This window comes from Paenibacillus sp. JT22N1, assembly GCF_059692155.1.
This window is the reverse complement of sequence record NZ_JCAUAW010000019.1, coordinates 1-115,343: the sequence shown is the minus strand read 5'-3', so window position 1 is coordinate 115,343 and position 115,343 is coordinate 1. Positions and strand designations below refer to the sequence as shown.

The 115,343-nt window shown below is 45.6% G+C and carries 99 protein-coding genes, 1 pseudogene and 2 riboswitches (1 of these 102 running past the window's edge); of the genes and pseudogenes, 63 read left to right on the top strand and 37 right to left on the bottom strand.

All coding sequences use genetic code 11. The annotated features are described in order from the left end of the window. The 3 genes from AC58UU_RS30325 to AC58UU_RS30315 all read left to right on the top strand — a co-directional run. On the top strand, positions 1-630 hold the end of the coding sequence (locus AC58UU_RS30325) for a b(o/a)3-type cytochrome-c oxidase subunit 1 (protein ID WP_497321130.1). 1,035 nt of this gene lie to the left of the window's left edge; the window shows 630 of its 1,665 coding nt (coding positions 1,036-1,665); its start codon lies off the left edge, out of view; its stop codon occupies positions 628-630. Positions 631-699: 69 nt separating this feature from the next. After that, positions 700-858 (top strand): STAS domain-containing protein, encoded by a 159-nt coding sequence (locus AC58UU_RS30320; RefSeq protein ID WP_497321129.1) that lies wholly within the window; start codon positions 700-702, stop codon positions 856-858. Between the two features lie 52 nt (positions 859-910). Then, a complete protein-coding gene (locus AC58UU_RS30315) occupies positions 911-2,950 on the top strand; it encodes a putative bifunctional diguanylate cyclase/phosphodiesterase (protein ID WP_497321128.1) in 2,040 nt (679 codons plus the stop codon). Positions 2,951-3,031: 81 nt separating this feature from the next. On the opposite strand, the gene AC58UU_RS30310 is transcribed toward AC58UU_RS30315, so the two are convergent. Then, positions 3,032-4,315, bottom strand: a complete 1,284-nt coding sequence (locus AC58UU_RS30310; RefSeq protein WP_497321127.1) for a methyl-accepting chemotaxis protein — start codon at positions 4,313-4,315, stop codon at positions 3,032-3,034. Positions 4,316-4,483: 168 nt separating this feature from the next. Here AC58UU_RS30310 and AC58UU_RS30305 point away from each other — a divergent pair, with 168 nt between their 5' ends. Further along, entirely contained in the window at positions 4,484-5,026 is a 543-nt protein-coding gene (locus tag AC58UU_RS30305; RefSeq protein ID WP_497321125.1) for a hemerythrin domain-containing protein, read from the top strand. Positions 5,027-5,051: 25 nt separating this feature from the next. Here the strand turns inward: AC58UU_RS30305 and AC58UU_RS30300 are convergent, their stop codons facing one another. Then, positions 5,052-5,747: a Crp/Fnr family transcriptional regulator gene (locus AC58UU_RS30300; RefSeq protein ID WP_497321123.1), complete on the bottom strand. Its 696-nt coding sequence runs from the start codon at positions 5,745-5,747 to the stop codon at positions 5,052-5,054. Between the two features lie 294 nt (positions 5,748-6,041). Here AC58UU_RS30300 and AC58UU_RS30295 point away from each other — a divergent pair, with 294 nt between their 5' ends. The 3 genes from AC58UU_RS30295 to AC58UU_RS30285 all read left to right on the top strand — a co-directional run bounded on the left by AC58UU_RS30295 (position 6,042) and on the right by AC58UU_RS30285 (position 8,348). Then, positions 6,042-6,506: a GAF domain-containing protein gene (locus AC58UU_RS30295; protein ID WP_497321121.1), complete on the top strand. Its 465-nt coding sequence runs from the start codon at positions 6,042-6,044 to the stop codon at positions 6,504-6,506. A gap of 89 nt (positions 6,507-6,595) precedes the next feature. After that, on the top strand, positions 6,596-7,249 hold the full coding sequence (locus tag AC58UU_RS30290; protein ID WP_497321120.1) for a response regulator: 654 nt from the start codon (positions 6,596-6,598) through the stop codon (positions 7,247-7,249). Further along, positions 7,242-8,348 (top strand): PAS domain-containing sensor histidine kinase, encoded by a 1,107-nt coding sequence (locus AC58UU_RS30285; RefSeq protein WP_497321118.1) that lies wholly within the window; start codon positions 7,242-7,244, stop codon positions 8,346-8,348. The genes AC58UU_RS30290 and AC58UU_RS30285 overlap by 8 nt, the downstream gene beginning before the upstream one ends. Before the next feature lie 245 nt (positions 8,349-8,593). Here AC58UU_RS30285 and AC58UU_RS30280 read toward each other — a convergent pair whose 3' ends face one another. The 3 genes from AC58UU_RS30280 to AC58UU_RS30270 form a co-directional block, all read right to left on the bottom strand. Next, positions 8,594-9,256, bottom strand: coding sequence for a response regulator (locus AC58UU_RS30280; RefSeq protein WP_497321115.1), 663 nt, complete (start codon positions 9,254-9,256; stop codon positions 8,594-8,596). Further along, the gene (locus tag AC58UU_RS30275; RefSeq protein ID WP_497321114.1) at positions 9,253-10,131 is read right to left on the bottom strand and encodes a sensor histidine kinase; all 879 of its coding nucleotides are present in this window, start codon (positions 10,129-10,131) and stop codon (positions 9,253-9,255) included. The genes AC58UU_RS30280 and AC58UU_RS30275 overlap by 4 nt, the downstream gene beginning before the upstream one ends. A 367-nt stretch (positions 10,132-10,498) precedes the next feature. Further along, positions 10,499-11,395: a helix-turn-helix transcriptional regulator gene (locus AC58UU_RS30270; protein WP_497321112.1), complete on the bottom strand. Its 897-nt coding sequence runs from the start codon at positions 11,393-11,395 to the stop codon at positions 10,499-10,501. A 174-nt stretch (positions 11,396-11,569) separates the two neighbouring features. On the opposite strand from AC58UU_RS30270, the gene AC58UU_RS30265 reads away from it, so the two are divergent. Genes AC58UU_RS30265 through AC58UU_RS30255 form a run of 3 tightly spaced genes read left to right on the top strand, consistent with a single transcriptional unit; the run spans position 11,570 to position 14,435 of the window. Beyond that, complete coding sequence (locus AC58UU_RS30265) at positions 11,570-12,415, top strand: sugar phosphate isomerase/epimerase family protein (protein WP_497321110.1); 846 nt, start codon at positions 11,570-11,572, stop codon at positions 12,413-12,415. Positions 12,416-12,426: 11 nt separating this feature from the next. Continuing rightward, positions 12,427-13,428 (top strand): hydroxyacid dehydrogenase, encoded by a 1,002-nt coding sequence (locus tag AC58UU_RS30260; protein WP_497321109.1) that lies wholly within the window; start codon positions 12,427-12,429, stop codon positions 13,426-13,428. 59 nt (positions 13,429-13,487) lie between these two features. Continuing rightward, on the top strand, positions 13,488-14,435 hold the full coding sequence (locus AC58UU_RS30255) for an acetylxylan esterase (protein WP_497321107.1): 948 nt from the start codon (positions 13,488-13,490) through the stop codon (positions 14,433-14,435). Positions 14,436-14,443: 8 nt separating this feature from the next. On the opposite strand, the gene AC58UU_RS30250 is transcribed toward AC58UU_RS30255, so the two are convergent. Further along, positions 14,444-14,740, bottom strand: a complete 297-nt coding sequence (locus tag AC58UU_RS30250; RefSeq protein WP_497321105.1) for a hypothetical protein — start codon at positions 14,738-14,740, stop codon at positions 14,444-14,446. Between the two features lie 225 nt (positions 14,741-14,965). Here AC58UU_RS30250 and AC58UU_RS30245 point away from each other — a divergent pair, with 225 nt between their 5' ends. The 3 genes from AC58UU_RS30245 (at position 14,966) to AC58UU_RS30235 (ending at position 19,467) form a co-directional block, all read left to right on the top strand. Next, a complete protein-coding gene (locus AC58UU_RS30245) occupies positions 14,966-16,360 on the top strand; it encodes an MFS transporter (protein ID WP_497321104.1) in 1,395 nt (464 codons plus the stop codon). A gap of 142 nt (positions 16,361-16,502) precedes the next feature. Beyond that, complete coding sequence (locus AC58UU_RS30240; RefSeq protein ID WP_497321102.1) at positions 16,503-18,185, top strand: ribonuclease J; 1,683 nt, start codon at positions 16,503-16,505, stop codon at positions 18,183-18,185. A 100-nt stretch (positions 18,186-18,285) separates the two neighbouring features. Beyond that, complete coding sequence (locus AC58UU_RS30235; protein WP_497321100.1) at positions 18,286-19,467, top strand: cation:proton antiporter; 1,182 nt, start codon at positions 18,286-18,288, stop codon at positions 19,465-19,467. Here AC58UU_RS30235 and AC58UU_RS30230 read toward each other — a convergent pair. From AC58UU_RS30230 to AC58UU_RS30210, 5 genes are all read right to left on the bottom strand, one after another. Next, positions 19,460-19,903: a DoxX family protein gene (locus AC58UU_RS30230; protein ID WP_497321098.1), complete on the bottom strand. Its 444-nt coding sequence runs from the start codon at positions 19,901-19,903 to the stop codon at positions 19,460-19,462. The genes AC58UU_RS30235 and AC58UU_RS30230 overlap by 8 nt on opposite strands. Before the next feature lie 20 nt (positions 19,904-19,923). Then, the gene (locus AC58UU_RS30225; RefSeq protein WP_497321096.1) at positions 19,924-20,526 is read right to left on the bottom strand and encodes a TetR/AcrR family transcriptional regulator; all 603 of its coding nucleotides are present in this window, start codon (positions 20,524-20,526) and stop codon (positions 19,924-19,926) included. A gap of 338 nt (positions 20,527-20,864) precedes the next feature. Continuing rightward, complete coding sequence (locus tag AC58UU_RS30220) at positions 20,865-21,857, bottom strand: zinc-binding dehydrogenase (protein WP_497321094.1); 993 nt, start codon at positions 21,855-21,857, stop codon at positions 20,865-20,867. 77 nt (positions 21,858-21,934) lie between these two features. Continuing rightward, positions 21,935-22,765: a Ppx/GppA phosphatase family protein gene (locus AC58UU_RS30215; protein ID WP_497321092.1), complete on the bottom strand. Its 831-nt coding sequence runs from the start codon at positions 22,763-22,765 to the stop codon at positions 21,935-21,937. Positions 22,766-23,381: 616 nt separating this feature from the next. Continuing rightward, entirely contained in the window at positions 23,382-24,086 is a 705-nt protein-coding gene (locus AC58UU_RS30210) for a response regulator transcription factor (RefSeq protein ID WP_497321090.1), read from the bottom strand. Between the two features lie 273 nt (positions 24,087-24,359). On the opposite strand from AC58UU_RS30210, the gene AC58UU_RS30205 reads away from it, so the two are divergent. From AC58UU_RS30205 to AC58UU_RS30190, 4 genes are all read left to right on the top strand, one after another. After that, positions 24,360-25,673, top strand: a complete 1,314-nt coding sequence (locus AC58UU_RS30205; protein WP_497321088.1) for an EAL domain-containing protein — start codon at positions 24,360-24,362, stop codon at positions 25,671-25,673. Between the two features lie 88 nt (positions 25,674-25,761). Next, the gene (locus AC58UU_RS30200; RefSeq protein WP_497321086.1) at positions 25,762-28,941 is read left to right on the top strand and encodes a response regulator; all 3,180 of its coding nucleotides are present in this window, start codon (positions 25,762-25,764) and stop codon (positions 28,939-28,941) included. A gap of 114 nt (positions 28,942-29,055) precedes the next feature. Beyond that, entirely contained in the window at positions 29,056-29,949 is an 894-nt protein-coding gene (locus tag AC58UU_RS30195; RefSeq protein WP_497321084.1) for a PhzF family phenazine biosynthesis isomerase, read from the top strand. 76 nt (positions 29,950-30,025) lie between these two features. Further along, positions 30,026-30,232 (top strand): hypothetical protein, encoded by a 207-nt coding sequence (locus tag AC58UU_RS30190; RefSeq protein WP_171689741.1) that lies wholly within the window; start codon positions 30,026-30,028, stop codon positions 30,230-30,232. Positions 30,233-30,303: 71 nt separating this feature from the next. On the opposite strand, the gene AC58UU_RS30185 is transcribed toward AC58UU_RS30190, so the two are convergent. Next, positions 30,304-31,434, bottom strand: coding sequence for a hypothetical protein (locus AC58UU_RS30185; RefSeq protein WP_497321172.1), 1,131 nt, complete (start codon positions 31,432-31,434; stop codon positions 30,304-30,306). 232 nt (positions 31,435-31,666) lie between these two features. Between AC58UU_RS30185 and AC58UU_RS30180 the strand changes: the two genes are divergently transcribed. Both AC58UU_RS30180 and AC58UU_RS30175 read left to right on the top strand, forming a co-directional pair. After that, entirely contained in the window at positions 31,667-31,945 is a 279-nt protein-coding gene (locus AC58UU_RS30180; RefSeq protein ID WP_497321082.1) for a hypothetical protein, read from the top strand. Positions 31,946-32,084: 139 nt separating this feature from the next. After that, on the top strand, positions 32,085-33,314 hold the full coding sequence (locus AC58UU_RS30175; RefSeq protein ID WP_497321080.1) for a hypothetical protein: 1,230 nt from the start codon (positions 32,085-32,087) through the stop codon (positions 33,312-33,314). Here the strand turns inward: AC58UU_RS30175 and AC58UU_RS30170 are convergent. Next, the gene (locus AC58UU_RS30170; protein WP_497321078.1) at positions 33,278-34,021 is read right to left on the bottom strand and encodes an alpha/beta fold hydrolase; all 744 of its coding nucleotides are present in this window, start codon (positions 34,019-34,021) and stop codon (positions 33,278-33,280) included. The genes AC58UU_RS30175 and AC58UU_RS30170 overlap by 37 nt on opposite strands. Before the next feature lie 110 nt (positions 34,022-34,131). On the opposite strand from AC58UU_RS30170, the gene AC58UU_RS30165 reads away from it, so the two are divergent. Beyond that, positions 34,132-35,076 carry a helix-turn-helix transcriptional regulator gene (locus tag AC58UU_RS30165; RefSeq protein WP_497321076.1) on the top strand — a complete coding sequence of 315 codons (945 nt, stop codon included), beginning with the start codon at positions 34,132-34,134 and terminating at the stop codon, positions 35,074-35,076. Here AC58UU_RS30165 and AC58UU_RS30160 read toward each other — a convergent pair whose 3' ends face one another. Continuing rightward, positions 35,077-35,409 carry a DUF5658 family protein gene (locus AC58UU_RS30160; RefSeq protein ID WP_497321074.1) on the bottom strand — a complete coding sequence of 111 codons (333 nt, stop codon included), beginning with the start codon at positions 35,407-35,409 and terminating at the stop codon, positions 35,077-35,079. It abuts the gene before it with no gap. Between the two features lie 129 nt (positions 35,410-35,538). Between AC58UU_RS30160 and AC58UU_RS30155 the strand changes: the two genes are divergently transcribed. After that, positions 35,539-36,270 (top strand): MOSC domain-containing protein, encoded by a 732-nt coding sequence (locus AC58UU_RS30155; RefSeq protein ID WP_497321073.1) that lies wholly within the window; start codon positions 35,539-35,541, stop codon positions 36,268-36,270. A gap of 94 nt (positions 36,271-36,364) precedes the next feature. Here the strand turns inward: AC58UU_RS30155 and modB are convergent, their stop codons facing one another. Beyond that, positions 36,365-37,036: a molybdate ABC transporter permease subunit gene (gene modB / locus AC58UU_RS30150; RefSeq protein ID WP_497321170.1), complete on the bottom strand. Its 672-nt coding sequence runs from the start codon at positions 37,034-37,036 to the stop codon at positions 36,365-36,367. Between the two features lie 2 nt (positions 37,037-37,038). After that, positions 37,039-37,899 carry a molybdate ABC transporter substrate-binding protein gene (gene modA / locus AC58UU_RS30145; protein ID WP_497321071.1) on the bottom strand — a complete coding sequence of 287 codons (861 nt, stop codon included), beginning with the start codon at positions 37,897-37,899 and terminating at the stop codon, positions 37,039-37,041. A gap of 205 nt (positions 37,900-38,104) precedes the next feature. Between modA and AC58UU_RS30140 the strand changes: the two genes are divergently transcribed. Beyond that, positions 38,105-39,064, top strand: coding sequence for a substrate-binding domain-containing protein (locus AC58UU_RS30140; protein WP_497321070.1), 960 nt, complete (start codon positions 38,105-38,107; stop codon positions 39,062-39,064). 109 nt (positions 39,065-39,173) lie between these two features. Here AC58UU_RS30140 and AC58UU_RS30135 read toward each other — a convergent pair whose 3' ends face one another. Continuing rightward, positions 39,174-40,730, bottom strand: a complete 1,557-nt coding sequence (locus tag AC58UU_RS30135) for an ABC-F family ATP-binding cassette domain-containing protein (protein ID WP_029195725.1) — start codon at positions 40,728-40,730, stop codon at positions 39,174-39,176. Between the two features lie 267 nt (positions 40,731-40,997). Between AC58UU_RS30135 and AC58UU_RS30130 the strand changes: the two genes are divergently transcribed. After that, on the top strand, positions 40,998-41,555 hold the full coding sequence (locus AC58UU_RS30130) for an SRPBCC family protein (protein ID WP_497321069.1): 558 nt from the start codon (positions 40,998-41,000) through the stop codon (positions 41,553-41,555). 161 nt (positions 41,556-41,716) lie between these two features. On the opposite strand, the gene AC58UU_RS30125 is transcribed toward AC58UU_RS30130, so the two are convergent. Continuing rightward, on the bottom strand, positions 41,717-42,463 hold the full coding sequence (locus AC58UU_RS30125; protein WP_497321068.1) for a spermidine synthase: 747 nt from the start codon (positions 42,461-42,463) through the stop codon (positions 41,717-41,719). 140 nt (positions 42,464-42,603) lie between these two features. Between AC58UU_RS30125 and AC58UU_RS30120 the strand changes: the two genes are divergently transcribed. After that, on the top strand, positions 42,604-42,987 hold the full coding sequence (locus tag AC58UU_RS30120; protein WP_497321067.1) for a GyrI-like domain-containing protein: 384 nt from the start codon (positions 42,604-42,606) through the stop codon (positions 42,985-42,987). 62 nt (positions 42,988-43,049) lie between these two features. On the opposite strand, the gene AC58UU_RS30115 is transcribed toward AC58UU_RS30120, so the two are convergent. Together AC58UU_RS30115 and AC58UU_RS30110 are read right to left on the bottom strand one after the other, a co-directional pair. Then, positions 43,050-43,313, bottom strand: a complete 264-nt coding sequence (locus AC58UU_RS30115; protein WP_497321065.1) for a hypothetical protein — start codon at positions 43,311-43,313, stop codon at positions 43,050-43,052. 201 nt (positions 43,314-43,514) lie between these two features. After that, positions 43,515-44,411, bottom strand: a complete 897-nt coding sequence (locus AC58UU_RS30110; protein WP_497321063.1) for a helix-turn-helix domain-containing protein — start codon at positions 44,409-44,411, stop codon at positions 43,515-43,517. A gap of 122 nt (positions 44,412-44,533) precedes the next feature. Between AC58UU_RS30110 and AC58UU_RS30105 the strand changes: the two genes are divergently transcribed. From AC58UU_RS30105 to AC58UU_RS30090, 4 genes are all read left to right on the top strand, one after another. Beyond that, a complete protein-coding gene (locus AC58UU_RS30105; RefSeq protein ID WP_497321062.1) occupies positions 44,534-45,610 on the top strand; it encodes a Gfo/Idh/MocA family protein in 1,077 nt (358 codons plus the stop codon). A 22-nt stretch (positions 45,611-45,632) separates the two neighbouring features. After that, positions 45,633-46,469: a sugar phosphate isomerase/epimerase family protein gene (locus tag AC58UU_RS30100; protein ID WP_497321060.1), complete on the top strand. Its 837-nt coding sequence runs from the start codon at positions 45,633-45,635 to the stop codon at positions 46,467-46,469. 267 nt (positions 46,470-46,736) lie between these two features. Next, positions 46,737-47,222 (top strand): hypothetical protein, encoded by a 486-nt coding sequence (locus AC58UU_RS30095; RefSeq protein WP_497321058.1) that lies wholly within the window; start codon positions 46,737-46,739, stop codon positions 47,220-47,222. 26 nt (positions 47,223-47,248) lie between these two features. After that, positions 47,249-47,533 (top strand): hypothetical protein, encoded by a 285-nt coding sequence (locus AC58UU_RS30090; RefSeq protein ID WP_171689725.1) that lies wholly within the window; start codon positions 47,249-47,251, stop codon positions 47,531-47,533. Between the two features lie 39 nt (positions 47,534-47,572). Here AC58UU_RS30090 and AC58UU_RS30085 read toward each other — a convergent pair whose 3' ends face one another. Beyond that, positions 47,573-49,894, bottom strand: coding sequence for a helix-turn-helix domain-containing protein (locus AC58UU_RS30085; RefSeq protein ID WP_497321056.1), 2,322 nt, complete (start codon positions 49,892-49,894; stop codon positions 47,573-47,575). Positions 49,895-50,049: 155 nt separating this feature from the next. Here AC58UU_RS30085 and AC58UU_RS30080 point away from each other — a divergent pair, with 155 nt between their 5' ends. The 8 genes from AC58UU_RS30080 to AC58UU_RS30045 all read left to right on the top strand — a co-directional run bounded on the left by AC58UU_RS30080 (position 50,050) and on the right by AC58UU_RS30045 (position 59,140). Further along, positions 50,050-51,573, top strand: coding sequence for an extracellular solute-binding protein (locus AC58UU_RS30080; protein ID WP_497321054.1), 1,524 nt, complete (start codon positions 50,050-50,052; stop codon positions 51,571-51,573). Further along, the gene (locus AC58UU_RS30075) at positions 51,557-51,841 is read left to right on the top strand and encodes a hypothetical protein (protein ID WP_497321052.1); all 285 of its coding nucleotides are present in this window, start codon (positions 51,557-51,559) and stop codon (positions 51,839-51,841) included. The genes AC58UU_RS30080 and AC58UU_RS30075 overlap by 17 nt, the downstream gene beginning before the upstream one ends. A gap of 338 nt (positions 51,842-52,179) precedes the next feature. After that, positions 52,180-53,709, top strand: a complete 1,530-nt coding sequence (locus tag AC58UU_RS30070) for an extracellular solute-binding protein (RefSeq protein ID WP_497321050.1) — start codon at positions 52,180-52,182, stop codon at positions 53,707-53,709. 102 nt (positions 53,710-53,811) lie between these two features. After that, positions 53,812-54,762 (top strand): ABC transporter permease, encoded by a 951-nt coding sequence (locus tag AC58UU_RS30065; RefSeq protein WP_497321048.1) that lies wholly within the window; start codon positions 53,812-53,814, stop codon positions 54,760-54,762. Positions 54,763-54,812: 50 nt separating this feature from the next. Continuing rightward, positions 54,813-55,688, top strand: a complete 876-nt coding sequence (locus AC58UU_RS30060; RefSeq protein ID WP_497321046.1) for a carbohydrate ABC transporter permease — start codon at positions 54,813-54,815, stop codon at positions 55,686-55,688. Positions 55,689-55,702: 14 nt separating this feature from the next. Then, a complete protein-coding gene (locus AC58UU_RS30055; protein WP_497321044.1) occupies positions 55,703-56,830 on the top strand; it encodes a hypothetical protein in 1,128 nt (375 codons plus the stop codon). Next, positions 56,821-58,026 carry an MFS transporter gene (locus tag AC58UU_RS30050; RefSeq protein WP_497321168.1) on the top strand — a complete coding sequence of 402 codons (1,206 nt, stop codon included), beginning with the start codon at positions 56,821-56,823 and terminating at the stop codon, positions 58,024-58,026. The genes AC58UU_RS30055 and AC58UU_RS30050 overlap by 10 nt, the downstream gene beginning before the upstream one ends. 19 nt (positions 58,027-58,045) lie before the next feature. Continuing rightward, positions 58,046-59,140 (top strand): glycoside hydrolase family 88/105 protein, encoded by a 1,095-nt coding sequence (locus AC58UU_RS30045; RefSeq protein ID WP_497321042.1) that lies wholly within the window; start codon positions 58,046-58,048, stop codon positions 59,138-59,140. 88 nt (positions 59,141-59,228) lie between these two features. Here the strand turns inward: AC58UU_RS30045 and AC58UU_RS30040 are convergent, their stop codons facing one another. Next, positions 59,229-60,353 carry a GerAB/ArcD/ProY family transporter gene (locus AC58UU_RS30040; RefSeq protein ID WP_497321040.1) on the bottom strand — a complete coding sequence of 375 codons (1,125 nt, stop codon included), beginning with the start codon at positions 60,351-60,353 and terminating at the stop codon, positions 59,229-59,231. Positions 60,354-60,523: 170 nt separating this feature from the next. Here AC58UU_RS30040 and AC58UU_RS30035 point away from each other — a divergent pair, with 170 nt between their 5' ends. From AC58UU_RS30035 to AC58UU_RS29990, 10 genes are all read left to right on the top strand, one after another. Further along, complete coding sequence (locus AC58UU_RS30035; RefSeq protein ID WP_497321038.1) at positions 60,524-60,751, top strand: hypothetical protein; 228 nt, start codon at positions 60,524-60,526, stop codon at positions 60,749-60,751. Positions 60,752-60,777: 26 nt separating this feature from the next. Next, positions 60,778-62,394 (top strand): spore germination protein, encoded by a 1,617-nt coding sequence (locus AC58UU_RS30030; RefSeq protein WP_497321036.1) that lies wholly within the window; start codon positions 60,778-60,780, stop codon positions 62,392-62,394. Positions 62,395-62,420: 26 nt separating this feature from the next. Beyond that, complete coding sequence (locus tag AC58UU_RS30025) at positions 62,421-63,641, top strand: Ger(x)C family spore germination protein (RefSeq protein ID WP_497321034.1); 1,221 nt, start codon at positions 62,421-62,423, stop codon at positions 63,639-63,641. Beyond that, a complete protein-coding gene (locus AC58UU_RS30020; RefSeq protein WP_497321032.1) occupies positions 63,641-63,823 on the top strand; it encodes a hypothetical protein in 183 nt (60 codons plus the stop codon). Before AC58UU_RS30025 ends, AC58UU_RS30020 begins: the two co-directional genes overlap by 1 nt. A 278-nt stretch (positions 63,824-64,101) precedes the next feature. Further along, a complete protein-coding gene (locus tag AC58UU_RS30015; RefSeq protein WP_497321030.1) occupies positions 64,102-64,812 on the top strand; it encodes a metallophosphoesterase family protein in 711 nt (236 codons plus the stop codon). A gap of 99 nt (positions 64,813-64,911) precedes the next feature. Beyond that, positions 64,912-65,817: a GyrI-like domain-containing protein gene (locus tag AC58UU_RS30010; RefSeq protein WP_497321028.1), complete on the top strand. Its 906-nt coding sequence runs from the start codon at positions 64,912-64,914 to the stop codon at positions 65,815-65,817. A 442-nt stretch (positions 65,818-66,259) separates the two neighbouring features. Beyond that, entirely contained in the window at positions 66,260-67,237 is a 978-nt protein-coding gene (locus tag AC58UU_RS30005; protein ID WP_497321026.1) for an ABC transporter permease, read from the top strand. Positions 67,238-67,240: 3 nt separating this feature from the next. Next, positions 67,241-68,137 (top strand): carbohydrate ABC transporter permease, encoded by an 897-nt coding sequence (locus AC58UU_RS30000; protein ID WP_171646042.1) that lies wholly within the window; start codon positions 67,241-67,243, stop codon positions 68,135-68,137. A gap of 64 nt (positions 68,138-68,201) precedes the next feature. Beyond that, entirely contained in the window at positions 68,202-69,800 is a 1,599-nt protein-coding gene (locus AC58UU_RS29995; RefSeq protein WP_497321166.1) for an extracellular solute-binding protein, read from the top strand. A gap of 105 nt (positions 69,801-69,905) precedes the next feature. Further along, the gene (locus AC58UU_RS29990; protein WP_497321023.1) at positions 69,906-71,669 is read left to right on the top strand and encodes a DUF8769 domain-containing protein; all 1,764 of its coding nucleotides are present in this window, start codon (positions 69,906-69,908) and stop codon (positions 71,667-71,669) included. A gap of 28 nt (positions 71,670-71,697) precedes the next feature. On the opposite strand, the gene AC58UU_RS29985 is transcribed toward AC58UU_RS29990, so the two are convergent. Beyond that, entirely contained in the window at positions 71,698-72,765 is a 1,068-nt protein-coding gene (locus AC58UU_RS29985) for a glycoside hydrolase family 88/105 protein (protein ID WP_497321021.1), read from the bottom strand. A gap of 130 nt (positions 72,766-72,895) precedes the next feature. Between AC58UU_RS29985 and AC58UU_RS29980 the strand changes: the two genes are divergently transcribed. The 4 genes from AC58UU_RS29980 to AC58UU_RS29965 all read left to right on the top strand — a co-directional run bounded on the left by AC58UU_RS29980 (position 72,896) and on the right by AC58UU_RS29965 (position 83,847). After that, a complete protein-coding gene (locus AC58UU_RS29980) occupies positions 72,896-73,822 on the top strand; it encodes an AraC family transcriptional regulator (protein WP_497321019.1) in 927 nt (308 codons plus the stop codon). Between the two features lie 333 nt (positions 73,823-74,155). Then, entirely contained in the window at positions 74,156-78,727 is a 4,572-nt protein-coding gene (locus AC58UU_RS29975; RefSeq protein WP_497321017.1) for an Ig-like domain-containing protein, read from the top strand. Then, on the top strand, positions 78,724-81,459 hold the full coding sequence (locus AC58UU_RS29970; protein ID WP_497321015.1) for a discoidin domain-containing protein: 2,736 nt from the start codon (positions 78,724-78,726) through the stop codon (positions 81,457-81,459). Before AC58UU_RS29975 ends, AC58UU_RS29970 begins: the two co-directional genes overlap by 4 nt. An 84-nt stretch (positions 81,460-81,543) precedes the next feature. Then, positions 81,544-83,847, top strand: coding sequence for a helix-turn-helix domain-containing protein (locus tag AC58UU_RS29965; protein WP_497321013.1), 2,304 nt, complete (start codon positions 81,544-81,546; stop codon positions 83,845-83,847). 49 nt (positions 83,848-83,896) lie between these two features. On the opposite strand, the gene AC58UU_RS29960 is transcribed toward AC58UU_RS29965, so the two are convergent. Both AC58UU_RS29960 and AC58UU_RS29955 read right to left on the bottom strand, forming a co-directional pair. Continuing rightward, positions 83,897-84,253: a DoxX family protein gene (locus tag AC58UU_RS29960; RefSeq protein WP_497321011.1), complete on the bottom strand. Its 357-nt coding sequence runs from the start codon at positions 84,251-84,253 to the stop codon at positions 83,897-83,899. A 1-nt stretch (position 84,254) separates the two neighbouring features. Next, the gene (locus AC58UU_RS29955) at positions 84,255-85,022 is read right to left on the bottom strand and encodes a DODA-type extradiol aromatic ring-opening family dioxygenase (protein ID WP_497321009.1); all 768 of its coding nucleotides are present in this window, start codon (positions 85,020-85,022) and stop codon (positions 84,255-84,257) included. Positions 85,023-85,201: 179 nt separating this feature from the next. On the opposite strand from AC58UU_RS29955, the gene catR reads away from it, so the two are divergent. Further along, positions 85,202-85,522: a catDE operon transcriptional regulator CatR gene (gene catR, locus AC58UU_RS29950; RefSeq protein WP_171646033.1), complete on the top strand. Its 321-nt coding sequence runs from the start codon at positions 85,202-85,204 to the stop codon at positions 85,520-85,522. 385 nt (positions 85,523-85,907) lie between these two features. Here catR and AC58UU_RS29945 read toward each other — a convergent pair whose 3' ends face one another. Genes AC58UU_RS29945 through AC58UU_RS29935 form a run of 3 tightly spaced genes read right to left on the bottom strand, consistent with a single transcriptional unit; the run spans position 85,908 to position 87,128 of the window. Continuing rightward, complete coding sequence (locus AC58UU_RS29945; protein ID WP_497321007.1) at positions 85,908-86,291, bottom strand: ArsR/SmtB family transcription factor; 384 nt, start codon at positions 86,289-86,291, stop codon at positions 85,908-85,910. 1 nt (position 86,292) lies between these two features. Further along, positions 86,293-86,718, bottom strand: a complete 426-nt coding sequence (locus tag AC58UU_RS29940; RefSeq protein ID WP_497321005.1) for an SRPBCC family protein — start codon at positions 86,716-86,718, stop codon at positions 86,293-86,295. Positions 86,719-86,747: 29 nt separating this feature from the next. After that, a complete protein-coding gene (locus tag AC58UU_RS29935) occupies positions 86,748-87,128 on the bottom strand; it encodes a hypothetical protein (RefSeq protein WP_497321003.1) in 381 nt (126 codons plus the stop codon). 237 nt (positions 87,129-87,365) lie between these two features. Between AC58UU_RS29935 and AC58UU_RS29930 the strand changes: the two genes are divergently transcribed. After that, positions 87,366-88,367 (top strand): Gfo/Idh/MocA family protein, encoded by a 1,002-nt coding sequence (locus AC58UU_RS29930; RefSeq protein WP_497321001.1) that lies wholly within the window; start codon positions 87,366-87,368, stop codon positions 88,365-88,367. A gap of 487 nt (positions 88,368-88,854) precedes the next feature. Beyond that, positions 88,855-88,944: pseudogene (locus AC58UU_RS29925) on the top strand (23S rRNA (pseudouridine(1915)-N(3))-methyltransferase RlmH); the annotation flags it as partial. Positions 88,945-89,044: 100 nt separating this feature from the next. Here the strand turns inward: AC58UU_RS29925 and AC58UU_RS29920 are convergent. After that, a complete protein-coding gene (locus tag AC58UU_RS29920) occupies positions 89,045-89,704 on the bottom strand; it encodes a response regulator (RefSeq protein ID WP_497320999.1) in 660 nt (219 codons plus the stop codon). Positions 89,705-89,706: 2 nt separating this feature from the next. Next, positions 89,707-91,881 carry a histidine kinase gene (locus AC58UU_RS29915; protein WP_497320997.1) on the bottom strand — a complete coding sequence of 725 codons (2,175 nt, stop codon included), beginning with the start codon at positions 91,879-91,881 and terminating at the stop codon, positions 89,707-89,709. A 347-nt stretch (positions 91,882-92,228) separates the two neighbouring features. Between AC58UU_RS29915 and AC58UU_RS29910 the strand changes: the two genes are divergently transcribed. Together AC58UU_RS29910 and AC58UU_RS29905 are read left to right on the top strand one after the other, a co-directional pair. Continuing rightward, positions 92,229-92,777, top strand: coding sequence for a hypothetical protein (locus AC58UU_RS29910; RefSeq protein ID WP_497320995.1), 549 nt, complete (start codon positions 92,229-92,231; stop codon positions 92,775-92,777). Between the two features lie 76 nt (positions 92,778-92,853). Then, positions 92,854-94,707, top strand: a complete 1,854-nt coding sequence (locus tag AC58UU_RS29905; RefSeq protein WP_497320993.1) for a stalk domain-containing protein — start codon at positions 92,854-92,856, stop codon at positions 94,705-94,707. A 100-nt stretch (positions 94,708-94,807) separates the two neighbouring features. On the opposite strand, the gene AC58UU_RS29900 is transcribed toward AC58UU_RS29905, so the two are convergent. Next, a complete protein-coding gene (locus AC58UU_RS29900) occupies positions 94,808-96,157 on the bottom strand; it encodes an APC family permease (protein ID WP_497320991.1) in 1,350 nt (449 codons plus the stop codon). Positions 96,158-96,244: 87 nt separating this feature from the next. After that, a riboswitch (guanidine-I (ykkC/yxkD leader) is annotated at positions 96,245-96,348 on the bottom strand. Positions 96,349-96,539: 191 nt separating this feature from the next. Then, positions 96,540-96,638, top strand: a riboswitch (guanidine-I (ykkC/yxkD leader). Between the two features lie 70 nt (positions 96,639-96,708). Here AC58UU_RS29900 and AC58UU_RS29895 point away from each other — a divergent pair. Genes AC58UU_RS29895 through atzF form a run of 4 tightly spaced genes read left to right on the top strand, consistent with a single transcriptional unit; the run spans position 96,709 to position 103,547 of the window. Further along, entirely contained in the window at positions 96,709-97,431 is a 723-nt protein-coding gene (locus AC58UU_RS29895) for an urea amidolyase associated protein UAAP1 (RefSeq protein ID WP_497320989.1), read from the top strand. Further along, positions 97,432-98,085 (top strand): urea amidolyase associated protein UAAP2, encoded by a 654-nt coding sequence (locus AC58UU_RS29890; protein WP_497320987.1) that lies wholly within the window; start codon positions 97,432-97,434, stop codon positions 98,083-98,085. A 56-nt stretch (positions 98,086-98,141) separates the two neighbouring features. Next, positions 98,142-101,762, top strand: coding sequence for an urea carboxylase (uca, locus tag AC58UU_RS29885; protein ID WP_497320985.1), 3,621 nt, complete (start codon positions 98,142-98,144; stop codon positions 101,760-101,762). Between the two features lie 18 nt (positions 101,763-101,780). Continuing rightward, complete coding sequence (gene atzF / locus AC58UU_RS29880; RefSeq protein ID WP_497320983.1) at positions 101,781-103,547, top strand: allophanate hydrolase; 1,767 nt, start codon at positions 101,781-101,783, stop codon at positions 103,545-103,547. Here atzF and AC58UU_RS29875 read toward each other — a convergent pair. The 5 genes from AC58UU_RS29875 to AC58UU_RS29855 all read right to left on the bottom strand — a co-directional run bounded on the left by AC58UU_RS29875 (position 103,542) and on the right by AC58UU_RS29855 (position 107,879). Beyond that, entirely contained in the window at positions 103,542-103,823 is a 282-nt protein-coding gene (locus tag AC58UU_RS29875) for a hypothetical protein (protein WP_497320981.1), read from the bottom strand. The two genes, atzF and AC58UU_RS29875, sit on opposite strands and share 6 nt — an antisense overlap. Positions 103,824-103,855: 32 nt before the next feature. Continuing rightward, positions 103,856-104,356 carry a PIG-L family deacetylase gene (locus AC58UU_RS29870; protein ID WP_497320979.1) on the bottom strand — a complete coding sequence of 167 codons (501 nt, stop codon included), beginning with the start codon at positions 104,354-104,356 and terminating at the stop codon, positions 103,856-103,858. Then, positions 104,353-105,447 (bottom strand): glycosyltransferase, encoded by a 1,095-nt coding sequence (locus AC58UU_RS29865; protein WP_497320977.1) that lies wholly within the window; start codon positions 105,445-105,447, stop codon positions 104,353-104,355. Before AC58UU_RS29865 ends, AC58UU_RS29870 begins: the two co-directional genes overlap by 4 nt. 820 nt (positions 105,448-106,267) lie before the next feature. Beyond that, positions 106,268-107,464 (bottom strand): MFS transporter, encoded by a 1,197-nt coding sequence (locus tag AC58UU_RS29860; RefSeq protein ID WP_497320975.1) that lies wholly within the window; start codon positions 107,462-107,464, stop codon positions 106,268-106,270. 133 nt (positions 107,465-107,597) lie between these two features. Continuing rightward, positions 107,598-107,879 (bottom strand): ArsR/SmtB family transcription factor, encoded by a 282-nt coding sequence (locus tag AC58UU_RS29855; protein WP_497320973.1) that lies wholly within the window; start codon positions 107,877-107,879, stop codon positions 107,598-107,600. 487 nt (positions 107,880-108,366) lie between these two features. Here AC58UU_RS29855 and AC58UU_RS29850 point away from each other — a divergent pair, with 487 nt between their 5' ends. The 4 genes from AC58UU_RS29850 (at position 108,367) to AC58UU_RS29835 (ending at position 113,760) form a co-directional block, all read left to right on the top strand. Then, entirely contained in the window at positions 108,367-111,042 is a 2,676-nt protein-coding gene (locus AC58UU_RS29850) for a YhgE/Pip family protein (RefSeq protein WP_497320971.1), read from the top strand. Between the two features lie 114 nt (positions 111,043-111,156). Beyond that, positions 111,157-111,699 carry a hypothetical protein gene (locus AC58UU_RS29845; RefSeq protein ID WP_497320969.1) on the top strand — a complete coding sequence of 181 codons (543 nt, stop codon included), beginning with the start codon at positions 111,157-111,159 and terminating at the stop codon, positions 111,697-111,699. 208 nt (positions 111,700-111,907) lie between these two features. Then, positions 111,908-112,582 (top strand): phosphatase PAP2 family protein, encoded by a 675-nt coding sequence (locus tag AC58UU_RS29840; protein ID WP_497320967.1) that lies wholly within the window; start codon positions 111,908-111,910, stop codon positions 112,580-112,582. Continuing rightward, positions 112,579-113,760, top strand: a complete 1,182-nt coding sequence (locus AC58UU_RS29835; protein ID WP_171645071.1) for an MGDG synthase family glycosyltransferase — start codon at positions 112,579-112,581, stop codon at positions 113,758-113,760. Before AC58UU_RS29840 ends, AC58UU_RS29835 begins: the two co-directional genes overlap by 4 nt. Positions 113,761-114,061: 301 nt before the next feature. Here AC58UU_RS29835 and AC58UU_RS29830 read toward each other — a convergent pair whose 3' ends face one another. Beyond that, positions 114,062-114,970 carry an ArsR/SmtB family transcription factor gene (locus AC58UU_RS29830; protein WP_497320965.1) on the bottom strand — a complete coding sequence of 303 codons (909 nt, stop codon included), beginning with the start codon at positions 114,968-114,970 and terminating at the stop codon, positions 114,062-114,064. Positions 114,971-115,343: the final 373 nt, after the last annotated feature.

Genomic DNA, 115,343 nt, shown 5'->3' with positions numbered 1-115,343 from the left:
TTCCTGGGTATGTTGATCTTTATTCCAGCTGGCGCAGGTGGATTAATCAATGCCAGTAATCAAATGAACGCAGTGGTTCACAATACGTTATGGGTTACGGGGCATTTTCACTTGACGGTTGCGACGAGTGTAGCGCTCACGTTCTTCGGAATTACGTACTGGCTGCTTCCGGCCGTAACGGGCCGTGTGCTGACTAAGCGCATGAACAAGCTTGGGATTATTCAAACGATCATTTGGTGTGTGGGCATGTTCTTTATGTCAGGTGCGATGCATCTCGTCGGACTATTCGGTGCACCGCGGAGAACGGCATTCACGACTTATGAGGGAAATGCGGATGCAGCAAGTTGGATGCCCTATTATGTATTCATGGCTATTGGCGGCACGGTACTATTCATTGGCGTGTTGTTGATGGTGTACAATGTCTTCGCCCTGCTTCGGGCGCCAAAGGGTGTGACAGAGTATCCAATCGGCGAAGCGATGGAGCAAGCAGAAGCGACTCCGGCCTACTTGGATCGTTGGAGTGTGTGGATCAGCTTATCGGTGGCGTTGATATTGATTGCTTATACGGTACCGTTAATGGATATGATAATGCATCCAGGCGTCGGTTCCAAAGGGTTTATCACTTGGTAAAAGGAAAGATGCACCGGACTTTATGTGAATAAAAGCTGGTGCTTTTTTACAATGAAGTGAGGCTGGAAAGTGGACTATATCGATAGTTCCGGACTTGGCGTACTGGTTGCGCTTCAGAAGAGAGCCCAGCTAAATGGCGGCGGGGTGGTCATTCAGGGTCTACAGGGGGATGTCAAAGTTCTGTTCGAACTGACTCGCTTAACGAACGTTTTTGAGATCCAACCCTAATTTTGTCATATTCACGTGAAAGAAGTCGCTGACCTAGAGGTGATAATCGTACATGAAAGATAAGCTGCGGCTTTATGCACGTGTATTTAAAAAGGTTATGGAATCCATCATGATTACAGATTCTGGAGGCGTTATCCTATCGGTTAATCCAGCGTTTACAACCACAACCGGCTATACGGAGGAGGAAGTGGTGGGTCAAACGCCACGTATTTTGTATTCCGGCAAACAGAAACCTGAGTTCTATATTCATATGTGGGCAACGATTCATGAAACGGGTGGTTGGAAGGGTGAGATATGGAACCGAAAGAAGAATGGGGAGCTGTATCTCGAATGGCTGACGATCAGTGCTGTGAGGGATAAGCAAGGTAAAATATCCAATTATGTAGGCATTTTCATGGACATAACGGAGCGCAAGAAGTCTGAGAAAAAATTGCAGCTGCATGCCAGGGTATTCGAAACCGCGAGTGAAGGGATTATGATTACGGATACAAAAGGAACGATTTTATCGGTCAATCCGGCGTTTTCCGAAACAACTGGCTATACGGATGCTGAGGCTTTAGGTCGAACTCCGCGCATGTTACATTCCGGGGTGCAGGATGCCGAATTTTATATTCAAATGTGGGCATCGATTCATGAAGCTGGCAGCTGGCAGGGCGAAGTCTGGAATAAGCGAAAGAATGGGGAAATCTACCCGGAATGGCTGACGATTAATACCGTTAGAAATGAAAATGGTAGAATCTCCAATTATGTCGGGGTTTTCACGGATATTACAGAGCGTAAGCTAGCGGAAGAGAATTTAAAATATTTGGCTCATTATGATGTATTGACCGGGCTCCCGAATCGATTTCTATTTCATGACCGACTGAGTCATGCGATTGTGCAGGCCAATCGTCAACGCCACTCTGCTTCCCTGATGTTTATTGATCTCGACCATTTTAAGCTGATTAACGATACATTGGGACATGCAGTTGGAGATCAACTGCTGCAGAATGCAAGCAAACGGCTGGAAAGCTGCGTTCGAACCAGCGATACGGTATCACGATTGGGCGGGGATGAATTTACGGTTATTCTACCCCACATTGATGAAACCAAAGATGCATTGCTTGTAGCGCAGAAAATACTGGAGGAGCTAGCCCTTCCTTTCTTGATAGCCGAACAGGAGCTGTTTATAACGGCAAGCATTGGAATCAGCATGTATCCCTTGAATGGTGAAGATAGCGAAACCTTAATCAAACAAGCCGATTCGGCCATGTATCGAGCCAAGGAACAGTCCAACAATTATCAGTTGTACACTTCAAATATGAACGCAACCTTCTACCGGAAAATGAAACTGGAAAACGGGTTACGAAAGGCATTGGAAAAAGATCAATTAAGAATTGTATACCAGCCGCAAATGGACATTCGAACGGGCCGGATCAACGGCATAGAAGCCTTGCTTCGCTGGCAGCACCCCGAGATGGGAATGGTGTCACCGAACGAATTTATCCAGATCGTAGAGGAAAATGGTCAAATTGTCGAAATAGGAGAATGGGTGCTGCGAAATGTTTGTGAGCAGAACAAGGCCTGGCAATCGGCAGGCTATCCTCCATTGAAATGTGCTATCAATCTGTCGCCCCGACAGTTCAAGAATAAGAATTTGATTGAAACGGTCAAGCAGATATTGGAGGAAACGGAGCTAGATCCGAGTTATCTATGCTTCGAAATTACGGAAAGCATCAGCATACACCAAATTGAGTCGGTACTGACGGTTCTGCATGATTTTAAAGAGATCGGGTTGGAGTTAGCCATTGATGATTTTGGCAAGGGACATTCGGCTTTAAGCTATTTGAAAAAGTATCCCATTGATATTTTGAAAATTGATAAATGCTTCGTTCAGGGCATTGAAATGGATCGAGGGAACGCCTCGATTGCCAAGGCCGTGATTGATATGGCCCACGGTTTGGGGCTCCGAGTGATTGCCGAGGGCGTGGAAACGGAAGATCAGTTGGCTTTTCTCAAGGATCTCCATTGTGATTCTATACAAGGATATTGGTTAAGCCGACCGCTGTCTCCCGAAGGGATCGAATCTTTTTTCATAGCCGACCAAGATTGAACCAGAGTAAGATAAAAGCCTTCCTACATGCTTGGGCAGTGCATGTAGGAAGGCTATTTTCATCCAAGGACAGAGGCCGATTTATCTCACTTTAAAGATTTCAATTTGTTTCTTTAAACTGGCGGATTGATCTCTCAATACATCGGAGGAGGCAGCGATTTGCTCCATCACAGCCGTCTGTTCCTGTGTTGAAGCGAATACGCCCTTCGCGCCCAACGATATTTTGGAGGCAATATCAGTGACATCTCGAGCTTCATTTAAGGTGAGTTGGACTTGATCCGATTGGCTTGAGACCATGGATGCAATATGATCCACGAGCTGATCGACCTGATTAGCTTCACCAACAATACTTTGAAGCGCTGAAGCGGTTGTCTCCCCATTCGCGGCTTCTTTATTAACCATTTCGAATTGCTCTGTAATTTTGGAGACGACATTCTTGACCTCGGACTGAATTTGATCAATAAGCTGATTAATGTCATGAACGGCTTGCGAACTTTGCTCGGCGAGTTTCTTCACTTCACCCGCCACCACCGCAAAGCCTTTACCGTGTTCGCCCGCTCTCGCAGCCTCAATGGAAGCATTCAATGCTAATAAATGGGTTTGATTGGCGAATTCACCCACAACGCTCGAAATATCGCTGATTTGCTTCGCATTGCTTTCCAGACGTCGAACGGTATGTATGGATTCTTGATTAGAAGTCGCAAGGCTTTGCATCCCATTAACTAAAGACTGAATCACTCTTGCACTATCCTTAATGGTAATAATCATTTGCGTCGTTAAATGCCGAGCATCATGGGCTTCTTTATTGATGTCATCGGTGGTTCTCATGATTTGTTCGACGGACATGAACATGGCTTCCGAGGATTTCGATTGCTGTTCAGCTCCATGGGATATGTCTTCAATCGTCGTTGTTATCAGTTCCACATGAGCTGCAGCATGTCCAATAGCTGATCTCAATTCATCCACATGCATATCGGTTCCTTGGAAGTTGACTGAAATTCCATCAATGATTTCTCTTAAATTTCCGATCATCATCGAGAAAGAAAGGCTGAGTGCTCTTAATTCATCATCCGATTTACTTGGAGTAATCATAATTTGCAAATTTCCTGCTGAGGCTTCGTTAGCTGCGTCTGTAAGCTGCAGTAGGGGTTTAATGAACCATTTTGCCGCAATCCATCCTAGAAAGCCTGTCCAGAAAATACCCAAAGAAAGGGTGATCCAGATGAACAGCCAATCCGGCATGTAATCTTTAAATAAACCTTGCAGGGTGAAAATAAAAAAGGCACTTGTCCCATAGGTTACGGTGGATACTAACGTGATGCCAAGTACCATTTTCTTGACTATACTCAATTTAAATTTTTTCATCTTCGTCAGTCCCCATTCTGCCTTTTTCTGTGATGATTTCTTCCAATAAGCACTTTCCAAAAATATAGCAGAATCTTGAAAACGTAGATGTGATGTTTCTCACAGCGATAATCAGCAAAGAATTTATACTAGAAATAGAAGCAAACGACGTATGTTGGAGGGATGAAAATGGCACGACTTTCAATAACCTGCATGTTGGGAATAGCCTCTTCCAACCCAGATGAACTTGATTTTGCCACGGATCGTCTGAAGGAAGAGCATAACCAATTAAGACAGCAGCTGAAGGCTCTCGAACATAGCGCTAAGGAAGTGAGCTTGCTGGATAATCCTGCTGAGGGAGTTCAGGTCTTGCAGCAACTAAGGCAGCAAACTGCTGATTTTGTGGAGGCACTGGAGCGCCACGCGGAGTGGGAGGGCCAGGAGTTGTTTCCATTTCTGCTTGATTATTTTCACCGACAATCGGCTCCATCGATAACGCCCTCCTTTTGGGTATTGGAAAAGGATCACCAGCTGGCGATTTCATTTATCCAAACCTTCAATGACACCATCATCGATTTAACGCCAATTGTCATCAAAAAACAGCTGATTGAGGCTGCGGCGCATCTCATACAGGCCTGCTTAATCTTAAACGATCACTTTACGATGGAAGAACAGCTCGTAATTCCTTTAACGGAGAAAGTACTAACGGACCTTGAATCATTCTTTTCCTAGTAATTGGACCCTATCTATCGGGATGCTACATGCGGCAAATCTCTTTGGGGCAGTTTTCGCAGTGGCATACATCGCGGAGATAGGTTAAATCCTTAATCACAATTTGGCCATTTTGAATCTCAAGAGCATCTTCCTTTTTCATATCACTCAACATCCGATTGACGCTTTCCCGAGTAGCTCCAATCATATCGGCCATTTCAGTATGATTGATCTTGTAATTGATCAGCGTATGCTCACCGTTTGGAACGCCATACGAATTACTGAGTCTGATAAGTAACGAACAGAGTGCGCCAGGTTTTCCGTACATCATTAAATCGCGGAACTTCGTTTCGGTCATGCGGTGCATAAGCCCCATCCATTTCATAAACTCGATGGCCAAGTCCCCATGCTGCCAAAGTAATACTTCGAGGTCTTTTCGTTGAATGACCCCAATCTCACAATCTTCTGTTACTTCTGCACTATAGCTTTGTACAGAGTTCTGAAAGGGATCGATCTGACCGAACAAATCACCAGTCTGATGCAGAGATAGGATAAAGCTTTTACCCGTTTCCGACAGCTTGGTGATGCGCACTCCGCCTTTCATTACGTAGTACAATTTATCCGCGACATCACCTTCCCAAAACAGATAATCACCTTTTTTTGCATGCTTCACATACATTATGCTTTGTAATTTATGGAAATTCTCTTCGGAAAAAAAGGCTAGAATACCGTTAACCGCCATCTGTACCAGCTCCTCAACGTTTCTTTGTTATCTCTATCTTAACGGGTTCAGACGGTTTTGTTTATCGGGAGTTCTGCTGATCTTTGGAGGGGAAACTCCCTATTTGGTGTGAGATAAATCACAAGTTCATCCCTAACTTTCCTGATGACTTCTGAGGTAATTTGCATGTGATTTCGCGCAATCTCCTGATAGTGAAATCAGGGTTTTCCCTGACATACAAGATGAGTGAAAACGTCTACAATGTTAATTAAAATAAATCGGCTCTGGTGCATAGAGGAAATGGAGGTGGCCTATATGGCTCATGGGGATGCAACCATCATAGAAGAGTTGGAGCGTTTGCGAAGCCTAACGTCAAGTGATTTTATCGCGCTGGCGCCATTGAATGACAATGCCCAGCGGATACGTTGGAAATATGCTTCAGGCAGCAGGAATGAACGCTATCAGCAAATGGTGATTAAATCGGGTCAAGGATTAGCAGGTTCCGTCCTGCGTCTCGGCCGATGGGTGAAGCTTGATGACTCGCATCCTGACTCTGATCAAGTGCGACGTACTTGTCCTGTCCTACTTGCCGAGCAGCTGCAGTCAGCAGCTGTATTTCCAATTTTGACGGATTCCGATAAACTCTTGATAAAAGGCTTGCTGTTCATCGGAAAAAGAACACAGCCCAGATATGCTCAGGCCGAGCTCCTTGTCGTTCAGGAAGGTCTCCCTACACTGGCTTGGTATCTGAAGGGGAATACAGGGGAAATAGTAAAATGAGTTCCATTACCGGAATTCATTTTATTTGTTATTATTAATATAATATGAGTGATGATAGGTAGTTCTAGCCGATTTATTGGAGGATGGGTATGCTTAAAATTCTGGTGGTTGATGATCATGCCGTAGTCAGGTCCGGATTAATGAGCCTGTTGAATGGAAAGAACAGCATGGAAGTTATCGGAGAGGCTGCCGACGGAAAAGAAGGTATTCAAGCAGCCCAATTGCTTAAGCCGGATGTCGTATTAATGGATTTAAACATGCCCCATGGCATGGATGGACTTACAGCGACAACAGAATTGAAGCGTCTGATGCCGGATTTGGCGGTGCTGGTTCTGACCATGCATGACGATGACGAGTACCTGTTTAGGGCTATTCACGCCGGCGCCTCAGGGTATATATTGAAAAGCGCTCCGCATGAGGAGCTGTTATCAGCCATTCGCTCCGTAGCATCAGGAAACGCCTATCTGTATCCTACGGCTACTAAACGGCTGATGAGTGAATATATAGAACGCTTGAAGCATGGAGAAAATATAGGTCCTTACGAATCCCTTTCGGAACGTGAGAAGGAAGTTCTGTCTCTGATTGCCAAAGGATTTTCCAATAAAGAGATAGCTGAACAATTGATTATTAGCGTAAAAACGGTAGAATCGCATAAAAGCAATGTGATGGAGAAGCTAGGGCTCAAAACGAGACCCGAGTTGGTCAAATTTGCGGTGAAGAAAGGATTGTTGAATTTTGAGTAAGGATGTAAACAGGGAGTATCCAGAAGTGATTGGTGAAAATGTAACTGAGCTTATAGCCCGCATGGATGATTATATTACGGACTCTTTGTATCAAACAGACCTGAAACAGTCTCTCAAACAACTGTCCAATATCAAGTTTGCCCTAGATGAATCGTCCATTGTTGCCGTCACGGATCATAAAGGGAGAATTCAATACGTGAACGATAAATTTTGCGAAATCTCCCAATATTCACGTGCTGAACTTCTCGGTCAAGACCACCGAATTATTAACTCAGGTTATCATCGGAAGGAATTCATGACCCTCTTGTGGCAAACGATCACCTCTGGCAAGGTGTGGCGCGGAGAGATCAAAAATAAAGCGAAAAGTGGCGGATTCTACTGGGTAGATACGACGATTGTGCCATTCGTGAATGAGCAAGGGCAACCCTACCAGTATCTTGCGATTCGTAACGAAGTGACGCAATTAAAGCGTGTCGAAGAAGAGCTGCAGCTTATGATGTCGCAGGTCATGCAAATTCAGGAGGAAGAACGAAGGAAATTTTCGCGTGAGCTGCATGATGGCATCGGACAGAGTCTGTTCTCACTGTTGATTCAGATGGATAGAGTGATCGGGGAAAGTGAACAGTCCGAAATAGCCGGGCTTCGGCAGGTTGTTTCCGGAATCATTGAGGAAGTACGCAATTTGGCGTGGGAAATCCGTCCTTCTGTTCTGGATGATTTAGGTGTAGTGCCGGCCATTCGAACTTATATAGAAAATTATACGGGGCATTACGGCATACGAGTCTTACTTGAAAGCAATTTGCGTAAGCGATTGGGAGCTTTGGATGAAACGACCATATACCGCGTCATACAGGAGGCTCTTACCAACGTAGCCAAATATGCCGATGTATCAGAAGCTAGCGTGTTCGTTCATGATAAAGACTCATTTGTTGAAGTGCGCATCGAAGATCGGGGAAAAGGTTTTGTTCGCAGTGGCGGCTCCAAAGGTGTTGGGCTGTTCAGTATGGAGGAAAGAGCCAAGAGCATAGGCGGTGAAATCGCTATTCATTCTGAATTAGAAAAAGGGACGACAATCACCTTGATAGTTCCGAAAAAGTGAATTGTACGTCCCTGCCTAGTAGGTGATTTTTATTTTCTTCATTTTAATAACTCCTCGTATCATATTTTTTAGTTTTGTCCGAAATCACGGCCATCCTGCCCTGACTTCTTACACTTTGATTTTAGCAAGATCAAAACGTAGGCAAATCTATGGAAAGACATGTCTTCACAAAGAAAAAGGCAGAACGTTTGATCGCTAAAGCATGATTAATCTCATACTCTATGCCAAAAGTCATGCCCATTTCATTATATTTGATGACGAACTGAGAATACGGCTGCTTGTGTTCGGTCGCGCAATCCTAGCTTAGTTATGACATTCGATACGTGATTTTTCACTGTACCTTCCGTGATAATAAGCAAGCCTGCAATTTCTTTATTATTTAATCCTTGGCCTAATAAAGCTAGTACCTCTTTCTCCCGTTCGGTCAGTTGACTGAGCTGGGCAGGCTCATTGATATGTAAAGGATGAGCATTATCCGGGTTCCATTCCGACATTTTTTTCAACTCGTTAAGAAGCGTTGCCGTTATATCTGGTTGAAGTACAGTCCCGCCATTGTATACAGTTTGAATCGCACTTACGATTGCCTCAGAGGGCATATCCTTCAACAAATAGCCGTGAACGCCTTTTTCCAAAACTCTTAAAATTAACTCCGCGTCATCGAAGGTGGTCAGAATCAGCACCTTTGTCTCTGGTAAAGCCCGAAGAATTAATTCCGTTCCTTCCACGCCATCCATGCCAGGCATTCGGATATCCATCAACACAACATCCGGTCGCCATTCGAGCGCCTTGGTATAGGCATCTCTCCCATCCACCGCTGTTCCAACGACTTCCATGCCTGATTCCAACCCGATGATGGTTGCAAGTCCCTCTCTCATGAGCCTCTGATCGTCTACTATGAGGATTCTCACTTACTTACACGCTCCATTTCCGTTAACGAATAAGGGAATTGCACTTCGACAGCAAAACCGTCTTGCGGGTCCATGCTAAAATGCACCTCTCCGTTCCATTCCCTGACTCTTTCTTGCAAATTGATTAAACCAAACCCCGGTTTCAGTTGGGCAGGAACCTCTCCGTCATTACGTATGCACAAAGAGAAACCGGTCTCCGAATAGGCTAACAAAATTTTCGCATTTTTCGCATGACCGTGTTTATGAGCATTCGTCAGTGACTCCTGTACAATTCGATAAGCAGTTAATTGGAGATCACCTGGCAGTGGGACAGGTATCCCATTTACTTCAAAAGCGGTTTGAACCTCGGCAAATTTGGTAAACTCCTCCGTTAGCTTCTCAAGGCTATCATTTAAGGAGGTGGACGTAACAGGCTCATCGCGAATAGCTCTTACCGAAAGCCTCACCTCTTGCAAAGAAGATCTAATTAGATCTTCACAGGCTAGATAAGTTTGTTCACTGCGTAAAGGATCCAACCTGCTTAGCTTGCGAGCCGCTTGCATTTGAACCAATAATGCCGTCAATTTATGACCTACCGTATCATGAATTTCTCGTGCAATTCGCACTCTTTCCCTAGTCGCTGCCCACTCCTCCGTTTTGAGAGCATAGTCCTGAAGTCGCTCATGGGATTGCATCAATTGCGCATACAACTGCATCGTATCCCGACGTGCGCGTTGATAAAAATTGATTAGAGCGCTCACAATACCTGCGAAAATAATGAACGAACAGGTAATAAAGTAGCCAATTTCATCGATTCGTTTAAATAAATACCAATCAATGCTTCCCATCGTAATAATATACACGACCAGCAGCAGTAAGCATGTAATGATTAGCATTCGGGTGTTCTTTAAAAACATTAAAATCGCTAAGGCTGTAATTCCAATAAATAGATGATTCGGGAAATTTCCGTCTATATATATATAACCGTAGGAAGCGGATACCAAGAAATCTAAGATGAGGATGTGAAATAGCCAATTGTGTTTTTTTTGCATCTTTAGATAAAATAAATGAACAAAAAGAAAAACCGCTAATGAAAAGACAACAAAACTTAGACCCCAAAAAATCGTAATTGAATTCTTGAAATAGAAAACACTGGTTAAAGCCAAATCAAAAGCAAGCTTTATGCCAAAAAACAGCCTCCATGAAAGGGGGTTCTTTCTTATTCTATCCGTCTCTTGGATCATTCTCTTCTGCTCACCTCATCTAAGTTTGATGCCTACGATAGTCTCCTGGCGTTACGCCTGCGTGCTTCTTGAACGTTCTATTGAAATGACTTATATGATTATAGCCTACACGGGTAGCAATCTCGGTCACATTGAGGTCCGTTCCCCCTAGTAGCTCCATGGATGCCTGAATACGAATAGCTGATAAGAGTTCGATATAAGATTTACCTCGCACAAGCTTCAGCATATTGCTGAAATAAGATGGAGCCATCAATGCTTTTGCGGAAACCTCTTCCAAATGAAGATCCTCATTGTAATGCGTTTCCATGTATCCGATAGCTTCATAGAAGGCTTCTCGGTGATGTGCCACCCTGTTGCGCTCATGTTGACTTTGCGTTTGTGAATAGTGTTTATACTGCCTGCCGGTAATGACTAGGAGCTTCAACAGCTCGGCCTTAATCGCTAACCGATAGCCTTCTTCTTGTTCTTCCCATTCCGTGAGAATGACGTTCAGCAGGTTCTCGACCACGGACTGTGTAGGAGGAGGGAACGCCATTTTGGGCAGCAGATCGGATTCGGAAATCAGGGGTCTGATATAGGCAAAATCAACGAAGGTCTGCATATGTGCCAGGTCCTGAAAGCTTTCATTAATCGCATGGGGCATGAAATCAACCTGTATCATAACAAAATCCATGGAATCACGGGGTTCCAAACGATGCTCTTGAAAGGGCGGGATCGAGAAGAGATCACCTTTGGTCAACACATATTGTTGGCCCGCCGCCCAATGAAGACAACTGCCGGACATCATGTAGCACAGCTGTAGGTGCTCGTGAGCATGCTGATATCGATTCATATTAAGCGGTGTTCGCACTTCGATTTTAAAAGGAAACTGCTCGTCGAGTAACCCTTTGTAGGCATAGATCGGATAATCAGACATACAAGACCTCCACTAAATTCGTACGTAACTCATTAGCTAAAGATAATGGTACACAGATTCGGGGAATTGTGCAAAAGAAACGTGGAAAAGGGAAAGCGATTTCTTTATTTCCTTGCAATAATAGAAGGAAATTAAGTTACCAACTAGATTTAGGAGGAAATGGGGGAAAGCAGTATGAAGCAACTGGCATTTAGCACGCTCCCCTGCGATGGCTGGTCTTTGGCCGAAATGATTATGTTTGCCAAGGAATGCGGTTTTAGCGGAATGGAGCTGAGGGAAGGGGCCACATGGGGCATAACCACCGAAATGGCTCAGGATGAGCGGAAAGTGGCGATTCGGAAATTCGAGGAAGCGGGCATTCGAATCACCAATATTGGTTCAAGTGTATGTTTCACAGGCGAGAGAGGGGATGCAGAGCAATTCGATAATTTCAAAAAAGTCGTTTCGCTCGCTCGTGATTTGAAGGCTGGCGGAGTGCGGATTTTCCTTGGCTACTTCAATAACCGCAGAGACAACCCAGTTCCTGCTATTCCATATCCTGAAATCGTAACCCAGATTAAGCAAGCTTGCGATTATGCGGCCTCTTACGGTGTGCAGGTATGGATCGAGACGCATAATGAATTCGCCACCGGCCGCTCGCTTCGCAAGCTGCTGGATGATGTGGACAGACCGAATTGCACGGTTATTTACGATATTATCCATCCGTTGGAAGAAGGAGAGACGCCGGCAGAGACAATTGCGTTACTCGGCTCGCAGTGCGTTCATGTACATGTCAAAGACGGCGTTCCTTTTGACGATTCGCTGGAGTCGAGCTGGAAGTACACCAAGGTTGGCGAGGGGCAGGTGCCGATTGCTTCAATTGTAGACCAGCTTGAACAAGCGGGCTATACCGGCTATTACTCCCTGGAGTGGGAGACCAAATGGCGCAGGGAGCTGCAAATTCACGGTATGGAGCCAGCAACAATTTTTCCTGCATATGTTGCGTTTATGCGTGAATTATTTCAAAGCCTAATGAAATGAGGGTTAAGCCTATGAAAACATTAGTTACGATCGCTGACGCTGGATTACGTGAGTTATTTTGGCAGGAGCCCACTTTGAATAAGCTTTCCAGCTTTTCCGAGGTTGATTTTATTCCCTTGAATGAGAGATTTACAAGTGAGGATCTGTCGGAACGAATTGGTTCATATGATGCCTGCATCACCTCATGGGGTTCGCCTCGTTTTACCCCGGAAGTGCTCGAGCGCGCGGAGAGATTGAAGTTTATCGGCCATGGAGCAGGGAGTGTAGCATCAATCGTCAAAGAGGATGTGTTCGATACTTCGATTGCCGTAACATCGGCTAATAAAGTACTCGCGCTCTCGACTGCGGAGTGTGCATGTTCACTGATGTTTGCCGGGGCGTGGGACTTAGCGGGATACAGCACTCGTCTTAAAGAGGGGCAGTGGAGCAATAACAACCGCGAAACGATCCTCGGCGTGACACGAAGAGTGATCGGTCTGGTAGGCTACGGGGAAATCTCCAAGCAGGTGATCCGGATGCTGCAGCCTTTTAACACGAGAATCTTGCTGCATTCTAGCTACTGTACGCAGGAGGAAGCAGCCGCGCAAGGCGTCGAGCTCTGTGGTCTAAATGAACTGTTCGAGCGCAGCGACATCGTCTCGTTGCACAATACGTGGACACCTCGCACGCAGGGGATGATCGGCGCGGAGCAGCTAAGTCTGCTGCGTGACGGAGCGCTCTTCATTAATACGGCTCGCGGGCCTATTGTGAAAGAGCAGGCTCTCTTGGAAGAACTAAGCAAAGGCAGGATACATGCAGCCCTTGATGTTTACGATATTGAGCCCATGCCAGCCGATCATAAGTTGCGGGCAATGCCGAACGTATTATGCTTGCCACACATTGGAGGGTTTCATGGTATTTTGAAGCGCGAGCTCTGTGATTTCATCGTCGATGAGCTGCACCGGTTCGTGAAAGGCGAAGATTTACTTGGCAGAGTTACGTTGGAACAGTACCGTAGGTTGACGCCGTGGTAGAGTTGTCTCGTAGAAAAATTGTATAATTAAATGGACAATTTTAATCGAGGAGTGTAGCGATGAACGCAATAGAAACACGGATTCATTCGTTGAAACAGTATGTGCCGGAGTTAACGGCACCAACCGATCTTGAAGATTTTTGGGATCGTGTCTCCCAGGAAGAAGCAGAATCCGTGAGATATACGATTGAGCCGGTCGTCTCCCCTTTCTTACAGGCCGAAGTTTACAAAGTTGTATTGGAGGGTGCAGCAAATACGAAGGTTCACGCTTGGTATATGCTGCCTTCCGTTCAGCTGCGTCAACCACTTCCATGTATCGTAACCTTTCACGGTTACTCAGGTTCCAAAGGTCAACCGGAGGATCACGCTGCTTGGCTGCTTATGGGATATGCTGTACTCGCCATCGACATTCGGGGGCAAGGAGGGGAGACCGGCAATGGGCTGCCGCAAGAATTCGGCATGATCAAAGGATGGGTGACACAGGGGATTCTTGATCCTGAGAGTTCCTATTATCGGGCAGTAGCTATCGATGGCTTGCGTGCAATACGGTGTGCAATGGCAATGCCGGAGATAGACCCCGAGAGGGTGTTTGTTTTTGGCGGCAGCCAAGGAGGCGGACTGGCGCTGCTTGTATCCGCTTTGGAGCCTAACCTACGGGCAGTAGTCGCACATGTACCGAATATGTGCCACATGGATCTGGGGATACTGCAATCCGTCAGTTCGCTTATCGAAGCTGCGGAATTCGTAACTCGCTTCCCGGACCGCCTTGATGAGGTGCTGCGGACGCTTAGTTATTTCGACATCATGAATCTGGCGCATCGAATTACGCTGCCCGTGCATGTGACGGTCGGACTGAAGGACACGACCTGCTTACCCGAGACGATCTTTGCCGCATATAATCGGATCGCATCAGTTAACAAAACGATCGAGGTTCACCCGTTCATGGGGCATGCGCTGCCCCCGGGATTTCACGCTGCGGGACACGCCTTTTTCTCACAGTGGCTTTGATGGCTGGACTAGGCTGTAGGCTCGTTTTTCATAAAGTTTTTAGCTAAATTCTCGACATTTAAATCTCTTGTATTGCTTTCTTGTTCTCTTAAAATCTGAATCCAATACTGCTCCCCAGGTTTATATGCTCTGAAAATAGCCTGATCTTTATTTTCAATTCGAACATCGTGACCGCAGTCTATTAAACATTGTTGAATATCATATATGGTAGGTTTTTGATTTTCTTCTAAGAAGATAAGCCCTCTTAAAAGCTGTATGCTATCCTTGTGGATAACTTTAAAGTGAATAATGTGTTCTTTTTTCATAGATAAGCACTTCCCCTAATATGACTATTCTTAGCTATCATAGATATATGGTAGCTGTTTTTGTCGTTTGGGGCAGTGATTTTTGTTATAGCTTATCTATGAAAGTTAATTGACACGCGAATGCCGCCATGCTAAACTGTAACGAAATTGATTATAGATAATTAACTTCGGCCTACAGTTAAGTAACCTTGAGATAGACCATCTTGAGTGGGGAGGACCATTCGTATGTCAACCGATTTACCGAAAGTAGAGCAACCATCCAAACCAGAAGTACCCGGTATTATGCGAGAACGGACGGTCTCTTGGTTACTCTGCATAACCATTATTCTAGTCGTTATGAACACGATGATGTTCAATTTGGCATTGCCCAAAATTGCTGTACAATTCTCTCTCAATCCCTCGACCGCGTCATGGATCGTGACGGGCTACTCTATCGTATTTGCCATATCATCGATTACTTTCAGCCGATTGTCCGATTTCGTGCCGATACGAAGGCTCTTCACGGCGGCACTGCTCTCATTAGGCGGCGCATCCGTGATTGGCATGTTCAGCGATGGATTTGGGCTATTGCTTTTCACGAGGCTTATTCAGGCGGCAGGCGCTGGAGCCATTCCTTCGCTCGCGATCGTGCTTGTCACTCGTTACATTCCGGTGTCCCGCAGGGGCATGGCCATGTCGTTCATTTTGTCAGCAGCCTCACTTGGCCTCGGGCTGGGTCCTGTCGTCGGCGGATCGATCGTTCAGTATCTGGGGTGGCATTTCCTATTTGTGATCACCGGTCTAACACTGCTGCTGATCCCAGTTTTCCTGCTAATACTGCCCCGGGAAAAGGCGGCGCGCGGTTCGTTCGATTTCATTGGTGCCGTCCTGATCGGGATGGGTACGACGGGGTTGCTGCTCTTCCTCACATCCAAGAGCATAGCTGCACTCGTTGTGGGCGTGATTGCCCTGGCATTGTTCGCGGTGCGCATCCGCAAAGCGTCGAATCCATTCGTCCTGCCAGCCTTATTCGGCGACAGAGTATATCTGGCGCTTGGTGCAATCGGCATTAGCGCCTACATGATCAGCTTCTCCTTCTTGTTCCTTGCCCCGCAAATGCTGGCCAGAGTCTTCGGTTTAACTCCGGCCGTATCGGGTCTTGTGCTCTTTCCGGGTGCGCTACTTGCCATGCTGGTATCCAATCGGGTTGGCCGACTCATCGACCGATACGGCAACGGCGCGCTCCTCCGCTATACGCCTTGGCTGCTGCTGGTTTCGACCGTGTTGCTCGCGCTGACTGCCGTCCATTCCTTTTATGGGCTTGCCGCTGTTTATATACTGACGAGCATCAGCATCACTTCTATCTCCAGTGCGGTCTCAAATGAGCTATCACGGCAGTTGACGAAGGAACGGATCGGTTCAGGTATGGGCTTATTCCAACTGCTGCAATTTTTCAGTGGGGCTTTCGCCGTAGCCATTTCGGGGAGTGCACTCGTCTGGCAGAAGTCATTGCCAACCGAGCGCGCGTTCGACAATCTCATCTGGGGCATGGTAGGAATCGCCATATTGACCATCGTCTTCGCCTTTATTTATCGCGGCTATGCCAGAAAGCGAACGAATGCCGCAGCTACTCTGGCTTAATAAAAATCTTTAACAAAGAGGATCCCGTGCGGATCCTCTTTGTGCTTTTAACACGGAACTTCGAATTCAGAAAATGGATATCAAGAAAAAATAGGAGTATAGGTTATTCCTAATCTGGAAAAATTAAAGCGTATATGTAAAAATGGGGGGCTCTCAGGTGCGCAAGACGGAAAATCAGTTGTCTGTTTTCTCTTTAGGTGGAATTAATGAAATCGGTAAAAATATGTATGTGGTGCAATATGGAGATGACATCATTGTCATTGACTGTGGCTCCAAGTTTCCGGACGAAAGCTTACTCGGCATAGATTTGATTGTTCCGGATATTACCTACTTACTCGAAAATAGTGACAAAGTCCGCGCACTGATTATTACGCATGGGCATGAAGATCATATCGGGGGCATTCCGTATATACGAAGACAATTGAACATGCCGATTTATGCAACTCGGCTAACACTAGGACTAATTGAAAGTAAGCTGAGAGAGGCTGGACTGCTTGCAGATACGAAGTTTATTGAAATTGACTCCGATTCGAGCATCGAGCTAGGGCAAATCACGTCTACCTTTTTCAAAACAAATCATAGTATCCCTGATTGCTTGGGGGTTGTCTTTCATACACCTGAAGGAACGGTCGTACATACGGGAGATTTCAAATTTGATTTAACCCCAGTCAATAATCAATACCCCGATATTCATAAGATGGCGGAGATTGGGAAGAATGGGATTCTACTTCTTTTATCGGAAAGCACGAATGCTGAGCGCCCTGGCTACACACCTTCGGAAAGTCTTGTTGGCAAGCATATAGAAGACGCTTTTCATAAAGCGAAGCAAAAAGTGTTCATAGCCACCTTTGCCTCTAATGTTCATAGACTTCAGCAAGTCATTGATGCTGCTCAGGCAACGAATCGAAAATTAGCCTTACTTGGCCGCAGTATGGTTAATGTTGTAAGAATTGCTTCCGAGCTTGGCTATCTAACAGTTCCTGAAGGGATGCTGGTAGAAGCGGGAGAAGTCAATCGTATGGTTCCAGATCAAATAGCGATCTTATGTACCGGTAGTCAAGGAGAACCGATGGCTGCATTGTCGCGATTATCCCGTTCCAATTATCGTCAGGTTGAAATTATGCGTGGAGACACCGTAATTCTATCCTCATCCCCGATTCCGGGAAATGAACGCAATGTATCGCGGACTGTCGATCATTTATTTAGTCTAGGAGCTGAAGTCATTTATGGTTCGAGCTCATCTACAGGTATGCACGTATCCGGACACGGGAGCCAAGAAGAACTGAAGTTAATGCTCACGCTGATGAAGCCGAAGTACTTTATTCCGATTCATGGCGAGTTTAGAATGCTTCATCAGCACCGAATTTTGGCTGAAGGCGTCGGCGTGGACCCGGCTAACATCTACATTTTAAATAATGGCGATGTTGTGGATATCAAGAACGAGGTCGCAACTCAGAGCCGCAAAGAGTACGCGGGGAATACCCTTGTCGATGGATTAGGGGATGTTGGCAACATTGTCCTGCGTGACCGTAAACAACTGGCCGAGGATGGTATCTTGATCGTGGTCCTCCTGCTTAGTAAAAGTGACGGTAAAATTTTGTCCGGACCGGATATTATCTCCCGCGGGTTTGTCTATGTTCGAGAGTCGGAAGACCTGATGGATCAAGCTAATATTCTAGCAACAGAAACGATAAACAGGCTCCAGAAAGAAAATGTGAATCAATGGAATGTGCTTAAAACGAACGTAAAAGAAGTTTTAGGAAGACTCTTTTATGAAAAGACGGGCAGGAGACCCGTTATTCTCACGATACTCACGGAAATTTAGCACTAAAAAGCGGATTCCTTCGGTTTGAAGTCGAATCCGCTTTTTGCTTTATTAACGGATACTGACGATGGATGAGAAGATATCTTAGGGGAGGGCTCAAATGATCCATTACTGGCTTGTACTACTCGCTATTGCCGTCGCAGTCGCCTATTTAGCGCACAAGATCAAACAGCCGTATCCAACTTTGCTGGTTATTGCAGGGCTATTGTTAGGAGTCATGCCGATTCCTGCTCTGGATGAAATCAAAACGTATGTCGCTTCGGATCACGTCTTTCAAACAGCGATCATTCTGATCTTTCTGTCAGCTTTAATAGGGGATGCGGCCCTTAAGCTGCATATTCAAGAATTAAAATCGAATAAACGACCGATTCTCTTACTCTCATTGCTAGGAACATTCATTACTTTTGTGCTAATCGCAGGACTTTGTAATGTTTTGTTAGGTCTTTCTTTACAAAAATCCTTGGTGTTCGGTGCACTAATGGCCGCGACAGACCCTGTGTCGGTGCTAAGTATTTTTAAATCCATGGGATTAAATGAAAAGCTGTCCACGATTGTTGAAGGCGAAAGCTTGGCTAATGATGGTGTAGCCGTTGTTTTATTCAAAATTGCAGCAGTTACAACGGTTCTCAGTACGTCAGGGATCATAGAAGGTGCTATTGAGTTTGTGAAAGTTGTCCTTGGCGGTATCATTATTGGTGTAGTAGGAGGATTCATTGCCTCAAGAATTACTTCGAAAATCGATAATTATTTGGTTGAAATAGGGCTTTCCATTGTTCTATTCTATGGTGTTTTTGAAATGGCAGAGATGTTTCATCTATCTGGGGTGATCTCTGTCGTATTTGCGGGTCTATTATTGGGGACATATGGAAAGACGATTGGGATGTCCGACCTTACACTTGATAAGATGGACTCCTTCTGGGAAGTAATTGCTTTTATCGCCAATGCGTTAATTTTCCTGATGGTAGGGCTAGAAATTTCAAATATTAATTTTACGGATAAATGGCTGGAGATTGGCGGGAGCATTCTGATTGTTGTGGCTGCAAGATTTATAGCGGTCTACATTAGTCTGCTCAGGGATCGTTCGATCCCTAGTACGTGGAAGCCTATTATTGCTTGGGGCGGACTGAAGGGTTCCTTATCCATTGCATTGATCCTCAGTATGGCTCCGTCCTTTGAAGGCCGTGATTTATTGTTAGCCATGACCTTCAGCAATGTGGTCTTTTCTCTTTTGGTTCAGGGCACTACGGTTAGCAAATTGGTGTCTAAATTAAAGGTTAGCTAGCGCTGCCCGCCAAGAGAACCGCCGCGAGAAACACGAGCTGCAGCAGCGTTCGAGCAAGCAGCTTAGGTGTAGGCCTTCCGCCGATTGTTAATCGTTCTCGGGCTGCCTTCACATTCGCTGGGAACATGGCTATAAACAGCAACGCCAAGCAGATGGAAGCCACGCGGGAAGTAGCGGGGAGGAGAATACCGACGGCTCCGGCAATTTCCAACCAGCCAGTGACAGTAACCAGCAAATCCGGCCTCGGGAATGCGGGCGGAACCATCCGGATCAGGTCTTGTCGGCTTTTACCCCAGTGGGCGGAAGCGGTAACCAGCAGCATGATGGCCACCGCTATTTGAAGCGGAGTTTGCCAACCGTCGAAATAGGACCAGCCGAACAGACCTAGAACCCTAAATAGCGTAAACGAAACAACAAGCACATAAAAAGGTATCATGGATATCCCTCCGTTAAAGTCTATTGGCTTGAATTGCTTTGTAACATATCTCTCATAAACAACGAATAATCTTGGGTATTAAAAGAAGTCCCGGCCAGTGGAATCGAGGAGCGCAAACGTAAACCGAGTGAGAGCAATACGAACATCTCCGCTGTCTTATCCGTATCCACTGATTCCGGAATGACCCCATGTTCTTGGCCAGTCAGTATCCACTGTTTGGATACATGCACAGATCGCTCATAATACTGCTTGAGCACATCCGCTACAAGAGGATGATCCTCTTTTCCGAGCAAATACATCAGCACTTTGTTTGTTACATCCTGACTATCTTCCAAAGCTGATAAACTTTCTGTGATCTTCTGCATTGGATTTTCGAATGTTGAGCGACCTTGTTCCACTTCGTTCATAAAGCGTTCGTTGGTCTCTTCTAGCCGTTCTTGCAGTACCCAAGCAAAGATTTCGTCTTTACTCTTCACGTAATGGAAGATAGCCCCCTTTGACAATCCTGATATATCCATGATGTCTTTCATAGTGATCGAATGACACCCTTTTTCCCGTATCAGCTCTTTGGTTGAATCCAGCAGCAGCTTCGTTGTTTGCTGCCTGCGTTCCTCTTGCTTCAAAGTAATCCCTCCATGTACGTTTATAACCTAATACGTCGACTATTTATATCTCTATGTATGCATTATATATACCGACCATTGGTTTGTAAATGGGTTTGAATCATTATTGGACGACAGAGGCGGGATTTAAGCAGCAATTGTTGCACTTTCTACAACATCATTCAACCGTGAATAGAGATGCATTCATCCAGCAGCCTCAAGTTAGCCTATAAGACGATGGATTCCGATTTAAGACACTTTCATGTAGAACAAGATTGGATGAATAAATCGACGGTCTCCAACATACAAACAAGCGCATGCCGCCCAAATGGCGCATGCGCTTATTTATATGCCAATATCTAGACAGGCAGCAGAAGTACTTTGCCCGAAGTCATATTCGCCATATACTGCTGGATAGCATCTACGGTTTGACTCATCGGGAAGTTTTGGCTGATCTCGGTTTGGATTTGTGATCCGATTGATTTCTTCATCGAGCCCTGCAGGGCGAGAAGTTCAAAGATCGATTGTGTTTTCACCCAATCGGATGCCCAGAATCCGGCGATACGTTTCCGCCGAAAAACAAGATCATCGGCGTTGATCGTTGTTGTTTTTCCTCCCAGAAGGCCGTATTGGAAAATGGTACCGCCATCAGGGAGCGCCGATAGCACGAGGCCGGTCAAGTCGCCTCCTACGGCATCAAAGCACACAGTAGCTCCAAGCTCATGGGACTTGCGCTTTAAGTCCTCAGAGAAGGTAGCTGAGCTGCTATTGACGATATGCTGTCCGCCTAATTCTCTCAGCAACAGTTCTTGTTCTTCCTTGCGAACAACACTAATTACAGGAATACCATGCTCTTTGCCGAGCTTCACTAGAATTCTGCCAAGTGCGCTAGCACCGGCTGTTTGGACGATTGCTTTGGATTTATGCTGCTTGGCTATCTTCACCATGGCCATAGCACTCGCCGGGTTGACGAAGAAGACAGCGCCCTGCTCATCGGATACATGATCTGGCAGCACCATGCAGGTCATAGCACTTGCTTTGGTATAGGGCGCCCAGGAGCCGTATACTTCGGATACGAAGGCAACACGTTTCCCTTTTAACATGCGTGCGACAAGGCTGCTGCCTGTCGCGATGACTGTTCCGCATCCTTCCATGCCGCCAACCGAAGGCAGTTCTCGTTGTATGCCATAATGACCGTGCAGAAATAATAAGTCGGCGGGATTAATGGAGGCAGCATGTACTTTAATCAGCACCTCACCACTGTTTATTTCCGGGATGGCAGTCTCGCCAAATTCAATACCTGAAATCCCTCCATATTCCTTGATCATAACGGCATTCATTATCTTCGTCATGTGAGTAGACCCACCTTATCTATTTGCGTATAATGTTCTCTAATGATTATATATGACTGCTGCAAAAGTGGTAATATTTATAATTGTCTGATAAATCCATGAGCGATATTGAGATCCGATGGCATGAATTTAGAAGCGCCTGATTTGATCAAACCAGCAAGAACGACACAATTAGAGGCAATGGCCCCACGCATCCATTTGGGATCGAAGGGAGAGTTGGCTTCTAAGGTCTGGAGGTCCTGCGCTGCCAATTGTCTGGTTAGTTGGGTGAAATCATTTCTATGGCAATACAGATCATCCTCAAGCTCGATCTGGAAATGACGCAAATACGTTTTCTCACCGCCTGTATAGGCAAACTGCTCTAAGGAAGCCGGTAATCGGCAGGAGAGCCATTTGATACATGTGGCCATCTGTCTTTGTTCTGGTGGCCCAAGCAAGTTGAATTGTTGATTAAGATCCGAGATGCCGAATGGAATCAGATAAGGAGCTTCGCTTTCACTCGTGATAATTTGGATGCTGCCTCCCCCGGCATTGATCACATCAAGGTCACTGGGGATATCCGATTCGGCTATAGCTTTCTTCAGCAAGTCAGCCTCTTCTTTCTGGCTAATGGTTCTGTAAGCAATCCTCAAATTCCTACAAACTTCCTGCATATGTTCGGACAATTGAGGTGATCTTCGCATCGCTTCTGTACCAATAGCTTCAATATCTCCTTGACCAAGGCCTTCGATAAAGGAGCCCTGCGTAGAAAGCAAAGACTTTAAAGTACCTTCAATAGACGGCAGGTCCACCCCGCTCTCCAGAAGTTCCCATGTAAGAACATCCACTTGCTCAATTTGATCGTTTGATTTCCTGAACACTTTGGCACTATGACTTCCCAAATCCAAAATTAATTTATTACTGTGCATAAGATCTCACCCATTTGTTTTCGTAGTTTGGTTATCCCCAAGCGTGGCTTCAGAACACCAATACTAAAGGATCAATGATTTCTATGTCAACCAATTTTTGCTAAAAATTAGTAAAAGTTTGTATAAAGATCTAGTTTCAACAAATTGCCTTGTTTTACGACACAGTAAGCATGGAGTCAGAGGGAGTAGGGGGATAGATGCAAGAATTTGCAGCTTAAGTTGAACTTTTGGAAGAATTTATTTATGAAGGTTAACGCGAAGCAAGTTAAGCTCAAAACGAAGGTGTCCTAAATCGGAATTTATCGTCAAATATACTCAATTGAGGTTGCCGGATGAATGCATCTCTATGTTCATCAATAAAGATCCGCTCCATTTATCACTTTCTGCGCAAATAGAAGCTCCCAAAGACTCTTATTTCTCTGAGCAGCTAGCTTTTCACCCTATCAACGACAAATAAGAACCTCTGAAGGCTCTTATTCCGCTCCATCAGCCACTTTCTGCGCAAATAGAAGCTCCCAAAGACTCTTATTTCTCTGAGTAGCTAGCTTTCCCTTATGCGACAAATGGATATACGGCTGCCCTCAAGGTCTAATTGGCCTTTGGAACAGCCCAATCTTCACATGACAAATTTATAGCCTACGCCCCACACGGTTTTTATGTATTTCGGTTCTTTGGGATTGACTTCAATTTTCCTACGCAAATTCGTAATATGAACGTCAATGGCACGGTCGTTTATGTAGGAATCGAAACCACGTAATGCATTTATGAGATCTTCTCTGCGGTATACGCGTTCGGGGTGCTCGTACAGCAGCCGGATAAGCTCGAATTCGGAAAACGTCATTTCGATGGACTCGCCTCGGACGTAGAGCGTTCTTTTTTCCAAATTAATGTTTAAATCCATGGCTAGTACGGTAACTTCATGTTCTTCCTGAATTTTTGGAGTCTCGGGAGGGTGTCCCAATTTGAAACGACGTAATAGGGCTTGTATTCTGGCTTTCATCTCATGCATGCTGAATGGTTTGCATAAGTAATCGTCAGCACCTACGGTGAATGCTTCAATCTTTTCGCTCACTCTAGAGTCGGATGAAATAATAATAATGGGCACAGGAGTTATGTTCCGAAGGGAGGTACATAGCTCAGTTCCTTCAAAGTCAGGAAGATTGAGGTCGAGAAGAATGAGATCCGGTTCGAACTCACGCAATGCGGCAAGGCCTTCCTGACCATTGTGGGACCGTAGTACTAGGAAGTCTTCCTCTTTCAGATACATACAGATCATTTCTCCGATAATATCATCGTCCTCAATTAGTAGAACTCTGTCCATTAGAAACTCCCCCAAACTAAGCTAAATTTTCCAATTCAAAATTCGTGAAATGAACAGAGGGAATGCATGTGCTAACACTTTACTCATTAATTCTATTATACGGTGTCGAAATTTAAGAGTAAACCGCTATCATTGACATTTTAAGAGAAATTGTTAGTAAATTATTAGCGAAATTAGAAGGTGGAATTCGTACCATTTATGTAAGTAACCTAATAAGTGGAAAGTATAATAGAGATATAATGCGTATTTATTGTTTGTAAGGGTGGTGGGGAAATGGGTCTTTTGGACGGGTATGGCGTTCTAATTGTAAGTGATTCAAGTGAATTAAGATCAGAAGTAGGGTCCTTAATCGAGAAGGATACACAGTTCGTAATGACAGGTATGGCGAAGCATGGAAGTACCGTACTTAACTGCATCATGGCTAATAAACCGGATTTGGTCATCATTGATTTAGATATGGTTAACTCAGATGGACTACTTGCACTTCATCTTATTATGAATCATAGTCCTATTCCTGTCGTAGTACTTAGTACGCATACACCCGAAGGTTCTATGAAGACCATTCAAGCGATGCGGTTAGGTGCGGCAGATTATTTTCATAAAGAAATGTTATCCCAGGAATTGAAAAATAAGATTATGACCTTTTATTTTCTTGAACGATGCAAAATGGCCATTCAAAACGGAGTCCAAGGCGTCTATGACTCTCATTTCTATTCAACAGGAATTGCAGAAACAATTCTTTCTGCCCCCCTGTCACATAGACAAGATCAGTTCCAAAGGCGCATGGACATCGAGTTTCACCTGCGACGAGCGATCGACAATCAGGAATTTCATCTTGTTTATCAACCAGTCGTTGATGTATATACGAATCGAATTGTAGGACTTGAGAGCCTTATTCGTTGGAACAACGCTACTTTGGGTCATGTACCTCCTTCTGATTTTATCCCTATAGCGGAAGAATGCGGTCTTATTCATGAAATTGGGGAATGGGTGCTGAAGGAAGCCTGCATGCAGAACAAGCGGTGGCAGGAGGCTGGCCTTTCCAAAGTGTTCGTTGCAGTTAATCTGTCCAGACGACAGTTCAATGATAGCCGACTTAGCCGGATGATTCAGACTATTTTGGAGAAAACAGGCTTACAGCCCAAGTACTTGGAGCTCGAAATTACCGAAAGCATGAGTATGGAAGTTGAGTTGGCCGCAGACGCACTTCGTCAGCTGAAGAAGCTGGGTGTTCGCGTTGCGATGGATGACTTTGGAACCGGGTACAGCTCACTCGGATATCTCAGAGATTTTCCCATTGATAAATTGAAAATTGACCAATCCTTTATTAAGGGATTGATACAAAGCCAAGTGAATGCAGTAATCGTAAACACGATGGTTACGATGGCTAGAAATTTGAATCTTATCGTAGTAGCGGAAGGTGTAGAGACAGAGGAGGAGCTTCAAGTACTTCGGGAGTGCGGCTGCAGGCTGGTCCAAGGCTATTATTTCAGCCAGCCGGTCATGGCAAAGCGTATCGAGGAAATGCTGCATCTAGAAACAAACAAACAGGGTAGCGTGATTATCCTACATTCTAAGTCGATATAGGCTGGTGATTATTCTGTTTCACGCTTTGATTACCAATTTTGCTATTATAACGATTTTTGTATTATTCGTGGAACAGCTTTCCATAACGATGAAACCGAATCAAAAGCCAACTTGGCTCTATAAGGTTTTCATTGGGCTTTCACATGGAATGTTAGTCGTTGTCCTCTTACACTTCAGTGTCCACGTTGATGATCACGTTATTATTAACTTTCGCGGAGTAGCCTTACTGCTTTCTATTTATCTAGGAGGATTCATCTCCTTAAGTATTACATTCGTATGCTTATGGATAGGGCGTTACATCTTTGAAGGTAACATAGAAATACCGCAGCTGATATTTGGAATGATAGCTGTCACAGGGACTAGTATAATATTTGCAAGAACGCGTTCATATTGGCTTAAATGGTTATTTGGAGGAGTCATTTTCTACCCGTCCTATTATACGATGATATGGTTTGTTTATCGAACACCGCTTGATGTCTTTTACAGATATATTATCATTCAGCTGCTTTGTTTGTTTTTTGTTGCTTGTTTTCTGCGATATTTAGTCCGGGCTCGTGAGTATAAACAGCAGATCTATCAAGTGGAGCAGGAACTAATCGATATGCTGCGCTTTCAGGCAGGGTTTACGTTTAAACTCCATAAACACCGGGATCGATACGTTTACATCCTATTTGAAGGACAGCTGGTCTATCATCTTGGTCTGAGACCTAGTCAATTCATCGGCAAAGAATTGGACGAAATCCATGTATTAAGTAAAGAGTTTAAACAATTCGTAAAACAGCATTATGATAAAGCTTGGCAGGGTGAACGAGTCTCGTATGAATTCGATAGCAGCGGCTCTACGATCCTGGTTAACTTACAACCCATTTATAAGTTTGGTTCCGTCAATGAAGTGATTGGATCTGCCGTGGACGTGACCGAGCACCGTGCCGCGCAAATCAAAGCGAGAGTCAGAGATGAGCAATATCGGACGTTGGTGGAGAATTCGGAGGACTTTATTTTTAGATTTCGACTGGACGGAAGCATCTCCTCTACGAACTACAAAATGCATCAGACCTTTCAGCTAGAGCCTGAGCAAGTAAGGGGACAGCAATTAACGGATCTGGTCCAGATGGATGAACCCGAGAAGTGGCTGCGGATATTCGAACTAACGATTGAGGAGGGGAAAACGCAGCAATTTGCGATTAATTTCCTGCTTCCGGATGGCAATCAGCATGCGTATAATGTCACTTTGTCCCCTTTATTCAATGAGGACAAAACAGAAATCACCGGCGTCACGGGCACGGTACATGATATAACCGACTTGAAGAAGCGGGAAGAAGCGGATGAGTCCAACAGGGCGAAGGGTAAGTTTCTAGCTAGGATGAGTCATGAAATACGCACGCCCCTGAACGGTATTATTGGACTTTCTTTACTTTTACAACGAACAGAATTGACGACGATTCAGAAGGATTATTTGGACAAAATTGATTGTTCCTCGAATGTCCTGCTTGCAACGATTAACGACATTCTTGATTTTTCGAAAATCGAGGCAGGCAAAATGACCTTAGAGAAGGTGGATTTCTCACTAGAACTATCGCTCCAAAAGGTTGCCGATATGGTCAGCGTATCTATAGGCAAAAAGCGAATTGAGATCATGCTGGATACTCCAGCAGATTTACCGGATATCGTTAGCGGGGATTCCTTTCGTCTAGAACAAGTACTCATTAATTTATCTAATAATGCGATTAAATTTACCAAGCAAGGCTATATCCGATTGAAAGTTCGGCTCGAGAAATATGTGGATGAAGGCGTCGTTGTTTCTTTTATAATGGAAGACTCTGGCATTGGTATTTCGAAGGAGCAGCTATCGCAGCTATTCTTACCATTCTCGCAAGCGGATACATCCATAAGCCGCAGGTATGGTGGTACGGGATTAGGACTTGTCATTTGTCAGCATTTGGTGCAGTCTATGGGGGGCGTTTTGCAGGTAGATACGGTTCATGGGGAAGGCAGCCGCTTTTATTTTAGCCTGTTGTTTGGTATAAAAGGGAATGCAGGGACAGAGTCAAATCGGCTGCACAAGCACGCTGGGCTACTGCAGGGGAATAACCGTGCGCTCTTAGCTGAAGATCATCCAGTTGTTGCGCAGCATATATCTGAGCTACTAGGTTCCTTTCAGTTCCATGTAGATACGGTTACATCTTCATCCGATTTGTTTGCTTCATTGGAATATGATAGCACGAACAAGTCTGCTAATGACTATCTATTCTTGGATATGCAAATGGACCAAATGCAGCATCCCGCCGCTTGGCGCCGTGTCTTAGATTCGATAGATCGCTCACAGACGAGAGTTATTGCGTTTACAACACTTGAAGGCAGAGAGGAAATGTCCGATTTGCCATCGGAGCTGAAAGCGGATGCAGTTATTGTTAAGCCCGTCAGTAGGCTGACAATGCAGAAAAGTTTGCAAGCTTTGAATCAACGTAAAATGGAGGCATTTCAAGGCTCTGCAAACAATTCCATTGACGTAAATAACTCGTCGTCTATGTCCAGAGGTAGTATTTTAGTTGCTGAGGATAATGAAATTAATCAATTGGTGATTATTGGCCTTCTTGAACAATTAGGTTACCAAGCGGTTATTGCGCAGAATGGCTATGAAGTCCTGGAACTTGTTGATCAGCAGGAATGGAAGCTTATTCTAATGGATATTCATATGCCTGAGATGGATGGCTATGAGGCAACACTTCGGCTGAGGAAGCTCAAGCTGATGAATAAGATCCCGATCGTTGCACTTACGGCAGATGTCATGATGCAGGAACGGCCGGAAATTCTTAAACTTGGGCTGAATGACATCCTGATTAAACCAGTAGATGAAAAGCAGCTTTCCGATATGCTTGAGAAGTGGCTAAATCTGAATTGGTTATTTGAAATCGAGGGTGTAGACACTACGCAAATCATGAGAAATATCGATCATAAAATACATATTTTTCAATATATGATGGAGAAATTTAAGCAGGATTACCGCAATTTCTCTGAGCAATTTTTCCCATTGATCATCAATCAGGAGAATGTGAGTGCACGCAGAATGGTTCATACGCTTAAAGGTATTGCGGCCAATTTCTACGCGGAGTCGTTGTTAACGGCGGTTCTGGCTTTGGAAAAAGAGATGGAAAACGAAATAAATTTGGATGTCTGTCATGAGGGGATTAAACGTATTCAGATCGAGATTGAGCGGATAATTGGCGTGAAGCAAGATGCCCTGCAAGCAAATTACAGGAGTCGTTAGACGACGAACCAGCACTACCACCGCCAAGCGAAGCCGGCCATTAAGCGCCGAAAAGGCGCTAAAAATCATATAATAGGGATATGAAGAGTTATAGTGAAAAGGCAGGTGTACGATATGAAAACAATAAAGGTTTATCATTACGATGCATTCAGTCATATTCCTAACATGGGTAACCCTGCGGGTGTCGTATTGGAAGGCGAAACGCTTTCTGACGATGATATGCAAAAAATAGCAGAACAAGTTGGTTTTAACGAAACGGCTTTCCCGCTTAAGTCCGAAAAAGCTGATCTCAAGATCCGATTTTTTACACCTGGTCATGAAATGAACCTCTGTGGTCACGCTACAATGGCAACCATTTATGCATTGAAAACAAAAGGGTTGCTTGTAGATAAAACCGATTGGACGATTGAAACAAAAGCAGGCGTGCTATCTATTATACTTGACTCACACCTGAATAAAGGGATATACATAACGATGCAGCAAGCTTCTCCGCAATTCCAAGACTTCAATGGTTCACTGAAAGATTTGGCATCTGTTATGGGGATTCAACAAGAAGATATAGAAACCAATTTACCAACAGTGTATGGAAGTACGGGCATATGGACGTTGTTGGTCCCGATAAAAAACCTTAGTGCGTTCAGAACAATGAAACCGAATAATAAATACTTTCCAGAGGTATTAAAAGAATTGCCGAAGGCGTCGGTACATCCTTTCTGCTTAGAAACATACGATGTTAATGCGCACATGCATGCTCGTCATTTTTCATCTCCCTATTCCGGTACGATTGAGGACCCGGTTACTGGCACCGCTTCTGGTGTAATGGGGGCTTATTATGCCAAATATATGAACAAGGAAGCTGACTTACCATTAAATCTTTTGATTGAGCAGGGCCATGAAATGGGCCGGGATGGCAGAATTCGCGTAACAGTTACACGAAACAATGATCAGTATGGCATAGCGGTTAAGGGTACTGCTGTTCATGTTAAAGATTTCGAGGTTTCCATATAACTAAGGTATTGAATGAAATGACTTCCTTTGAGTAACAATAACGCGAAGTGCATTTAGTGATAACGGAGGGATTTCTTTGGATCAAAATGAATTGCATAAGAAGCTTGGACGTCCAGTTAGTTGGGCCATAACCTCGAATCCGGAAGAGAACGCGGATAACGCTATCTCGAATAATGTGGACCAGACAGATGAGGAAGTTCCGTCCAACTATCAGGCGATGGGTGAGAGCTATAGTGATACGACTAACTTTGAAGTTAATAAAGAGCCCGGCAGATTGAATTAATAAATGAAAAATAGGAGAGCCATGTTGAGAATTCAATGCGGTGATCTTCCGCTAGGTTTTTCTTAATTCTTCTATCTGATCTTAGCTCTTACGACAGGAATTCGAGCTATTTGTGCATTAGTTAAAGGACGAACATAAGAAAAATTATTTTTCGGAGCATTGCCTCTAACTGCCCCAGCCTTAACGCCGCCTCCAGCAGCTGGTATAGCAACTTTTATCCTGAATCTTCTCATTACTATGTCAATAGGAAAGGAGAAAGAAAATTTTCCATCGCCGGTACCGCCAAAATGGAGAGCAGCAGCATAGTTGTTAAAAAGTGTTTGATCGTCATTTAACCATACAGAACCGGAATCAAAAGCCTGACTACTGCCCTGCGTATGCCTTATTAGTGTGACGTTGCGGTAAATAAGAGTTACAGGATCTGGGCCAATACGGCCTTGTACTTTAACTTCTTGATTTATAGCTGCCACTTCTCCCTTGGAAAACCCGCTCGTTCTGCTCATTCTTTTAAATGTATCCCCAACCCGGTAGGACTCCAGATGTCCGGGAACTACGAGCAAATTACCGCTTAAGTCCGCAAGATACCTTGGATTTAAAAGGTCAGTCGAATCGGCAATTGCTATAGCGGCATCCAATTCATTAACACGTGGGCTGGTCTCAAGCGTCACAAATTGAAAAGTTCTGCCGATTCGATCATGTTCTGAACCTCTATCCCTGGTTCCAGGCTGAATGGTGTTATAAAATACTTCTATATTGGCATTTGCTAGAACATGAGAGTTGCTTAAGATAAACACACTTGGAACCCCGGCTACATTCTTTATTACAATGAGTCCGCCTGTACCCGTAATACGTGTTGGGGTGGTACTCCCGATACTGACGCCTCCGGGAACGGGACGCCACTTATCTCTGGGACCTGGTCCCGCTTGAGTAGGAGCTGAACCATTTTGAAAAGCTTTTCCTGTTTCGATGATTCGAAAGGGTACTGAGGACATATTTGTTATTTTTTTCAATGAGGAATGCAAAGAGCTTGTCGTAGCGCTTGTTAAATTTTTGGCGGTGCACAAGATGATTGCTGCTCCTTTAGATGGCTTGTTTGGATTGGCGAAACCTATTCCAATTCCTGTAACTTCAGGTCGTTGAAGCATCATACGCCAAATTCGGTTTTTCAACTTAAAAGCTTCATAGAAGGTAGCCACTCGCATCATCCTTTCAAGAGAGATGCTCATATATATGGCTGTTGTACTGCAAATGCTTGTGTGCCAGTCTATCTTGCCGTATTAATATGTATGTGAAGCAGAAATAAACATGATCCCCACGCTCAAGTTTATCGCATAACACAACAAAGGACCTAGCGGTGATCTTCCGCTAGGTTTTTCTTATCTTATTTTACGCAAAAATGGTATAATAAGGATATTAACGCGAAGGAGGTCTAACATGAAAGACGCTTCCTACAACCCTTTTAATGACAATACATTGCATCAAACTGAGAAATCAACCAATGAGATTGCCACAGAAGAGAGGGCGCCTTTTAACGAAGCAATTAAGCATGGCGATATCGTTCAAGGCTTTCAATCACCTAAACGACTTGAGCAATTTCCAAAGTGGTACCAGAATCCCCGAAGAATTTACGCTACGATTTCTGTGCTCGTTTTTGCCGCGCTAATCATCTATCATATTGTTCAAAATATCGTTGCAATCGCCACGGGTAAATAGCTTGTGGAATATCGGTAATATCTTTGAGCGCCTTATCGGACAATCGGTGGGTCGCTTTGTCGCGCGTTGGACAATTCGAGGGAAAAATTGTAACTTTCATTCAAAACTCACGTCTAATTATCGAAAGGAGATGATTAATTTGAGCAAATGGTTAACCTCGCTGCTGGCAGCAGCCATAGTTGTACTATCCGGACCGCAACTCTCTAAGGCTGAGCAGGAGCTCGCAGCACCAAGTGCTATGCCTTATGTAACCTTGTTGGACGAGTTTACTTTATATGCAAGCAAGGAAACAAGATCAGATGAGGCCATCGGCTCGCTTAGCGCCTTCCAGTCTGTCCACCTAGCTCCGATTGAGAGTAACATGCTGCTGGGCATCACTGGTATGGATAAAGTACCGGTTATGACATGGCTTGGTGAAGCATGGATTAACTTGAAGGAAGGTGCGTACAAATACGGACAAATGGAGCTTCAGGAGCAAACACTGACGTTACTTGAACAGGAAACAGATCTGTATGACTCAGCGTCACCGATGAAGATGAACGCGTACAAACTCTCTCCGCAAACGGTTCAGTCAGTTGCCACTATCTCTGTGTGCGACCCTTACACGCCATGCTACTCCAACGATAAGTGGTATTTAATCAAAACTTCGTGGCTTGGAGATAAGTGGATTCGCCCATATCATTATGCAGAAAAATACAAAGGCTCTCCGGTCAAAGGAATGATATCGATTGAACAAGAGACTGAGGTTTATATGCTGCCTTTTGAGAAACCGTTGACTGACGAGCCGAAGCTGACCCCTCAGATCGTAAAGCCTATTGAGAAGTATATGCAGCAAGCGCGAATGGTTCCTCCAAGCGTCTGGTATAAGGTCGATACATCGAAAGGACTAAGATGGATACACGTAGATGATTCCCATGGACTTGGGTTTGAGGGTGTAGAGAAGGTCGACCTTAAGCTGGACATTCCGGTCCCATTTCACTATTACAAATTACCATTCCCGTATAGCGGCGAGTTACCTGGGCCTCAATTGCCGCAAACTGTTCATGCGATGGGAAAAATAGATGGTTGGTACTTTGTCGTAATAGACGGTTCTGGTAAATGGATCAACCTAGCTAAGGAAATCTCTTCCCGGTTGACCGGTGACTTCGATAACGATGCGAAGCTCGGGGTGAAGCTGAGTGATGTTAGTCTTGAACTGACGGCAGCATCCATTGCACTGGACACACCGTATATGGACGCTTCATTGACTACGCAGGAGCTCACTTTCACGCCACAAACCGTCACCGCTTCACGCGAGTGGAAGTCTCCAAACGGGGAGTTGTGGTATTACATTCATACTTGGCAAGGAGCCAAATGGGTACGGCCATAGTTTTGTAATATAAGCTTCAATCCATCCGGATCGCTAAGCATTGGTAAATGCCCGGTATCCAGACTTTGCACCGATTGTGGAGAAAGATTTGAGATCATTTTATTTTGTAAGGACAAACTGAATTCTTTATCCTTAGTTAGCTTCACATAAAGCTTCGGTACGGCCGGAACGGGCACATCGATAGGGTCTGTATAAACACGAACGGACTCTGGAACGAATCCTTTTACAATATCCGCTGTCTGCTCCGGTGTAAGATCATTGCATAATCCAGCTCGGATCGCAGACTCGGGTGGTTTCGTACCCATTTTCCGCAAAATGGTAGACATCAGGATCCTCTTGGGGAATGGCAGAACGGATAAAAATGACCCCCCATTCTTCGGAATTGCCGCTCCAACTGCGACAAAGCCAATCAAACGATCGGACAGTTCTGATGCAAGTCTAAGCGCGAGAACTCCCCCAAGTGAATGGGCAACAATAACAAACTTCGGAGTCTCCCAGGCATCTACCTGTCTTTTCAAATGGGTTACATAATCCCCTAGAGTAAGCTCCTTCCTCGATTCAAAAGGACCTTTCCGATAAGGAAAATCGATCTGTAAACAGGGATGATCAAGTCCCTCAATAACTTTGCCCCAGACGCCACTTTCCAAGCCTGCTCCATGAATAAATACGAAACCCGTCTTCTTTTGTGTAAGCTCTTGTTTATTCATCTTTAATGCTCATGATTGGTTTATAAGACGAGGATATCATATAAATAAGACAATAAATGTCTTATTTATATGATAAAATGAATAAAATATCTCGAGAGAGGGGGATGCGGTTGCAAAAGTCACAACGACTAATCCAACTGATTATGATGGTTAACGCCAGAAAGTCCTTTACCGTTAAAGAGCTGGCTGATGAATTAGGGCTATCTACTCGAACGATTACGCGGGATTTACAGGAACTGAGTGAACTCGGTGTTCCCATCTATTCCATCCAGGGGAGAGGGGGCGGCTATAAGCTGCTGCAGGAGAGATTGCTTCCTCCGATTAGCTTCTCCGAAGGCGAGGCGGTTGCTATGTTTTTCGCCTGCCAGTCCTTGAACTACTTCAGCTCCTTACCTTTTGGCGATGGGGCGGGCTCTGCGCTGCATAAGTTTTATCATTACTCGCCTGCTGATGTAAGGGAGCAGATAGATCGTTTAAAGAATAGGGTTGCGATCTACAGCCCGTATCGGCTAATGTCTCCGGAAATTCTTCAAACCCTTCTACAGGCGATTATGATTCGTAGTGTGGTAACGATAGATTACAGTTCTAGTAGCGGCGTGTTGAAACGGAACATTCAGCCCATCGGCCTGTATGCGAGTTCTGGTTATTGGTATTGTCCTGCCTATTGTTTTTTGCGTGAAGAAATTAGGCAGTTCAGGGCGGATCGGTTCCTCTCCGCTTCTCTGAACGAATCGATCCCTTGCCGTGAAGACATCGAACAAAAAACCTTGCTGAATAAGCCTGAAAAAGACCATCTGGAACAGAAAGTGCTCCTACTGGAATTGACCAAAAAAGGCGTGTGGATGCTAGAGTCCAATACTCGGTTTACTTCTACTATACAACGCAACGAAGACGGTAGCGGGGCTGCAGCTGTTCCAATTGCGGCTGAGGACGTACATTTCTATGCGGAACTTGTCTGGCAACTTGGGGAAGACGCCAAAATACAGGGGCCAATTGAAGCTATTACATACATCAAGCAAAAAATGAATCCATGCGACGGCTATATAGCTGATTGATTAGCCTTTCGCAACGTAAGTCAACCCATAAGACAACCAGATGAAATGGTATACATTGACGGCTCCGTAGATCAATACGGTGAGGGTCAAACAGGGCTGGACCCAGACCCTTTTTCGAATATGGGGGTAGATGGCCATTAGGATCAAAGGAAGTATTAGTTTAACAAAATAATATCCACTAACATGCCACTCGTAAATACTTCGGATAAGTGGATTTAATTCCTCGATAAATGCCAGATGCAGGCCAATATCTGTGAATAAAGCATCAGTACAACAAAAGATAAGTAACCAAATAAGTGTTTTACTGATAAAAAATTGACGAACGACATCCATAGGCGCCCTCGCTTTCAACTGCAGAAATGAAGTGAAATTGATATGCTTATATACGGATGATACATAATGTAACTATTGAAGGCAATAGGTCATTTGCAAATAAAAGTATAAAGACTAGGAGGATCTATTTTGACATTACATAGCGTAGGTGAAATTAGTGAAATAAAGCGATTTCCTGTAAAGTCATTTGCGGGAGAGACTTTGCAGACTAGCCATATTGTGAAAAGTGGTTTAGATGGCGACCGCTGCTTTGCTTTTATTGATGAAACAAAAGAAGGTTGGGATAGCTTTATCACGGCTAGAGAGATCCCTAACATGCTTACTTATAAGGCGAAAATCATTGGGGAGGATCATGAAGATGAGCTGCCTGAGTTAGTAGTAACATTGCCAGATGGACGAATCTTTAACTGGAATGAAGAATTGTTGGATGAAATCCAAAGGTATTCTAAAAGAAAGATGACTATGAGGTGCTATAAACCGCAGAACGCTGATCTGATGGCTGTCGATTCAGGGAGTATCTTAATCATTACGGACACTACTTTACGCAAGCTTGAAGAGATATGGGGAAAGAGATTGGATAAAAGGCGCTTTAGAGCAAACCTAGTTGTGACATTAGATGAAAATTCAAGTAATGAAGGTAATTGGATAGGTAAGCGAATACGGATAGGCAGTTCTGAATTACAAATTGATAGTTATTGTGAGCGTTGCTCAATGACTACAATCGATCCAGATACACTCGAACGCGATGTTTCTTTGTTGAAGAAAATTAACGAGGAGATGAATTTAAACTTCGGAGTTTATGCTTCTGTCATAAAGACGGGACCCATTCATGTTGGTGAGAAGGTATATTTAGTAGATTAGCCTCATGAAATAAACGGTCCGGAAAATATTAAATGAAACTCCTATATGTTTTCCGGACATAAAAAGTAGAAGGGTTTTCATGCATCCAACTTCTCTAACTCTTGGGTTTGTGGTTAGCGAAAAACATCAGTCCGAATGAGATAATGATTATAGCTCCTGCCCAGCACCAAGCGAGGGTTTGATCACCAGATTCAACAGCAATGTATATGGCGGTAGGCAAAGTTTGGGTTTTGTGAGGGATGTTGCCTGCTATCATTAGCGTTGCACCAAATTCCCCCAGCCCTCGAGCAAAGCCAAGAATGTAAGCTGCCGTAACAGAGCGCCATGCCAAAGGTAAGGTAATATATCGTAGTACTTGCCACTCGTTTGCTCCCGTTGATCTACCCGCGTCCTCCAGATCTTTGTTGACCGAGGAAAGTCCGGTTTTCATCGTTTGATAGACTAATGGAAAAGCCACCACGATCGAAGCGATAACGGCAGCCCCCCATGTAAATATGATCGACTGATTGAAGAAGCTTTCCATGAGGTACCCAATCCAACTCTTTTTACCCAGCAGGACCAGCAAGATAAAGCCTACGACTGTCGGAGGCAGCACCAAAGGCAGAAGAAAGGTCGTTTCTAACAATGTCTTTCCGCGAAAGTTCCGCCGCGACATTCCCCAAGCTGCTAATCCACCAATTAACAGAACGAAAAGGCTTGATACGACGGCAACCTTTAACGAAAGGATGATAGGATAAGCAAATTCTGTCCAGTTAATCTGTTTCATCATCATTTTGGAATAGAGAATCCGTATTTTACAAATACATCTTGTGCTTCTTTACTTTGAAGATAGGTGTAAAAGTCAGCGGTCTCTTTGCTATGTTTGGTTGCTTTTACAATACCGGCAGGATATTCAATTGGCGTGTACGTTTTTGAATCAATACTAAAAGCTGCTTTCACATTTTTTGAAGTCAACGCATCGGTCTTATAAACAAAACCGGCTTCGGCATTCCCGGACTCTACGTAGGTAAGTACTTGGCGTACATCCTTGCCCTGTACGATTTTGGCTTGAAGTGTGTCCCAAAGCTTTGCGTTAGTCAATGCCTCTTTGGCATAGCTGCCAGCAGGGACTGTCTGCGGTTCTCCGACTGCTAAGTGCTTGATCGTTTCACTTGTTAAATCTTCTATTTTTTGTACAGTCACTTTACCATCAGTTGGAACAACGAGAACTAATTCATTAATTAGCAAGCTTTTTTGCTGTGTTGGCTCTATCAACTGCTTGTCGACTAGTGTTTTCATATTTTTAGTCGCTGCCGAAAAGAATAAATCTACTGGAGCTCCTTGTTCGATTTGCTGTTGCAGAGCCCCTGAAGCTCCGAAGTTAAAATTGAGTTTAATTTGTTTGTTTTTGTTCTCGTAATTCGTTTGAATCTCTTTGAATGCATCGGTTAAGCTTGCGGCTGCAGAAATCGTTAATTCGACTTTCTCAGTGGGTACTGGTGTTGAGGTAGGTGTTGCTGCTGCTTGAGCGGTTTGAGTTGATGTTGAACTTACAGCAGGTTGCTCCTTTTTGCTCGCACAACCTGTGATGATCATGGCAGTTATAACAAAACATAATAAAACATAACTAAACATTCTTATTTTTAACATTACGTCCCCTCCAAATGTAAGTTTATATCTATTTGATTATAAATAAAATAGTATAATTATTGATCATTATATAAAACCATATTTAATTAGTAAACAACGGGATTGAAATACCCCATTTATCAGCTTATGATAGATGATAATGTATCAGCAGATGTAGGAGTAAATCTACGCTACTTTTTGAAAAACATGCTTTTGGAGGTTTACAATGACAGCTGACATTTCCTATACAACGGAAGAAATATCTAAGCTTTTGAAAATTTCCAAACTAACCGTCTATGATCTAATTAAAAAAGGTGATCTGCCTTCCTATCGTGTCGGAAAACAAATGCGTGTAGACGCATCGGATCTCGAGGCATATAAAACACGTACGAAAGGAGGTACGGCTGCTATCCTCAAAAAGGATTTGGCCGAACCTCTTCCACAGCAGCAATCTCATGCTCATGCTGCCTCATCTTCGAAACAATCTCTTGTCATAACTGGACAAGACGTTAGCTTGGACATTTTAGCCAAACATATCGAGAGACATGTATCCAATTACAGACCGCTTCGTTCTTACGTGGGAAGTCTGGATAGCTTAATTTCGATGTATAAAGGTGAATCTGATATTGTCAGCACTCATTTGCTGGATGGTGACACAGGTGAATATAACATTCCCTATATCCGAAAATTGCTGACGGGTTCTTCCTATCTTGTTATGAATCTCGTTTCACGATCGGCTGGCTTATACGTTAAACTAGGAAATCCTAAACAGATCTACGGATGGGCTGATCTTAAGAAACCTGGACTTCAACTGGTCAATCGTGAGAAAGGTTCCGGCGCACGTGTTCTTCTCGATGAGCAGCTCCGACTTCATGGAATTCGACATCAGCAGCTAAGCGGTTATGAGCAGGAGGAATCGAATCACATGGGCGTGGCTGGTAAAGTAGCCACGGGTGAAGCGGATTTCGGAGTAGGAATTGAAAAAGCAGCTTATATGGTTGGCGGCGTTGAGTTCATTCCGCTTATTCAAGAACGATATGACCTTGTCATGTTAAAGAAACCGGAAAATCTGGAATGGATTGAGAGAGTTAAGCAAGTCTTACAATCCGAATCCTTCCATAATGAGCTGCGTCCTATCCAAGGTTATGACTTATCGCAGACAGGACGCATTTTATTCGAGACTTAGCTAGTTGATGCGAGGGAAGATGCAGTTTGAAATATCATCATGCGACGCATACATGAATATAAAAAGCTTACCTAATCGCAAGCGATCAGGTAAGCTTTTTAGGTACAATTTAAAACACTTTCGTCGTCCAAGATTCACAGTTCCATGTTTCCGTTACGACATCGCGATAAAAGTCCGGTTCATGGGAAATCAGCAGGATGCTGCCTTTGTACGCCTGAAGAGCACGCTTAAGTTCATCCTTCGCATCGACATCCAAGTGGTTCGTTGGCTCATCGAGTACGAGTAAGTTCGTCTCGCGGTTGATCAGCTTGCAAAGCCTAACCTTAGCTTTCTCACCACCGCTGAGTACCACAACTTTACTCTCGATATGCTTGGTTGTGAGCCCGCATTTGGCTAACGCCGCGCGTACTTCGAATTGTGAGAATGAGGGAAACTCATTCCACACTTCCTCAATACAGGTGTTGTTATTGGAATCCTTGATCTCCTGTTGGAAGTAACCGATTTGGAGGTTATCTCCCTTTTGTACAGACCCGGATAGTGACTTGATTTCACCTAAAATACTGCGCAGCAAAGTCGTTTTACCGATTCCGTTCGCCCCTACAAGCGCGATCTTCTGACCTCGTTCCATACGAAGGTTGAGCGGTCGGGATAAGGGATCTTCGTAACCGATGACGAGATCGGTCGCTTCAAAAATCAGCTTACCAGCCGTTCTCCCCTCCTTGAAATTGAACTGCGGCTTCGGTTTTTCTCTACCCAGCTCGATGACTTCCATCTTGTCCAGCTTCTTTTGCCGGGACATCGCCATATTCCGCGTTGCGACACTTGCTTTATTACGGGCAACGAAGTCCTTCAATTCAGAAATTTCCTGCTGTTGACGCTTATACGCGGATTCAAGCTGCGACTTTCTCATTTCGTGAACCTGTTGGAAATGCTCGTAATCGCCAACATAGCGGTTTAAGGCTTGATTTTCCATGTGGTAAATCAGGTTGATAACGCTGTTAAGGAACGGAATGTCATGTGAGATGAGAATGAAGGCATTCTCATATTCTTGCAGGTAGCGTTTTAACCATTCGATATGCTGTTCATCCAGATAGTTCGTCGGCTCATCGAGGAGCAGAATGTCCGGCTTTTCGAGCAGAAGCTTCGCAAGCAATACCTTCGTCCGCTGCCCACCGCTTAAATCGTTGACGTCCTTGTCCAGTCCAATATCCGTAAGGCCTAGTCCACGGGCGGTTTCTTCGATCTTGGCATCGATCATGTAGAAATCTTGATTCGTCAGTGTATCCTGAATCGTTCCAACATCTTCAAGCATTTGCTCAAGCTCTTCTGGCGTTACGTCGCCCATCTTGGCGTACATATCGTTCATTTCCTGTTCCATGTCGAACAGATATTGAAATGCTCCCTTTAAGATGTCGCGGATCGAAAGGCCCTTATTAAGTACAGCATGTTGATCCAGGTAACCAACGCGCATACGCTTGGACCATTCGACCTTGCCGTCATCCGGCTGGAGCTTACCTGTAATGATGTTCATGAAGGTGGACTTCCCTTCACCGTTAGCGCCGATGAGTCCGATGTGCTCGCCTTTGAGTAGGCGGAAGGATACATCGTTGAAGATGGCGCGGTCTCCAAAGCCGTGACTTAGTCTTTCTACGTTTAATATGCTCATGAATGACACCTTTTCTTTTAAACTTTAATCTTATTTTATTATAAACGATAGGTAACGAACAACACCAAAAAAGACCATCCCAATTTAGAACAGCTGGACGTCACAATATTTGTTGTTGATGGTTACATATTCCTTCATAGGTTACCTAACATTGGGGAAAATAACATTGCCCTGTTTCATCTCCTCATTAGGATGAGGCATTGACATACCTTCACTTTCAAATCGCTTACATATTCTACAACTTCAAGATCAGGGAGATAGAAGACAATGACGACATTATCTTGCAAGTGTGGATTCACAGTAGAAGAGACAAACAGGTACGAAGCAGAAGCAAAGATGTGGCACCATACGATTCATGAACATGCCGAAATGTTAATAGGCATGTCCGTGGAGCAGCTTGTAGAACAGCTGAAGGGAAATGACAAGCAAATTGGCGGTGCATCGACGATCCAACAAGAGGTGGTATTCCCCGTGAGTCCGAATCGCATCTACGAGGCATTGACCGATGCAACACTGTTTAGTGAGGTGATGGGAGGCTCTCCGACAGAGACGTCGACCGAATCTAGCGGTACCTTCTCCTGCTTCGGAGGGATGGTCGTAGGGAAGAATATAGAGCTAAGGCCAAATAAGCGAATTATTCAAGCATGGCGTATCAAGCATTGGGAAGAGGGCGTATACTCCCTGGTGAAGTTCGAGCTGGAGGAACAAGGGGAGGGAACTCGCTTAACCTTGAGCCATACAGGATTTCCTGAAGACCAAAGTGAACATTTGTCTAAGGGTTGGCATATCAACTACTGGGAACCGCTAAAACAATTCTTCGCCTAACACAAAAAAGCGTTATCCGTTCACTTGAACGATAACGTTTTTTTTGCCCACATAAGAAAGTATAAGTTTTCGGTTCCCGAAAACCGCTTTCTTATTGGCGATAAAACATACATTTAAACGCGGTCGCTCAACTTTGAATTTCCTCGATAGAGGTTTTCTCACTATGGGCTGCTATCCCTAATGATATATCCTTGTCCAAGTTCAATCTCTGTGAAACCCGCCATGTGGCGTGCTTGAAATCCGATTGGCTTGTTTCTGCCCATGATAATGATATTTAGTATGTCTGCGGCACCCTCAGATGGTAGAGCAAACGATTTGATATAAGCATATTCCTCTCTTAGCGTCGTATGAATGGCATTTAGGAGCTGATCATTCTCACCTTTCCCCATTAGATTCATGATGATAGACCCTTGCGAATCAAGTTTTTCCCACGTTATCTTGAAAAACTCCCTGGACGTTAAATGCGGAGGAGTACCCTTCTCCGTGAAGGCGTCCAAAATAATATAATCGTAGGTTAGCGGTTCTTCACTCCCGAGAATCTGGCGTCCATCACCAACAATCACATTATCCTTGCGGTATCCAAAAAACCTCTTGCTTAACTCCACGACCTTATCATCGAGCTCCGCTACTTTAAACCGTTTCTCCGAATAATGCCCTGCTATCGTTCCGATTCCATGCCCAATGACAAATACATCCTCGAATGACGGGGCATTAAAGTCCATTAAATGGATAATCGCCCGCGGATATTCAAATAGAATTCGTTCGGGATGATTCAAATCCATCGCACCTTGTATAGCCTTATTGGAAAACTCCAATACTCGGAAGTTTCCTTTCTCACCATACAGCTCTGGCGTGTCATATACAGATATCTCGTGATTATTGCTGACCTCCTTAAACAGTAAATCCAAGTTATGTAGCTCCTTCTTCTTAATATTTGTTGGTAACTTGATTCTAACATTATTTCATATTTATTTATAAAAGCTGACAGACTGTTGTCATGGTATGAATGTTATATTTTCTATATTAAAACTAGTAGGAGGATCTATACATGCATGCAGCAGTTACTGAAAAACATATTTATGGCAAAAGAATAAGAACAAATAATCAAAATACAGATAAAATACTTAGTCTGTGGGAAGAGTTTCTTCGTTTAAATGTAAAAGGTGATATATATGCAGTTTATAATAATTATTCGAGTGATTTTACAGGTGATTATGATTTGCATATTGGTTCTGAAGAGCAATTTACGGATGAAAGTAGTGTCATTATTCTAGCAGGAAACTACCATGTAGTAGAAGTAGATAATACGGATCCACAAGGCGTCTTTCATGCTTGGGTGGATATCTGGAAAAGTGATATTAGAAGAGCATATAAAACGGATTTTGAATTTTATTCTCAGGATGGCAGTATAAAGATATTTCTATCCATTTAATCATGAATAGTAAAAAGATCCACAACCCATTGTTGTGGATCTTTTTCTGTCTTTATAATAAATTATCGATTGCGTTGTAACACCAAATATCCGCTAAAACTTGAAGTTTTTTTCTGGAACACGATTTTAAAACCAATGTCATGGTCTAATAAGCAGTTTAAGGCATTCATAAGCAACCCATTGGGTACCAATGTAAATCTACAGGGTTGAGCACTGCCAATAACACGAGCAGCAATAATCCTGCGTGCTGAACCGGGATTTAGAGGGTTTCTTGTCCAACTGATCAATATTAAATCGGGTTGTAAAACAGCTTTTGCACGAGCCATTCCGATCACCTCGTTTCTATATTAGATTCTCTATATAAAATGCAAAGTAGATTCATAATGTGCGAAACAAAAGGCGAAGTAATGAACACGGGCATGCATGACAAAAAGACCTCTCAGCTACCTATTACGGCGTGTGAGGTCTGGGGTTGAGTGCTGAGAAGGCCGTTTCCGACTTCTCAGCAGTCTTTCGCTGGCAGTCGTCTATCCTTGGGTCACTCGACGACCATACTCGGCTTTGCGATAGTCCTTCGGCACGATGCCTTTGCTTTCCCGAAAAATGCGAGAAAATGTCTTATAAGAGCCGTACCCGACCTCCAAGGCAATCTCCGTCACGCTCATGTCGGTGGATACTAGCAGGCTGCACGCATGGCGCAGGCGCAGATCGTGGAGGAAATGAACGAACGTTTGGCCGGTTGTTTGTTTAATGACCTCGCTAATGCGGGATACACTCATCGTGAACCGTGACGCGAGGTCAGACAAGGCCAAATCCTCTTGATAGTTGCGGTGGATGTAGTGAATGATTGGCCACACGGAAGGACTCGTTTTCACCCCTGAAAGCGGCGAGATGGCCGTAACTTCAGCCTGCCCCGCTTGTTTCCAGCGATAACGATCGAATCGAACAAGGATTTCCTTCAGTCTCGCTTTCAGCAGCGTCTGCCTGTAGCGTTCGTTCGCGTTGTACTCTTTGTACATATCTTCAATGAGAGCACTCATTTGCTGTTGATCTAGCCCACTCAGTTGGACATAGCCTGGCAGGGTATTCGTATCATTAAACAGGCCGGACAAGCCTTGATCGTTTCCTGGCTCCATAAGCAGGTCCATACTGAACGAGCAGTTGAATAGGACAAGATGCTCACCCGGATCTGTGAAAATTTCATGCACCTGATAGGGCAGTACGAACGTAAAAGTGCCTGGTGTCATCGGATGCTTCACATCATTTATGGTTTCTGCTCCCCGGCCATTGACGACATAAGAGAACTCTAGGTAATCATGACGATGTGCCCGAAAGCCACGGTCGAGCGTATTCCTGCTGAAGTGAAGAGGGAAAGACGATTCCATATTGGGATACGTTTTTAGATAATCGGGAAAGTACGTCATAATGAGGCTGATCTCCTTCGAAAAAATGGGACGTTTTCCGAAATAACGGTACGACTTCTTGCTGCACTTATTTTACCATAAAAGGAGATCGAACAGGATGTGCATATGAGGAGGAACGAACAGTGGGAAGCGTTAACAAAATTAGAGTAGGTATTATTGGAGCGGGAAATATTGGCGGGGTTCACATTCGTGAATTTTCAAAGCTAGGCAATTTATGTGAAATTACGGCGATTACGGATGCCTATCTGCCACTCGCGGAAGCACGTGCGCAGGAACACGGTATTGCTTACGTGCCAGCTACCCCTGAAGAACTTATACAAAGTGCGAATGTAGACGCTGTTATTATCGGCGTGCCCAATATGCACCATGCTTCGCTTGCTGTACAAGCGATTGAAGCAGGCAAACATGTGCTGATTGAGAAGCCAATGGGTATCAATGCGGAAGCAGCCAAACAAATTTACAAGGCCAGTCAAGCATCAGATAAAGTCGTCATGATCGGTCACCAAATGCGCTGGGAATCTGTGCCCCTTCAAATCAAGGAGCAAGTCGATGCCGGTGAGCTCGGTAAAATTTATACAGCGAAAACAGGTTGGTTCCGCCGCAAGGGTATTCCTGGTTGGGGCACCTGGTTTACGAAAATGGAGGAGTCAGGCGGGGGCCCGCTGATTGATATTGGCGTTCATATGCTGGATCTTGCCCTCTACTTGATGGGGAATCCGAAGCCAGTGTCAGTATCAGGCGCTACGTATGCTGAATTCGGGCCTCGCCGCAAAGGAATCGGAACATGGGGTACACCGAACTGGAACGGTACGTACGACGTAGAAGATTTGGCAACTGCTTTGATTCGCATGGAAGATGGCAGCACGCTGACGCTGGAAGTAAGCTGGGCCGTGCATATGGATACGGACAATACACCGTTCGTTCACCTGATGGGAACAGAAGGCGGAGCGAGCTATCGCGGAGCTAACGGTAAGCTGTTAACGGAGAAGTTTAACAAAGCGATCGAGACCGATCTGAAGAGACCGGATGATGATGAGGGTGAACGTCTGCGCCTCAGCCTTCATTTCCTAGATTGCATTCGCGAAGGCAAACAACCGATTACTTCGGCGCTCTCCGGCTATACGAATAATTTAATTCTCGATGCCATTTACGAATCTTCACGAACTGGGAATGAAGTGAAGCTGAACTGGAACGAATAATATCATACTTGGAGGGATGAACATGCTTAGAGGATTAACAGGGGCTGGACTTGGCAAGCTTGAAAGCAACGAACAATTCATAGAGTTAGCTGCAAAATATGGCTTCGGGGCCGTCGATATCGACGCGCTTGGTTTAGTAGAGAGCTACAGTGTAGATGGGGCACGTGAGCTGCTTCATAAACATGGCCTCGTCATTGGTTCCATCGGTTTGCCGGTTGAATGGCGAGGGTCGGAAGAGACTTTCCGTGCAGACTTGCCGAAGCTGACACAAGCAGCAGCCGCTGCTGCTGCGCTTGGATGTACGAGCTGCTGCACGTACGTGTTACCTTCAACAGATTTGGGCGCTGCGCATTTCATGGCGTTAGCTACACGCAGATTGCGTACTTGTGCTCAAATCTTAGGCGCCTACGGCATCCGTCTTGGACTAGAGTTCGTTGGTCCGCATCATCTGCGTACCCACTGGAAGCATCCGTTCATCTGGACACTGGATGAAACGCTGGATTGGATCGACGCCATTGGTGAGAGCAATGTAGGCTTATTGTTCGACGCGTACCATTGGTACACGAACGGACTAACGGTGGCCGATATTGAGAAGCTTCGCGCCGAACAGATCGTGCATGTCCACATCAACGACGCACCAGACGTTCCCGTGGAAGAAGTGCTGGATAACGGACGCTTGTATCCAGGTGAAGGCGTAATCGACTTGGCAGGCTTCCTGCAAGGGCTGCAGCGTATTGGTTATAAGGGGGCTATCTCTCAGGAAATATTGACGGCAACGCCGCCGACAGAATCCCCCGAGAGCTTAGTTCAACGTTCCAAGGCCGGCTTTGATAAAGTGTATGCGGCAGCTGGGATTTGATTTAGTAACATAGAAGGTAAAGGTTAAATAAGATGGGCTCGCCTTGAGTGAGGATGGCATAGACGTGATGAAGAAGCTTGCTGGCGCAAGTGTTCACGGCCACCTTCTAGGCGTGTCCTTTTTCATTTTATACCTAAAAAAAACCATTCGACAAAGGTTCCTAAAATCCACCCCTATGGAATGACAACCTTTTTACCCATTTTCTTATAGTATTTTCTTGTCCATAGACACAACACATCACGAATTTAAAGGAGATTCAAAGGGGAAATGGAACAAGAAGACTATATCGCAGAGGCAACCTTCCATGCTAACATTTCATACCTCATTCAAGCCCAAACGAAAAAGCAGGCCTTAGAACAGGTTGCATACGAATTAGACCAAACCAACGTCCAGCTTAATGAAATTACGCTAGAAAATGAACTAGGGGACTCCCACGTTTTTACGGTTCAAGAAGTTGAAAAAATGGATTGGTATGATGTAGATCATACAGAGTGCTGTAACCAATTTAGGGTGTTTGGTCGTATGCAGTTGCTTATTACTCTGCGGAAACAGAGTGACACTATGAAAGATGTGGAACAATCAACCTACCATTTGTCTCAGTCACTTGTATACGGTAAACCAGTTTTGACGATATCAGAAGGCTATAAGCACATATTTTTAACCGTTTCACAACATAAAATGGCGTGGAAAACCAAGCTTCAGGAAACAGAAACGGAAACAACAGAAACAGTGCTTTTGAGTAAACTTGCCTAACAATAAATGAAAGAGAGGATACGATCATGCAAATCAAAAAGAAAAACGACATTGGTGAGATTTTGGACAATTTTTCATCGTTTGCCAAATGGGACGCTTCAGGAGAGAAACTATACCTAGTATTTGCTGACAACAAACGCGGAGGACAATGGACTTTGATGAACTACTCGGATGATCGTTTCAGCGTTCATGGAGTTGGCCAAGACTATGTAGATGAGAAAGAATCGTTCTTTGAGGAACGTAACAGCGTGGTATCGTTTCTATGGGATAATCGTGCTGCACTCAAAGCAGCTGTCAAACCAACAACCTAGCTTTTGGTTGCTAGGATTAGGAGAAAGAAGGCAAGGAACCTATGGATTAGGTGCCGAGCCTTCTTTCTTTTTGTCCCGATATTGGCCGGGGGTCAATCCTTCTTGCTTGCGGAACGAACGGATGAAGTTTTGCGAATTGTTATAGCGAAGTTTGGAAGAAATATCTTTGATCGGCATATCGGTTTCGGACAGCCATTTCTTGGCCATGTTGAACCGGTAGGTCGACAAGTAGTCACTGAAGGAGCAGTTCGTTTCTTTGCGGAAAATACTGCTCAAATAATTCGCGTTATAATGCAGCCGAGAGGCGCACTCCTCAAGCGTCAGGTCGGTATCGTAATAGTGCTGCACGAGATCAATAATCTTCTCGGAAATGTTGTGGTACTGGGCATCCTGCCGGTCGCGATAAATGCGAATCAGCGGGTGAATGACCTCTGTCCAGAACCAGTCCTCGATTTCGGCTGTCATATGCAAATCCAGGAGCTCTTCGAAGAGAGACCCTTTGCTCGGATGAATCTGATTCAAGCTGATTCCGGATTCCTGCATCACCATAAGCAGGTTGTTGAGCAGCCGTGCCAGTGGAATTTGATATTCCTGCGGTGTCAGCGGAGCTGCGAATACCGCTTGCAGCAGCTGCTTCAGCAGCTCCTTGGACTTATCCTTCTCGGCAAGCTTGATCGCATCGATCAATTCATTTTCGATCGGCTTCGGATAGTTTAAATTCAAGTAATGTTTCCCTGAGTTTATATTTTCATATTGAATGATGATGCCCTCACCCAGCTTGATACGATGCTTCAAAGCCTCCAGACCTTCCCGATAGGCAATCGACATCTGCGAGAAAGCGTGAATCGGGAGACTCATCCCAATGCTTACGTGGAGATTCAGAAAGCTATAGATATGCTGCTGCATCTGCTCGGTTAATGCATATACCGTATTGCGAAAGGCAGCTTCTTCGCTATCGGCACTACCAATCAAGGTGACCACGGTTTGGTCAATAATGATGGGAGCGAGACGCTGCTGCGAAGGAATCAGCTCCTCGATCATATTGTGCACAGCGAAGAGCAGCAGCTCCATATCCCGTTTTTCGTAACGGATATTGTCGATAGAATCGATCTGCATCGTGATCACAGACATCGTTTTCCACTCTTCAATGTGCTTGTTATAGCCGAACTGTCCCAGCTTCTCCAGCAGCTCGCTCTGTTTGATATGCCCTTGAAAAGCCTTGATTAAGAAAAACGTCCGTACCTGACCGATATGCTGGTGGACTTCTCTTTCCAGTTGGGACTTCGATTGGAACAAGGTATGGACGTGCTCGCTGATCATCTGGAACTCGTTGGCCTTCCGCTTCTGATTCACGGTCACAAGCCCTCCGATTTGGTTCAAAAGAAGCTGGATCGGCGAATACATTTTGCGCGAACCTAGCCAAGCTAAGACCATGGAAAGGAGCAGCATCAGGACGCATACATAGATCGTATAGGTTCCGATTTTACTTGATTCCTTTGTCAAACTATCGATGGAGGTTAAGGATAAATAGGTCCAGTTGTTGAGGTTTGAACGCAGGAAGCTGACGGAATAAGGCTTCTCGTTAATATCCGTTGAGAACTGGCCCATTGGCGCCTCTAACTGTTTCAAATCTGTAAGCCCAGCTTCGGTGATGGATTTGCCGATGAGGCTTGCATCCGGGTGCATGAGAATCCGATTCTGCTCATCGATAATCAGGATATCATCCAGATGTTCGGGATCGCTTTGAATCAAATCCTGCAGACTGCAGGCAGGAATGTTAGCCAGAGCCAAGCCATATTTCTCCAAACCGGTGGTAGGCAGCTTTTTAACTAGAGAAATACTGTACTCACAGGTAACGCTTCGCGCATTTTCTTCTGTGAAAAACCACTTGGATGGACTTAGCGTCCAACTGCTGTTCTCCTGCGTGTTCATCAGGGTCATAAGCTTATCGTAATAAGGGTAGCTGTCATAGCGGTACAAGCCCGAATTCTTAATCATCCAGTTTTCCCTGGCATTGATCAAGATGACATCTTCCAGCTTGGTATCAAAAGATTGCATATATCGAATTTCGCTGCGCAGGTCGTCATACATCATGAAATCGTTTACAGTTAGGGGCATATCCATCGCCTTTTTGAGCACGGTAGAGTTGATGACCTGATTAAGTGTATGGTTGACAGTCGTTAATTTCTGCTCTACATTGGAGTTGATTTGGGTGATCAACTGCATTTTACCTTCGTTGACATTCTTTTGAATTTCGCTCGACGAGGTGACGAAGGCGAAAGCGCCGATGAAGATAACCGGCAGAGTGCTGAGAAGGAACCCGAATATGGTCATTTTGCTAAGAAAACTTAAAGAGCGCATCGCATCCAACACCTATCTATCTTGAGGATGATCATTCAGACTATCTATGTATTGTAGTCAAGACAGGCGTTAAGAGCAATAATCATCTGAGTGACGGATAATCATTTTCTCTGATTCTGACTACAAAACACTGCTGCTATAAGGGGGAAGCTCTCATGAGAACAAGTTTATATGGCAAGGGTTTTAAACTTTTTGGTCTCCTTTTGATAGGACTCTTGATAGTTGCTTTGATCAGTGCTTGTCAGAAAAGCAGCTCTCAAAAGACAGATGATGTGAACGGTAATCGTCCCGTTATATCGATCATGGCACCGCTTCACTTTCCGCATCCGCCCATCCCTGAACTTGTTCAGGAAATCGAGAATCGCACACAAACGAAGCTTGATCTGAACTGGGTTCCGGACGGAATATATACCGATAAAATGAACACCGCGCTCACCACAAACTCATTGAAAAAAGCAACCTATGTGAAATATACGGACTACATGCTGATGAAAAATTCGATCCGTTCCGGCGCATTCTGGGATATCGGACCTTACTTGGCTGCGTACCCGAATCTGAAACAGCTGAACAAGGAAATTTTGGGACAGGCAGCTGTCGATGGCAAAATCTATGGTCTGTATACCGAGCGACCCTCCTCTCGCCAGGGTATTATTATTCGTGAGGATTGGCTGAACAATCTGAAGCTGGCTAAGCCGACGAATCTGGATGAGCTGTATCAGGTGTTGAAAGCTTTCACGTTCGGTGATCCCGATCTGAATGGGAAGGTAGATACCATCGGTCTGACCGACCGGAATGATTTGGTTTTCGGCGCGTTCAAAACGATCAGCTCTTATTTCGGTACTCCGAATAACTGGGGGACTGATGACGCTGGGCAACTAGTGCCTGAGTTCGAAACCCAGTCCTACGTGGACACGATGAACTATATGAAGAAGCTGTATGACGAAAAGCTGATTAATGCCGATTTCGCAGTCACCAGTAAGGAAGTTCAACGCGATAAACTAATTCGCGGCATTGCGGGCGTCTATATTGGCAGCATGCAGGATGTGCAGCGTCTTTCGGATGAAGCTCAGCTCATTAACCCGAAGGCGAAGCTCACGCTCGTGAACCATATCGAAGGCCCAATGGGTTTTAAAATTTGGTCGATTCCCAATTATAGTGCACTCTACCTGTTCTCGAAAAAAGCGATTCGTACCGAAGCGGAATTGAAGCAGGTGCTGCAATTTTTTGATCGTTCGATGGATAAAGAAGTCGCCAACTTGATGAAATATGGGTTAGAGGGGCGTCATTACACTGCAAAAGGGGATCAAGTTCTGTTGACGGAAGAGACGTCCAAAATCCGTGTGAATGAAGTGAATGCGCTGTACGCACTTATGATTGCCGATCTGAACAATCCGAAGGTCATGCGCGTTTCGGAGAGCGAGTCCTTGTCGCAGCTCGCGGACCGACTGAGCTTGGACAACGAGAAAAACGTCGTCAAAGACCCGACCGTTGGTCTGGAGTCGAAGACCTACGACGAGCGAGGCGTTGAATTGTACAAAATTGTATCTGACGCTACGTACAATTACATCTTGGGGAAACTGGACAAGGCAGCATTCCAGCAAGAGATTGAGCGCTGGAAGCGGAATGGCGGCAGCCAGATGATAAGAGAGTACAACGAGGCTTATGGGAAGCGAGGTTGAGGTTGGGGAAAGATGGGAAAACCGCTGGCGCTGGTGCGCGGCGGTTTTTTTGCGTTTTGGTGAGTTGGTGGAGGAGTTGAGCAGCTACGGGGGAGGCGCGGTCAAGGTTGAAACGATGATTTTCATCGTTAAAGTTGCTTCTGGGTGCGTACGAGTACGTGTAGCGATGAAAAACATCGCTACAGTAGCAGGAAGTGTTCCTAACTGGTTAAAGTGCATGCTGGGACGATGTTTTTCATCGTTAAAGCCGCGTGTGAGCACGCACTAGTGAGTGTAGCGATGAAAAACATCGCTACAGTAGCAGGAGAGGTGCCTAACTGGTTAAAGTGCGAGCTGAGACGATGATTTTCATCGTTAAAGTTGCTTATGAGCGCGTACGAGTAAGTGTAGCGATGAAAAACATCGCTACAGTAGCAGGAAGAGTGCCTAACGTCACTAAACTCGTTCCTCAGGCCCCCCAGATAATCATCTCCCCACCCGATAATCATCATCTCACATCCTATGCCAAGCGTGGCCTAAATGAGTAAATGATTATTTCGGCACCTCCCTGCGGACGTGTAGTGTGGAGCTTGTAGCACACAACAATTTCGCGGAGGTCTAACCAATATGAAGAGAAAATTAGTCTCGATTCCACTTAGCGTTCTGCTTGTTTCCAGCTTTGCGCTGGCAGCTTGCTCAGATGGGGGGAAGTCAACTCCTGCAGCTACGACTGGTGTGGTAGAGTCGCCTAAAGCAACAGCAGACAACAAACCGACGGCGATCACGATTATGGCACCGCTGAATACAGCGCAAACGCCGCCAGATACGATTATTAAAGAACTCGAAAAATTAACAAATACGAAGCTAACGTATCAATTTTTCCCGGCAGATACGTATGAGGAGAAGCTGAATACAACGTTTGCTACAGGCGCACTGCCGCAAGTCACTTACCTGAAAAACCAGGCGACATTTATTCAAATGAAATCAGCCATTCGTGACGGACAATTCTGGGAAATTGGTCCTCTACTGAAGGACTTCCCGAACCTGAGTAAATTGAAATCCACGACCAATGATAATACGAAAGTGGATGGCAAGCTTTATACACTTTATCGCGGTGTAGACATTGCCCGTCAAGGTCTCATCTATCGGAAAGATTGGGCGGATAAGTTGGGACTGAAGCCACCTGCAACAACGGAAGATTTGGTTGCCATGATGAAGGCGTTCACTGAAAATGATCCTGACGGCAACGGCAAAAAGGATACTATCGGCTTAACGGATCGTAACGATCTCATTTACGGATCATTCAAAACCGTTGCCACTTGGTTCGGCGTACCGAACAATTGGGGCATTAAAGATGGCAAGCTGCAGCCTGAGTTTATGTTCCCAGAATATGTAGCGACAATGGATTACTACAAGAAACTGCGTGATGGTGGACTCATCAACAAGGACTTCGCGGCTACAAGTAAAACGGATCAACAGAAGCTGTTCACCAATGGTACAGCGGGTATGTACATCGGTGCCATGACGGATGTTTCGTCTCTCAATAAAGATTTGATCAAAAACGTACCTACAGCAGTAGTAGATGTGCACAGTATGGTCGCTGGGCCAAGCGGTAAATTCGCAGCATGGGCTCTTCCTGGCTATGCGAACGTCGTTCTGTTCCCAAAATCCGCTACGAAAACAGAAGCTGAGCTAAAGAAGGTCTTGGCATTCTTTGACAAAATGATGACGCCTGAAGTTGCCAACGTTGCAAACTGGGGCATTAAAGATGCTAACTACAGCGTAATCGACAACAAGGCTAAGAAGCTGGATGAAGAGAAATGGACACGCGAAGTCAAGCCTTTCACGGACGCGGCCATTGGTGATGAAGATACGTCCGGCAGATACTTGGGTATTCCTACGATTCCTGCTCAAGGTAAGGCAGATGAACTCAAGATTGCCAACCTGCAGTTCGCTGTACAGGATCCGGTAGCTGCTCTGGATTCGAAAACGAACCAGGAAAAAGGTGTTCAACTTCAAGATGTGATTAAAGATGCAACGAACAAATATATCTACGGCACGATTGATAAGGCTGGTTTTGATAAGGCTATTGAAGATTGGAAGAGTCGTGGAGGCAGCAAAATTATCGAGGAATACAACGCTGTTTATAAAAAATAATGAGATAGTCACGAATCATGCAAGTTGAAGGTAAGGGGGGCTGCTGTTCTTGCAGCAGTCCTCTCGCCTTTTATATGAATCGCCCGGAAAGGAAGAAGTCGTATGCAGGAAGTGAATATAGCACAACGTATGGTGGCTAGGAAACAAAGCAGTGAGCTGGGTAGACGACTCTGGAAAAACAAATGGATCTATGTCATGCTGCTGCCGGGAGTCTTATACTTTCTCGTTTTCAAATATATTCCCATGTACGGATTGATCATCTCATTTCAGAATTATAAACCGTTTAAAGGGATTAGCGGGAGTGAATGGGTTGGTTTAGAGCATTTTCGGCGATTGTTTACAGAGCCGGATTTCTTGATTATTTTAAGTAATACATTAATCTTATTTGTCATGAATCTCTTGTTTTATTTCCCGATTCCGATTCTTTTGGCGCTCATGCTGAATGAAGTCAAAGGGGATCTTTTCAAAAAAGTATTCCAAACGATCGTCTATCTACCACACTTTATGTCCTGGGTTATTATTGTCTCGATCAGTTTCGTCATGCTAACGATGGACGGCGGAATTATCAACGATATTATTGAGTTTTTTGGATTTGAAAAGATCAATTTCTTGTTAGCCCCGGAATGGTTTAGACCGATCTATATTCTTCAGGTCATTTGGAGAGAAGCGGGTTGGGGGACGATTATTTATCTGGCGGCGATTGCTTCTATTGATCCTGGGTTGTATGAGGCTGCGCGTATGGACGGTGCAGGACGGATTAGACAAATGTGGCATATTACATTGCCCGCTATTCGAAGTGTCATTATTGTTTTATTAATTTTGAAAATTGGTGCGGTTCTCGAACTCGGTTTTGAACATGTCTACTTGCTACTTAACTCCATGAACCGAAATGTTGCTGAGATCATTGATACTTATGTATATACAGCAGGGTTAAAACAAGGGCAATTCAGTTACAGTGCTGCTATCGGATTGTTCAAATCGTTTATTGGACTTGTGCTGGTTATGTTAGTTAACCGAATTGCCAAGAAGATGGGCGAAGAGGGCGTTTATTAATGCTTACGAAGTAAGTTTTGCTAACGCAAAACTCTGAGGAGGTTTACACCATGGTAGAAGATACTACGCTAGGCGGTAGAATGTTTGGCATCATCAATTATTTGTTACTAACGATCATTGGTCTCGTTACGCTTATCCCCTTTGTGCACGTTGTAGCGGGTTCATTTACGACCAGTGCGGAAATGGCCGCCAAGAAGTTTGTCATTATTCCGACGGATTGGAGTTTAGAGGCCTATCGATTCATTTTCTCTACGAATACGATTTTTAAAGCCATGGGCGTTTCGATTGGTACCACGCTTGCGGGAACGATCATAAGTATGTTTATCACAGCCCTGATGGCCTATGGTTTATCCCGCAAAGACGTGGATGGAAGAAAAGTCATTATGTTTCTTGTTGTGTTTACGATGTTGTTTCACGGAGGATTGGTTCCGACCTTCCTGGTTGTGAAGGAACTGGGTATGATCGACAGCTATGCGTCGTTGATTCTTCCCTCTGCGATTAGTGCATTTAATTTAATTATTTTGAAGAATTTCTTTCAAAACATCCCAGAGGGACTCGAAGAGTCTGCCAAGATCGATGGCTGCAGTGACTTTGGCATTTTGTTCCGAATTGTTCTGCCATTGTCGATGCCGGCAATCGCTACGATCTCCTTATTCTACGCCGTGACGTATTGGAACACTTACCTCAGCGCGATTCTTTACTTGAATGAGAGTGCGAAGTGGCCGATTCAGGTCCTCCTCAGACAAATTGTCGTGCTTGCCAGCGGGATGGATGTCAGTGCTGATTTGGATAGTGTCACACCGCCTCCTGCACAATCGATTAAGATGGCTGTTATCGTCGTTGCGACTTTACCGATCTTGTGCGTGTATCCGTTCTTGCAAAAGCACTTTGCTAAAGGGGCTATGATCGGCTCCATTAAGGGATAGGAAGGGATTTCAACATGCAGAAACAGACACACATCGATGAAATTGGTCAGCTTCTCGCGGATATGGATGGTTTGTTTGATGGCTTTTTAACATGGCTTGGCGGGCAGCATGATCCGGAAAGCGGCGGGTTTTATTATGCTGCGAGTTCAAGGAAGATATCGACGGGTGGGCCTGATATAGAATCGACAGCACAGGCGTTGAACATTCTGGAGCGTAACGGTTTACTCAGCAGCCTATCAGAGGAGATGAAGATGGGCTTGATTCGCTTCTTTCAGAAGAAGCAGGATGCTGCTTCGGGTTATTTCTATGATGCGAATCCTTTCATGCGTGAGGATGAAGTAATGGTGGCTCGGGCAATCAGCTACAGCCGGAACGCGCTTAGAAAGCTCGGAGGGCTAATGCTCTATCCACTGCCTTACGAGGCGCAGCAAGCACCTGCATATATGAGCTCGCCCGAATCCTATCTAGCATGGTTGCAATCCGTGGAGCTAAGTAACAGCTGGCGAGGCTGTGATCGTCTGTCTACCTCTAGTGTCTACGTGGAGCAGGTCGAACCTGCTAGCCGCAGGGATGCGTTCGCTCAGACGGCATTTGATTTCTTTGGGGACAAGCAGGATCCTAGGTCGGGACTATGGGGAGAGGGCTCCTACTATGTCAGGATATCGGGTACCTTCAAGCTGCACATCTTCTATGATCGCTTTGATGTACCGCTGCCGAGGGAGGACCGTATTTATCAAAGCATCCTCTATGCCTTACGGCATGAAGAAGCGGTGGATATGTGCTATATCCGCAATCCGATTCACTTATTATCCTACATGAAGCTGCCTATCCCGACAGAAGAACTGCGCGAAATCATTCGAATTACACTTGCGAATATGAAACGGCTGCTTCGCTCGGATGGCGGCTTTTCCCGCGAACTTGCTCATTCTCCATCAGCACCCAATGTAGCGCAGATCAAGCAAGGAGAGTATTATCCTGGCATGCCGAAGGCCGTTCACATCGGTGGCGGAGAGATAGAAGGCGACATGAACGCAGGGACACAAGCTTTGTTAATCCGCTCGGTTTGTTATCAATTGGCGGGTAGGGAAGCACCGAAGCTTGGGAGCCAAGAGGCGTTCCATAGGTGGGCAGGATGTTCCTAGGGGAAAAGCAAACAGATGAGAAGCGATTATCAATAGAAGCAAAGAGTACGCTGCTCAATCACGGTATTTATCAGTTCGGAAATTCGCTTGCCGGCATATTCATCAGTCTTTACTTGTGGAGGCTCACGAATGATCTGTGGATCAATGGAGCCTTCCAACTCATCATGCTGGTAGCTGCCCCGATTGCGACCGTGTACATGGGGAAAATCGCCAAGATTAAGGATCGTTTATATGTGTACCGTTATGGCATTTATTTAACGGCCTTATTTTATCTGCTTATCCTGATTGCACAGGAGCGAATGGTTGATTATTACATCTGGTTTGCGTGTTTAAAGGGAGTTTCCACAGCCCTCTACTGGCTTGGTAATTTCACCTTGATTTCGGATGTGACGGATAATGAGAACCGCCATAAATATTTAGGGTGGAATTCCATGGTTACACATGTCGCAAACTTAGCGGGTCCGGCTTTGGCGGGCCTGATGATTGCAAGCTTTTCTGCTTTAAATGGGTATATCATCATCTTCGGTCTGTCTTTCTTTATGTTTGTGCTAGCGTCCGTACTCAGTTTGCAAATCAAGAAGAAGCCGACGCATCACACGGCATATTATCTCAAATATACGCAGTTAATTTTGAAGAAACGGCCTGACTTTACGAGATCGCTAATGGGGTGGTTTATCATCGGGCTTCCTCAAGGAATCATGATGTATGTGCCGGCCATATTGCTCTTTCAAGTGCTGCCCAAAGAGTCATGGGTGGGGTATTTGAATGCATTTTTTCTATGCTTATCGATTGTTTCTAGCTATATCTTATCCATCAGGGGCAGGGAAACGTCGACAAATGCCTATTTGTCCATATCTGCATGGGGATTCGTTTGTTCCTCTGTCTTCTTGCTGTGGGACATCTCCCTATGGACGGTCATCGTGTTCATGTGTGTCTCGTCACTGTTTAAACCGCTGCAGGCTAATTCCTATACCGCACATTACTATCAGTTGATAGGTGGTATGCCGCTCAAAGAGAACTTCCGGATCGAGTCCATTGTCATTCGAGAGTCCGTCATCAATGTCGGTCGTGCGGCAGGTGTACTTCTTTTCATGCTAACGGCTGGACAGATTGATCATGTATGGCTGCCTTGGATCATCGTATTCGTCATGCTTATGCAAGTTGGAATCCGTCCGTTGATCCACAAATCCACATAGGAATAGAGAGGGAATTATTATGACTCATCATTTTGTTAAATCACCCATCGAATGGGCAAGAGCTGCCTGCGATTCAATTATGAGCACGTACACGCCTATGGAGCTGCCGCCTGCTGAGCGCTGGCATTACCACCAAGGTGTTTTCTTATGCGGCATGGAAATGCTGTGGGAAGCTGAACAAGATGATCGCTATGACGCCTACATTCAGGCGTATGTCGATGGTTTGATCGACGAACATGGCAATCTATATTTCGCGCGGGATGAGCTGGATGCGGTTCAAGCGGGGCTTTTGTTGTTCCGATTGGAACAACGGACAGGACACAGCAAATACCGAATCGCCGCGGATAAGCTGAGAAACTTGCTGAACACGCTGAATCTTACTTCGGAGGGCGGTTACTGGCATAAAGATAAATATGCCTACAACATGTGGTTGGACGGTTTGTATATGGCAGGTGTCTTCTCATTGAAATATGCGAATGCTTACGGAGATGATGCATTGCGCTCCACGGTGATGCATCAAGAAAAGCTGATGCGCAAATATATGAAAGATGAAGAGACAGGTCTGCTGTACCATGCCTGGGATGAAAGCCGGAAGATGCCATGGGCGAATGCCGAAACCGGCTGTTCACCGGAATTTTGGGGTCGCTCGCTCGGCTGGTATGGCCTAGCGGTTACACAATTCCTTGATGAGCTCACAGCGGACGAACCAGGGCGTGAAGAGTTAGTTAACTCGCTGCGTGATTTCGTTCATGCCTTGATTCGTTATCAGGATCCGGAGAGCGGACTTTGGTATCAAATCGTTGACAAGGGTGATCAGCCCGATAACTGGCTGGAGACATCCTGTACGAATCTGTTCGTTTATACGATTGCCAAAGCGATTAAGCACGGGGTTGTCGGCCAAGAGTGTGTAAACGCAGCAGTGAAGGGATATGAAGGACTGATCCGAACGCTAAAGTTCGACGAGCAGGAGCGGGTTATTTTGCCACTCATCTGTATCGGGACGTCAGCAGGCGATTATGAGAACTATGTGACTCGTCCGACTAGTGAGAACGACCTGCATGGCGTTGGCACATTCGTGATGGCGTGTTTAGAAATGGAGTCACTCATGAAGTGAGAATCCGAAGAACTTAATTGAGTTTTGTGCTAAAAAGGCTGGACACATATTCGTGTTCAGCCTTATTTTTAATAAACTTTGTAAATCGTTATTGGCTTTGTCGCAATTTAGGATCTTTGTACGATATTGACTTTTGGTGAAAGTAAGCTGCTACCAGTAGCAAACTGGGTATTACAAATTGTAAGGGAAGTTGAACATAGGTCATGTTAAATTTAAAACCTATAGCTAGGTGCTCGGCATATGTTTTTGTCATGACATGACCAAGAGGGGCAATAATCGCTGCAATCGGAATAAGAACGTAATGGTAACTCTTCAAATTAAATAAATGGGCTGTTCCAACTGCGGCGCCATAGATGTAAACACCAACTTTGAAAAATCCCCCTGCTACCATTAGCAGAATGACTACTGCATCGATCCGCTCTAGAAAATCCGCCACCGAGGCCATTCGTATCGTCGACAAAAGAGGATAATTTAACATACCGTACAACTGAGGTCCAAGAACGGAGATCATGCCTACTATATTAAGGGATAATAAAACTCCTACTGTCAAAACTGCAGCCATCCCCACCTTTTTAAGCTTCGCATTATCTTTTAACGTTGGCCAAATCATCGTGAATACGACTAATTCCCCAAAAGGAAGGCTGGTAAGGGTTGGGAATGACTCCTTCCATACGTTTTTTATTCCTGTACCAAGTACAGGTGTAAGCTGTTTCAGGTCTACAACTCCTGAAGCATAAACGATAATCCATGTGCTAATGGATATTAACAGAACACCGGGAACCACCATTTCTGCCATCCGTCCAAACACTTCAATACCACCGCGAAGCGTATAAATAATGACGGCTACAAAACTTGCAAGAATAAAAATTCCCGGGGTTCCAACTAAAATTGTAGAAAGCATAAGATCGGAGAAATCCCGACTGATCCTCGCAGCTTGAGATATGAAATAAATAATATAAGTGATACTGAGTGGATATCCAATGTACCTACCTGAAATTTTTTGAATGATTTGGATCAATGAATCATTTGGGTAATACCCAGATAATTTGGTGAAGACAGATATTAAAATAAGCCCCAACATCATGCCTATTAATACGGCGAGCCAAGCATCTTGTTTAGCTTCCGCTCCTAACGCAAAAATGACAGAACTTCCTATTTCGAAAGCTAACATCATAAGAAAGAGTTGTTTGAAACCTATTTTCTCTTGATTCATATCGCCCTCACCTTTTACCAAGTCATCCTATTTCTTTGAATTAGATATCATTATTAGCGTTCGCTTTCTTTTTAAACGAAAGTATTAGGAATTAGGTATTATTTACCTTCATTTGTCGAAGGATAATAGTTGGGAATTGCAAAAAGAACAACTCACTTGTTAGAGGAGAAATGATGAAGAATATTCGTAATTTATTTTTTTCCTCCGTGCTCATCGCTTTTATTGGATGGTGTTTGTATGTCTATTTACAGGAAATTTCGTCGAAATTATTAGTCCATCCACATTTGTACACTTTCACTGTTTTGGAAATGCTGTTGGCCGCAATGGGAGCTTTCTACATGGTCATTATGGTTGTTATGTTGATCGGTTATCTTTTCGTAATGGTGGTGAAAAAATAAAGGCTTAATAGTGAGGGAGATTTAGCATGGGAAAAGGGTCCTTAGGTTGGTTAAAAAGTTTAATGGCTTCTAAACGAAAGCCCGCGAACTTTCTCGAACCATTATCCACAATCCTCACGGAACCATTGAAAAGTGATCCGCTTAGCACGAATCTTTTACACAATGTAGGACAATTGAAAACGATCTTTGATCGTTCTTCTGATATTGTGTTTAGGGATTTTCAAGTGGGTGAGACGCATCAAGGGACGCTTCTTTTTTTGGACGGCCTTGTCAATATGAAATTGATTGATGACGATGTCATAAAACCTCTATTGGAATACGGGAAAAATAATTTGACACGACCTATATTTTGTTATGAGGAAATGGAAAATTTGCTTCGGAATCAAGTGATTTCGGCTGCTCAGATAAGCAGTGGGGCCAATTTTCAAGATGTGATAGATCATGTGCTGTCCGGGGATACCGCCTTGATTCTTGACGGTGCAGAACGGGCCATATTCGTCAGTGCAAGAGAGTGGGAGTCCCGTGCGGTTGAAGAACCAGCGACAGAAGCGGTGATCCGCGGTCCTAGGGACGGATTTACGGAAAACCTGAGGACCAATACTAGTCTCATTCGCAGGAGATTGAAAACCCCCCAGCTCAAAATGGAAGCGATGAAAGTAGGACGGTTATCAAGAACAGAGCTCGTCATTACTTACTTGGATCATATTGCGGATGAATCTCTGGTGGCGGAAGTTCGTGAAAGAATCGGCAGGATTGACATCGATGCGATTCTCGAAAGCGGATATATCGAGGAATTAATTGAAGACACTCCGAGTTCCATTTTCCCTCAGGTGCAGAGTACGGAAAGACCGGATAAAGTCGTTGGTAATTTATTGGAAGGGAAAGTGGCGATTATCATCGATAATACGCCTTTCGCCTTGTATGTTCCGGTTACCTTTTATGAAATGCTGCAGGCGAGTGAAGATTATTATGGGCGTTTTATGATTTCGACGGCGATCCGTTGGATACGCTTTTTGTTTTTGGTGATTGCCTTGTTTTTGCCATCTCTGTATATAGCTTTATTAACATTTCATCAGGAATTGGTTCCATCAACCCTGCTATACAGTGTGGCTTCCTCCCGTGAAACGGTCCCCTTTCCGGCTATTATCGAAGCATTGCTAATGGAAATAGCCTTTGAGGGATTGCGCGAAGCTGGTGTGCGCTTGCCTAGGCCGGTAGGACAGTCGGTGAGTATTGTCGGAGCTTTGGTGATTGGTCAGGCCGCCGTTCAGGCGGGCATTGTGTCCGCCCCCATGGTTATTGTCGTATCCATCACGGGTATCGCTTCTTTTATCATTCCCAGCTTTAGCCAGGCTGTTGCGATCAGAATGCTGCGTTTTCCCATGATGTTTTTAGCGGGATCACTAGGATTATATGGCATACTATTAGGCGTGTTGTTTATCATGAGCCATATGTGCCGCCTTCGTTCATTCGGCATGCCCTATTTGTCACCTCTGGCTCCTTTACATTTTGGTGACTTTAAAGATGTGCTTGTACGGGCGCCTTGGTGGAGTATGACGAATCGTCCGGAAGAGGGCGCAAAAAGAAACCCGCAGCGAATGAAAAGGTCCATGCGTTCCGGTCAGCCGAACCGCAAGGAGTAGGATTTTCTACGGAAGGGTAATGTTGGATGAGAGGACGAATTTTATTGGGTTTGATCCTTCTGATGATGCCGATTCTCTCGGGCTGCTGGAGCCGGATTGAGGTTAATGACCTTGCATTTGTAACCGCGGCAGGAATCGATAAGATGGAGGATGGCAAAATCCGTTTAGCGCTGCAGGTAGCTATTCCGCGAATGTTAGGTGCCGCAGGCCAAGGGGGCTTTGGCGGGGAGAAAGACATCGGAACCAAAGCTGTATGGGTCGTTTCAGAAAAGGGGGAAACGATTTTGGATGCCTATCGGAGACTCCAAGAGAAGCTGCCGCGCCGAATTTTCTTTTCTCATAGCGGTATTATTGTTATTGGCGAACAATTGGCTCGAGATGGTGTTTCACCGGTACTCGATTTTTTTATTAGACAACGGGAAGCGCGAATGCGCAGTTACATATTATTCACCAAAGGAGAAGCTGTAAAGATTCTTAAGTTTGTCCCCAAACTCGAAAAAATACCGGCTGAAATCATGAGAGAGGAAGTCAAACAACATATTGGATTAAGGATAAACTTGAAGGATTTTGCCCATATGCTAGTGACAGAGGGTGTTGAACCGGTTGCTGCCGAAATGGAACTCGTATCTTCGAACTTAACGAAAGAAGAGGATTCCAAGGGGCCATCCCCGTCAAATCTAGAAACCAACCTCTCGCTCAAAGGATCAGCGATATTCAAAAAGGATAAATTAATCGGTTGGATGAATGACGTGGAGACAAGAGGAGTTCTTTGGCTTCGCAAGGAAATGAAAACGGGTGTTGTCACCGTAAACATTCCGAAGGAAAATGGGAAAATAAGTGTATTAATATTACACGCTGAGACCCAAATTACTCCAATTTTTAAGGATGGAGAATTAAACATGGAAGTGAAAGTAAGAGCTGAGAACGAACTTTATGAGAATAACTCCAAATTGGATGTAGGTGATCCTAAAGTGATTCATTTAGTGGAAAATGCATTGGAAGCGGATCTCATACAAAGAATCCAAATGGTACTCGATATGGCACAAAATAAATTCAAATCAGATATTTTCGGATTTGGAATTGCTGTAGAACGGAAATATCCAAAAGAGTGGAAGAACGAATTCAAAGAACAATGGGAGCAGGAATTTCCAAAGCTGAAAGTCAAGATTACGGCTGATGTGACAATAAACCGTACAGGATTAACGAATAAACCTTTGATTCTGAAAGAGAAGGAGTCCGAAAAATAATGAAAGTCATCCTGATTGTAGTTCTTTTTGTACTTCTTGCTTCTCGAGATGTGCTCGGATTGATTAGGGACAAAAAGTATCGTAAAGATCTGGTTGTATACAGTTTTTTGATGATGGTAGGGATGACGATGAGTTTTCTTGCTGTTTACCATGTTTACCTTCCGATCTGGCCGCATCGTTAAAAGGATTATCGAACATCAATAGTAACAGGAAGTTGAAGGAGGACGTCCATCAGGACGTCCTTTTCATGTTTCTTACATTAGATGAATGATAATTAAGGAATCCCGAATAAACCAAACTATGGTAAAATAAAACCTGAATAATAGAAATACACATAGATTCAGAGTTTGCTAGGGAGCTGATTTATGGGATTTCGATATACAATTCAACATTTTCTAGAACAAATAGATGAACACAAATAGACGGATTTGCCGGAGCGCGCCATCAGGGGGTACAGGATATGAAAAGAACGTTAGCCGTAAGCGATATACATGGCTGTGTGGATGAATTCAAGCAATTACTCGATAAAGTAAATTTTAATGCCGAAGAAGACCAGCTCGTGCTGCTTGGTGATTACGTGGATCGAGGGCCGCAAAGTCGGGAAACCGTGGAATTGGTTATGCATTTGGTGCGAGAAAAGGGAGCGATTGCGCTCAAAGGAAATCATGACCAACGTTTTGTGGATGTTCTGGGGGACGTCGATTCATTGACGGAAATGAAGTTTTTTGAACATGGAGGCATCCAAACATTTAAAAGCTTCTGCGGGTCCGAAGAGCTTGATTTGAAGCAATCGAAAGAACGAATCCGAGCAAAGTTCAGCGATCATATTTCATTTTTAAATAATCTTCCGTATTATCACGAGGACGAGACTCACATTTATGTTCATGCTGGGCTTAACCCTACATTTTCGGATTGGAAAACCCAACCAGAAAGGGACTTTTTGTGGATTCGAGCTCCTTTTGTCCAGCAGCGAACTGTCGTTAAAAAAACAGTCGTTTTTGGGCATACGCCGGCTAAGGATATTCACGGAAAAGCAGATGTTTGGTTCGATCGTGATAAAATCGGCATTGATGGCGGCTGTGCTTACGGCTTACAAATCAATTGCTTGGAAATCAAGGGCAGGAATCAGTACAAGACCTATTCGGTTGCTTCCAAAGGAAGTTGGAGATAATCGATGGGATAGCATCGGGAGAGCTCTTTAGCAAGAAAGATCAAGAACCGTTATGTTAAATAGCTTACACTGTGATTAGATTGCTGGAGGGGGCAACAGATGGGCACCGATTACTTTGTGCAGATTCAGAAGACTTTGGATTATATTGAAGATCACCTTTCTGAGCCTTTATCGGTAGCTTGTTTAGCTCAAGTCGCTTGTTTCTCTGACTTCCATTTTCATAGAGTCTTTCAAACCATGGTGGGAGAAGCTGTGATGGAGTATGTTCGGAAAAGAAGATTAGCGAGCGCGGCCTATCAGATCGCACATTCGGAGAAGAAGTTAATCGATATTGCCCTCGACAATGGGTTCCAGTCCCACGAGAATTTCACCCGAGCATTTAAAAAAGTTTTTGAACGTACGCCGCTTGCTTACCGTAAACAAGGCATACTGACACCGATTTATGCGAAAGTGAATGTGCTTCAAAGAAAATTCAACCCCTACTTAGGAGGAATTCGAATGGGATATCAACTGAAGACGAAGCCTGCTTTTAAACTGATTGGCTATGAACTGAAAACGTCCTGCAAAGAGGGAAGAAACCATCGTGAAATCCCTGCATTCTGGGGCTCGTATCTACAAGAGGGCAAGGGGAATCGCATACCCAATCGTGTATATGCAGATTCACAAGTTGAGCTGGGGATTTGTACGGATTTTAACATGGAGACTGGGGATTTAAGTTATATAATCGGAATGGAGGCCACTGGTTTTGAAGGTGTGCCAGCCGATCTGGTGAGCCGTGAATTTCCGGAGGCAAGGTATGTAGTGTTTACGACACCGAAGGTCACTCAAGATCAATTCGTTGCATCCATTCAGAGCACGTGGAAGTCCATTTTTGAAGAATGGTTTCCTCATTCTGGCTATGAGCATGCAGGTGGCGCGGAGTTCGAATTGTATGATGAACGCTGTAACCCATCCAAAAATGAGCTCATCCAAATGGACATTTATATTCCGATTAAGGAAAAATAGAGCAGCATGTCTGTAAACAAATAGGAATCATTTGTAACCAAAATGAAATCTGGTTTTCATCTGGCTTTAAGGTTCGGAGCCTATACTGAAATTCGACCCCCTTTTAAATATATATACTTGAAGACCCGCAGCCCGTTGCTGTGGGTCTCTTTTTTGTTTGGGTTTGGAGAGCGGGTTTATGGGGCCACTACCTCCCATCACTGCACTCAAATAAGCTCGCTTCCACCGCCAAGGCACGGAAACCGAGGTAAACCGCCCTCGTTACCGTATTCCTTAGTTGCTGTCACCTTAGGAAAATGAACCTAGTTTAAGTAAGGTGACAGGGTAATTGTTAAGAAAAGACAGCAGAGCAAAACGTGTCTATTTGCAAGTAAGCAGTGGCAGGATACGATGATATCGCCGGCACAACAGCAGGCTCACATTTGGAAAGGGTGAACACAACATGGAGGAAAGAGTGACCGGCTTACATAAGAAGTTAAGCCAGCGGAAGCCAATTCCAACCAAGCCGATTCCGTCCACATTCCGAGGCCGCTTGATACGGGATCGACATTTGTATCTGATGCTTCTGCCTGTGATTGGATTTTATCTATTATTTAAATATGCTCCGATGATCGGCGAGATTATTGCCTTCAAGGACTACCGATTCGCCGACGGCATCTTCGGCAGCAAGTGGGTAGGGGCTAAGCACTTCATAAGCTTGTTCCAAAGCATCGATTTCTGGAGAGTACTAAGAAATACATTGCTGCTCAATGTGTACAGCCTTGTTTTTGGATTTCCGGTGCCCATACTACTCGCGCTTCTGCTTAATGAGGTACGCAAGGAATGGTACAAACGGACCGTTCAGAATCTGCTCTACTTACCCCATTTCATCTCATGGGTTGTCCTTGGAGGCATCTTTATTGCAATGCTTTCACCAAGCACGGGTGTTGTCAATTTGGTGCTGACGAAGGTGTTTGGCATCGAGCCTATTTATTTCATGGCTAGTTCCGGCTGGTGGCCTGTCGCTTACACCTTATCCGGCATATGGCGGGAAGCGGGCTGGGGCACGATTCTTTATCTGGCTGCAATGGCCTCGATTGATCCGCAGCTGTATGAGGCGGCCAAGATGGACGGCGCATCCAAGCTGCGTCAGATTTGGCATATTACATTGCCTGGCATTCGTAGTACAATCGCTATCCTGCTCGTTCTCCGCATGGGGCACATGATGGATGTGGGGCTTGAGCAGACACTGGTGCTGCAGAACATGTCCGTCCTGGATGTTGCGGATGTAATTAGTACATACGTGTACCGTGTCGGTTTGCAGAACATGAATTACAGCTATACGACGGCCTTAGGGTTGTTCCAATCCGCAGTTGGCCTGATACTGGTCGTAGGCGTAAACAGATTGACTCGAGCGTTCGGAGAACGGGGGTTATGGTAAGCGATGCAAAGTTTATATAAAAAGCAATCCCTTTTATCCCGTCTTGGTACTTCAGCTAATTATGCGATACTCGGCTTTCTTTCGTTAATTGCCTTATACCCGTTCTGGTATGAAGTCGTATCGTCCTTCAGCAGCAGCAGGGCAATTACAGCGGGTGAGGTGACATTGTGGCCGGTCGAATTCAACGCGGAGGCCTATAAGCGTCTTTTTCAGGATGGACAGCTCTTTGTAGCGATGTGGAATACGGTGCTAGTAACCATAGTCGGCACAGCGCTCAATATGACACTTACTTTACTGGCTGCATATCCGCTTTCCAGACGAAGACTGATGGGGCGTAATGGGCTGCTCATTTTCATCACCTTCACCATGCTGTTCGTTTCGGGCGTAATCCCGAATTTTATACTAGTTAAATCCTTAGGACTTATGGATACCTATTGGGCGTTGTGGCTTCCCTCACTAATCAGTACGTACAACATGTTTGTGATGAAAACGTTCATGGAAGGCTTACCGGAGGAAGTGGAGGAATCAGCGTCTATTGACGGTGCAGGAGATTGGCGAATTCTGCTTCAAATCATTTTACCGTTATGTAAACCAATCATAGCTGCCATTTCACTCTTTTATGCCGTAGGTTGGTGGAATTCTTACTTCAATGTATTGCTGTACGTTACTAAAACAACCAAGCAAACCTTAACGCTTAAGCTCTATCAAATGATCCTGCAGGTGGATCAGAATCTACTGGATCATGCATCCGGTAGCGAGGGTGTTGCGGAGATGACGCTCACTCCCGAAGGGATTAAAGCAGCGGCGATTGTCATTGCAGTCACGCCCATTCTGATCGTGTACCCGTTCTTGCAGAAGCATTTTGTCAAAGGCGTCTTGATTGGATCGGTTAAAGGCTGATATCTCGGGGCAAATAGTCCTTGATATATACCACACAATATTTAGGGGGATGGAACCATTGAAAATGACTAAACATGCGTGGAAACCAGTTCTTGCAGCAAGTATGTCTTTAGCAGTACTAGCCGCTTGCAGTACTAATACGACTACAGAGGGTGGCAGTTCAGCAAAGCCTCAAGGAAGTGCAGCTGCTACAGCAACAGCGGCCGGTCCGAAGAAAGAGATCAGCATTTCCGCTTTTGATCGTGGAACAGTAGCCGCTGAGGAAGGCAGCTACGAGAGCAACCGTTGGACAAAGTTTATGAATGAAAATTCGCCGGCTAAGGTAACCTGGGTGCCAGTACCTCGTGCGCAGGCTCAACAAAAGCTGAGTACCCTGGTGGCTTCCGGGAGCGCACCTGATCTCATTTGGGAGTATGACCGCAACTATATTGCGCAATTGGCCAACCAAGGTGCTATACAACCGGTAGACGGTTTCATCGAGAAATATAGCACGACTATGAAAAAGTATCTGCAGGAACATCCTGAGCTCAAATCAGCGTCAACGATTAACGGCAAAATGTATGCGGTCACTAGCAGTCGAAGCATAGATGGAATTGCCAACCATGGGATGTGGATTCGTCAGGATTGGTTGGATAAGCTGGGCTTGAAGGCGCCAACGACAACGGAAGAATTGATCGAGGTAGCCAAGAAATTTAAGGAAGCAGATCCGGACGGTAATGGTAAAGCAGATACAGTGCCTATTGTGTTTAATGGCAACGGTGTGCAAATCATTAGAGCTCTCTTTTTCGTGAATGAGAATCAATGGTATTTGGAAGAGGGCAAGCTTAAGTTTGGCAGAACGTTGGATCGTTACAAGGATTCTGTTGCCTATCAGAAAACACTATTCGATCAAGGCTTGCTAGATAAGGAGTATATCACGGATAGCAACTTCCAACGCGCTCGACAAATGTGGACGACTGGCAAAGCAGGTATTTATTTTGGTTCATGGAATATGCAAAACGAATATATGGATCTTAAGAAAAATGTACCTGATGCCAAAATGGTTCCTTTAGAGCCAGTGGCCAGTAAGTATGGGAAAAATGGTCTGTATCAAGAGCTTCCGGCGAATATTTTGGTAGCCTTTAACAGTAAAATGAAAGAGGATAAAATCGAATCCGCTGTTAAATTCCTCGATTGGATGATGGATAAAGGGGATATGGCGATGAAATACGGCGAGGAAAATGCCCATTACAAGCTAATAGACGGCAAGATCCCGCAAGTCATTGATGCTGACAAATCCCGTAAGGAAGTTGGCTACGCTGCTGAGTATGCGATTGTAACTGATTATAGCCTAAAATCCGACTGGTTCCCGATCATGGCTGCTCAGGATCCGCTCTCCCAGGAATATGCCAAATTGAAGACACAGGCGCTGGATGTGGCACTCAAAAACAAATATCGCAGAGACATAGCCTTTAGCCCGGATATTCCGGAAGTAAGCCAACTGATCGCCACGTTCCATCCGATTGCTACGCAAATCGAGGTGAAAGCCGTAACTGGAGGCAGTGCATCAACCCCAGAGGCTGCTATGGAAGAGTCGCGTAAAGAGTGGAAGCGCCTTGGCGGAGACAATGTGGAGAAGCTTGCACAAGAGTGGTATGAGAAGAATAAAGAGTTCTTGAAATAATCAGTGCACGCCCAATATATATAACTGAATTTGCGGGAAGGCGGCTTGCTTGCGTAGGCTGACCTTCCCGTCGTTCTATAAACCCAATTGGAAGGATTGTTCAGCATGAGCATAAATGAGACTATTCTTGATCACAAAGCACTTTTGATAAAAGCAATCAAAGCCAAAGAAAGTGAGTATGATTCTCAGGTTTGTATGCTTCGTCGTCCTTTTCATAGCCCGGGGTATCATACCACGCTTACGGCGAAGGATCACCCAACCACTCATCCGACTTATCAATCGCTGCTCTATGCGGTTGGCTTGCTAAATACGGAAATGAAGGAATATGAACAGAGGGCCTATGATATCATTGGCCGATTGTTATCCTTGCAGGATCGCAATCCGCTAAGTGATACTTATGGGATATGGCCTTGGTTTTATGAAGAGCCGCTTACACAGATGGCTCCTCCTGATTGGAACTGGGCGGACTTTTGCGGCAAGGAGCTGCTTCTTGCAGTACTGCGTCACGGTCATAAGATGACTAAAGCGCTGAAAGATCAGATCCGAGAATCGGTAAGCTTTGCATGTGACGCGATTATCAAACGGAATGTAGGACCGCACTATACGAATATTGCGATTATGGGGGCATTTGTGACCTTGATTGCCGGTGAGGTGTATGATCGGAAGGATTATGCTGATTATGGGCTGGAAAGGCTAGAGAAGCTGCTGCAATATACAGCCAATCTAGGGACCTTCCAAGAATTCAACAGTCCTACCTATTCTGTCATTGCCATTGTGGAGCTGTCCAAAATTCGCGAGTATTCACTCAATTCTCGTGCGAAGGACATAACCGCCGAATTGTTAGACATGGTCTGGCGAATGGTGGTGGAGCATTATCATCCGGTCTCCCAGCAATGGGCTGGTCCGCACAGCCGCAGCTACAGTACGTTACTGACGAATAAGGCCAAATCCTTCCTGCAAGTGGCAACAGATAATAAGCTGGTTTTCTTTGCCTCTGACGATTTGGATTATGATGCGGAATGGTTTGGCAGTGGAATCCAATGTCCGAAACCATATATTGAGCAATTTGCCCGAGATGAGGTGCGTGATCTTAGGCAGCCTTATTATCGCAATGAGGAGACCGGATTCGTGAAATGGGCGGAGACTTACATCACGCCGCAATATGCGATCGGAGTGTTTAGGAAAGAGATCATGTGGAATCAAACAAGAGGGATGGTCGCTTATTTCGATAATAGCGGTCAGCCAACCTATCTGCAAATGCGCTGCTTACATGATGGGTACGATTATTGCTCGGCAGTTCTCAGTGTTGCGGCGAGCCGCAACCAACTGCTGTTAGGCGTAAATTTCCTGACGAACGGCGGGGATACACATCCGAATTTGGATCGTATTCAAGGCTGTATAGAGGCGACTGATTTCCGGATTCGCATGGAATTTGGCGGTTGCTTGGAGCGTATGAGCATTGAGCAGGAAGGCGCTGTAGCACAAGTGCAGATCAATGGACTGCCTCTTCGTTTCGAAAGCTTATATGCTGCCTTTGAGGGTGAAGGAGTGAACCAACTGGCCTACGGCGACAAAAACGTTCCCTCCGCTACCGCCGGTTGGAACTGGGAATGGAGCAAACAGGGAGACATCTATGGATTAGATCTGGTTATTTACGCAGACGAGCGGCAAACAATAGACTTCCAAGCAATGGACAAAGCTGCGTTTTTATTCTCGTTAGCTATAGGTGACTCGGTGAAGGAATTGCCTCTGATTGACATTGATGAAGAAGCGGAGCAAGTGACAGCAAGGCGAGATGACAATCGTGCGGACGGTTCGCAGCAACAGCTGTCGATCTCCTTGAAGCCGAATGACAAGCATCCGAACTAGGTAAGTAGAAAAAAAAGGAGCTCGCCAATTAAATGGCGGTCTCCTTCTTTTTTTCAAGCATTTCTGAGAGCAGCATTAGCACTAGCCCCTGTCCATAAAGCGTTGGATAACATGGAATTGTGTTATAAGCTTCAATTGTTGGCATAACAGGCGTTCCGCCCGACACACCGGTTACTTCCCCGCTAGGCAGAACTTTTGATAGAATAGATTCAGCAGCACGATAGGCTGCCTCTTTGCTGGATGGGTCCAACAAACCGCGTTTCACGGCTAGTAGAATGCCACAAGCGATACCGGCGCTGCCTGAAGTCTCCGGATAGTAATCAGGTTGATCCATGACGGTGGCCCATAGACCATCTGCTTGTTGATATCGGATGAGCCCTTGCATCATAGTGCGGTAGCGCTCTAAAGTTTCTTCGGGCACCTGGGCGAGGCCATCGATTTCTTGCAGTATCATCGGCGTTGCGACTGCGATCCATGCGTTAGCTCTCGTCCAGCGCGCGGCGGACATATGATCCTGAGCGATGCAGTTCCAACCGTGGAACAGCACACCTGATCTGTCGTCCTGAAGCAGTCGCAAGTGGAGGTCAAGCTGGTTGACAGCTTCTTGGGCATAGGCGGTTTCGCCGGTAAGGCGGGCAAGACGCGCTAGGAACAGATCAGCCATGAAGATCGTGTCAGCCCATACCTGCTCAGGGAAGCTGGCATTTTCGGTAACGGTATGCTCAAACGCGCCTTCCCTTGTACGGGGAGCTTCAGTTAGCATCCATTTCCCGATGCGCTCGGCAGTTTCCAGAAAGACGGGGTCCTTCGTGTGACTGTAAAGAGCAGGAAATATGGCGAAGGGAGCCATGGAGTTAATAACCTTCAGATGCTCCGATTTATGCAGGTTTTGGCGTGCCCATGAGGTCAGATGATTCAGGATCTCCGGTTTTTGCGTGCTTTCATAATAAGCTAGTATCGATATAACGCCGACACCGGGCACCCAGTCCCAGTGATGAATATCCAAACCCCAATTTCCCGAATGATCAGATAGCATGTAACCATAAATTTGGCTCGCGGTTTGTTCGAGATGAGCAGATGTTAGTGCAGTTGGCATTGTCGTATTCCTCCATGAAAGTGTAGTGTCTACGTTCACTATACTATGCAGGATGACCGTGAGGCTTGGCGTATGCTCTTATTGACTTGGGGTATTGTCTACGAAATAGAACCGAAGGAAGTGAAGAGCTGTGAGTGGGGTGAAATCGGAAAACTTAGAACGGGTGGAGCAACCTGATGCCATTGGAGCGGCGGCAATAGACGAGTGGACGAATCTGACACTCTCTGCCTTTCCCGTTCATTGTTTGTATCGAACGACGAGCTTGTACCAGCGCAACTTCCATTCGCATAGCGGATTCGAATTTTATTTATGTATACAAGGCAGTGGCAAATACATTGCTGGTGAACGGATTTATGAATTAGGACCGGGAAGCTTCACGGTTGTAAGGCCCATGGCCATGCATAGATCGCGCCCGGATATGGAGGTTCCTTTTCATCGCTATGTTCTTGCCGTGGAGAAAAGCTATCTGGAGGGTCTATACGAGCGAGATATGCAGATAGCTGCATGGATCGAGCAGTGGCTTCCAGGACCGGGCAGCGACTCCCTCCATCTCCAATTAAATGCCCGCCAATTGCTGGGCTTGCAGGAAACGCTTAGTCAACTGGAGCGGGAAATCAGGGAACAGCAGCTGGGATATCCCCTTGCTGTGAAAGGACTCCTGCTGCATATGTTTACTCAGTTAGGCCGTTATCAGACGGATATAGGCATTGTTCAGCCGAGTTCGGGAGAACGAAAGAGAGTTGTCGAAAACATATTGAGCTATATGATGGAGCACTACCAGGAATCTTTGCGTATAGAGGATTTGTGCGGACAGTTTCACCTTTCGCGATCGTATCTTTGTAAAATTTTCAAACAGGATACAGGGGTTTCTGTCAATGAGTTTCTAATTGCCTATCGCATCAACAAAGCGAAGGAATACTTACAGGGGAGCGATCTGCCCATTACAGAGGTTGCAGCTTCTGTAGGGTTTCAGGATATTTCCCACTTTTGTCATACGTTCAAGCGTTTGACGGAGTTGACACCAAGTGGTTATCGGAACTTGTACCATTCCATTTAAATTCGTATATCAACTGGCATGCTGGGCAAGAGAGTTCTCTTGTCTCGGTATGCTTTTTTCCATTCATGGAAGTGACATATGGGCGGATCAAGTTACATCTTTTAAGAAGGTTTTATTGGGAGAGTTGAATTGCGCTCATACAGCGTTGGATCGAAAGAAATGCGACGTCCGACAAAAACTGTCTATTGTGATTTCAACTGCATTTGATAAGGTTAGTCTCATCATACAATGGAACCCAAGATTTAGGTGGAGGTGAGAGGAAGTGTGACGTCATTGTAGGCAATCAAGCGATTATCTAAGTCAGGCTATTCATTAGGAGAAGGGAGTTCTGTAATGTTAAAAAAAATAGGTCCCATCATCTTAGCAATGTTATTGTTTATTCAAAGCATAGGTATGGCATCGACTGATGCACCTATCGCGCATGCGGCCGAGTCGGATGTATCAAAGCTGCTAAGTGGTAATACAATAGGCCAATTGTTTCCGGAAAATATACCGGTCATTGATACTGGAGCCGTATATAATTGGCAGCAGGAAGGGCTTTATGCGACGAATCCCGGACTTTTGGCTGCAGATTCTGGCGATGCGGCCCAAATGACAGACGGTTCTGTAAGCGTTGTCACATCAACCTACAGTCAATCAGGAGCAGCTCACGGAACGTTGGTCTATGACCTGCAAGCCGTATACCGGGTATCCGCCTTGCAGGTTTGGTCCGAATTCTCTGGAACAAGCGGTTTAAAGCAGGTTGAGATTTATGCAAGCATCGACGGTGTGAATTACAACCGCGTTGCAGATACCGAAAGTACATACGGGGATGACGCAGGCATAGTTCCAGTGACCAGCAGTATCAAACCTGCTCCATATGCTAGATATGTAAAGGTCATCCTGCACAAAAATCCGGCTAAGCTCATGATGAGCATAGGAGAAGTGGCGATATGGGGCGACGCTGCGGAAGCGCCGGCGATTCTAAGCAATAACCAGTTAAAAGCTGGTGGTTACTATGCCACAGGGATGCCAAAGGTGGATACAAAGGCAACCTATAAATGGAGCACCGAACAGCCCTTTGTGACGCAAGCTGGTTTAATGACGAGCGACAATGAAGCCGGCGCTAAGAATGATGGGAGCGTCAGCGGCTTGCCTGATCTAATTGACGGTTCGAGCACGGAGGAAACGGCAGATACGATAGCCAGTATGGCCGCAGGCTCCCAAGGGAAATACGGAACGGTAACTTTTACATTAAATGATATGTATCAGATCGGGAATATCGATGTGTGGTCCAAAGCGGAGAGCGGTAATTTCATGGACGGCTATGAGGTTTTGCTAAGCGTCGATAACGTCAACTATTTCTCAAGCGGATACACTGCCAATCCTAACAGCCGATATACAAATGGCATGGTTAACACGCCTTCCTACGGCATCCCCGGCAAGCATGCGAAATATGTAAGAATCGTCATGCATAATGCCAACGACTCCGACCGACTGATTGCCGGAGAGATCGCAATCTGGGGCTGGAAGCTGTATGATGTGACGCTTGCCAAGAAAGACAACCCGGATCAGGTCGAATTCACGACCTATGTGAAAAATTACAACACGCTATATCTGGATTGGTCTGCGTATAATTCCGTAGTCAATAAGGTCAATAAATACAGCATCTACATTCGGAAGAGCGACTTTACGACAACAAACGGGCTACCCGCTCATGTGACGGCCGATAACGGATCGGTTGAACAGAAGGGGAAGTTTCTGCTTGTTTCTTCTTTGGAGCCAGAGACGACTTATTACATCGCAGTAACTCCGACGAGTACCGCCTCGGGCGAACGCAAGGATGTTAAAACGGTCAAAATCACGACACCTAGCGTTCTCGGTGGGGAGAAGGTCGGGGACATTTTCGCTATTAACGATACGCCTTATGGCGGAGGCAATTATGTGCAGCACGGGAGCAAAGAGGATGAGAACATCATCCGCAGGCTTATTCTGACGAGAGGCATCGAAGGGATTAACTTCAACCGTTGGTGGATTCATGATTCTTGGGTCAAAACGTTCTCTAATAAATACGGGGTTGGGTTCCATACGTTCTACCACGGGCCACAAGATGTTCCGATGGAAAACAAACAAGGAACTTGGTCCTTCTCCACGGTTAATGAGCCTGACTTAAAGGGCACAAATCCTTCTGCACTCGCCATGCAATTTAAGCAAAACCACGAGAGCCTGAAGGCGGTAGATAGCCGAAATTTACTGGTCGAGCCTGCTCTTGGCGGAACTGAACCAGCAAGTATGACTTGGCTTGAGAACTTATATAAATCAGACGGGCAAAATGGGGCTTTAGTGAAAACCTATTTTGACGTACTTGATGTACACCCCTATGTGAAAAACCATGAAGGTAGCTTGCCCGGACTCATTCCAGGCGCGCCGGAAATGCTGATTAAGAAAATTGAAGACATCCAGGCGCTGAAAGCCAAATATGGCGATCAGGAGAAGCCGATTATCTTCACGGAGCTAGGATGGAGCACCTATACTGGAAGCAGTTATCTTCGTCCGGTGAATCTGATCACACAGCGCAACTATTTGGCTAGAGCTTATATGCATGCGATTGCTGGCGGGATAAAGAGAATGCATTGGTATGATTTCCAGGATGACGGACTCGATGCGACTAATCTAGAGCATAATTTGGGACTCATCGACTGGAACGGCATTCCGAAGCCAAGCTATTATGCTTACTATACGATGTCTAAGGTACTGAAAGACGCCAAATACGTAAGAGCCCAGCCTAATGTCGAACACCCATATTATGGGTATGAATACTGGCATGAAGGAAAGAACCAATATATTACGTCACTTTGGGCGGCGGATGAATCTACCAAAACAGCAACCTTCAAAACGAAGGACGCCGGGGTTACCGTTGTGGGTATTGACGGAAGCTACACCTATTTGCCGGTCAACGATGGAAGCGCAAGCTTAACGATTAATGGCGCACCTGTGTTTATTTACTCCAGCACGGGCGTGGAGATTTCATCCATTGATGATTCCTTTGTGTTAAAGACTCCCTCGGTGGATGTTAGACGTGGAGAGGTTATCCACGCTGCGATCAACCGATTCGGGATGGGTGCGGAGCTGGACGGAAGGTTGGAGCTAATTGGTCCATCCGATGAATGGAAGCTGGAAGGTGACGTAAACTTTACAGCGGGAACGACGGCCATTCCGATTGCTATTCCCGTTCCGCTTAACGCGGAAGAGAAAGTCCAGGAGCTTACGCTCCAAGTCATCTCGGGCACATCGCTTGTTGCGTCCATGAAATTAAAGGCTAATGTACTGGAGACGATCAAAGTCCGCATGGCGCCTGAGATTGCTGTACCCGGGCAATGGGATCAATGGAATACGGCAATTTATGTGGAGAATGCGACTGAGGACAAAGAGCTTAGCGGCACTATAAGCGTTACCGAGGCTGTATATTTGGTCTTAGGACAAAGCGGCCCGATTGCTTTCGAGGGGCTCTTACCCGGGGAAATTAAGAAAATAACGATTCCGATCACCGAGCTTCCGGAAAAGGCGAGAGCCAAGTTAAAACTCATGGTTGAGTTGGATAGCGGATTTACGAAGATCGTGGAGAGACCGTTTAATTTTATTGCAGCTGTGAACGACCAGACGGCGCCGATCATAGATGGCAAACTGTTAGAGGCAAGCTGGCATAATGGCATGCCTATCGTCATCAACCGATCGGATCAAAATAAGAACATCGCCAATTGGGGCGGTGAGCAGGATTTAAGCGGCAAAGGCTATCTGAAGTGGGACCGCAGCCATCTCTACTTTGGTATGGAAGTTCAAGATAATATCCATGTTCAAAAAGGAACTGGCGGCGACATGTGGCAGGGGGATAGCATACAGTTCTCCATTGATACAGGAAGAGTTAACGGCATCGGCAGCGCGGAAAACAACGAGTTCGGTATCGCGCTAGGAGAACAAGGCCCGATGGTCTGGAGATGGTTGTCAGCTAATGGTAAATCGACAGGGGAGATGACGACTGTGCAAGCAGTGGTTAATCGCAGCGACATTGCCACCACCTACGAGCTTGCGATTCCGTGGTCGGAGCTGCTGCCTGAAGGCCAATCGCCACAGGACAAAGACATCTTCGGGTTTTCCATGCTGATTAATGAGAATGACGGAACTACCCGACGCGGTTGGCTTGAATACATGAGCGGGATTGGTTCCAGCAAAAATACGCAGTTGTTTGAAGATGTGATTTTCACCGAAATCGCTGCGCCCGAAGTGCGGGTAACAGGGGTTACGCTGGACCAAATGACGGCATCATTGAATCTGGGAGAAACGACCGTCCTGAATGCGACGCTCCTTCCTGGCAACTCAACCAACAAACAAGTGCGCTTTACATCGAGTGATCCAGCGGTGGCAAGCGTTGTGCAAGGGGTCTATGGTCTGCAAGCAACCGTCACTGGTGTGTCAGCGGGTACGGCAACGATTACTGTGACGACAGACGATGGTGGCTATACGGCAATAAGTACGGTGACAATCAAGGCACCTGTAACAGACGGCGATGTGCAAGTAACAGGGGTTACAATGAACCGCTCGACCGTAACTTTGAAAGAGGGTCAAGCGATATCCCTGAACGCAAAGGTCCAACCAAGCAATTCAAGCAACAAGCAGGTCCGCTTCACATCGAGCAATCCGGCGGTTGTTAGTGTTACGCAAGAGGTCAACAAGCAGCATGCAACCATTACTGGAGTATCAGCAGGTGTGGCAACGATTACCGTGACGACCGACGATGGCAGTTATACGGCGAGTAGTATAGTGACCGTCGAGGCACGTTCAAAAGGTGATGACATGCCTTCTGGAGCAGCAGCCGACGAAGCTGTTCCGATCCTGTACGCCACATTCCAGAGAGGAGCTTTGCCATGAGATTTATGAAAAAGAGCTGTACTCTTGTAGTTGCATTTGCCTTTCTGCTCGGCTTGGTTTCCGTTGCTTTTCCTTTGGAAAGTCATACTGTTCAGGCGGCAAACGGCGAGAAGGTACTAAGCGGAAATGTGATCGGAGGGACACTTTTCCCTGAGGGGACAGCGGATATGACTACCGGAGCGTCCTATACCTGGTTGACAGAAGGGATCCATGCGACGGATCCGGCTCTGATCGCTTCGGATGACACCGGTGGGCCGGATATGACGGATGGCAGTAACGGTCCAGACGATAACACGAGCAGCACAACGGGGAGCGCGGAAGGCTCTGCCGCATATGGAACGCTTATATACGACTTGAAATCCGTCTATAAGGTATCATCGGTGAAGGTATGGGCGGACACGGACAATAATAGTCATATGAGAAATTTTGAGGTGTATGCCAGCTTCGACGGAGTGACTTACAACAGGGTTGGGGCTGCGGACAATGCGAATACATCCGGCTCAGGTTTTGCCCCTGTTACGCTTGCCGTCAAGCCTGCCGTTTATGCGCAATATATCAAAGTCATTATGCACAAGGATCCGGCAAAGCAAGTCATGAGGCTAGGTGAAGTGGCCGTATATGGCGATGCTCTGGAGCCGATGGCTATTTTGAGCAATAACTATTTAAGGTCTTCCGGCTATTATTATAATACGTCCCTTCCCAAGATTGCGACTGGCGCATCCTACGAGTGGTTGACCGATTACCCGTTCATTACAGATGGAGATTTAATCAAATACGATAACGATAGCTCCAAGAATGACACTGTAGGGGGAGCACCGGATTTAATTGACGGTTCCAGTAAAGAATCCGATGCGGCTTCTACGACCAACTCGATCTGGGGTTCGAAAGGGAAGTTCGGCGCGGTTGTCTTCAACTTGAACGATGTGTATCAAATCGGGAAAATCGATGTATGGACATTGGCATCGGGCGGCAATAAGTTCATGGACGGGTATGAGGTTCTCGTCAGTACCGACGGTGTGAACTATACGTCTCTCGGTTATACGCCTAATGAGAGCAGCCGCACAGCGAACGCGATCGTGAATACGCCGGGCTACGGTGTTCCAGGCAAGCCTGCGAAATACGTCAAAATTATTATGCATAATGCGAATAACTCGGAGATCTTAACGGTCGGAGAAGTGGCGATCTGGGGCTGGAAGCTGTACGACCCTGCGCTTCCGAAGAAGTCGACGCCGGATCAAGTTGAGTTTACTGCGGAGCTCAAAAATTACAGCACGCTATATCTGGACTGGTCCAGCTATAACAGCGTTGTCAATAATGTAACCAAATACGGCGTTTATATCGAGACCTCACCTTTTGCGAGTACGACAGGTTTGACGCCGAAATTCGTGGCTGAGGCCAAGTCCCTTGAGCAGGTCGGCAAATACTTATCGTATTTCGCCCTGAAGCCGGAGACTACCTATTATGTAGCCGTAACTCCCTTCCATTCAACCGGTGGAGAGAGGAAAGATGTTGAGACGTTGAAAATTACGACGCCATCTGTTCTTGGCGGGGAGAAGGTCGGAGATATTTTTGCCATCAACGATGCTCCTTACGGTGGAGGAAACTATGTGCACCATGGCGAGACGGAAGATGTGTTCTTGATGAACAAATTACGACTGCTAAGGGATCTTGGGGGAATTAACAAGAACAGATGGTGGGACCACAGCAGCGCAATGAAAACGCTGTACGGCAAAAGCGGACTAAATTTCCACTACTTTTATCATGGACCGGGCTTTGTTCAGTCCGATAATAATGGAGGCGCCTATACGTTCTCAACTTATAATGAACCTGATCTTGCCAAAAGAGATCCGGCTGCTGCAGCGGCCGCTCTAAAGGCAAATCATGACAGCTTGAAAGCGGTCAGCAGCAAGAGCTTGCTTGTAGAGCCTGCTCTCGCCGGCCTTGATCGATTAAAAGCGGATGAGGGATTGAATTGGCTGGATGCCTTGTATAATTCCGATGGACAGAATGGCGCCTTGGTGAAAACGTATTTCGATGTCATGGATGTCCATCCTTACGTCAAATATGAGTATCCTGCTGTTCCAGGGCTGGAACAAGGCGCACCTGAAAAGCTGCTCCAATCGTTCCAGGAACTGAAAACCGTCATGGCTAGCCATGGTGATGGAGAAAAGCCAATCGTAGTTACCGAGCTAGGCTGGAGCACCTATACAGGCGGAAGCTACTTAAAAACGGTGGATCGATCCACCCAAAGAAATTACTTGGCCAGAGCTTACATGCACGCCATCGCAAACGGAATCCGAACGATGCATTGGTATGATTTTGCCGATGACGGCACGGAGACTAACAATTTGGAGCATAACCTAGGACTGATCGACTGGAACGGTAAACCGAAAGAGAGCTATTACGGCTACTATACTTTGATTAGGGTGCTTAAGGACTCGAAATATCTAGGCGCAGTATCGAATGTGGCTAATCCTTATTATGGGTATCAATTCTGGGACGAGAATAAGAACAAGTACATCACATCTTTATGGGATGCGAGCTGGAAAACGACAAGCAGCACTTCCCGAACGGCCCAAATTGCGACATCTGATCCAGGTGTAACGATTGTTGGAATTGATGGGAGTTACAAATATATGGCTGCAGTATCAGGAGTTGTAAGCGTGCCTCTGACTGGAGCACCAGTGTTTATCTACTCCCTTGCCGGCGTTACTGTAAATTCCATCAACTGATAGGAAGACCAGATTTTCCCTCCCGGACAGCCGTGTTAATGGTACAATAGATAACAAAACAATGCGCCGAAGCGGAGGTCCATCATGAGAACCAGCATATCCGGAAAAGCCATGATGATTTATGGTATCGTATTCCTTTTCATCATCGCCCTGACCTTCTGGTTGTCCTATACAGGCACTGTGGGCAGGCTGCAGAAGGACTTGCAGGATGCTAATCTTGCACTGTTGAAACAGGTTGATTCCAAGATCGAGGCTGCCTTTCGCCAGACGGAGAAGGATCTGCTCTCCATGGCGGAAGGGCTGGAATTTGTTTATTTTATGAATAACAGCTACAGTGATGACGGTCACAGATATAGCATTTACTATACTTTGACGAACAGGTTGAGGGAATTTATTTCAAATAATCCCAATTACTCCTCTGTCTTTGCGTATTCTCATATCAGTGGAGACTTAATGACAGAGGAAACCTATTTAAAGCAAGCATCGTCAGAGTTCAATTGGTTGGCCCAGTACCTGGATATGCCTGAATATTTTAAGTGGCTATCGACTCAGAAGGTATGGGATGGCCATGAGACCCAAGATGTGATTACCTTGGTCCGCAGCTTTCCTAGCCTCAGCAGTCCTGGCTTCAGGAAAGGTCTAATGGCAATTAGCATCAAAGAGGCTCAGTTGTCTCAGATGATTAAAGCGATCTACGAGGATGGGCACGCTGGTCAATTTTTCATTCTGGATGCGGAAGGGAATGTCGTCACTCATGACGATAAGAACCAGCTTTACCGCAATATGAAGTCGCTGCCGTATATACAGACGATATTAAGGGATCCAGACAGCGGATCCTTCAACGTGAAGCTGGACGGGATTCAGGAGTCTGTCTTTTACCGGACGAGCGGATACACAGGCTGGAAATTTGTCAGCATAATGCCGGAGTCCACCGTATTTGAGCCGATCAAGGTTACACGCAACCTGCTGCTCACATTTGCCGTCGTGATGTTCTTTTTAGCATTGGCTGCATTATTTTATGTAAATCGCTGGACCTTCAAGCCGCTGGATCGATTGGCAGGTAAGCTGTCCGGCGTGAACAAGCGGAGAGGGCAGGGGGCAGAGAGTATAGGACTCAGAAACCTGGAGCATATATTCGATGAGATGGTTACGGACCGCGAGCAATTGGAGCAGCATGTCAGGGATTCGAAGCCGATGCTCAAGTGGAAGATCATGATGGATGTATTGAACGGCAACCGTTCCGATTTCCATGCGATGTATCATCATTTGGAATTTTTGGGGATTCACATGTATGCGGAGCGCTTTATCGTGTGTACGGCTGAGATTGGCAAGGAAGGTGAACAGCTTGCTCCGCGGGACGAAACGTTGTACACGTATATGTTCTGCAATGTCGCGGAGGAGCTGATCCGAACTGAGCATGCGGGCTTGGCCATTGATTTGGGTGGCGGCCGGGCGGCTGTTCTTCTCAGCTTCGCAGAAGGTGATGCAGAGCAAAATCATTTGAGAACATTAGTCATACTTGAACTCATCCTTGATATCATGAAGAGGCAGTTTGGCTTAACGGTAACGATCGGAGTCGGCAAATGCCGCATGGAGATGAAGGAGATACCGATCTCGTTTGATGAATCGCAGAAGGCACTTCATTATAAAATGATCTTCGGCAAGCATTCGGTTATATCGGTAGATGACTTGCAGCCGCCGGACCGACAGGATTATTACAAGCTCAGCCGGATGATCGATCCGGTGATGGAAGCCATGAGGCAAACAGATCGCGTCAAGATGCTTACGTACTTATCGGATACATTCCGTGAAGCGGTTGGCAGCAATCTTCCTCCGGAGCTGATCAGGCAGCTGTGCTACGACCTTGTGATGAAATCTTTGCAAACCGTCAAAGCCATTGGGATTGAGCCGGAAATTTCGATGGGTCCCCTAAGCAGCTTTTATGACCGTATTGGAAAGTGTGAGAACTGGAAGGATGCGGAACGGCTAGTCGGAGATACTCTCGAGGGCTTGGCTTCACAAATTGAGGAAAAGCGCAATCAACGTGGGAAAAATGAGACGATCGAGCGAATGCTGGACTATATCCGAGAGCATTATCAGGAGTATGATCTGTCATTAGACCGGTTGGCCGAAATGTTTCATCTCACTCCGCCTTACATCAGCAGACTGTTTAAGGATCACACGGAAAGCAATTTTATTGATTACATGATCGAAATTCGCATTAAAGCGGCAATGGAGCTTTTGAAAGATAAGTCTATTAAAGTTAATGACGTTTCGGGAGCAGTCGGATATGCAAATACGAGAAGCTTCCTGCGTACCTTCAAAAAGTATACAGGCTTAACGCCAACGGAGTATCGGGAACACATGTCGAAGCCTATTCCGTCGTAAGTCGCAAATAACGGGTATCACCTGCCGTCTGGCTGGGATACCCGTTTGTTTATGCGCGTTTGGAACGCCTTAGTACAACAATTAATGCCAGGATGAGAAAGATAAGCGGTAATGCCGCGGTGCTCATACCTTGACTTGATCGGACATGAGTTAGCATAGCGCCAGCCATTATAATTACAATAATGCCAGCGGAGTAAAAAGAGATGCGCGGCTTCCAGAAGCCGATAACTAGCCCGATTCCAGCTAATAATTCAATAACTCCAACGACATACATGGCGTTTAAACCATACCCATAGGTTACTGTAAAAGCTTCCACCTGCATGGGATTTGTGGATAATTTCATAAAGCCAAACATTAGAAACGCGACTGTCAGCACACTTTGAAATATGCGAGTCGTCCATTTCATATTAAAAAGAGACCGAAAGATAGCTGAGCGAGCCGACTTCATAGCTGCGATGAATTACTTGAACGGGACGTTCTGGGTCGCCGCTGCCCATTGTAATAAAGAGCGGAATGAAATGCTCTGGTCTTGGCACAGCCATACGAGCATTCGGGGCTAAAGCAGCGTAGTCGAACAGCGCCTCCAGGTTCTGCGTTTGCATGTTCGAGATGAGCCAATCGTCGAAATCAACAGCCCAAGCGTCTGGCTCTTTGGCATCCCAATTAAGAGCTCGCAAGTTATGCACAGTAGCACCGCTTCCGATAATCAGGATATCCTCCTGATCGAGGCCGCGCAGTGCTTCGCCAATACGATACTGCTCCGCAGGCGGCAAGTACGGATTGACGGACACTTGAATGACTGGGCATTCTGGTGTTGGAAACATCCGTAATAGCGGAACCCAAGAGCCGTGGTCAAGCCCGCGCTGGGAATCCAAATTCACAGGAATGCCTTTCGCCGTGAAACGGTCAGCGATCATTCGAGCAAGCCCCACATCCCCTTTGGCAGGATATTTGATTTGAAACAGTTCATCCGGGAAGCCGCGGAAATCGTAGATGGTGTCATATACATCATTGGTGGACGAAATAGTGAGTACCTCTGTTTCCCAATGAGCCGTAAAAATGACAATAGCTTTCGGAGTAATCTTCTTGCCATAGTCGAGCAGGAATTGTGTGCAAGCTGTATCTTGAATAGCCATCATGGGAGATCCATGTCCTACAAATATAGGTGAAATCATGATAAAAACACTCCTTTATAAATTACTTTTCTTTATATTACTTAAATTCACTTAGTTACTTTATGTAACTGATATTACGTCAAAATGTTAGTTTCGTCAAGTAACTAAATTACTTTTTGTAACCTTGTATATCCGTGTCAACTTACTCTATAATAAATAGACATATAGAGGTGATAAACATGGAACGCAACCTATTGTGTCCTCGTTTCGAAAAAGCCGTAGAAATCCTTAGCAAGCGCTGGACATCGCTTATCGTTTTTCAATTACTATCAGGCCCGCAGCGGTTCATAAATATCGATCAGGCACTTCCGAATTTGAGCGGCAAGGTATTGTCGGAGCGACTGAAGGAGCTTGAGCATGAAGGCATCGTTAAGAGGGTAGTATTCCCAGAAAGTCCCGTTCGTATCGAATATTCACTTACGGACAAGGGACTGGCATTGGCGCCGATTTTCGGTGAGATTGCCAAATGGTCACAAGAGTGGCTGCCTGTTCAGGAGTAGGTTGTGCAAGAAAAGGTCATCTAACCTGCAAAAAAGTTGTAGGTTAGATGACCTTTTCGAGTAAGCGCGTGGTTCATTATGCGAATAAGGTAACTGAAGTTGCTTATTTTTCTTAATAGCCCGGTTATAAGTGCATAAGCAAGTTAGGCATGCTTATTGTTGGCTAATCCACCCTGGAAGTCTCGTTTATTAGCTAATAAGCATGTCCTAAGGTCTTATGTGACGAGATGCACTAATATTAGAATGAATAAGCAAGCTGAACTTGCTTATTTATAGCTAAAATGCTTTTCGTAGAAGGCTCAGTTAGTTCCGATTTGTAATGCCCCCTAAAGTATACAGACCGCTCATCTCCTATTGGAGAGAGCGGTCTGTATACTTTATCTTATTAATCATGTTTCTTAGGATCAACCAGTAGTTCCAAAGCGGATAAAGGATTTCCGCCTTCCTCATCGTTCGATTCAACGAACCGTTTAAGCACATTTAACTTGTTTTCCCAATAGCGTTCATAATAGGATAGCCAACGCTTCAACTCCATAAGCGGTTCCGCCTCCAGCCTGTATCGGGTCTCGCGGCCGACTTTGCGTTCTTTCACCAACCCGGCATCAGCTAAAATGCGAAGATGCTTGGATACCGCGGTGCGGCTTATCGGAAAATGGCCGGAGATAACCGTAACGGGCATCTCTTGCTCGCCGAGCAGCTTCAACACCTGACGGCGGGTCGGATCAGCGATCGCTTGAAAGACGTCATGCTTCTGCGAGGGGACTGCCATCTTAAGCCTCGACGTGAGCAGCCAGTTTCTTCGCCAGGCCAACCCAGCCCATCGACATTGTCTCACGAACAGCTGTGTGTGGTTGACCAAATTCCGTAACTTTATCTGCATCCCAGCCGGAGTGGATGAGGGTGAATTCCGTTTTGCCTTCTAAATCGGTTAGTTCAAAAGTCAGGGACCAATCCTTGCCCCATTCGAAAGACAAACGGTTCGGCGGGTCAAGCTCGGTTACTTTACAAGGGGATTTGCCAAAAGGTCCTGCTTCCAAGTGAAATTCATAGCCAACCTCTGGCTTGAAATCATTTGGCATGAGCCAAGCCGCGATGCCTTCAGATGTTGCTACAGCATTCCAAACCTTTTGAATCGGTGCGTTAAAAACTAGTGTTTGCTTGATATCCGGCAATGTGCCTTGAGTCTGATTTTCCATAAATAAGAAGCCTCCAATGATTAAATTATTTAGGATTTCGTTTTCACTTTACTCTTATGACGCAATCGCAGGGCTGACCATTTATCGTCCACCGCGACATTGCTTACAAGACGATAGTCTGTTTTCTCATCCATCAACTTCCATAGAATGTCTCGGTTAATGTCGGTTTTCACCTTCGAACTCTGCTTTGGATAGGTTATCCAGAACACAGCTTCATCGTTCAAAAAGGCAATCGCTTTAGGTGCCCATTCAGCCACCTCTGCGGCATTGTTAACAAAAAGCTGAACGAAATCGTAGGTCCCATTCGGCTCCTCATTATCCTCAATCCCAAGCTTGTAGCCTTCGGGTGCCTGAAGAACGAGAGCTCGTCCTTGCTTGTACCGCAGCTTCTTCAGCAATTCGTCCTGCATCGTAAGTCATTCCTTCCCGTATGTCCTTTTCGTATTGTGTCCAAAAAATTTGGTTTTCCAAAGGCATTACAATACGAAACCAAATGGTTACACAAAGGATTATACGAAACCTTTTGGTTTCATGTCAAGGGGGTCGTTAGGTAACAATTCTGGCTTGAAGTTTCTGTTCTCTTTTTCAACAACTCTGAAATCATGGTATAGTTATGAAAAACATAGAGTGGAACAAAGGAGAACGATATGATACGTTTTGCTGTTATTGGAACCAACTGGATCACGGAAGAATTCATTCATGCTGCCCGCGAGACGGGGGAGTTCGACTTAACTGCCGTATACTCGCGTACGGAGGAGAAAGCTGCGGAATTCGCTCAGAAATTTGAGGTTTCTCATATCTATACAAGCTTAGAAACGTTTGCGCAAAGTAAGGAATTCGATGCAGTTTATATTGCGAGTCCAAACTCGCTTCACGCTGAATACGCGATACTCTGTATGAATCATGGCAAGCATGTTATCTGCGAAAAGCCTGCGGCATCCAATACCGCTGAGCTCTCGGCGATGATTCAAGCTGCACAAACGAATAAAGTGGTGTTCATGGAGGCTCTCAAATCCACGCTGCTTCCTAATTTCAAGGCGATACAAGATAATTTACATAAGTTAGGGAAAATTCGGCGTTATTTTGCGAGCTATTGCCAATATTCCTCTAGATATGATGCTTATAAGCAGGGAACAGTACTGAATGCGTTCAATCCCATTTTTTCCAATGGCTCGCTTATGGACCTGGGCGTCTATTGTATTTATCCGTTGGCTGTGCTTTTTGGTGCTCCTGAACATGTACAAGCTAGTGGAGTGCTGCTGGAGTCGGGTGTGGATGGCGAGGGCAGCCTGCTGCTGAGCTACAAAGAGATGGATGCGGTTATCATGCACTCCAAAATTTCGAGCTCCTACCTGCCAACAGAAATTCAGGGTGAGCATGCGACAATGGTCATCGATAAAATCAACACACCTGAAAAAGTTGAAATCCGTTACCGAGATGGTTCAGTGGAAAACTTGACGCGGGAGCAAGGTGTAAGAACGATGCGCTATGAAGCGGAAGAATTTATTCGGCTTATCAAAAGCGGAACATTGGAGTCACCGACGAACTCACATGCGAATTCCAGCATTGCCATTGCCATTATGGATGAGGCTAGAAAGCAGATGGGGCTTGTTTTTCCTGCTGACCGTAAGGCGGGTCAGTTCGAATAGGCGAAGGTAGTGAAGCGTTCTTGCAAATGAATCAAAGATTGCCGCAAATCATTCCACCAATAAACGTGAGAAGAATAACGGTTTACGCCGTCCTTTTGGGCAAGAGTGACTATCAAGGTTGAGTAAGTTCGATACTGGCGTGCGAAGTTGTACTTTGTACAACATTAAGCAAGATATTCGGCGTTATTGCGGCAATTGTTGCAGAAACTGCAACATTTTCTCCCGAATGTAGCTCAATTGGGTGAAATACGGGGAAAATGTTGCAAAAAATACCACAACAGCAGCTTGTTGCGAAGAAACAGTCGAAATTGTTGTACGTTGTACAACTTTTGCCTATTTAAACCGGGTGAGGACTGTCACATAGACAACAAATTCAATAACCGAATGAAAATTCGGTTATTCTTTATCTTACTCAGCAACACCCAACACTGCCAAGGTGCAGATGATAGAGGTGCCGGACGATAAGGCACCGGAGAACATGAGCCCTACTGAGGAACAGCAGCTGATGCGGTTGGTGCTGGTGGAGCGGGTTAATCGCGTGATACGGATAAATCGCGGGGAACCCTACCATAAGTAACGGCTAAATTTTCAGTGAAATCCTTCGTCGTATTTATAGGGCTTCAGTCGGGATATCCCCGCTTCAATAAATAATGGTTTTTCGTTACTCGATTAAATACTCACTCACCCTCTTCCGTACCAAACAAATCCCGGGATGTGCTCAAGAGTTTTTTAGCTTCATGGCGATCTGCAACTTGGAGTTTGTTTAAGATATTCGTGACATGATTGGCGACAGTTTTCACACTCAGTTGAAGACGTGAGGCAATTTGCAAGTTTGTACATCCGTCGGATATAAGCTCCAATATTTCGCTTTCACGACCGGTTAGTTCGGAGAGAGCAGGGTTGGCAAGTTGTGATTGTTGCGGCATCATAAAATAATGCATCATGCGTGCCGCGATGTCCGAACTAAATACGGCTCCGCCTCTTTCAACCATGCGAATTGACTGCAGCAGCTCCATTTCTCCTGCGTCCTTTAGGACATAGCCTCTTGCTCCCATTTGCATAGCGGTAAAGACGGATTTGTCGTTCTTCAGCATGGTTACAATTAAAATTTTCATATCGGGGAGCTTTTCCCTGATAATTCTTGTAGCTTCAATTCCGTTGATACCGGGCATCCGAACATCCATAACGATGACATCCGGATGCAGGGATACAGCCATATCAACGGCTTCTTCTCCTGTAGCCGCCTCCCCGATTACCTGTAAATCATCCGTTGTTTGAATTAAATTTCTTACGCCGCTGCGAAATAACGGATGGTCGTCCACTAATAGGATCTTCATACCTAATCCTCCCTATGTGAGAATGGCAGCAGTGCTTTTACACGTGTTCCGCCTGTTTCCAATCGTTCAAATACACATTGACCGCCTAGCTCCTTCGCACGCTCGCGGATGGATGTTAAACCGATTCCACCATTACCTGACGGCTTGATGTGGACGGGAATACCAATTCCATTATCTAAGACTTCTATTTGCAATTCATTTGCCGAATTCATCTGCAAATATACGTCGCAAATTGTAGCTTTCGCATGTTTTACGATGTTTACGAGCGACTCTGTTACGATGCGATAGGCCGCCACTTCCACCGCTGCCGGCAAATCGGGAAGCTCTTGAGGAATATGTAATTTTGCACGCAAAGGGGTGATATGCAGGGATGCGGATACTTGTTCCGATGTTTTGATGGTGTCTTCAATACGCGCCTTAATTGAGCCTATCAAGCCAAACTCATCAAGTGTCGGTGGACGCAAGTCGTGAACCATGGTTCGAATATCATCAACCGTAGAACGGATCGTCATCCTTAATTCTCCAAGCAGGACGAAGGCCTTATTGGGATTCTTTTCAATATATTGCTCGGCCGCTGCCACATTAAAAGCTAAAGACATCAAACGGGGTGCAAGGTCGTCATGAAGATTTCTGCGAATTTGTCTCCGTTCTTCTTCCCTGGCATAGATGAGACGTGTGCGGGAGTCTTGCAGGTCTCTGGCTAGAAGCTTCATATCGCTGGCCATATTCACGCTATGAACAATCTGTCCTGCTTGCCGCAAAAGGACATCCAGCAACTTACGATCCTCCGACGTAAAGACTTCTCCGGGAGACCGGCTGGAAAGAAGCAGCTTGCCAAGCACCTCTCCGCCGTGAATGATGGGGATATCCTGCACGTCAAAAGCTGTTTTCCCCGCTACAGACATAAGTTTCTCTTGTCCATTGATGCTGATAGAAATGCCGACGTAGGGGAGCCGAAGGGCATCCTGAATTGTTTTGACCATAATATCGAGCAATGAGTCGTGATCAATCGGTTTGATTAAGTGATCCCCTAGTTCGGCAAGCACGGCAAACGGGTCGTCGTGCTTTCCCTTCATTATTCTGTTTACGATACGCTGTAGTCGTTCTTTTAGAGGCATGAATAAAAAAGCAACGATAGATGTCGCCACCAGCGAAATGATGAAGTTCCCTTCGGTCTGAAACACATGACTAAAATACAGGACGGAGAAAGAGTAGATAAGGACGATAGAAAGATATAAGGCTCCGTACACAATCGTTCGGTTGACAAGCGGATCAATATCCCATAACCGGTGTCGTAGGATGGCAAATGTCAGTGTTAAAGGGATGAGGGCAACAAATACATGGAGTGACGCATTCAAATAAATATAAGATATAGGATTGTCGGCAAAAACCTGGTAAACGATCAAACCGCTTACCCCGATAAATCCCAGAAAAGAAATCGAAACGCCATAAACCACCCATTTCGTCTGCTGCCGCTCTTCTGACGAGGATATTTTCATGTAGCGGTAAAACTGAGAATAGATCATCGTACCAATAGCTGATAAATAGTAGATAATTTTAGCCATTCCCGACCAATTTTCCAAATCAAGCACGGTACCGGGGAATACGAAACTAACGATTTGCACTATGGAAAAGGGGATAAAAACGTAATAAGTTCGGGAAGGTGAAAACCGACCGATCGGAAACAACAGAAATAACAGGAAAAGGGAAATCCATCCAATTGCCCTGACGCCATCATTCCATCGTTCCCATAACGAGATTCCTTCAGAAGCTATGTCGACTAATGAGGGGAAGGTTGTTCCGTATGCCACGAGGGCAAGCACGGCAATGGAACCCATAACCCCCTTCTTGCATTTCCAAATAATAACCGCTGAGGCTATATAAAAGAGAAGAGGGAGAACGCAATCGATAATGACGAAGGCAAGCGCATAGGTATCTGGCGTAAAATGATAACGGTTTAGAGCCTCTATTGTTGTCGGCGGAGCGGGAGACATGGGACCGCATAATTGCAATACACATTTGTTGCGTAAATTTTCATAGTAATTGGAAATAGCGCCAATAAAGAAAATGAACGTTGCGATACTAAATGTGACGGAAAAAGCTTGCAAAAGCCATATAGGATGTATTTTTTCCATTATGGACGGTCGATCTCGCTTTATCGGATTCGGTACTGACATCTTGCTACCTTCCTTTCTACCTAGAGGAACCAATAAGAAAATTATGGATGTCCCCAAAATAAATATATACGTAAACCCTTGATTTGACGAGGGATTGTCACGAAAAAAACAGAAAAACACCCTTTCCTTTGGTAAAAATGAAGTCACCACAACAAATCAACCAAGGAGGATGTTTTTTATGTCTATCGTACCAAATACCTCAGTTTCTGAACAGCAGTTAAATTATCATTTCCCGAAATTACCCATGTAAACTTCCCGCAGCAGCTAGGAGCAGCTACTCTTCAAAACAGGAATATAGGTTTGTTATGTTTATTACAAGAAATCGAAATTAAATGGAGGATGAAAAAATGACACTGGAGAGAGTAGTCAAGTGGCTTGGGTTTCTTTGCGTATTGGCGGGAATCATCAGAATGGGGATGACACCGTCGTCGCTCATTTGGGGAGATGATAGTACGCCGGAGGTTATTTGCGGATTCACGGCCTGTATTTTGATGGCCATCAGCTCCATTGCGCTTTACATGGCGCAGTCCCGTGAAACCGGGGTACTTGGATTTATTGCAGCTGTAATCCTTATGATCGGGAACTTGTTGGTAGCATCTAATTTTTATGGTTTGTTCGCATACGGCTTTTACGCCAAAGATGGAGCGTTCGCGAGTATGATGGGAGGAGTTTCGGGCATGGGGATGCTGCTGGGGACAATTATACTTGCGATTCTGACCTTCCGCGCAAAAGTGTTTCCGCGTTGGACGGTTATCCTGATGGTCATTATGCTGGTTTCATTCGGACTTCCATGGCTTGACAAGTGGTTTGCCTTCTTCTGGGGTCTATCATATGTAGGAATGGGTTTTCTAATTTGTACAGGAAAATATAATACCAAGCAGGCTGCTATGACTTAGGAATACAGGTTTATTATGTTTATTACTAGAAGTCGAAATCAAATGTTGGTATGACATTGAGGGAGGAAAAAGTATTATGTCTAATTCACGAAATAAAATGCAATCATTGCTAATAAGCTCGGTGTTGGGTGGAATGCTTGCATTTGCCGGTATCGCGTCTGCTTTTGGTGAGACAACACCTACTGGTGCTGAAATTAAGGAGTTCAGTCTGTTGGATACGGCTTCTGACGTTGTCGGCTCAGCTGACTTCACGCCGGAGGGTAATAAAGATGGCCACTTCAAGCTGTTGCTGAGCCTAGCGCAGAAAACGGTCATTAATGCGGTTGTACTTCGTTCTACGGATGATTACGGCAAGGACAATTTTCAGGGAGTGTGGAGAACAAACCGCGCCACCACCGGCTGGCTGCTCGGCATTGTCCAGGATAAAACAGTAACAACATCAAGCGGCACCACCCATGAAAGTGAAATCATTAACCCAGGTTTTCGAAAAGATGTAAAGGAACCTGTCGGTGAGTTCAATGGAGAGCTTAAATTCGACTTATATGCTAGCAACAACGGAACGATTAAGGAAACGCAGTCTTATGTGCTGGAAATCGAGACTCCGCAAGGTACGATTGTTTCCAAACCGATTAAATATAACAAGCCGATGAAATCGGGAGGGACAGCAACATCGCCTACACCAGCTCCAACACCTTCCCAGAATCCGCCATCAACAACGCCAACTCCAACATCTACTCCAAGTCCGACGCAGCCTACACCGACAACACCTACACCAAATCCAGTACCTCCATCATCACCTGCTCCTGCGGAAGGGCCGACGATCCACGTATTTCTCAAGGGCCAAGAGCTTCACTTTGATGGTGCCCAGCCTATTCTAAAGGATGGTTCAACACTAGTTCCATTCCGCAAACTCTTTGAAACCCTCGGTTTTACGGTGAAATGGGTTGAGAATGGCAATATCCAACAGGCGCTTGGAACGAAAGACGGTTTATCTATAGAATTAACGATTAACAGTACTATCGCAAAAGTAAACGGAAAGAACGTCAGCTTGGACGTTCCTGCCAAAATCATTAATGGAAACACGTTGGTTCCATTGCGCTTCGTGGCGGAGAACAGCGGTTTCCAAGTCTCTTACTCCCGAGAGGGCAATGTTGCGACGATCCAAATCGAAGATGCCGATGTTGCGACTTATCCCGATCCAACTACGGATCCAACACCAGTACCAACACCAGTGCCAACACCAGTACCAACACCAGATCCAGCACCCATTCCGTCTAAAGAGGAGATTGAACCTTATGTCGTTAAAGGTTACGTACGCGACGCGAAAGGCCATCCAGTACCAGATGTTTCGATCTTTGCGGATAATACCTTGCTTTACGACAGCAATATCCTTGGAGTCACCGATGAATCAGGACATTATCGGATTGAATTACCGCAAATCACAACAACATGGCGAATGGGCGCTGACCTCACCAAAGAGTTTAACGGCAAGAGTTTCACCTTCCATTTAGCAGCTGACGTCGACCGTCCGCTTGCGGGGAGCGCGGGAGCTGTCCGAGATTTTACTTGGAAGAAGTTTGATGGTCAAATTTATATTTATCCCAATTTTTCATCATTCGATGAAAGCCTGCCTGAGTTCGATATGAGCGATCTTGAAATAACACTTACGCCTGTCGGTCCATTGATTGACGGAAGCACAGGCCAAAAGCTGATTAAGCACGGCGGCCCTGTCAAAGGCGGCGCGGGTATCGATAATGTACCAATCGGACGATACAAGGCGACAGCCAGATGGCTGCCTGAAGGACATGAACCATTTCCCATGCAGATAAGTGTTAATAGCGGCAAATATGCTGAATCTGCTGAATTCGAATTTGACATATCCAGAACCGCTTCCTACTATATAAGCGAGTTTGAAGTTAAGCTTCCTTAGCATTTGCTGTGAATCGAAACAAAGATATGAATATAAGCAGATGCGCGTTAAACCTAAAAAGGACCGTCAGGATGATCTTTCCTGACGGTTTTTCTTTCTTCTATTCCAAAGACCCGGAAGGACGGCCGCCGCCCGTGATGATGGGTCTACTTGCCACGGTTAGCGTACGTGCGGAGCGCTTTCGAATCAAATGATACATAATGCCCGCGAGGAGCCATACGCCTCCCATCCATAGGGCATCTTTGTCGAGCAGAGACAATAGATAGCCAATGAATCCGGCTCCGATTAAAGGGAGAATGAGATAGAGGAACGTTTGCTTCGGCGAGCGCTGCTTATCTTTGATGTATTTTTGAACAATAACTGAGATGTTTACAAAGAAGAAGGCCGTTAATGCCCCGAAATTCACGAATTTCACAGCATTATCTAGCGATATTACAAGAGCGAGCAGAGAGACGACGCTTACGATCACGATGTTGGTGACAGGTGTGTTGAACTTAGGATGAAGGGATCCGAACACCTGTTTAGGGAGAACGGAATCGCGCCCCATCACGAAGAGGAGACGAGAGACGCTAGTTACCGATGATAAGCCTTGGGTAAAAATAGCGAGTATAAGCACGGTGATGAACACTGAGCTAAGTGCTGCTCCGCCGACGAGTTTCACGATCTCGAACCCAGCCGAATCTATATTGATGAAGGTTAGCTGTGGATAAACCAGCTGTGTCAGGAAAGACGGAACCAAGTAAAGAATACTTGCTGCGATGATGATAATCATGATGGCCCGAGGGATCGTTTTCTCGGAGTTTTTGGTTTCTTCCGACATGGTCGTGACTGTATCAAAGCCTAAAAATGAGAAGCAGATCATCGATGCTCCCGCAAGAATGGTGGAGAAGGGTACTTCGGTTTGCAGGAATGGCTGCAGCGGATGAACGTCTCCGGTGATATTGCGGAAAAGGAAAAGGCAGAAGACCGTGATAAAAAGGATCTGAATCCAGACGAACAGCTTGCTGATATTTGCAGAAAACTTAATGCCAATAATATTTACGATGCCGAGAACGATATTGAGCCCAATGATCCAGACATACGCCGGAATGGACGGGAATTGTGCATGAAGATAGATGCCGAAGGTGAGGCAGGCAATGATGGGGGAGAAGAAGTAGTCAAGAAGCAGTGCCCAGCCGACTAGGAAACCTAAGTAGGGATGAATACTTTTCTTCGTATAGGTGTATGCGGAGCCTGATGTGGGAAAAGATTTGGACATAACACCATAGCTGTACGCGGTGAAGAAGATAGCAACGAAGGCAAGCAGGTAAGCTTGCGTCAGCATGCCATGTGCATTCTCATAAGCAATGCCGTAGATGGAGAAATAAATCATAGGCGTCATCCATGCCAGCCCCATGTAAACGACTTGGGACAGGTTTAAAGATTTGCGTAGTGTGACTTCTGATTTCATGATGTTAACACTCCCTTATCCTTGTTTGTCGGTGATCGTACGGAGCGTATATGCAAAAAAGCCAAGGAGATATCTATGAAACAGATATCCTCCCGGGCTTTTATCCCTCCGTGAACACAGGGTTAGCTGTGCGTTTTCTCTTGGTCCAGACCGAGGCTGCTTGCACTCGCGGAACCCTAGAAAACCATGTATGTGATGAATCATTACTTACTTATTAGCAAAAACCGCATTTCACTTTGTTGTGTTAGATATTTGTCTTATGTGTAAGTAAATATAACACATAGTTAATCTCGTGAGAAGTATTTTAGATAAAAGAAGGAATTAATCTAGAAGTTATTGACACATATCATTAACGATGTTATGTTTAGTAACACAAACGAATACGATTGTTTACTAGGGTTCCGCCGGTCATGACCGGGCTGGTCCGAGAGTAAACCGCTCTTGTAGAAGAGCGCCACGGAAGGATAAAAACCTGGGAGATATCACCAAGACATTTGAGTCTTGTGATGTCTCCCTTTTTGTTTAACGACATGGCGAAGGAGATTGGTAGCATGGATAACATTTGGAGCAAGACGATAGGGCCGGGCGGCAAGTGGTCAGGAGCGATTGGTAGAGGGAAGTTGATTCGTTTTACGGCGCTGGAGGCGGGCGCGAATGTGTCTATACAAGTGTTCCACGCGAAGGATCTTACGGAGCGCTACAATATGCCGGATACGCTGAAAGCCCAGCATACAGCACATTTGACACGCGGTAACGTGCTGATGAGCGACAATGGCCGAGCGTTAGTGAGTATTGTGGAGGACAGTATCGGTTGGCATGATCCGCTTAGCGGATACACAAGCCGTACGGCTACAGATGCCAAGTACGGGACGACGAATTTCCAAGAGCAGCGGAATGAGTGGCTGCGGAGCGGGCAAGAAAACTTTGCAGTAGAGTTGGTGCGTAATGGTCTCAGCATGCGCGATATGATGCCGGTTGTGAATTTATTTTCCAAAGTTTTTTGTGATGACAATGGGGATATGCATTTTAGTGCTGCTCATTGCCCTGCGGGTGCCACGGTTACGCTGCGTACGGAATTAGATTCCTTGCTAGTCTTATCGAACACACCGAACCCGCTTGACCCAAGATCAACTTATCCATCTGTGCCAGTCAAAATAGAGGTGCTATCCGCATCGCCTGTGGGTGAAGATGATTATTGCTTGAATTATCGTCCGGAAAATCGCAGAGCTTTTGAAAATACATGGGAATATCACACGCTGTTAGGAGGAATTTAAATGGCTGTTTTTAATCGAGTGGAAAGCCCTCGCCTCGCCCGGGATGCCATCTATAGCGAAGTTATTCAAGCGGGAGACGGTTGGATGCGCGTTTTGAAGCCAGGGCAAGTGCTCCGCATTGTCGACCTGGAAGGGAATCAGGCGGCAGACACGCTGTTTTATGATGCAGAGAATCCTGAAGATCATTATAGTGCGGTCGCGACGATTGCAGGTCAAAGCAACATTTATCTCAGCACAGGCTCTGTCCTTCGAGCGGAATCTGGTAAGGCATTGCTTGAAATCGTAGCCGACACCTGCGGGCGCCATGATACGGTCGGTGGTTCGTGCTCGGCTCAAAGCAACACGGTGCGCTACTCGCACGATAAGCTGTCGATGCATAATTGTCGGGATACGTTTATGCTGCAGCTTGCACAGCACGAAAGCGGAGCATATACGAAGCGGGATTTGGCGCCGAACATTAACTTCTTTATGAATGTACCTGTCACACCGGATGGTGGGCTGAAGTTCGATGATGGCGTTTCCGCTCCAGGCTGCTATGTAGAGGTCCATTCGCTAGGCAGCTCTATGGTGCTTATCAGCAACTGCCCGCAGCTTAATAATCCTTGTAATGCCTATAATCCGACGCCGATTCAGGTTCTTATTTGGGAGAAGTAAGTTCCTTTGCTTAATAGGAGATAGATGGTCTACGAAATTCGAAGGGTGTGGATACGATGTTTACTAAAGTGCTGATTGCTAATCGTGGCGCTATCGCTGTACGCATTGAACGTACTTTGCGCAAGCTCGGGGTTGCGTCCGTTGCTGTATATACGGGGGCAGATCAAGATAGTTTACATGTGGATGGGGCGGATGAAGCTGTTCTGATCGGTGAAGGACCGGCGAAGGAAAGCTATCTGAATATAGAGTTGATTTTGAAAACAGCCCTGGAAACCGGTGTGCAGGCGATTCATCCCGGTTACGGCTTTCTGAGTGAAAATGCTGACTTCGCTCGTGCTTGCCGTGAGAATGGCATTGTGTTTATCGGCCCTACACCTGAGCAAATGGAGATGTTCGGACTCAAGCATTCTGCACGGGAAATCGCTGAAAAAGTCGGCGTACCAATGCTGCCGGGAACACCGCTGATTACAGAACTGGATGAGGCATTAGTTGAAGCTGCACGTATTGGTTACCCTGTTATTCTCAAAAGCACAGCAGGTGGCGGCGGCATTGGGATGCGAGTTTGCACAGATGAGGCAACATTAAGAGCTGCTTATGATGGCGTTCGCCATTTGGCAGAGACGAATTTCAAAAACGGCGGCATGTTTCTTGAAAAATATATCGCGAGAGCACGTCACGTTGAGGTGCAAATTTTCGGAAATGACTTCGGTGAAGTCGTTACGCTGGGTGAGCGAGATTGTTCCATTCAGCGTCGTAACCAGAAGGTTATTGAAGAAAGCCCGGCTCCGAATCTGTCAGATGAAGTTCGTGAGGCAATGTTCGCTTCCGCAAAGCGTCTTGCTGCAGAAGTGGGCTATCGCAGTGCGGGTACCGTGGAATATCTTTATGACCCGGAAACGTGTGAGTTTTACTTCCTCGAGGTCAACACGAGACTACAGGTTGAGCACGGTGTGACGGAAGAAGTGCTGGGTATTGACCTTGTCGAGTGGATGGTGCTTGAAGCGGCGAATGAACTGAAGGATATTCAATCGCTTATCCGTAAGCCGGTAGGGCACAGTATTCAAGCGCGGATTTACGCGGAGGACTGCCTCCAGCAGTTCCGTCCGAGTGCAGGGCAGTTGGATCGGGCGGTCTTCTCTGAGAAAGCGAGGAATGAGACGTGGGTCAGGGACGGGTTGACTGTAACGACGCTATACGATCCGATGCTGGCTAAAATTATTGTCCACGGTGTAGATCGTTTGGACGCCATTCGTAAATTGATCGAAGCGTTAGCGGAAACGCGCATGTATGGAATTACAACGAATCTGCAGTATTTGCAGTCTCTACTGCAAGAGAAAGATTGCGTAGACGGGAACGTCTTCACGCAATTGCTGAATACGTTCGAGCCTGTGGAACGGGCTCTGGAAGTTGTAGACGGCGGGATCCAAACCACCGTTCAGGACTTCCCAGGCCGCATCCGTCACTGGGATGTGGGTGTGCCGCCTTGCGGACCGATGGATCGGCTATCGTTCCGTATCGGTAACAAGCTGCTTGGCAACGATGACAATGCCTGCGGATTAGAAATGACGCTGCGCGGAGGTTCTTATAAGTTCCGCAGCGACATGTGGTTCTGCGTCACTGGCGCAGATATGCAAGGGGAGCTGGATGGAACGGCTATTGTAACGTATAAGCCGGTGTTGGCGGCTCGCGGTCAAGTGCTGAGCTTCGGTGAGGCGAAAGAAGGTATGCGTACTTATCTTCTTATCGGCGGCGGCTTGGATATGCCGAAAATTCTCGGAAGCTCATCCACGTTCACGCTGGGCGGCTTCGGTGGTCATGGCGGTCGAGCGCTGCGTACGGGAGATGTGCTGGGTGTGAATGAAGGCGGAAGTCCAGTTCAAGAGTCGGCAGAGCTTGCTCTGGAGCATCGTCCTGTGATGACGCGTGAGTGGACGATCGGTGTGATCCCTGGACCGCATTGTACAGGTGAGTTTTTGCACGCGGAATACTTGGATCAATTGACGGAAACGAGTTGGGAAGTTCATTTTAACTCCTCAAGGACGGGGGTTCGTTTGAAAGGACCTGCTCCGCTGTGGACACGTGAAGATGGCGGGGAAGCGGGGCTTCATCCATCCAATATTCACGATAATGCGTATGCTGTCGGTACGCTGGATTTGACGGGGGATATGCCTATTCTTCTTGGACCGGATGGCCCGAGTCTTGGTGGTTTCGTATGTCCGGTGACGACGGCGTCTGCTGAGTTTTGGAAGCTCGGTCAGCTTCATCCGGGTGATACAATTCGCTTCCATTTGCTGACGCTGCCGGAAGCAGAAGCTTTACGCGATCTGCAGGAAAGTAATTTGCGTGCGATTGGTGAGGGGGATTTCGGACGGCTGGTGCTTGTACAGCTCCCTGCTGTTAATGAAGAGATTACGCCGGAATATCCGCGTCTTTTCCATGAAACAGCTAACCGCAGATTTCCAATCACGATCCGCTGCTGTGGCGATCAGAATTTACTCGTTGAGTATGGTGAACTTGAGCTGGATTTGCTGCTGCGTTTCCAAGTGCAGGCTTTGATGCAAGCCATTGTGGAATGTGGCTCGATTCCGGTGCTGGATTTAACGCCAGGGATTCGTTCCTTGCAAATTCACATCGACCCTTCACAAATAACGGTAAGCGAAGCGTGTAAGAAAATTGTTGAGATTGACGCAGCGCTGCCTCCATTAGAAGAGTTCCGCGTACCTTCGCGTATTGTTCGTTTACCGCTTTCTTGGGATGACCCCGCGACACAGTTGGCTATTCAGCGTTATCAACAAGGGGTGCGTCCAGATGCGCCTTGGTGTCCGAGCAATCTGGAATTCATTCAGCGCATTAATGGATTAGATAAAATTGATGATGTTAAAAAGATTGTTTATGACGCTAATTATTTGGTGCTTGGATTAGGTGACGTATATTTGGGGGCTCCTGTAGCCACGCCTGTCGACCCGCGTCATCGCCTTGTCACAACGAAATATAACCCTGCACGAACTTGGACACCGGAAAATGCTGTTGGTATCGGCGGTGCTTACATGTGTGTGTATGGGATGGAAGGTCCTGGAGGTTATCAATTCGTAGGACGTACTATTCAAATGTGGAATCGCCTGCGCTCAACGGAGAGCTTCAAGGCGGGTAAACCTTGGTTGTTAAGGTTCTTTGATCAAATCCAATTTTACGAGGTCAGCGCTGAGGAATTGCTTCAACTGCGTGAAGACTTCCCGAGAGGCCGATATGAAGCGGATATTCAAGAAACGACCTTTGATTTAGGTGAATATTTGCAATTCCTAAGCTCCATCGAAGAGAGTACGGAAACTTTCCGTAAGCAGCAGCAAATTGCTTTTAAAGAAGAGCGGGAGAGCTGGAAGGCGAAGGGATTAGCTGAGTATGTATCCGAGCTGGAGACTGTCAATGAAGGACCAGAGGATGAGCTGCCGGCAGGGACTGTTGCTGTACGCGGAATTATGCCGGGAAGCGTGTGGAAACTTCTTGTTTCTCAGGGTGAACAAGTGAAGAAGGGCGATCAACTGGCGATTCTGGAAAGTATGAAAATGGAGTTCCCGCAGCATGCGCCTTGTGATGGATTTGTTTCTATGATTCAAGTGAAGCCTGGAGATCAAGTTCATGCAGGTCAGTTGATTCTCGGTATTGCACAATCTGCTTAAGGAGAGAGGTGTCTGTAGATGACTGAAAGTGTCGGAGTAGCAAAGGAATTAACTATCAATTGGCTTCGGGATAAGTATGAAAAACAAGAATTAACTCCGCATGATGTAATAGCGGCTATTGTGCAGCGCTCTTCGGATGATGCGGAGATGAATATTTGGATTACACCGCCGACGATGGATGTCATTCAGCCTTACCTAGAAAGATTAAAAATGGTTTCTATGGCTGATGCGCCGCTGTGGGGAATTCCATTTGCGATCAAGGATAACATTGATCTGGCAGGTGTGCCGACGACAGCTGGCTGCGCGGAGTATGCGTATACGCCGAAGGAACACTCGGGCGTCGTGGAAAGATTGATTGCCGCAGGAGCGATTCCGGTCGGCAAGACGAACTTGGACCAATTCGCGACGGGACTTGTCGGCGCGAGAAGTCCTTACGGTGACGCGCATAACGCGCTTCGCCCGGAACTGATCAGCGGCGGCTCGAGCTCTGGCTCAGCCGTTTCGGTAGCTCGAGGCCAAGCGGCGTTCTCGCTTGGCACGGACACAGCAGGCTCGGGCCGCGTGCCAGCTGCTTTGAATCGACTGGTTGGCTATAAGCCGAGTCTCGGCGCGTGGCCAACCAAAGGGGTAGTGCCTGCCTGTGCGAGTTTAGACTGTGTAACCGTCTTCGCGCACAGCTTAGATGACGCGCTCGCCGTAGACGGCGTAGTGCGCGGGCTTCACGCGGATGACCCTTGGTCACGAAGTGTAACAAGGGAAGCGGCTAAGCTTCCGGCTAAATTCTTCTTGCCGGAGGGTCCTTTAGGTTTCTACGGACCTTATGCTGCGGAGTACAGCGCTGCATGGGACGCTGCTGTTGAGAAATTAACGGGATTAAGTGTTAATTTGAACATTCCTGTTGCATATATCGATGTTACGTTGTTCGCCGAAGCGGCGGCGATTCTGTATGAGGGCCCATGGGTGGCCGAACGTTGGGCGGCCTTGGGCAGCTTTATTGAAGCCAATCCGGGCATCGCGTACCCAGTCACGGAAAAGATTCTCCGCTCGGGCTCAGCTGCGGAGTACGATGCTGCATCCGTTTTTCACGCTATGCATAAGTTGCAGCAGTTCAAGCTGGAAGCTCGTAAACTGCTGAAGGATGCCGTGCTTGTCATGCCAACCTGCGGTGGGACATGGATGCGCGAGCAAGTGCTGGCTGACCCGATTAGTACGAATCGGGATATGGGGCGCTACACGAATCATTGCAATTTGCTTGATTTGTGCGGGGTTGCTGTGCCGGCGGGTGATGCGGCTCCGCAGACGCCTTTTGGCATCACGTTCTTCGCGCTCGCTGAAGAGGAGAGCTTGATCTGCGGCGCAGCCGAGCTGTTCGTGGCGGCGGATGAGGTTGCCGTGGCAGCGGTGCCGACGACGCTAGTCGCGGTCTGTGGCTTACACATGCGCGGCTACCCGCTGGAGAAGCAAATGCTAGGCTGTGGAGCACGGTTCATCCGTGAGGATGAGACCGCAGCGAAGTACAGCCTAGTGAAACTGCCAACCACGCCGGCGAAGCCGGGGCTTGTGAAGCAGCAGCAGGGCGGCGCAGCCATCCTGCTGGAGGTTTGGGAAATGCCGCTGGAGGCATTCGGCGGCTTTGCGGCTGCGATCCCAGCTCCGCTGGGGATCGGGAAGGTTGAGCTCCGGGACGGCACGGAGGTCCCGGGCTTCGTTTGTGAAGCTTACGCGGCCGCAGGCGCGGAAGATGTAACAGCTTTGCGCACATGGCGCAAAGTGGTGCCTTTATAACAGGCGGGTTGCGCCTGCCTGCTGCTGAGTTTTTGGTTCAAGTCGGAGAGGCACGGCCAATGAATCATATCGAAATTGAGAAGACCGGATAAAGCCTTCGCTTATTCGGTCTTCTTTATTTTCAGCGAACAGTAGTGTTCTGCATTTGTTTGTCCCATCGTCATTTCCTATATTGATTATCGTCACCGTTGCCGGAGCGGCCGCTATTATCGAGCCCCGCCTATATAGGGAAAACAAAAAAACTTGCCAAGTTTTTTTCTTAATAGTTTTTTTCATTAGGGAACTCTCCCGCAAAGCATGACATCCAATTAGCGTACTTGCTTTATGCTTTCACATTGAATATAGTTCTTTAACCAATCAATATCCTGACTTTTATAATATTTAAGCAGTTTTCGTTTTTTTCTTATTAAGGTTTTATCTAATTTCTTTTCAGAGATATCGAACACATAGAAATTCTTGTCTACTAGAGAGTGAACAAGATTCGATATAACTTGATGCTGAGTATGCCCATATTCACCTTCCAAGTTATGGGTGACAACTTTTTCAACGGGCTTGCGTGCGAGTACCTCTGTTAAATCTGACGTTAACCGCGGACGATCAAAATCACCGTCCCATTTATCTGGATACTTCCACATTTCATATTCCGCATTCACCCTCTTCATCACCTTCTCAAACTCCTTGCTTCTTACCTTGTTGTCACCGTTTGTTACACAAATAACCAACCAACCATTTTCTTGTATGAGCTGTGTCCCGCCAAATATCGTCTCATCATCCGGATGTGCAACAATCATAATTTTATTGTAGTTCATAAGCCTGCATCCCCAACCTTTTCCTTATACATTTCGCAGATTTTATTAGTTACCCGGGATATTTCCATCTGTTCGCTTATGCGCTGTCTCAATTCTTTACTCCAGTAATGATTTTCGTTTTTAAAGAGTAAACCTTGTATAACTGCCTTCGTCATATTATTTTCATCCAAGGGTAGAAGACGTTTATGGTCACAGAAATAATATTTAATAGCTTTTTTGAAATTGTCTGGTGTAACCAAACCAAATACTCCCTTGGTACCAACAGCAATCACAGGGCGTTCACAAGAAATGGCTTCCAACGCAACTCGTCCTGTCCCCACAACGTAATCACTTATCGAATACACGGCCGACATATCGATTCGGTTTCCAATATATTGGATCTGTTTTGATTTTATGGACTGGTTAATGCTTTTATCGATTTTGTTGGCTTTCATACCACCTCCAGCGATCAGAACATGCATATCTGGAAATACCTTTAATGCTTCTATAACACATGTCCTCAACAAATACTTGCAAATCTCATACTTCTCATATTCCAATCTGCTAGCGTACAGTAGGACTTTGGCTTCCGTGGGAATGTTTAACTGTTCTCTGAGGTTTGATTTTTTCGCACTAAATTCCTCCATATCAATTCCATTTGAGTGAAGCGACGATTTGATACCATGCTTTTGTAACCATTTCTGAACAGGTGTACTAACACTAATCATGGTAGGTTTATTTGACGATCTATTGATGAGCCTGCGCAGTACCGAAGGATCATAGTATGTTCCGTGAATCGTGTAAACTAAATGAATATCATATTTCTTGGAAATTTTCGCGGCATAGTTGCCACTGGTCTCCAAATGGGCATGGATCATATTGATTTTATTTATTCGAACCCAATCTTCGAATTTTTTTCTGCCATTTTCAAAGTTGTAGATCGTGCAGGAAAGTTTTCTAAACTCGCTTTCCAGAGGTCCCGGTTTTCCTGCTACAAATACGGTCACACCTCGATTTAACAGTGCTTTTGTAAGGGATAGGACATGAGTTTCTGTGCCTCCGATATCAAAAGCATCAAGCATCATAAGCACCCTTATATCTTGTTCTTCCAAAACCTCCATCTCCCTTATATCATAAGATTTATTTACCTATAGGTTTAGAAATTCAAAATTCAGAAGAAGTAATATTAGCCTTTAGCGCTTTTTTCTTGACGCTTCTGACGTGTGCAACTGGAGCAGTTAGTAGAGTGGGACAAAATTTATCTTTAACTGTGCACGTGTAGATATGCTCAGGAACAGGAACACAATGATGGCAGTTAATGATTTCAATCGGATAGATAATTTGAACTATTTGTGGATGATAAAAATCTCTATAAACGACTTTGGTGGGATCTACAACCTGACTAGTAGGACATTTAGGGCAAGGCATCAGTTCAACTCTCTTGTTTACTTCAATCTATAACGTTATATTATGTCCACCCCGATAACCGTGCTTGTTTGTTTGTTACGGGGATATATGTACAAAAACCATTGTTTTGTGAATATGTATGAGCCAATTTTTCGGTAAGTTGGGTATCTATTTCGAGTAAATTCCAGAAAAACGAAGAACGGCTCTCTTGTAAACAATGCAAACAGAGCTGTTTTTTTTGACATTGTTCCACGGAATGAAAATCCGGTATTATGGTCATTTTTCGCCTGTCGGCCGGTTCATTTTGTTGCCCAAGAGGGAATCGCGAGGGGACAAAGCATTGCCGATTTTCGACCAAACGCCACTGTTGAACCGAATGCTATTAGGCTCGCGCTAGATTTGGATTACAGACAGTTTTATTGGAACTTTATGACTATCATGACAGACTAAAAAGGATAATCCAAAGCTCCATAAGAGTCGGATTATCCTTTTTAGTCTTTTTCCAATGCAGCCTCTAGATATTTCTTATGCTCTTTGCAACGATTCAACTGAAGATTCAGCAGTAGCATTGCTTCCAGCACTTGATCGTCTGAAAGATAAGATTGTAATGACCATAGCAATCCCAACACCGATCGCTCCGATCCAAGTAACGGACGCAAGAGATATTTGTCCAACTACAACGCCACCGACTCCAGCGCCGGCGGCCATCGCAAGCTGCATAACCGAGCTGTTCAGACTGAGCATAATACCTGAAGATTCTGGGGCTAGTGTAACTAAATTATATTGCTGTGTAGGCCCTGACGACCAAGCGGCGAAAGACCACAAGATAAGCAATGGAAATACGACACTGGGTGAGTGTGCGGCCAAAGTTAACAAAATAAGGGTGATTACATGTAACAGCATACCCGAAGTCAGTGTTCGCTTAACTCCCCATCGATCCGTGCTGTAGCCTCCGAGTTTGGAGCCAATAAGGCTGGCTATACCGAATGCAAACAAGGCGGTACTCAGCGTTTTCTCACCCATACCGGTAATCGTTAAAAGATAAGGTGAAATGTACGTATAGGCAATTGAATAACCGCCTAGCCAAAAGAAACTAACTGACAAGGCCATAGCCATTTTTGGATTTTTCAACATTGCCAATTGTTTGCGCAGCGGTATAGCGGCTTCTCCCTGTAAGGAAGGAATGGTTAGGGCGATAACGACCATCGCGAGTAGACCCAGGGCACCGATTCCTCCAAACACCATTTTCCAATCGTATGAAGCGGCAATCATTCTACCCAGTGGGACTCCGACGATCAAAGAGGCAGTGAAGCCCATAATGACAGTTGCGATCGCACTGGCCTGTTTTCCCTGAGGAGCGATCATAGCCGCGATACTCAATGAAGTAACAACGACGACCCCGGCTCCGAGAGCCATCAAGACTCGAGCGCTGACGAACAGTCCGAACCCCGGCATGACAAAGGCCAACCCATTAGCGATGACGAACAAACCAAGCGCATAGAAGAGCAGCTTACGCCTGTTCCAGCCTGAGGTTAAGGCCATGATGATCGGAGTGCCGATCGCGTAGACTAGAGAGAAAACGGTAATCAGTTGGCCTGCAGCCACTAATGAAATATCCATCGAGCTCGATATTTTATCCAGAATTCCCGCTATAATGAACTCCGATGTTCCGACTAAAAAACTAAGGAGTGCTAAGATGTGAATTTTCCATGTTTTTGACATTCTGATAACCTCTTTCATTCTATATTTTTATATTTCTAAATCCATTGAAATATGGATCAAAAAAATACATTTGCAGCAGATATGAGGGGGTATTTTTATATTTCTAAATATGTAGAAATATAAAGCGAAAAAATTAATCGAGCAAGTAAGGTACGAATTTTTTAGCGTTTTCCCAATTCACGGTGAAGTATACGAACGTTCCTTTTTTCTGGGAGTCAAGCAGTCCGCAGTCTGTTAATTGTTTCAAATGATGAGACAGTGTGGATAAGGCCACTGATTCCAAACGGTTTTCAAGTTCTGCGGGGCATAAATTACTTTCTTTGACCAGGATCTCAAAAATTTTGTAGCGAGTAGGTTCGCCTAACGCTTTATGAACTTTCACCGCTTGCTTGGCTTCCATACTGACATCAACCATCGAAGTTTGCTCCTTTCTTGCTGTTTCTATATTTATCGAAATAAGAATAGCATGCCTTTGTGTAAAAGTAAATACCTCCGCGTGTTGAGTTGCAACCAGCGCTGTGGGCTTGTACCGCTGAATGCACTGCGATGAGAAAGAATAGGCCGAGAAGGCATTTTCCGAGCTTAAAGAATAACTCACATAGCCTCCCTCTTTTCTCGACTCATGCTGAATATATTAGACTTATCCACAAAGTTACACACAGTATCAACATGTCCACAGAGCAGGCTGTGTATAATAAATCAGACAATCTATACACATATCCACAGGACAACTTACCCACAGCCATGAAGGTTTCTAACATTGAGGAGAACTCCTTCCGATGGATTCCCTAGGGGGATTTTGGATATTCTTATGAATGGTCTTCACTAATATGGTAAATAAGTGTATGGTAACTTAGGTGCAAGGTAACATTAACCATATCGTTGAAAGTTGTGGAGGTATTATGAAGAAAATTTTGAGCATTTATTTAACGGATCTTAGGAACTTGTGGAAAGTGCCCACAGGTCTTTTTCTTATGATTGCACTAGCTATTTTACCATCCGTGTATGCCTGGATTAATCTAGAGGCGATGTGGGATCCCTATGCCAATACGTCTGGTATTAAAATTGCGGTAACAAGTAAAGACCAGGGGGCAGTTGTCAAGGATAAAGCCATTAACATTGGTAATGAAGTTGTGGATAATTTGAAAAATAATCATTCTCTTGGTTGGACGTTTGTGAACGAGCAGGAGGCTCTGGACGGTGTTGAAAAAGGGGATTATTACGCAAGTTTGATCATACCGGACGATTTTTCGCGAAAAATAACAAGTATTGTGGATGGATCGATGGAAAAGCCAGAGATTTTATACACGGTAAATGAGAAAATCAATGCGGTTGCGCCTAAAATTACGAGCAAAGGCGCTTCTAGTGTGACCGCGCAAATCAGCGAAAATTTTATTAAAACGGTGAGCACGTCTATATTGACGCGAATGAAAGAGCTTGGTATCGATTTGGAGAAAGAGTTACCGACCATTCGGAATATGGAGTCACGGATCTTTGAGTTGGAAAAGCGCTTGCCGGATATTACGGCTATGGGTGATAAGGCGCTTGAGATCGAGCAGAAGCTGCCCGAAATCAAGGAAAAGGGGCAGAAAATCGTCGAGCTCGAGAAACGGATTCCCGAAATGGATCGGGCTGGTGATACGATTCTAAAGATTGAAGAGCGTTGGCCAAAGATTGAATCAGCTGCGCAAGAGGTATTGGTCATTCAGCAAAAACTGCCGGAGATTCAGCTGGCCGCTGATCGTATCGCAGAACTAGATCAGAACTTCGGCAAGGTCGAAGAGGCTCTAAACACTGCGATTGATAAATCTCGCAAGGCGGATGAAATTGTTACCGCGGCGTTAAACGCTCTGCCTAAAGTAGAGGCCATTGCTGCACAAGGTGGTGCGTTTGCAAGCCAATTGGCCAACTTTTTACAAAATAATGATGCGGCGTTCCAAGCGCTTATCCCTGTCGTTAAGCAGAATTTGATATTGCTTCAGCAGACAGCGGATGCGGTAACGCAGCTTACTGGATTGCTCCAGGATGCTAATCTTGACCCGCAGAAAGCTTTGGCTGCTATAGGGCTGCTCACGGATCGCCTTACTACAGGCGTGGCGGTCATTGACCGAACAGTCGACCTGCTTACGCGTTTGAACACTTACTTACCGAATGGTCCGCTTACCGACTCCATAGACCGTTTGAACAGTGTCAAATCCAAGTTCAATAACCAACTTCAAACGTTAAGTAAGCTCCAATCGGCCATACAGCGCGGGGAGAAACCAGCGAAAGACCTTGTGGATAATTTGAATGCATTGTCCAAAGAGTCGAGCAGCGCATTAGGCAGCATCTTGTCACGCTATGACTCGGAAATTGTCCCGAACATCACCAAGGCGCTGGGTCAACTGAAGTCTATCGCCCAAAACTCAGCCACTGTACTGCAGACACTACAATCTCAACTGCCGAACATCAAAGAGATCTTAGTGGATGCGCAGAGCGGCATTCATTTCGCGCAAGCTCAGCTTGATATGCTGCAAAAGGATCTGCCGAATATCCGAGCGAAGGTACATGAAGCGTCAACGACCCTTCAAACCAAAATGACCGAGTTCACCAACGCAATCAATGAAGCCGCGCCGTTCGTTCGTAATGATCTTCCCAAGGTTGAGCAAAAGCTGCATGAGGCAGCAGACTTTGTGCGCAATGATTTGCCAGCGGCTGAGGATGAAATCCGTAAATTATCCGATCTGTACCAGACGAAATTTCCGGAGGTTGAGAGTGCCGTTCATCTAGCGGCCAACCTTGTGCGCAATGATCTGCCAGAATTTGAGGCGGCTGTCCGCAAGGCTGCGGATCAAATCCGTAAGGTGGAAGGCGGGGGTAGTATCGAAGAAATTCTGAGACTGCTGCAAAATGATATTCAGAAGCAAAGCGATTTCCTCGCGAATCCTGTTTTGATTAAAGAGGATAGGCGTTTTCCTATTCCGAACTATGGGTCGGCGATGTCGCCCTTTTATACAACGCTATCCCTGTGGGTAGGCGCAATGCTGCTCGTTTCGATGATGAGAGTGGATGTGGATAACCCGGACGGCCTGCTGAAGCCGCACCATATCTACTTTGGACGTATGCTCATCTTCCTGACGGTTGGGTGTCTCCAAGCAATCATCGTCACGCTCGGCGATATGTACCTCTTGGGCACATATGTTGTGGATAAGTTCTGGTTCATTCTGTTCGCGATTCTTATCAGCAAAGTGTTCATAACCATCACATATACATTAGTCTCCGTATTCGGGAACATAGGCAAAGGCATTGCGATTATCTTTCTTGTACTTCAGTTTTCCAGCTCCGGCGGCACGTTCCCGGTTAGCACGGCATCGCCTTTTTTCCAAAAGCTTAACCCGCTCGTGCCGTTCACTTATGCGGTAGGTATCATGCGCGAGGCGGTTGGGGGTATGCTGCTCTCCGTGGTACTTAGAGATGCGTTCTTCCTCTGTTTATTCATTGCGATTTGCTACGTCATTGCTCTGGCGCTGAAAAAGCCGCTCAGCGGCTATACCCAGAAAGTTGCGGAGAAGGCGAAGCAGACAAAGCTGATTTCTTGAAGGTTGTTACGCATTTTTTGATGCTGATCCTAGCCTGTTCGTGAAACGGATTTTTACATAATTTTGCAACAATTACCAGTCGAATCCGTCTTATTTAAAAAAGGCGGTGTTGGCTTGAACAAACTAATCATATGGATAGTTCTTCTTGTGTTTCTATTTCCCGCAAATACTTATGCGCTATCCTGTGCGCAAATGCCATCGATGGAGCAGGCTTATGAACAATATGATGGTATCATTATTGGTCTTGTTGAGGGTGTTGTTCGCAAAAAGGCGAGTAATCAAATTCAATTAACAGTCGTAAAAAGCTTTAAAGGTATTGAGGAACATACAATCAATGTGGATGAGGACATCACATGGGGATCACTTAACGGGCCAAGTGAGAAAGGAGTGCACTATCTCCTTTTTCTAAAAAAGAAAGGGAACGAATGGGGAAACCCGCTTTGCTCACCTTCCAAAAAGCTTGCCGATGCCTCCAAAGAGCTCGACTACTTGAAAGATAAAGAGATCCCATTGAAAGAGGCTAGTGCTACAACGGAATCTTTCATAGGAGACAATATGTCTAATCGTTGGATTGTCATCGCCATCTTTGTTGGCTTGACCGGGGCTATCTTATATAGAATTCTACGTTATAAGAAGCGATCTAACAGAAATAAATAAGCATTTACTTACTTCCCATAGCCTTTTAGACTTGTGCCTTAGTCACAGGTCTTTTCTGTGTATTTTTCCTTTTTGCAAAATAGAACTTAGACTTTGGTCTAGGTTTTTTCGCGACCTTTGGCTAACGAAAGACAGTACCTTAGTGCGTTAAGAACTTTTTGGATCTCTTTTATAATGAAGATAACGTAAAGGAGAGCGAGGAATTGATGTGAAAAAAACTTCGTGGTGGTCGTATATAATGGCTTGCAGCGGCTTGCTATTGATCCCCCTAGTGGGTCTCATCTACATTCATCTGAATCAGGCGGACGGGGTGGCTTACAGCTTAGTTACTGATCTAGATCGGCAAATTCCGTTTATGAAGAGCTTCGTTATACCTTATCTGTCTTGGTATGGGTTTCTGTTGGTTGGGTTCTTATATTTGGCTTATAAGGATCGCAGCATGTACTATAAAACACTTTTTCAGTTCATAATGGGTCTTCTCCTGTGCTATGGGGTATATGCTATATATCAGACGACTGTTCCTCGGCCGGAGCTAACCGGAAACGATTGGCTGCTGCGGATGGTACAGTGGGTGTATCGCTCAGATCAACCTTTTAACTGTTTTCCAAGTACACACGTGTTAACTTCGTATTTAATGATGAAAGCCTATTTAAGATCAACAGCTATATCTTGGCCTTATAAAATAACCGTTTCGAGCATGTCATTGCTCATTATTGTATCGACGCTGCTCGTAAAGCAGCATGTTCTTCTGGATATCGTGGGTGCTGTATTGGTTTCTGAGGGTGTTGTGTACGTCGTGGAACGTTTTAGAATTGGTTTGCTGAAAGAATCGGTGGCTGTGAATACGCAGCAGCGAAAGTTCGAAGGGGGACTTAGAAGATGAAACGTAGGGACAAACTATTAATCCTGACAGGCAGCCTAGGGGACGGGCATAATAAAGCAGCGCAAGCGATTCTGGAAGCTGCACGGTTTTATAAACCGGATGTGGACGTGAAGGTGGTTGATTTCTTGGAGTGGACGCATCCTTACCTGCATTCGGTGGGCAAATACTGCTATATGCAGTGGGTGAAAAGTCTGCCTTCGGTTTACGGGTATTTGTACCGCAAGACGCGAGAGGATAATACATTGTCCCATATGTTTAAAAAGATGAAATCATTCAGCACCGATAGGATGCTGGAACTGCTGCAAGAAGAGGAACCGACGGAAGTGGTGTGCACCTTTCCAGGAGCGGCCGCGGCGATGTCATACTTAAAATGCAACGGACTAACCACGGTGCCTACTGTGACAGTGATGACCGATTATACGGATCACAGTTACTGGGTTCATCCCGGTACGGATCGTTATCTGGTTGGTGCCGAGCATGTGAAGCAATCGCTTCTGCGTTACCGAATTCCGGAGCAGCGTATCATAGTGACGGGGATTCCGATTCGAATGCCTTTCACACAAACGTATGATCGCAATGAACTTCGTGATAAGCATGGTTTGCATCGTGATATGCCTACTGTACTGGTAATGGGCGGCGGGCATGGCTTGATTGGCAAGCAGTTCAAGTCTGTGCTGCAATCAGATGATTTGGCGGTGCCAGTGCAGTTTGTATTCGTATGCGGGCGCAACGAGAAGCTGAAGCAGCAGCTAGAGGAGGAGCTGGGCGGCGAGAAAACACGCCATCGCGTGATGGTCACAGGATTCGTGGATCATGTCCACGAGCTGATGGCTTTATCCGATCTGATCGTGACGAAGCCGGGAGGACTTACCGTTTCCGAGGCGCTGGCACTCGAGCTACCGATGATGCTGTACAAGCCGATACCTGGTCAAGAGCAGGATAATGCGGCATTTCTTGTAGGCCTTGGAGCGGCAATTGAAGTGAAGAATGCAGTGGAGCTGAAAAGACAATTGCTTGAGGTTATCGCCAACCAGTCTTTGTTGGTAAGACTTAAGAAGAATGCCAAGCTTAGTCAGCAGAACCAAGATGCTCTTCACACACTGAATGCGATATTGGATACTCACCATCATTTCATTCCTGCACTTGATGGCCTGCAGCTAGCCTATGCAAATGTGTGATACTTTGAGCTATCTACAACGTATGTAAAGTTAGCTTTGTTTCGGAGCCCCTTTGTCCCTCTTTTTCTCCTTCAAAAAGCACCGTAATTTGGCTCGAATTGTATAGGTGCTTTTTACTGTCAAGTTTAGTGTCAATGTGGGGATTTCCAGATTGTTTCAAATTTAGATTTATGAATCGGAGATCTGCTTGACATGTTGTTATTGTCAATGTGAATAGAAAACTCCGTGAAAGTGGGCCGCGACTGACTGCCGTTTCGACCCGTACATGGGCCCAGCGCAGCACCCGGCGCCACGGTCGGCGCTACTTGTCCTCATGCATCGTAACCACGATGTCTTGCTCATAATTTCCAAATTGCTTGCCGAACAACGTAATGCCGCCGCAGATTGTGGAGTCTTCTAAGGATGCAATTCGAAAATGTATGTCTTTTGCGAAAGAAATATCTAAGTCTTGGATGGTGATGTCGGAAATCTTCGTTCCGTCCAAGAAGGAGCCTTGCGGATTGACGGTGATGATTTTCAAAAGACCATGCTGAGTGAAACCATTTCCCCACCAAACCGGGGATAGCACGCCTCTTTGCTTTCCAAAATCACCAGGGCTCGTCCACTGACCAAGGGGAGTTTCGTTGATAAAGAAAGAAATATCGGATGGCCAATTCTCGTTAAACCCCGGGGCCTCGGAACAGATTTCAAAAGAAATTTCCATCGAGCGAAGCTTCTGATTGCTGTGAAAAAAGTTAGGGATTCTATATTCGACATAACCACTCCCGAACCAGAGGATGCCGGCATGCACATGCTGGGGATCCGCGAAATATCTGGGGTCATCAATGACGCCAATAATTTGTGTAGGCGAAGCAAGACCGCACGTAGGCCTTACCTCGAAGGATGAGTATTGGCCAACCGGAATTGAAATCGTATTCGTCGGATGTTCATACGGTTTCTTTGCTTTGAACTGAAGCATCGCTTGCTCGAGCTGCAGATAACATACTTTCTGTGTCCCTCGAACACCTGTCATACTTTCGGACGTAACAATTCCGGCTTGTTCTAGCTTCTGTATATGCTTAGTCACAATAGCGGATGAAATCTCCAGCCGATGTGATAATTGTTTGATATTCAAAGGCTCTTCACCCAGCAGCTCAATGATTTTCACTCTGGTCTCCGAGGAGAAACATTCTAGGAAGAACATATTTTTGGTCGAAACCTCAATTTGCATAGTGGGACCTCATTCTAATGTTTTTATTCATTGTATAACTTGTAGGTTAATTAAACAACGTTAAAACTGTGTTTAAACAGCGTAATTTGCTTAACTTGCACATATCAGACTAATGAATATCCCTAAGCCCGCCGAAATGTTGTATTTTGTGCAACAATTCGAAGACTTCTTTGGACAAATTGGCTTTTTGTTGTACCGCGTACAACATTTTGGTGGGAATCACTCGGATATAGGTGTTTTGAGCTCAAATTGTTGTACGAGACGGCTAGGCCCCCTAATTCCGGAGTCTTCCCGTTAAAAAAACCAATTTTCGTAAGATTGCTTCTATTTGCAAACAATTACATCGCTTTATAGAATATCGATCGGTCCTCCA

Excerpts from the sequence above, each read along its gene's own strand:
- AC58UU_RS29930 (WP_497321001.1), top strand. The coding sequence starts at position 87,366 with ATGATACGTTTTGCTGTTATTGGAACCAACTGGATCACGGAAGAATTC.
- AC58UU_RS29915 (WP_497320997.1), bottom strand. The coding sequence starts at position 91,881 with ATGTCAGTACCGAATCCGATAAAGCGAGATCGACCGTCCATAATGGAA.
- AC58UU_RS30310 (WP_497321127.1), bottom strand. The coding sequence starts at position 4,315 with ATGAAAAAATTTAAATTGAGTATAGTCAAGAAAATGGTACTTGGCATC.
- uca (WP_497320985.1), top strand. The coding sequence starts at position 98,142 with ATGTTTACTAAAGTGCTGATTGCTAATCGTGGCGCTATCGCTGTACGC.
- catR (WP_171646033.1), top strand. The coding sequence starts at position 85,202 with ATGGAACGCAACCTATTGTGTCCTCGTTTCGAAAAAGCCGTAGAAATC.
- AC58UU_RS30005 (WP_497321026.1), top strand. The coding sequence starts at position 66,260 with ATGGAGGAAAGAGTGACCGGCTTACATAAGAAGTTAAGCCAGCGGAAG.
- AC58UU_RS29975 (WP_497321017.1), top strand. The coding sequence starts at position 74,156 with ATGTTAAAAAAAATAGGTCCCATCATCTTAGCAATGTTATTGTTTATT.
- AC58UU_RS30055 (WP_497321044.1), top strand. The coding sequence starts at position 55,703 with ATGCAGAAACAGACACACATCGATGAAATTGGTCAGCTTCTCGCGGAT.
- AC58UU_RS29970 (WP_497321015.1), top strand. The coding sequence starts at position 78,724 with ATGAGATTTATGAAAAAGAGCTGTACTCTTGTAGTTGCATTTGCCTTT.
- AC58UU_RS30300 (WP_497321123.1), bottom strand. The coding sequence starts at position 5,747 with ATGGCGGTTAACGGTATTCTAGCCTTTTTTTCCGAAGAGAATTTCCAT.
- AC58UU_RS29960 (WP_497321011.1), bottom strand. The coding sequence starts at position 84,253 with ATGAAATGGACGACTCGCATATTTCAAAGTGTGCTGACAGTCGCGTTT.
- AC58UU_RS30245 (WP_497321104.1), top strand. The coding sequence starts at position 14,966 with ATGTCAACCGATTTACCGAAAGTAGAGCAACCATCCAAACCAGAAGTA.
- AC58UU_RS30010 (WP_497321028.1), top strand. The coding sequence starts at position 64,912 with ATGGGCACCGATTACTTTGTGCAGATTCAGAAGACTTTGGATTATATT.
- AC58UU_RS30090 (WP_171689725.1), top strand. The coding sequence starts at position 47,249 with ATGCAAATCAAAAAGAAAAACGACATTGGTGAGATTTTGGACAATTTT.
- AC58UU_RS30265 (WP_497321110.1), top strand. The coding sequence starts at position 11,570 with ATGAAGCAACTGGCATTTAGCACGCTCCCCTGCGATGGCTGGTCTTTG.
- AC58UU_RS29985 (WP_497321021.1), bottom strand. The coding sequence starts at position 72,765 with ATGCCAACTGCACTAACATCTGCTCATCTCGAACAAACCGCGAGCCAA.
- AC58UU_RS29860 (WP_497320975.1), bottom strand. The coding sequence starts at position 107,464 with ATGTCAAAAACATGGAAAATTCACATCTTAGCACTCCTTAGTTTTTTA.
- AC58UU_RS30235 (WP_497321100.1), top strand. The coding sequence starts at position 18,286 with ATGATCCATTACTGGCTTGTACTACTCGCTATTGCCGTCGCAGTCGCC.
- AC58UU_RS30170 (WP_497321078.1), bottom strand. The coding sequence starts at position 34,021 with ATGAATAAACAAGAGCTTACACAAAAGAAGACGGGTTTCGTATTTATT.
- AC58UU_RS29895 (WP_497320989.1), top strand. The coding sequence starts at position 96,709 with ATGGATAACATTTGGAGCAAGACGATAGGGCCGGGCGGCAAGTGGTCA.
- AC58UU_RS30250 (WP_497321105.1), bottom strand. The coding sequence starts at position 14,740 with ATGAAAAAAGAACACATTATTCACTTTAAAGTTATCCACAAGGATAGC.
- AC58UU_RS30080 (WP_497321054.1), top strand. The coding sequence starts at position 50,050 with ATGAGAACAAGTTTATATGGCAAGGGTTTTAAACTTTTTGGTCTCCTT.
- AC58UU_RS30230 (WP_497321098.1), bottom strand. The coding sequence starts at position 19,903 with ATGATACCTTTTTATGTGCTTGTTGTTTCGTTTACGCTATTTAGGGTT.
- AC58UU_RS30290 (WP_497321120.1), top strand. The coding sequence starts at position 6,596 with ATGCTTAAAATTCTGGTGGTTGATGATCATGCCGTAGTCAGGTCCGGA.
- AC58UU_RS29875 (WP_497320981.1), bottom strand. The coding sequence starts at position 103,823 with ATGAAAAAAACTATTAAGAAAAAAACTTGGCAAGTTTTTTTGTTTTCC.
- AC58UU_RS29940 (WP_497321005.1), bottom strand. The coding sequence starts at position 86,718 with ATGGAAAATCAGACTCAAGGCACATTGCCGGATATCAAGCAAACACTA.
- AC58UU_RS29910 (WP_497320995.1), top strand. The coding sequence starts at position 92,229 with ATGACACTGGAGAGAGTAGTCAAGTGGCTTGGGTTTCTTTGCGTATTG.
- AC58UU_RS29870 (WP_497320979.1), bottom strand. The coding sequence starts at position 104,356 with ATGAACTACAATAAAATTATGATTGTTGCACATCCGGATGATGAGACG.
- AC58UU_RS30085 (WP_497321056.1), bottom strand. The coding sequence starts at position 49,894 with ATGCGCTCTTTAAGTTTTCTTAGCAAAATGACCATATTCGGGTTCCTT.
- AC58UU_RS30195 (WP_497321084.1), top strand. The coding sequence starts at position 29,056 with ATGAAAACAATAAAGGTTTATCATTACGATGCATTCAGTCATATTCCT.
- AC58UU_RS30220 (WP_497321094.1), bottom strand. The coding sequence starts at position 21,857 with ATGACGAAGATAATGAATGCCGTTATGATCAAGGAATATGGAGGGATT.
- AC58UU_RS30060 (WP_497321046.1), top strand. The coding sequence starts at position 54,813 with ATGGTAGAAGATACTACGCTAGGCGGTAGAATGTTTGGCATCATCAAT.
- AC58UU_RS30270 (WP_497321112.1), bottom strand. The coding sequence starts at position 11,395 with ATGTCTGATTATCCGATCTATGCCTACAAAGGGTTACTCGACGAGCAG.
- AC58UU_RS29920 (WP_497320999.1), bottom strand. The coding sequence starts at position 89,704 with ATGAAGATCCTATTAGTGGACGACCATCCGTTATTTCGCAGCGGCGTA.
- AC58UU_RS30050 (WP_497321168.1), top strand. The coding sequence starts at position 56,821 with ATGTTCCTAGGGGAAAAGCAAACAGATGAGAAGCGATTATCAATAGAA.
- modA (WP_497321071.1), bottom strand. The coding sequence starts at position 37,899 with ATGTTAAAAATAAGAATGTTTAGTTATGTTTTATTATGTTTTGTTATA.
- AC58UU_RS30045 (WP_497321042.1), top strand. The coding sequence starts at position 58,046 with ATGACTCATCATTTTGTTAAATCACCCATCGAATGGGCAAGAGCTGCC.
- AC58UU_RS30015 (WP_497321030.1), top strand. The coding sequence starts at position 64,102 with ATGAAAAGAACGTTAGCCGTAAGCGATATACATGGCTGTGTGGATGAA.
- modB (WP_497321170.1), bottom strand. The coding sequence starts at position 37,036 with ATGAAACAGATTAACTGGACAGAATTTGCTTATCCTATCATCCTTTCG.
- AC58UU_RS29900 (WP_497320991.1), bottom strand. The coding sequence starts at position 96,157 with ATGAAATCAGAAGTCACACTACGCAAATCTTTAAACCTGTCCCAAGTC.
- AC58UU_RS30000 (WP_171646042.1), top strand. The coding sequence starts at position 67,241 with ATGCAAAGTTTATATAAAAAGCAATCCCTTTTATCCCGTCTTGGTACT.
- AC58UU_RS30260 (WP_497321109.1), top strand. The coding sequence starts at position 12,427 with ATGAAAACATTAGTTACGATCGCTGACGCTGGATTACGTGAGTTATTT.
- AC58UU_RS30275 (WP_497321114.1), bottom strand. The coding sequence starts at position 10,131 with ATGCTAATCATTACATGCTTACTGCTGCTGGTCGTGTATATTATTACG.
- AC58UU_RS30070 (WP_497321050.1), top strand. The coding sequence starts at position 52,180 with ATGAAGAGAAAATTAGTCTCGATTCCACTTAGCGTTCTGCTTGTTTCC.
- AC58UU_RS29835 (WP_171645071.1), top strand. The coding sequence starts at position 112,579 with ATGAAACGTAGGGACAAACTATTAATCCTGACAGGCAGCCTAGGGGAC.
- AC58UU_RS30020 (WP_497321032.1), top strand. The coding sequence starts at position 63,641 with ATGAAAGTCATCCTGATTGTAGTTCTTTTTGTACTTCTTGCTTCTCGA.
- AC58UU_RS29905 (WP_497320993.1), top strand. The coding sequence starts at position 92,854 with ATGTCTAATTCACGAAATAAAATGCAATCATTGCTAATAAGCTCGGTG.
- AC58UU_RS30100 (WP_497321060.1), top strand. The coding sequence starts at position 45,633 with ATGCTTAGAGGATTAACAGGGGCTGGACTTGGCAAGCTTGAAAGCAAC.
- AC58UU_RS29850 (WP_497320971.1), top strand. The coding sequence starts at position 108,367 with ATGAAGAAAATTTTGAGCATTTATTTAACGGATCTTAGGAACTTGTGG.
- AC58UU_RS29945 (WP_497321007.1), bottom strand. The coding sequence starts at position 86,291 with ATGGCAGTCCCCTCGCAGAAGCATGACGTCTTTCAAGCGATCGCTGAT.
- AC58UU_RS29990 (WP_497321023.1), top strand. The coding sequence starts at position 69,906 with ATGAGCATAAATGAGACTATTCTTGATCACAAAGCACTTTTGATAAAA.
- AC58UU_RS30315 (WP_497321128.1), top strand. The coding sequence starts at position 911 with ATGAAAGATAAGCTGCGGCTTTATGCACGTGTATTTAAAAAGGTTATG.
- AC58UU_RS30035 (WP_497321038.1), top strand. The coding sequence starts at position 60,524 with ATGATGAAGAATATTCGTAATTTATTTTTTTCCTCCGTGCTCATCGCT.
- AC58UU_RS29995 (WP_497321166.1), top strand. The coding sequence starts at position 68,202 with ATGACTAAACATGCGTGGAAACCAGTTCTTGCAGCAAGTATGTCTTTA.
- AC58UU_RS29955 (WP_497321009.1), bottom strand. The coding sequence starts at position 85,022 with ATGATTTCACCTATATTTGTAGGACATGGATCTCCCATGATGGCTATT.
- AC58UU_RS30215 (WP_497321092.1), bottom strand. The coding sequence starts at position 22,765 with ATGCACAGTAATAAATTAATTTTGGATTTGGGAAGTCATAGTGCCAAA.
- AC58UU_RS30210 (WP_497321090.1), bottom strand. The coding sequence starts at position 24,086 with ATGGACAGAGTTCTACTAATTGAGGACGATGATATTATCGGAGAAATG.
- AC58UU_RS29935 (WP_497321003.1), bottom strand. The coding sequence starts at position 87,128 with ATGCAGGACGAATTGCTGAAGAAGCTGCGGTACAAGCAAGGACGAGCT.
- AC58UU_RS30255 (WP_497321107.1), top strand. The coding sequence starts at position 13,488 with ATGAACGCAATAGAAACACGGATTCATTCGTTGAAACAGTATGTGCCG.
- AC58UU_RS30040 (WP_497321040.1), bottom strand. The coding sequence starts at position 60,353 with ATGAATCAAGAGAAAATAGGTTTCAAACAACTCTTTCTTATGATGTTA.
- AC58UU_RS30185 (WP_497321172.1), bottom strand. The coding sequence starts at position 31,434 with ATGCGAGTGGCTACCTTCTATGAAGCTTTTAAGTTGAAAAACCGAATT.
- AC58UU_RS30030 (WP_497321036.1), top strand. The coding sequence starts at position 60,778 with ATGGGAAAAGGGTCCTTAGGTTGGTTAAAAAGTTTAATGGCTTCTAAA.
- AC58UU_RS30115 (WP_497321065.1), bottom strand. The coding sequence starts at position 43,313 with ATGGCTCGTGCAAAAGCTGTTTTACAACCCGATTTAATATTGATCAGT.
- AC58UU_RS29830 (WP_497320965.1), bottom strand. The coding sequence starts at position 114,970 with ATGCAAATTGAGGTTTCGACCAAAAATATGTTCTTCCTAGAATGTTTC.
- AC58UU_RS30065 (WP_497321048.1), top strand. The coding sequence starts at position 53,812 with ATGCAGGAAGTGAATATAGCACAACGTATGGTGGCTAGGAAACAAAGC.
- AC58UU_RS30025 (WP_497321034.1), top strand. The coding sequence starts at position 62,421 with ATGAGAGGACGAATTTTATTGGGTTTGATCCTTCTGATGATGCCGATT.
- AC58UU_RS30200 (WP_497321086.1), top strand. The coding sequence starts at position 25,762 with ATGAAACCGAATCAAAAGCCAACTTGGCTCTATAAGGTTTTCATTGGG.
- AC58UU_RS30305 (WP_497321125.1), top strand. The coding sequence starts at position 4,484 with ATGGCACGACTTTCAATAACCTGCATGTTGGGAATAGCCTCTTCCAAC.
- AC58UU_RS30075 (WP_497321052.1), top strand. The coding sequence starts at position 51,557 with ATGGGAAGCGAGGTTGAGGTTGGGGAAAGATGGGAAAACCGCTGGCGC.
- AC58UU_RS30130 (WP_497321069.1), top strand. The coding sequence starts at position 40,998 with ATGACGACATTATCTTGCAAGTGTGGATTCACAGTAGAAGAGACAAAC.
- AC58UU_RS30110 (WP_497321063.1), bottom strand. The coding sequence starts at position 44,411 with ATGACGTACTTTCCCGATTATCTAAAAACGTATCCCAATATGGAATCG.
- AC58UU_RS30135 (WP_029195725.1), bottom strand. The coding sequence starts at position 40,730 with ATGAGCATATTAAACGTAGAAAGACTAAGTCACGGCTTTGGAGACCGC.
- AC58UU_RS30240 (WP_497321102.1), top strand. The coding sequence starts at position 16,503 with ATGGGGGGCTCTCAGGTGCGCAAGACGGAAAATCAGTTGTCTGTTTTC.
- AC58UU_RS30295 (WP_497321121.1), top strand. The coding sequence starts at position 6,042 with ATGGCTCATGGGGATGCAACCATCATAGAAGAGTTGGAGCGTTTGCGA.
- AC58UU_RS29890 (WP_497320987.1), top strand. The coding sequence starts at position 97,432 with ATGGCTGTTTTTAATCGAGTGGAAAGCCCTCGCCTCGCCCGGGATGCC.
- AC58UU_RS29965 (WP_497321013.1), top strand. The coding sequence starts at position 81,544 with ATGAGAACCAGCATATCCGGAAAAGCCATGATGATTTATGGTATCGTA.
- AC58UU_RS30205 (WP_497321088.1), top strand. The coding sequence starts at position 24,360 with ATGGGTCTTTTGGACGGGTATGGCGTTCTAATTGTAAGTGATTCAAGT.
- AC58UU_RS30095 (WP_497321058.1), top strand. The coding sequence starts at position 46,737 with ATGGAACAAGAAGACTATATCGCAGAGGCAACCTTCCATGCTAACATT.
- AC58UU_RS30140 (WP_497321070.1), top strand. The coding sequence starts at position 38,105 with ATGACAGCTGACATTTCCTATACAACGGAAGAAATATCTAAGCTTTTG.
- atzF (WP_497320983.1), top strand. The coding sequence starts at position 101,781 with ATGACTGAAAGTGTCGGAGTAGCAAAGGAATTAACTATCAATTGGCTT.
- AC58UU_RS30120 (WP_497321067.1), top strand. The coding sequence starts at position 42,604 with ATGCATGCAGCAGTTACTGAAAAACATATTTATGGCAAAAGAATAAGA.
- AC58UU_RS29855 (WP_497320973.1), bottom strand. The coding sequence starts at position 107,879 with ATGGTTGATGTCAGTATGGAAGCCAAGCAAGCGGTGAAAGTTCATAAA.
- AC58UU_RS30180 (WP_497321082.1), top strand. The coding sequence starts at position 31,667 with ATGAAAGACGCTTCCTACAACCCTTTTAATGACAATACATTGCATCAA.
- AC58UU_RS30160 (WP_497321074.1), bottom strand. The coding sequence starts at position 35,409 with ATGGATGTCGTTCGTCAATTTTTTATCAGTAAAACACTTATTTGGTTA.